The following is a 114,212-nucleotide window of genomic DNA, read 5'->3' as shown; positions in this document are numbered from 1 at the left end:
CCGGCCACGTCGCCCGCGCGCGGTCGAGGTGCGCGTCGGCCGCCGTCAGCGCGCCGGTCTCGATGTCCACGAGGGCGGCGACGAGGGAGTACCAGGGGTCGTCGGCGACGGCCCGGCCGCCGAGTCCGTCGAGGGCCTCCCGGAGGGCCCGGTGCGCTCCGTCGGCGATCAGCTTGACGGTGTTCCGGCGCAGGAGGGCCGAGAGCAGGTCGCTGTCGCCGGCCCGGCGCGCGTGCGCCAGAGCGGGGACGGCGTCCTCCCGCGCGGCGAACCAGTCCGCGGCCCGACGATGCAGGTCGAGCACCAGGTCCGGCCGCCGCCGGCGCAGGTCGGCGAGCAGGTGGGACCGCAGCAGCGGGTGGACCCGGTACCAGAGCCGGCCCCGGCCCGAGCTGAGGATCAGCGAGGTGTCGTGCTCCAGGCCGTCGAGGATCTCGCCGGCGTCGGGACGGTCCGACAGCGCCGCCGCGAGCGGTGCCGACAGCGGATCGCACACGCTGACCGCCCGCAGCAGGTCCAGCGCCGGCGCGGGCAGCCGCTCCAGGATCTCGCCCACGAGGTAGTCGGCGACCGCCCGGCTGTTGCCGGCGAAGTCGGCCAGGAACCGGTCGACGTCGTCGGTCTCCCGCAGGGACAGCGCCGCCAGCCGCAGGCCCGCCGCCCACCCGGCGGTCTGGTCGACCAGCCGGCGCAGCTGATCGGGGTCGAGCCGGACGTCGGTCGCGGTCACCAGCGCGTCGGCCTCGGGCATCGAGAACCGCAGCGCCTCGGCCCGGATCTCGCAGAGCTGCCCGGCCAGCCGCATCCGGCCCAGTGGCAGCGGCGGATCGCTGCGGCCGCCGAGGACCAGGTGCAGCCCGGGTGGCCGGTCCCGGACCAGCGACGCGAGCCCGTGCACCGGATCGGCCGCCGTCAGCTCGTGGACGTCGTCGAGCACGAGCCGGATCGGTTCGGGAACCAGGTCGACCGCCTCGACCACCGCGGCCAGGAACGTCGGGTCCTGGCTCGGGCGGGCGGGGACGACCAGGCGGTGGACGGGGTTGTCCTCGGGCACCGCCGGGCACGACGCGACCGCCGTCAGCACCGCGGACCAGAAGCGGGAGTCGTCGTTGTCGTCGGCGTCCAGCGACATCCATCCGGTGAGCTCCGGTCGGCGCGCCGCCCACTCGGCCAGCAACAGCGTCTTGCCGTATCCGGCGGGCGCGCTCACCAGCGTCACCTGGCCGGAGGCGGCCGCCTCCAGCGCGGCCGTCAGCCGCGGCCGGTACACGTGCCGGCCGGGCAGCCGGGGGACCGCGGTCTTGACCCGGGGCACGCCGGGGCGCGACGTGCGTCGATGGACCAGTGCGTCCGCTGGACCGGTCACCGTCATGGCCTTCTCGCAAGCTAGGACCCCGCGGGCGCAGCGTAGTGCGGCGGACACGTCCGGGCCCAGCCCGATGATCATCGGCGGATGGCCCGCACCCGCGGCGCGCCGGCCGGCCACCCGCCGATGATCGGCGGGGGGACCGGTTGCTCAGCCCAGGCGGTGCGCCGTCGCGGCCGCGACCGTGCCCAGGGTGTTCGTGGCCAGGTGCAGCAGGACCGGGGCCAGCAGGCTGCCGCTGCGCAGGCGGAGCCAGGAGAACACCACCCCGGCGGCGGCGGTGAAGAGGCAGACGCCGAGCACGGCCAGCGCCCGCAGCCAGGCCGCGTCGGCGAGGTCGTTGGCCGCGACGCCGCTGATCGTGGGCCGGACGTGCCAGACGCCGAAGACGACGGCGCCCACCCCCACCGCGCGGCGTTGGGGCAGCACCCGGAGGAGAGCGGCGAGCAGCACGCCCCGGAAGGCGACCTCCTCCCACAGCACGGTTCCCAGCGGAATGCGCACCAGCACCTCGCCGGCGACCTCCGCGGCGTCCCGATCGGCGGCCCGGGCGTCGGTGAGCAGCGGCCGCAGGAGCGGGACGACGACGGCGACGGCCAGGACGACCGCCACGAGCGCGAACGCGGCACCGCCCCAGCGCAGACCGGCCGGCACCCGCCGCCCGGACAGACCCAGGTCGGCCCACGACAGGCCGCTCCACCGCGCCAGCGCCACCAGGACGGCGGCCGCAGTGACGTTGACCGCGACGTACGCCGGGTCCGGGACCCGCGGCACGACCAGGTTGTTCCAGACGAGCAGCACCCCGACGACCGCCGCGGCGAACACCCGGGACCGGGTACTCCCGACCGGACGGAGGGTCACGGCTCGGCTCATCGGCACCTCCGGGCCACGACGCTGCCGACGTCGCGGGCCGGGTGGCGTCCTCCCGGGCGGATGAGACCTCATCCGGAGCGGGGGACGCGCGGCCGCGCCCGCAGCGCCAGGCTGGCCGCCGCACGGGGCGATCGGGAGTCAGGGGAGACGGCATGAGCCGACGGCCCGCGCCGGCGCGCCGGGCACTCCTGCTCGCGGGGATGCTGGCGGCCGTCGTCCTGCTGCCCGCGACCGCCTGCACCCGGGAACAGGCGGACCCGGACGCGCCGGTGGCCGCCGCCGGTCGCGGTCTGGACAGCGTCGACGGGCGGGTCGCCGGCCTCCGGTTGCTGCACGTGTACGTCGCCTCGCCGGGGGAGCGGGGGACGACCCACGTCGTGGGCGAGGGGGCCGAGCTGTTCCTCACGGTGGCAGGGGACGGCGAGGCGGCCGACGCCCTGGTCGGCGCGTCCAGCGAGGCCGGTCAGGTGCTGTTCCGCGACGGCGATGCCGACCCCCTCCCGCGGTTCCGGATCGAGGTGCCGGCCGAGGGCGTGGCATCGCTGCGCCTGCCGACCGGGCCGCACCTGGAACTGGCGGACCTGGTCGAGCCGCTGCGCAGCGGAACGAGCCTGGCGATCACCTTCGAGTTCGAGCTCGCCGGGTCGGTGACCCTCTCCGTCCCGGTGGCCGTCTACGAGGTGGGCGGGCCGCCGACCCTGCCGGCCGAGCCGACCTGACCGGCCGCACGGACGGTGAGCTGGGGCGTCGCGAGCTGCACGCCGCCGGCCGGGAAGACCGTGGTGATCGCCTCCAGGAGCGCCCGCTGCAGGTCGAAATGGCGGCCGGCGCGCGTCTTGACGCGCAGCCGCACCGTGATCCCGCAGGCATCGACCTGGTGGACCCCCAGGACCTCGGGTGGTTCCAGGACGTCGTCGGCGAAGGAGGGCTCGCGGCTCACCGTCGCCGCGGCCTCGTGCAGCAGTTCGCGCGCGCGGACCAGGTCGGTGCCGTGGGCGACGGCGACGTCGACCATCGCGCCCGACCAGACCTGGGACTGGTTGCCGACCCGGTCGATCAGCCCGTTGCGCACGTGCCAGACCGTGCCGTCGAGATCCCGGAGGACGGTCTCCCGGAAGGTCATCTTCTCCACGGTGCCCACGGCCTCGCCGAGGTCGACCTCGTCACCGATGGCGAAGTGGTCCTCCAGCAGGATGAACACCCCGGCCAGCAGGTCGCGGATCAGGCTCTGCGCGCCGAACGCGACGGCGATGCCGAGCAGACCGGCGCCGGCGATGACCGGGCCCAGGTCCACGCCGAGGATGCCGAGCACCGCGATCAGCACCAGGACCCAGACCAGCGCGGACAGCAGGCTGGTGACCGCGGCCGCGACCGCTTCGGCCCGGGTGCCGCGGCGGGCCGATTCCCGGGTCGGGACGCCACCCGCCGCACCGCCGCCGGCGGTCGCGGCGGGGGACGGGGCCGAGATCGGCCGCGCGGCCAGCATCCGGTGGACGCCCCGGTGCACCAGCCGTCGCACCGCCAGCCGCAGCACCCAGCCGACGAGCAGGACCCCGGCGATCGCCAATGGCCGGCCGACCAGCCAGTCGGCGACGGCGGCCAGCGTGGCGTTGCCGCCGGTCTGCTCGTAGACCCACTCGCAGACGCGGTGCGTGCGCGGGCCGCAGACGCCGGCCGGCGGGGCGTCGGTCATGTCCGGTTGCCGCCGCCCGTCCTACGACGGCGGGAGCGGGGACCGCTGCGCCGCCGGCTCCTCGTCGGTGCGCAGGCCGGCCGGCGGGATCCGCTCGACCGGTCCGGGAATCGGGATGAACGTGGTCACGGGGCCCCCTCAGATCGAGATCACGCCGGTCGCAAGGCCGACGACGCCCGCGAGGGCGCCGACGGTGGCGACCACGAACAGGGCGAGCTCGACCGGGGTGAACACCTGCCGGCCCGCCTCCCGCCGGGTGCGGACGAACAGGACGGTGCCCGGCGCGTAGATGAGCAGGGCCATGAGCAGGAACTCCAGCCCGGCCGCGACGATCAGGAACAGCGTGTAGAGCACGGCGAGCGCCGCGAAGGCGAGTTCCCTGCCGTGCCCGCGCTCCCGGCGCTCGCCGGCGTCCGGCCGCACGCCGATCCTGAGCGCGTAGCCCGCCGCCAGCAGGTAGGGCACCAGCGACAGGGCCGTGCACAGCTTGAGCGTGAAGGTGAACGCGTCCTCGGAGAACAGCGTCGTGAGCAGCACGACCTGGACCAGCGCGGTGGTCATCAGCAGCGCCGAGACGGGCACGTCGGCGGCGTTGACCCGGCTGAGGAACCGCGGCATGTCCCGGTCCCTGGCCGCGACGAAGAGGACCTCGGCGGCCATCAGCGTCCAGGCGAGGTAGGCGCCCAGCACCGACACGATGACGCCGACGCTGATCAGCACCGTGCCCCACGTGCCGACGACGGACTCCAGCACGCCGGCAACGGAGGGCTGCTGCAGCTCGCCGAGCTCGGTCTGCGGCAGGGCGGCGTAGGAGAGGAGCGTGACCGACGCGAACAGGGCCAGCACGCTGAGGAAGCCGAGCACGGTGGCGCGGCCGACGTCCTCCCGGCGGCGGGCGTAGCGGGAGTACACGCTGGCGCCCTCGACGCCGAGGAAGACGAAGACCGTGATCAGCATGGTGTCGTTCACCTGCGAGAGGACGCCGCCGCCGGCCGCGTCGCCCCAGAAGTTGTCGCCGAAGACGCCGGCCTGGAACGAGACGGCCAGGATGACGACGAACAGCACGATCGGGACCAGTTTTGCCACCGTCACGATCTGGTTGATCGCCGCCGCCTCCCGCACCCCGCGCCGGATCACGAGGTGGAACGCCCACAGCCCGACGGAGGAGACGGCGACGGCGAGCAGGGTGCTGCCCTCGCCCATGGCCGGCCAGATCTTGCCCAGCGTCGACATGATCAGCACCCAGTAGGTGACGTTGCCGACGCAGGCGCTGGCCCAGTACCCGAGGGCGGAGAGGAAGCCGGGGTACTCGCCGAAGCCCGCCTTGGCGTAGGCGTACACACCCGCGTCCAGGTGCGGCCGGCGCACGGCCAGGGACTGGAAGACGAAGGCCAGCATCAGCATCCCGGCGCCGGCGATCGTCCACGCGATGAGCGTCCCGAGCACGCCCGTGGACTGCGCGAAGTTGCGGGGCAGCGAGAACACCCCGGCGCCGACCATCGACCCGACGACCATCGCGGTCAGAGCCGGCACGGCCATCGTCCGCTCCGCCGGGGCGGCGGGGCCGTGCGACGTCGACACGGGACCGGCGGCGGGGGAACGGGCCTCGTCCATCGCTGCGCTCATCACCTCCGGGTGCGGTTCCGCGGGCCGGGTTCGGCACGGAGCGCCCCGCACGGTCGCCCCCGCACGGGCCGGCGGCCTCGTCCGCGGCGGATGAGCCTTCCGGCGGGCCCGGTCCCGGCGCGGGCATCGGTCGGCCACCGCGTCCGCCCGGTGCCGGTCCGGGGCGCGGAACCCGGCGAACCGGGCCCGGACCCCATCCCGGCCGGGGGAGGCACGCGCCCGCGCCGTCGGCGACCCTGACCGGAGGAAGCCGGAAGGGGGCATCGTGACGTCGCACTACGAGTTCCGGGTCGCCGGGCACCTGTCGGACCGGACCCGCGGCGCGTTCCCCGACATGGTCCTGCTCGAGGCGCCCCCGGAGACGATCATCTCCGGCGAGGTCATCGACGAGGCCCACCTGCACGGTGTCCTCGCCCTGCTCCAGGACCTGGGGCTGCACGTGGTGTCCCTGCACGAGGTCCAGACCTGAAGCAGGAGATCTCGGTCCGGCGGCCGGGTCAGCGGCCGAGGCCCTCGAGCACGCTGACCACCAGCTGGGTGCCCCCGCTGGCGAGGATCGTGACGGCGATGGCGGTGAGCAGGATGCCCGACAGTCGGTCGAGGAAGGACGCCGTCGACGCCGACGCCCGCCGGTGCACGTGCGCCGCGGCGTACACGGTGATCGCGGTGACGGCGGCATAGGCGACCCCGGCCACGGACAGCGCGAGGACGTCGCCCGCGTCGTCGGCCTGGGCGCGGAAGGCGACGAAGAAGGCGAACGTGGTGCCGCCGACGGTCAGCGGGAAGGTGACCGGCACGAACATGTACTCCCGCCACGCCCCGGTCGGCGCGCGGGAGTCGACGGCGGCTCCGGGCGCGTCGGCCGGTCGCGGCGCCCCGGCGCCCGCGTGCGCGGCGACCTCCGCCTCGACATCGGCCTCGACGTCGGCCGGCGCGGGGTGCTCCGCGGTGCCGCGCATGAGCGCCACCCCTTCGTAGAGCAGCGCGATGCCACCGACCGTCGTCAGCGCGGCGGTACTGAGCCCCAGCACCTCCAGCAGGGGCTCGCCGACCCACAGGGCGACCATCGCGAAGACCACCACGTTGACGAACAGCCCCAGCGCCAGCCGCCGCTGGTCGGCCGGGCCGAGCCGGCCGACGACCGGGAAGTAGGAGGGCAGCGCGGCGATCGGGCTGTAGAGCGCGAACAGCGCGAGGAAGAGCAGCAGGGGCTGCTCGAGCAGGTCCATCGCCGACGTCAGAGGTCGACGGGATCGCGGACGATCGGGCAGGTCATGCAGTGGCCGCCGCCGCGGCCGCGGCCGAGCTCGGCGCCCACGATGGTGATGACCTCGACGCCGGCCTTGCGCAGCAGGGCGTTGGTGGTGGTGTTGCGGTCGTAGGCGAACACGACGCCCGGGGCGACGGCGACGAGGTTGTTCCCGCTGTCCCACTGCTGCCGCTCGTTGGCGTACACGTCCCCGCCGGTGGGGAGCACCCGCAGCGCGGGCAGGCCGAGCGCGTCGGCGACGACCGCGGTGAAGGGGACCTTCTCCTCGGTGACCTCGACGGGGTCGGCGTCCCCCGGCCGCAGCGAGAACGTGTGGATGCCGTCGACGATGTCGGCGAAGGCGGTGGCCACGTCGCGGTCGGCGAGGGTGAAGACGGTGTCCAGGTGCATGGCCGCCCGCAGCTTCGGCATTCCGGCGACGATCACCCGCTCGGCGGCCCCCTCGGCGAACAGCGCGGCGGCGAACTGGGTGATCGCCTGGCGGGAGGTCCGCTCGCTCATGCCGACCACGACCGCGCCCCGGCCGATCGGCATCACGTCGCCGCCCTCGAGGGTGGACAGCCCCCATTCCAGCTCCGGGTCGCCCCACCACACGCGCGCCCCGGAGAAGTCCGGGTGGAAGGAGTAGACCGCCTTCATGAGCAGCGTCTCGTCGTGGCGGGCCGGCCAGTACAGCGGGTTCAGCGTCACCCCGCCGTAGATCCAGCATGTGGTGTCGCGCGTGTAGAGGGTGTTGGGCAGGGGCGGCATCAGGTACTCGCGCACGCCGGTCGACTCCCGGGCCAGGGCCAGGTATCCGGGGCGGAACTCCGCGGGCAGGTCCGTCGTCGCCAGGCCGCCGATCATGAACTCCGCCAGCGTGCGCGGCTCCAGGCTCTCGAGGTATGCGCGGGTGTCCTCGACCAGACCCAGCCCGACCTCGTTCGCCACGATCTTGCGGTCGAGCAGCCAGGTCCTCGCCTCGGGGATGGCGAGCGTCTCGGCGAGCACGTTGTGCAGTTCGAGGACGTCGACGCCGCGCTCGCGCATCTTGGCCATGAAGTCGAAGTGGTCCCGGCGGGCGTTCTGCACCCACAGGACGTCGTCGAAGAGCAGGTCGTCGCAGTTGGTGGGGGTCAGCCGCTGGTGGGCCAGCCCCGGCGCGCAGACCAGCACCTTCCGGAGGACGCCGACCTCGGAGTGGACTCCGTAGGCCGCGGCCGGCGACAGCGAGGCCGGTGTCGACGTTGCAGTTCCGGTCATGGTCCGCACGCTCCTCGATCGTGATCCGAGCCCGACGCCGGCAGGCACGAGCGCCGCTGCGGCCGGGCCCTCCCGGGCTCCGCCGCCGCAGCGCAGGTGCAGGGTCGGGCGTGCCGCTCGGGCCGGCGTCGTCCGGCGCGGATGAGACCTGCCCGCCGCGGCCGGACGGCGAGGGGCGTCCGTGGCGGGGCACGGGCCGCGGGGAGCGGGTGCGTGCGGCCCGGCTGCGCAGCTCTCGCCCCCCGCGGGGGAGGCGGTCGCGGCGTCGCCGGCCGCACCATCGCCGGCGGCGCACCGGGCGCCCCGGAAGGACCAGGAGGACACCCTGCGTGAGGCGTTCGCCGACCAGCGTGGGCGCGCCGCCGGCCCCCGCGGTGCAGGCCGACGCCGCCGGAGCCGCGCCGCCCGGCGGCGAGCCACCCGCTCCCGCTGCGCAGGAACGGGCCGACCGGCCCCGGCGGGTTCCGTCCGTGCCGGCGCTGTCCCTGCCGGGCTGCTGGGGCGCGGTGCTGCTGGCCTGCGCGTCGCTCACCCCGTCCCTGCTGCCGCGGGAGGGCGTCGCGCAGGGCGTGGTCAGCGGGATCAGCGCGGCGATGGGCTACGGCCTGGGCGTGCTGGCCGCCGCCGTGTGGCGGGCCATGGCCGACCGCGGCCCCCGCCCGCCCCGGCGGCGGTCGTGGCGGGTGTTCCAGGTCCTCGCCGTGGTCCTCGTCGTCGTGTTCTTCCTCCTGGGCCGGCGGTGGCAGCGCATGCTCCGCGACCTGATGGGGATGCCGGCCGAGTCGCTGGGGAGCGCATTGCTCGCGCCGCTCGTCGCGGTCGTCGTCCTCGCGGTGCTGATCGCGGTGAGCCGCGGGGTGCGGGCGGCGTGCCGGGCGGTCGCCCGGCTGCTGTCGCGCTGGGTCGGCCCGGCGGCCGCCCGCACCCTCGGCGGGCTGACCGTCGCCCTCCTCGCCGTCCTGCTGATCAGCGGGGTGGCGGTGGACGGGCTGCTCGCGGCGGCGGACCGGGCCTTCGCGCTCGCGGACCAGGGGACGGCCGAGGGTGTCGAGCAGCCGGACAGCCGGCTGCGCTCGGGCGGGCCGGGGTCGTTGATCGAGTGGGACTCCCTGGGCCGGGAGGGCCGCACGTTCGTCGCGGGCGGCCCGTCGGCCGGCGAGATCGCGGCGTTCACCGGCGGGGAGGCCCCCGAGCCGATCCGGATCTACTCCGGCGTGGCGACCGCGGACGACGTGGAGGACCGGGCGCAGGTGGCCGTCGACGACCTCGCCCGGGCGGGCGGCTTCGACCGGACCCGGCTGCTGGTCGCCACGACCACCGGCCGTGGCTGGCTCGACGCCGGGTCGCTGTCGGCGTTCGAGTACATCGCCGGCGGGGACTCCGCGGTGGTGGCGATGCAGTACTCCTACGTGCCGTCGGGGCTGTCCTACCTCGTCGACCAGGACCGCGCGCGGTCGGCCGGCCGTGAGCTGTTCGACGCCGTCTACGAGCGGTGGACCGCGCTCCCGCCCGACGCGCGGCCGGAGCTGTTCGTCTTCGGGGAGAGCCTGGGCTCCTTCGGTGCGGAGGCCGCGTTCAGCGGGGAGTACGACCTGCGCAACCGGGTCACCGGAGCCTTGTTCGTGGGCCCGCCGAACTTCAACGCGCTGCACACCGAGTTCCGCGAGGACCGCGACGCCGGCAGCCCGGAGGTGGAGCCGGTCTACCGGGAGGGGCGCACCGTGCGGTTCACCGCCGAGATCGGCGCGGGTGCCCCGCCCGCGGGCGAGCCGTGGGAGGGCACGCGCGTGCTCTTCCTGCAGCACCCGTCCGACCCGGTGGTCTGGTGGAGCCCGTCGCTGCTGCTGGGCCGCCCCGACTGGCTGGCCGAGGAGCCGGGGCGCGACGTCCTCCCGGAGATGACGTGGCTGCCCCTCGTGACGTTCTGGCAGGTCACCCTCGACATGCCCTTCTCCCTCGACGTGCCGGAGGGGCACGGGCACCGGTACACGCGTGAGTCGGTGGACGCCTGGGCGCTGCTGCTGCGCCCCGCCGACTGGAGTGCGGACCGGGCCGACCGGCTGCGGGAGCTCATCCGGTGACGTGCAGCCGGCGCCACTCGCGCGGGGTCATGCCGTAGGCCTGGCGGAATCGGCGGGAGAAGTGGCTGGGGCTGTCGAAGCCGTGGGCCCGCGCGGTCGCCTGCACGGAGCGGCGCAGCCCCGCCGGCGACACCAGCGCCGCCCGGGCCGCCTCCAGTCGCTGGCCGATCAACCACTGCTCGAGGCTGGTTCCGTCGTCGGCGAAGGCCTGGTACAGCCGGCGGACGGACACGTTGTGCGCGGCGGCGAGCGTCCCGGGGCCCAGCGCCGTGTCGCCCAGGTGCCGGCCGGCGTACGCCCGCACCCGGGTCGCCAGGGTCTCCTCCCGCACCGCGCCGGCGAGGTCGTCGCGGCCGGCGGCGGAGACCAGCAGGGCGCGGACCAGGTCCACCGTGGCCGCGCCGAGCGCGGCCGCCCCCGAGTCGGCGGACAGCTCGTCCGCGCCGTCGGTCAGCCGCTGCAGGTGATCGCGCACCAGGCCGTACAGCGGGCTCGAGCGCAGGTGGGCGGCGCCCGCGCGGACGACGTCTGGTGGCAGGCCGAGGAGCTCGTAGGGGACCTGGAAGGCCCGCGACCCGCCGCTCCCCGTCCAGGAGAACTCGTACGGCGCGGTGAGGTCGCTGAGCATGAGCTCCCCGGCGGGGACGACGGCGTCGTCGCCGAACTGGCGGAAGCGGCCCTCCCCGCGGGTCTGGATCGCCAGCGCCACGATCGCGGGGCTCTCCCTGCGCACGTGCCGCGGGGTGCGCACCAGTCGGAAGCCGGAGGCGTCGGTCGTGAAGACGTTCGCGGCGCCGAAGGGCCACAGGTGCATCCGGGAGCGCACCTGGTCGGCCGGGTCGAGGTGCTCGATGCGGCAGGGCGCGGAGGCCTGGTCGAAGGCCGCCCGGAAGGCGCTCACCCGGTCCTCCGGGGCCACGGTCGCGGTGTCGAGCAGCAGCACGGGGACCTCCCGCCGGGCGGAACGAGGCACGCGCGGCACCTCCCGCCGCAGCGTCGGGCCAGCCTGGCAGAGCAGCAGGGACGGCGGAAGGCGGCCGTGCCGGTGCACCGACGGGCCAGAGGTGTGCGCGCAGGGGCCGTTCCGTGCCGCCCGGCGCTGCCAGGGTCGGCGCCGACAGCCCACGCGTGCCGGCCCGACCGACAGGAGACCGACCATGAGCGACGCCGTCCCCACCCCCCGGCCCTCCGGCGGTCCCGCGCCCGGCGGCCCCGACACGATCGTGCTCGTCCACGGGTTCTGGGTGACCCCGCGCAGCTGGGAGGAGTGGAAGGCCCACTACGAGGCCAAGGGCTACCGCGTGCTGGCCCCGGCCTACCCGGGCTTCGAGGTCGAGGTCGAGCAGCTCAACGCGGACCCGACGCCGATCGCCGAGCTCACCCTGCCGCGGATCGTCGACCACCTGGCCTCGGTGGTCGGCGCGCTGGAGAAGCCGCCGATCCTCATCGGCCACTCGGCGGGCGGGACGCTGGTGCAGATCCTGCTCGACCGCGGCCACGGCGCGGTGGGCGTCACGCTCAACTCCGCCCCGACCGAGGGCGTGCGGGTGCTGCCCCTGTCGCAGCTGCGGTCGACGTTCGTCGCGTTCAAGAACCCGGCGAACCGGCACCGCGCCGTCGGGCTGAGCCCCGAGCAGTGGCACTACGCGTTCACCAACACGTTCGGCGAGGAGGAGTCGCTGCGCCTCTACCGGCGCTACCACGTGCCGGCGTCGGGCCGGATCCTCTGGAGCTCGGTGCTGGCCAACTTCATGCCCGGACCGCAGGACGCCGCGGTGGACTACGCCAACCCGGCCCGCCCGCCGCTGCTGTTCGTCTCCGGCAGCGAGGACCACATCATGCCGCCGAGCGTGCAGCGCTCGAACGCCAAGCACTACAAGGGCGACACGATCACCGAGGTCGAGCTGTACGAGGGGTACGCGCACCTGCTGCCGGCGCAGGAGGGCTGGCAGCAGATCGCCGACCACGTGCTCGACTGGGCGGTGCGGCACGCCCGGCCCCGGGTCGGGGCCGCCGGCGCGCAGTGACGTGGACGGCGTCCGGCTCACCCACGTCGGCGGCCCGACCGTCCTGATCGAGGCGGCGGGCCGGCGGCTGCTCACCGATCCGACCTTCGATCCGCCCGGGCGGCGCTGGTCGTTCGGCTGGGGCAGCTCGTCCCGGAAGCTCACCGGCCCGGCGATCGCCGCGGCCGAGCTCGGGCCGGTCGATGCCGTGCTCCTCACCCACGACCAGCACGGCGACAACCTCGACGAGTCCGGCCGGGAGCTGCTCGCGTCGGTGGGCACCGTGGTCACCACGCCGGCGGCGGCGTCCCGGCTCGGCGTCCCGGCCGTCGGCCTGCCCCGATGGGGGACGCCGGAGCTGTCGTCGCCGGGGCGGCCGACGATCGAGGTGACCGCGACGCCGGCCCGGCACGGACCGCCGCTCAGCAGGCCGATCGTGGGGGAGGCCACCGGCTTCGCCCTGCGCTGGCCCGGCCAGGACGGCGGCGTGCTGTGGATCAGTGGCGACACGGTGCTGTTCGACGGCCTCTCCGACGTGGCGCGGCGGCTGCGCGTGGACACCGCGGTCCTGCACCTGGGCCGGGTCCGGTTCGGCGTCACCGGGCCGGTGAACTACACGATGACCGCCCGCGACGCCGTGCGGCTGTGCCGCCAGCTGCGCCCCCGGGTCGTCGTCCCGGTGCACTACGAGGGCTGGTCCCACTTCACCGAGGGGCGGGCGGCGGCGGAGCGGGAGTTCGCGCGGGCGCCGGACGTGGCACGGACGGTCCGCTGGCTGCCGATGGGCGAGCGGGTCGGCGCGGACCCCTGACGCCGGGTCAGGCCCGCAGCGTCCGGACCAGGAGCAGCAGCGCCGCCACCTGCAGCACGGCGACGATCGCGATCAGCGCCGGCACCGACTCCGTGGACAGCCAGCCCGCGAGCGCGCCGCCGCCGACCGCGGCCGCGCCCTGCACGGCGGCGAACATGCCGTAGCCGGTGCCCCGGCGTCCGGCCGGGACCAACTGCGCGACCAGCGCCTTGACGGTCGAGTCCTGCAGTCCGGTCGCCGCTCCCCAGACGAGCACGCCGGCCACGACGACGGCCCAGGAGTCGGTGAACGCCAGCGCCGGCACCACCGCCACCATGACCGGCAGCACGAGGAGCACCCGGGCGCCCCGGCGGTCGTGCACCCAGCCCACCACCAGCGCGGCGAGCCCGGCGGCCGCCATGCCCGCGGCGTACACCACCGGGACGGCGGCCGTGGGCACGAGGCCGTCGGTGACCAGGTGGTAGGAGATGACGCCGAAGGTGACCAGGCCGGCGGTGGTCAGCGCGGACGACGCGGCGAACGACCAGAACGCGCGGGGCAGGTCGCGGCCGGCCCGCAGCAGCGACACCGCCGGCTGCGCCCCCGCGGCCCGGACCCGGTCGCGCAGCGGGTCCCCGGTGCGCCGGCGCAGGCGGACCAGGAGAACGAGGGAGGCCAGCCCGGGGACGGCGAGCACGGCCAGCGCCGGCTCCAGCGCGCCGGTGGCCGCCACGACGCCCGCGACCAGCAGGGGGCCGGCGAACGCGCCGATCTGGTCCAGCGCCTTGTGGACGCCGAAGCCGCGGCCCAGGCCGACGGGACCGGCGGCGTGCGCGAGCAGCGTCGACTTCGCCGGGCTGCGGACGGCCTTGCCGGTCCGCTCGGCCAGCACCAGCAGGCAGCCGACGGTCAGCCCGGCCGCGCCGAGGAACGGGGTGACGGCCAGCAGTGGCACGCACACGGCGGTCAGCGCATAGCCGGCGATGGTCATCGGCCAGTAGCTGCCGGAGCGGTCCGCGCGGGCGCCGAACGGCAGCCGCAGCACCAGGGCCAGCGCCTCGCCGGCACCGGTCACCAGCCCGACCAGCAGCGCGGACGCGCCGAGGGAGGCCAGCAGCGGGCCGGTGATCGCGCGGGCGCCCTCGTAGACCATATCCGCGGCCAGGCTCACCACGCCGAAGCCGACCACCGCCCGCCACGGCGACCATCCCGGCACCGTTGCGGGGGCATCCCCGGGGGAGGGGGCCCTCCCGGCCAGGGCCGGCGACGGCCCACCGGGCTGCTCGGACACGAATTTCCTCTCGCGGCACGGCCGACGGTCGGACGACGACGGCGGTCCTGCAGCGTAGGAGGTCGGCGTGGAGCGCCCCCGGGGCGGCAGTGCTGCCACTGCCGCCCCGGTCAGGTCACTTCTTCTTGCCCTTCTTGCCCTTCTTGTCCTTCTTCTTCTTGTCCTTGGCCATGCCGCTCACCTCCTCGTCGCCGGCTCGTCAACGTTTTGTTGACACCAGTCAATCACCCGTTGACGGGATAGGTCAACGATGTGTTGACCTCCGTGCCGTAGGATCGGGACGTGAGCAGGCATGTCGACCGCATCCAGCGTGCCCTGCGTGCCCATCGATCGGCCCGGGATCCGTTCGCGGCGCTGGACGCCGCCCGCATGCTGCGCGAGGAGGCCGAGCGGCTGGAGCAGAAGGCCGTGGAGGGGGTCCGCGCCGCCGGGACGTCGTGGTCGAAGATCGGCGCGCTCTACGGATTGACCAAGCAGGGTGCCCAGCAGCGGTTCCGGCAGGACCGCACCGGGGCCGGCCCCGCGGGGACAGCGGACCTCCCCGACGCGGAGCACGACGCGGGCTGACGGACCTCCGACGCCCGGCGGGGTTCACCCGCTCCGGTTGATCCGGCCGGGACCGGCGAGCCGTCAGTGTCGGGCCATGAGTCGGACGAGGGTCGATGCCGACAACTTCGCCCGCGCCGAGAGCCACCGGATGTTCGCCGACCTGCAGCGCAGCGCGGGCGGGGTGAACCGGTTCGCGCACAACCGCACGCCTGCCTCGGTCGACGACCAGGTCGTGATCCGCATGAAGAGGGACACGCTCTACAGCTTCGCGGTCGTCGACCTGTCGGCCGGCGCCGCCGTCACCCTGCCCGCGGCGGGCGAGCGCTATCTGTCGGTGATGGTCGTCGACGAGGACCACTACATCAACCGGGTCCTGCACGACCCGGGGCGACACGAGCTCACCGTCGAGGAGTGCGGCGGTCCGCACGTCGTCGTCGCCGCCCGCATCCTGGTCGACCCCCGGGACCCCGCCGACCTCGCAGCCGTGGCGGCGCTCCAGGACCGCCTCGAGGTCGACGCCGTGGCAGCGCGGCCGTTCGTCCTGCCCGACTACGACCCCGAGAGCTTCGACCGGACCCGGAACGCGCTGCTGGCGCTGGCCGCGGACCTGACCTCGTTCGAGCGGAGCTTCGGCCGCGCGGACGACGTCGACCCGGTGCACCACCTCATCGGTGCGGCGGCCGGCTGGGGTGGTCTCCCCGACGCCGAGGCCACCTACGTCGGTGTCTTCCCCGACCTCCCCGTCGGCGAGTACGAGCTGACCGTCGGCGACGTTCCGGTCGACGGGTTCTGGTCCATCTCGGTCTACGACGCCGCCGGGTTCTTCCAGCCCAACGCGAGCGGCGCGTACAGCGTCAACAGCATCACTGCCGCCCGCGACCCCGACGGGGGAGTCACCGTCCGATTCGGTGGGGACGGCGACCCGGCGCGCAACTCGCTGCCGATCCCCGAGGGGTGGAACTACCTCGTCCGCCTCTACCGCCCGCGCCCCGAGATCCTCGACGGCCGCTGGACGTTTCCCGCGATCGGGGCAAGTGGCGGGGCTCGAACCCGCGGGTGAGGCCGTCCCGGGCCTGGGGCCCGACGAATGCCCGGGATACCGGCCTTGTCGGACGTCCCCGAGCGTCCCCGAGCCGTCCTGAGCGTCCCGTTCGCCCCGCAACCTGCCCCCCAGCGGCCGACCACGCGACGGAGCGAGTCGCGTCGGGGTCGGGGCGGTAGCTGCTACCGGCTCATGCCTGCTTCGAGGGTGTCGAGGCGTCGGCGGATCCGCGGGTGGCGGACCAGCTGGCCAGGAGCTGGATCGCGTCGTGTTCGGGCGAGCCGGGCCGGGGGGTGAAGACGGTGAGGGTGTGGTCACCGGTCGCGTCGACGGTGAGGTTCTCGAAGGGCAGGACGACCTTCCCGATCGCCGGGTGCCGGAAGGCCTTGACGCCCGACTTGTGAGCCCGGACGTCGTTGGCGGCCCAGCGGGTCCGGAAGGCGCCGCTGCGGGTGGACAGCTGACCGATCAGCGCGATCAGGGCCGGGTCATCGGGGCGGCGACCGGCCTCGACCCGCAGCAGGGACACCGTGTCGCCGGCGATGCGCTCCCACTGCGGGAACAGTTGGCGGGCCCGGTGCTCGTCCAGGAAGAGGAAGAGCGCCGCGTTGGGCGGCTGATCACTGTCGAAGGACGGCGCGTAGAGCGCGCGCCCCAGGTCGTTGGTCGCCAGGATGTCGAGCCGGCTGTTGAAGACCACGGCCGGCAGGTCGCTCATCGAGTTCAGCAGGATTTGGACGCCGGCGCTGATGGTCTCCTCGACCGCGGGCTTGCGGCGCCTGCGCGCCTCCGGCGTGAGCGCGGCGAGCAGGCGGTCGAGGTGGCTGCGCTCGTCGTCGTCGAGTCGGAGCACTGCGGCGACGGACCCCACGACGCTCGCGGACGGGCCGGTCGCCTGACCGCGCTCGAGGCGGATGTAGTACTCCGGGCTCACGCCGGCCAGCAGAGCGACCTCCTCCCGGCGGAGACCCTTCACCCGGCGGCGGGTCCCGCCGACGGGGAGGCCGGCGTCGGCGGGAGAGACCCGGTCGCGGCGCGAGCTGAGGAACTCGCGCACGGCCGTCCGCGCCGCCTCCCTGTCATCCATGCCACCGAGCGTAGGAGCGGTGCGCGCGTCAAGAGGGTCTCTGCGAGTACCCCTCTCGACAGGTCCTGTCGCGGCTTCGCGCGTCGGCGTTCTCTGGGTCTCGGCGATCGAGGCAGGCAGAGCCCGCAGACCGCGGACCGCCTCGCCGCCGCAGAAGAGGAGCTCGACATGACAGCCACGAAGGTCGTGCTGGTCACCGGAGCCGGCCGCGGCATGGGCGTCGACATCGCCCGCGCCGCCCTCGACGCCGGCCACCGGGTCGTCGCCACCGCCCGCAACGCCGGCAAGGTCACCGAGGCCCTCGGCGACCACGACGACCTGCTGGCCGTCGCCCTGGACGTCACCGACCCGGCCGGCGTGCAGGCCGCCGTGGACGCCGCGGTCGAGCGGTTCGGTCGCGTCGACGTGCTGATCAACAACGCCGGGAACTTCTACGCCGGCTTCTTCGAGGAGATCACGCCCGAGGACTTCCGCGCCCAGGTCGAGACCAACCTGTTCGGCCCGCTGAACGTCACCCGCGCCGTGCTGCCGCTCATGCGCGCCCAGCGCGCCGGCGTTGTGGTGACCATGAGCTCGTCGGCCGGCCTGATCGGGGCGGAGTTCACCTCCGCCTACGCCGCGTCGAAGTTCGCCCTCGAAGGGTGGATGGAGTCCCTCGCGCCGGAGGTGGCGCCCTTCGGCGTCCGAACCATGGTCGTCGAGCCCGGCTTCTTCCGCACCGATCTGCTCACCCCGGAGTCCACCAGCTACGCCCAGCCCTCGATCGCGGACTACGCCGAGCGCACCCGCCGGACCGTCGTGGCGTGGAGCGGCATGAACGGCCAGCAGGGCGGCGACCCGGCCAAGCTCGCCCACGCCCTCATCGGCCTCGCGACCTCCGAGCAGCCGCCGGTGCGCTGGGTCGCCGGGGCCGACGCCGTCGCCGGTGTGGAGCAGAAGGCCAGGGACCTGCTCGCACAGGTCGACGCCCACCGCGACCTCTCCAGCAGCCTCGCCCTCGACGCCTGACATCACCCGCGGCGCGCGGGACTTCCCAGGCGTCCCCATCCCCGTGCCAGGAGGTCTCGCACAACAGCGAGAAGATCCGCGCCGACCTGGCCGCCTCGATCTGCCTCCGACGAAGGGGGCACCTCACGGCGGCCGCGATCCGATCGCCGTCCGGAACGGCGCCGGAACGGATGGAGGCCCTGGTCAGTTGCCTGACCAGGGCCTCTACCGGATGGGGTGAGTGACGGGGCTCGAACCCGCGACACCCAGGATCACAACCTGGTGCTCTACCAGCTGAGCTACACCCACCGCGTGCCCCCGGCGCACGCCGCCTCAGCGGCGACGACCCGGGAACCGGGGCAACGATACCCGAGCGGTCGGGCCGCTCGGCTCAGGCCTCCGACGCGGCCGCGGGCGGCGTGGCGTCGCCGGCCGCCAGCACCCCGGCGAAGGTCCCCGCGACCTCGCCCGCCGCTGCCTGCGCCTCGGTCGAGGAGGGGCCGGAGCCCTGGACGAACAGCGTCCGGCGGTAGTAGGCGAGCTCGCGGACGCTCTCGATGATGTCGGCCAGCGCCCGGTGGGCCAGGCCCTTGGCCGGCTGGGCGAAGTAGACCCGCGGGTACCAGCGCCGGGCGAGCTCCTTGACCGAGGAGACGTCGACCATCCGGTAGTGCAGGTGGTCGTCGAGCTCCGGCATGTCGCGGGCGAGGAAGCCGCGGTCGGTGCCGATCGAGTTGCCGCACAGCGGGGCCGTGCGCCGTTCGGGGACCCAGCGCTTGATGTAGGCCAGCACCTGCTGCTCGGCCTCGGCGACGGTGAGCGTCGACGCCCGCACGGCGTCCGTCAGCCCGGACTTCGCGTGCATCTCGGTGACGACGTCGACCATGCCGGCCAGCGCGTCGTCGTCGGCGTGGATGACGAGATCCAGGCCGGGGTCGAGCACGTTGAGGTCGGAGTCGGTGACCAGGACGGCGATCTCGATCAGCTGGTCGGTGACCAGGTCCAGCCCCGTCATCTCGCAGTCGATCCAGACCAGGTGCCCCGCGCTCTCCGCCACGGGGGAGGACCCTACGCACCGCCCGTCCCGCCCGTCTCGCCTGCCCGCCCCTACCGCACGCGCCGCGTCGGGACCATTCGGAGCGTCGGTTTCGGGCCCTCCCGCGGCTACGCTCGCCGTGCCCCCACCCCGATCTGCAGGGAGCACCCCCGTGCCCAGCACCCCGACCGCCGTCCGCCCGGTGCCCCCGGCCCCCGGCTCGCTCGGTGCCGCCGTCCGCTCGCCGATCGTGACCCTGCGCTGGCTGTGGTCGGCGTACATGACCCCGGGCCGACCCGGCCGGTCGACGACCGAGCAGGAGCTGCGGTGGATCTACACCGCGTGGCTGGGTGCCTTCCTGCTCAAGATGCTCGGGTCGTCGTGGGACGTCTCCTGGCACTTCCGGTGGCTGCGCGACGACCTCGCCCCGCCGCACCTGCTCAACTCGGCCGGCACCGCCGTCGTCGTCGCGCTCGTGGTGTTCCACAGCTACACCGGCTACGGCGTCGACCGCCGGGCCCTGCGGCTCATGCAGGTCGGCATCGCGACGTTCCTGGTCGCGGTCCCGGTCGACATCCTCAACCACCGCATCAACGGGCTGGACATCACCAGCTGGAGCCCCAGTCACGCGCTGCTGTACATCGGGACGGCGATCATGCTGGCCGGCGCGATCCGCGGCTGGTGGCTGTACGCGGCGCCCGGGCGGGTCCGGGACCTGGTGTCGCTGGGCCTGTGGCTGTTCTTCGTCGAGAACGTCGTCTTTCCCAACCAGCACCAGGAGTACGGCGTCCTCTCGCTGCAGGCGGTCACCGAGCGCGGCGAGTACTACGCCGAGGCCGAGCTGCTGGACTTCGCCGTCGCCCAGTCCTCGACCGGCGACTACGGCGCCGCCGTCGAGCAGTTCATGCTGCCCGTGCCCTCCTGGGTGCACCCGGCGTGGCTGATCTGCGCCGGACTGCTCTCCCTGGTCGTCGCCCGGATGATGGTCGGCCTGCGGTTCACGGCCACGGCGATCGTGGGCGTCTACCTGGCCTACCGCGCGGTGATGTGGGTGGCGCTGGACGCGATGGGCTTCCCACCCTCGGTGCTGCCGCTGGTCATGCTCGTCGGGGCGCTGTGCATCGACGTGGCGATCACGTACGGGCTGCCGGGCTGGCTCGCGGCCCCGGTCACCGCGCTGGCCGTCTACGGCGCGGGCCTGGTGCAGGATGCGGCGGACCTGCTGCCGCCGTGGAACTGGACCTGGTGGTCGATCGCGCTCGTGGTGGCCGGCTTCACCGCGCTGTGGAGCGCGGTCGACGCGACGGCGCGCAGCGCGTGGCTCGCGGGCTGGCGGTGCCCCGCGGAACCCGGCGCGCCGGCCCTCGAGACCCCCGTCGCAGTGGGCGGCGCGTCGCTCCGCTGAGCACGGGACCGGCCCGTCACATGACGTAGCGTCGACCCGCGCCCTGCCGGGCGGACGGCGATGCGCCTCGCATCGCCGCGCCCCGGGCGCCCACTCCCCCCACCCCCAGACCCCGCCCGGAGGACGACGACGTGCTGGCCCTCACCCCCGAGCCGCTGCAGACGGCGGGGGAGCGTGCCGTCTTCGCCGAGCTGGCCCGCTGGGACACCGGAGCGGCGGTCCGCCCGGCCGTCGTCGCCTCCCTGCCGCTGGTCGACGGGCCGATGGGACGCCGGATCTCCGACGCCGTCCTCTTCGTCCCCGAGGGGCTCGCCGTCGTGCGCATCGCCGAGGTGCCCCGCCAGCGCGGCATGGTCACCGCGGTCCCCGAGGGGTCCTGGAGCATCGCGCCCGACGCCGGTCCCGGCGAGGTGCTGCAGATCGCCGGCGGGGGGTCCTCGCCGCTGGACGGGCTCATGCGGTCGGGCATGGAGGCCGCGTTCCGGCTCCGCCAGGCCGGCCTCGAGCCGGGCCGCATCGCCCGCCTCACCGTGCTCGTCGGCGACCTCAGCGGCCTGCAGCCGGCGGACGGCGACCTCGGCGAGGGCGACCAGGTGGCGCTGCTGGAGTCCCGGTCGCTGCTGCTCGGGATCGCCCGCGCGGCGCGCTACGCCGGCGTCGACAACCCCCGGCTCTGGACCACCGCCGACGTGCGCACCGCCCTGGAGGTGCTGGGCCTGCCCGGCCGCGGTCCCTCGGTGGAGGAGCTCAACGGGGAGGGGTTCCCCTACTCGCCCTACGTGCTGCGCCGGCGCGACCTGCTGACCCCGGCCACGATGAACGCCGCCTCCGCCGCCGCGACGGCAGCGGCCCAGGCGGCGGAGGCAGCGGCGGCCTCGGCCGCACCGCCGGCCGCCGCCGCGCCGTCGGCCCCCGCCGCGCCGGCCGCGCCCGCTCCGCGGTCCGGCGGGCCGGTCACCGGCGGCTTCGTCGCGGCCGGACCGCACGGCCCCCGGGTCGATCCGGCCGCCGCGGCGGCGGTGGCCGCCGCCGCGATCCGCGCGGACGAGGCGGCCGCCGCGCACCGGGCCGCCGTGGCGGCCCAGGCGCAGCAGGCTCCCGCCACCTCGCCGGCGTACTCACCGGCGCCCGCTCCGGCGTCCCCCGCCGCCGAGGAGACCGACGGCATCGGCGGGCTGTTCGCCCGGTCCGAGGGGACCGATCCGGGCGCGGCGGGCGCCCCCCGCACGCTGGTCGCGCCGGTCGTCGCCCTGCCCGCCGAGCGGCCGGCCGGCGTGCCGCTGGTGGTGGCGCGCAAGCGGCCGGACCGCACCCGTCGGCTGGCCCTCGTCGCCGGTGGCGCCGCGCTGCTCGTCGTCCTCCTCGTGGTCGGGCTGGTGCTCGCCCTGAGCGGTGGGGGCGACGGGGACGACGCCCGCGCGGACACCGACGATCCCGCCCCGACGTCCGCCGCCGCGACCGAGGCCGACGGCCCGCAGCCCGGCGACACCCGGGAACTGGACGGCGCGACCCTCACCCTCCAGCGGGTGCGGGTGGACGACAGCTGCGCCGAGCACTCCTACGGCCTGGTGGCCGAGTTCTTCTCCGGGACCGACTGCGCGGGGCTGGCCCGGGCGCTGTGGTCCACCGAGGTGGAGGGCCGCGCGGTCGTCGTCTCCGTCGCGGCCGTGGACATGGCGGACGCCCGCGGCGCCGACGCCCTGCGCGCGCTGACCGACGCCAACGGCAGCGGCAACGTCAGCGACCTGCTCCGCGAGGGGGTGCGCTACCCGGGCGGGCCCGAGGCGCTGTCCCGCGCCGAGTACGCGAGCGCGGTCGAGGGCGCCGTCGTCACGATCGTGGAGGCCGCGTGGGTCGGGCCGGCCGGGTCGGCGTCGGATCTCGACGTCCTCGCCGGCACCGGGCTCTCGCTGCCGATGCCCGACCCGGCCCCCTGAGGACGCAGGCATAGGAAGCTCTCCCCGCGTTTCGGCACCGGGAACGTGCGCATCGCTTCCTATGCCTGGGACGACGACGTCGCGGCCGCCTCCGCCATCGCCGCCAGCAGCCCCGCCGTCCGGGCGCGCGGCAGCCGGCTGTCCAGGTGCGGCGTCGAGTTGACCAGCCCGAACACCGCGTGGGCCCGCGCCCGGCACGCCTCGACACCGGCCGTCGGGTGCAGCGCGGTCAGCACCCCCACCCACACCTCGACGTAGCGGCGCTGCAGCCGCCGGACCTCGTGCGCGTCGGCGTCGCTGAGCGTCGGCAGGTCGCGGTCGTGCACGGTGATCAGCGCGGGGTTGTCCAGCGCGAAGTCCACCTGGAAGGCGATCAGCGCCCGGAGCTGCGCCAGCGGGTCGGCACCGGCCGCGGCCACCCGCTCGGTGCCCCCGGCCAGCAGCCGCTCGCTGATCCGCAGCAGCATCTCGGCCAGCATCGCGTCCTTGCTGGCGAAGTGCCGGTAGATCGCCGGGCCGGTGACGCCGACCGCCGCGCCGACGTCGTCCACCCCCACGGACCGCGACCCGCGCTCGGCGAACAGCTGCGCGGCCGCCCGCAGGATCTGCTCCCGGCGCGAGGGCCGGGCGGCGTCGGCGTGCAGCGCGGTGTCGGTCCCCGTCGAGGTCACGGCGGAATGTTAACCGGCGTTGACCCCGCCGTGAACCGTCGTTAACATCTGCGGTCGTGGACGCCCCCGTGCTGAGCCGTACCACCCCCGCCGATCCCGAGGCCGCCGCACGCAACGCCGCCGGCCACGCGGCGCTGGTCGCCGACCTGCGCAGCTCCCTCGCGCGGGTGGCCGAGGGGGGTGGGGAGCGGGCCCGCACCCGGCACACCGACCGCGGCAAGCTGCTGCCCCGGGAGCGGGTCGACGCGCTGCTCGATCCCGGCAGCCGGTTCCTCGAGCTGTCGCCGCTGGCCGCGCACGGCATGTACGGCGGCGACGCCCCCGGCGCGGGGATCGTCACCGGCATCGGGCGGGTGAGTGGCCGCGAGTGCGTCGTCGTCGCCAACGACGCCACGGTCAAGGGCGGCACCTACTACCCGATGACGGTGAAGAAGCACCTGCGCGCGCAGGAGGTGGCCCTGCACAACCGGCTGCCGTGCCTGTACCTCGTCGACTCCGGCGGCGCCTTCCTCCCGCTGCAGGACGAGGTCTTCCCCGACCGCGAGCACTTCGGCCGGATCTTCTTCAACCAGGCGACCATGTCGAAGGCCGGGATCCCGCAGCTGGCCGCCGTCCTCGGGTCGTGCACCGCCGGCGGCGCGTACGTGCCGGCGATGAGCGACGAGGCGGTGATCGTCCGCGAGCAGGGGACGATCTTCCTGGGCGGCCCGCCGCTGGTGAAGGCGGCCACCGGCGAGGTGGTCACCGCCGAGGAGCTGGGCGGGGGAGACCTGCACTCCCGGGTCAGCGGGGTCACCGACCACCTGGCCTCCGACGACGCGCACGCCCTGCAACTGCTGCGCCAGATCGTCGGCACGCTGGGCCCGCGCAGCCCGCGCCCGTGGGACGTCGACCCCGTCGAGGAACCGCTGCACGATTCCGCCTCGATCTACGAGGTGGTGCCGGTGGACTCCCGCACGCCCTACGACGTCCGGGAGGTGATCGCGCGGCTGGTCGACGGCTCCCGGTTCGCCGAGTTCAAGCCGCTGTACGGGCCGACGCTGGTCACCGGCTTCGCCCGGCTGCACGGCCACCCGGTCGGGATCGTCGCCAACAACGGCGTGCTGTTCGGGGAGTCGGCGCTCAAGGGCGCGCACTTCATCGAGCTGTGCGACCGGCGCTCGATCCCGCTGCTGTTCCTGCAGAACATCACCGGCTTCATGGTCGGCCGCGACTACGAGGCCGCCGGCATCGCCAAGCACGGCGCCAAGATGGTCACCGCCGTCGCCTGCGCGCGGGTGCCGAAGCTGACCGTCGTGATCGGTGGCTCGTTCGGCGCCGGCAACTACTCGATGTGCGGCCGGGCCTACTCGCCCCGGTTCCTGTTCACCTGGCCCAACGCCCGCATCTCCGTGATGGGCGGCGAGCAGGCCGCATCGGTGCTGGCCACCGTGCGCCGCGAGGGGCTGGAGGCGCGCGGCGAGGAGTGGTCCGCCGCCGAGGAGGCGGCCTTCACCGCGCCGATCCGGGAGCAGTACGAGACCCAGGGCCACCCGTACTACGCCACCGCCCGGCTCTGGGACGACGGCGTGATCGACCCCGCCGACACCCGGACGGTGCTCGGTCTGGCCCTGTCCGCCTGCGCCAACGCGCCCCTGGAGGAGGTGGGTTATGGCGTCTTCCGGATGTGACCGCCGCCGTCCCCGGGCAGTTCCGCGCTTCTGCCCGGTGCACTTCCGCGCTTCTGCGCGGGGCTATGGGGCGGAATTGCCCGGGGGGGAGGGGTGACGATGTTCGGGACCGTACTCGTCGCCAACCGGGGCGAGATCGCCGTCCGGGTGATCCGGTCGCTGCGCGCGATGGGCGTCCGCTCGGTCGCGGTGTACTCCGACGCGGACGCCGGGGCGCTGCACACCCGGGTGGCCGACGTCGCCGTCCGGCTCGGGCCCGCACCGGCCGCGGAGAGCTACCTGTCGATCGACCGGGTCGTGGAGGCGGCGCTGCGGACCGGCGCGCAGGCCGTGCACCCCGGCTACGGCTTCCTGTCGGAGAACGTCGAGCTCGCGACGGCGTGCGAGGCGGCGGGCATCGTCTTCGTCGGCCCGCCGGTCGCCGCGATCGAGGCGATGGCCGACAAGATCCGCGCGAAGCGGACCGTGGGCGCCGCCGGGGTGCCCGTCGTGCCGGGCCGGACCGAACCCGGGATGGACGACGACGCCGTCGCCGCGGCCGCGGTCGAGATCGGCTTCCCCGTGCTGCTCAAGCCCAGCGCCGGCGGCGGCGGCAAGGGCATGCGGGTGGTCCGCGACCCCGCCGAGCTGCCCGACCAGATCGCCGCGGCCCGGCGCGAGGCCCGCGGCTCCTTCGGCGACGACACCCTGCTGGTCGAGCGCTACATCGGCGCCGCGCGGCACGTCGAGGTGCAGGTGCTCGGTGACACGCACGGCACCGTCGTCCACCTCGGCGAGCGCGAGTGCAGCCTGCAGCGGCGGCACCAGAAGGTGATCGAGGAGGCGCCGTCCCCGCTGCTGGATCCCGGCATGCGGGCGCGGATGGGGGCCGCGGCCGTCGAGGTCGCCCGCGCCGTCGGCTACACCGGCGCCGGCACGGTCGAGTTCATCGTCGACGCGGAGCGCCCGGACCACTTCTTCTTCCTGGAGATGAACACCCGGCTGCAGGTCGAGCACCCGGTCACCGAGGCCGTCACCGGCCTGGACCTGGTCGAGCTGCAGCTGCGGGTGGCCGCCGGGGAGCCGCTGCCGTTCGGCCAGGACGACGTCCGCCTCTCCGGGCACGCCATCGAGGCCCGCGTCTACGCCGAGGACCCGGCGCGCGGCTTCCTCCCGCAGAGCGGCACGGTGCTGGCGCTGCGCGAGCCGACCGGCCCGGGCGTCCGGGTGGACTCCTCGCTGGCGGCCGGGTCGGTGGTGGGCACCGACTACGACCCGATGCTGGCCAAGGTCGTCGCCTGGGGCCCCGACCGGGAGACCGCCCGCCGCCGCCTGGTCGCCGCGCTGGGCGACACCGCCGTCCTCGGGGTGCCCACCAACACCGCGTTCCTGCGGGCGCTGCTGGCCGATCCCGACGTCGTCGCCGGCGCCCTGGACACCGGGCTCATCGAGCGCCGGGGCGGGGCGCTGACCGCGGCGGGCGAGGCGCCGGCCGAGGGGCTGGCCGCCGCGGCGCTGGCGCTGCTGCTCGAGGACGAGCCGGTCGGCGCCGCCGTCGACCCCTGGGACATGCGCGACGGCTGGCGCATCGGCGAGCCGGCCTGGACGCTGCGCCGGCTGCAGGCCGCGGGCGACGAGCCGGTCGACGTGCGGGTCCGCGGGTGGGCGGGCGCCGCGGAGGTCCGCGTGGGCGACGGCCCCGCGCTGCCCGCGCGGGCGAGCCGGGACGGCGACGAGCTGACCGTGACCCTCGACGGGACGACGACGCGCTACCTCCTCGCCCACCACGACGGCACCGTGTGGCTGGCCGGGGGCGGGCCGACGGTGGCGCTGCGCGAGCACGAGCGGCTGCACGCGGCGGCCGAGGGGGGCGCTGCGAGCGGGGTGGTGACCTCGCCGATGCCGGGGACGGTCGCCGTCGTCCGCGCGGAGGTGGGCGACCGGGTGGAGGTGGGGGACCCGCTGCTGGTCGTCGAGGCCATGAAGATGGAGCACGTGCTGACCGCCCCCGTCGCGGGGACGGTCACCGAGCTCCCGGTGCCGGCGGGCCGGTCGGTCCGGCTGGACGAGCGGGTGGCCGTGGTGACGCCGGAGACCCCGGAGTCGGCGGCCGCCCAGGGCGAGGGGGGTTGAGGCAGGTGCTGGACTACCGGCTCGACGAGGAGACGGAAGCGCTGCGGACCGTGGTCCGGCAGTTCGCCCGGGAGGTGGTGGCCCCGCAGATCGGGGAGTTCTACGAGCGCGACGAGTTCCCGACGGCCATCGTGCGGCAGATGGGGGAGCTCGGGCTGTTCGGGCTGCCGTTCCCCGAGGAGTACGGCGGTTCCGGCGGCACCTACTTCGACCTCTGTGTGGCGATCGAGGAGCTCGCCCGGGTCGACAGCTCGGTGGCCATCACGCTCGAGGCGGGGGTCTCGCTGGGGGCGATGCCGATCTTCCGGTTCGGCACCGAGGAGCAGAAGCGCCGCTGGCTGCCCCGGCTGTGCTCGGGCGAGGCGCTGGCCGCATTCGGGCTGACCGAGGCCGGCGGCGGCTCCGACGCCGGCGCCACCCGCACCACCGCCCGGCTGGACGGGGACTCGTGGGTGATCGACGGCAGCAAGACCTTCATCACCAACTCCGGCACCGACCTCACCGAGCTGGTCACGGTCACCGCCGTCACGGGCACCACCGCCGACGGCGGCAAGGAGATCTCCGCGATCGCCGTCCCCTCGGGGACGCCGGGCTTCACGGTGGGGAAGCGCTACTCCAAGGTCGGCTGGAACGCCTCCGATACCCGGGAGCTGGCGTTCGCCGACGTGCACGTGCCGGCGGAGAACCTGGTGGGGGAGCGGGGCCGGGGGTACGCGCAGTTCCTGTCGATCCTCGACGAGGGGCGGATCGCGATCTCCGCGCTGTCGGTGGGGCTGGCCCAGGGCTGCGTCGACGAGTCGGTGACCTACGCCCGGCAGCGGGAGGCGTTCGGCCGGCCGATCGGCGCCAACCAGGCGATCCAGTTCATGATCGCCGACATGGAGGTGCGGGCCTCCACCGCGCGGCTGGCCTACTACCGGGCCGCGGAGCGGATGCTGCGGGGCGAGCCGTTCAAGCGCGAGGCCTCGATCGCGAAGCTGTACAGCTCCGAGGTGGCGATGGACAACGCCCGCTACGCGACCCAGGTGCACGGCGGGTACGGCTTCATGAACGAGACCCCGGTCGGCCGCTTCTACCGCGACGCGAAGGTCCTGGAGATCGGCGAGGGCACCAGCGAGGTGCAGCGGATGCTCATCGCCCGCGACCTCGGCGTCGGCTGAGTGCGGAGGGTGCGCCGGCGACTGTGCGGCTGTCCACCTCTCCCGGCGCCGGTGACGTGGACAGCTGCACGACCGGAGGGGCGGTAGCGGCTCCTCCCTCACAAGCGGTACAGTTTTTCGTACCGCCAGCCGATGGGAGTCGTATGTCGATCACCGCCAGCGAGGCTCGCCAGCGGCTGTTCCCCTTGATCGAAGAGGTCAACGACGACCAACTGGCCGTGGAGATCGTCTCGAAGAAGGGGACGGCGTTCCTGGTGTCGGCCGATGAGTACCGGTCGCTCAAGGAGACGGTCTACCTCGTGCAGTCCCCCCGGAACGCCCAGCGACTGCGGGAGAGCCTCGACGAGGTCGCGGCGGGCGGTGCGGTGGTCCACGAGCTGGCCGAGTGAGGATTGCGTTCACCAAGAACGGCTGGGAGGACTACACCAGCTGGAGCGGTGACCGAAAGACGTTGCTGCGGATCAACCGGCTGATCACCGAGGCTGCTCGGGACCCGGCGGTCGGAACGGGCAAGCCGGAGCGCCTCAGCGGTGACCTGTCCGGATGCTGGTCGCGTCGCATCGACCAGGAACACCGGCTCGTCTACACGGTGGACGGCGATCAGCTCGTCGTCCTCCAGGCCCGCTACCACTACTGATCGTCCGGCGTCCCAGCGACGGTCAGGCGGTGACGTCGATCAGGACCTTGCCGACCGCACCCGCCTCCACCGCGCGGTGGGCGTCCGCGGTCGCGGCGAGCCCGAAGACGTGCAGCGGCAGGCCGGCGTCCTCCCCGACCCCGATGGCGCGGTCGAGCACCGCGGCGTTCACGTCCTCCACGCCCATCACCTTCGCCCGCGCCGGTTCGGTGTAGACCAGCACGAAGTTCCACCGGGCGTTGGGACCCATCTGCGCCCGCACCGGGATGGTCACCTCCGCGCCGCCGTCGTCGGCGTACATCGCCACCGCGCCGTGCATGCCGATCACCTGCGCGTCGACGGCGGCGTTGCGGGCGGCGGAGACCTCGACGATCGCGTCGACGCCCTTCGGGGCGACCTTGCGGACCTCGGCGACGACGTCCTGCTGCCGGTAGTCCACGACGTGCGAGGCGCCCGCCGCCGCGGCCAGCTGCGCCTTGCGCGGGCTGCTCACGGTGGCGATCACCGTGGCGTCGGCCCAGCGGGCGAGCTGGACGGCGGCGTTGCCGACCGCGCCGGCGCCGCCCTGCACCAGCACCGTGCGACCGGTCAGCGCGCCGGGCCCCAGCCGGTCGGGGACGGCCTCGCCCAGCGTCAGGCAGCGGTGCGCGGTGAGGAACGGGATGCCCAGCGCCGCGCCGAGCTCGAAGGACGCCTCCGCGCCCAGCAGCACCGCCTGCCGGACGGGGACGACGGTGTGCTCGGCGGCCGTTCCGTGCGGGCGCTGCCAGGCGGCCTCCCAGACCCACACCCGCTGGCCCAGCACCGCCGGGTCCACCCCCTGGCCGACCGCCTCGACCGTGCCCGCGCCGTCCTGGCCGGGCACCTGCAGCCCACCGGACGGCGGGGTGCCCCGGCGGGACTTCCAGTCGGTGGGGTTGACGCCGGCGACGGCGAGCCGGACGCGCACCTCGCCCGGCCCGGGGTCGGGCACCGGCACGTCGGACACGCGCAGGACCTCGGGTCCGCCGTTCTCGCGGTAGGTGACGGCGCGCACGACCGGCTTCCTATTCCGGCTCGGGTGCCCGGAACGGGACCGCCACGCTCAGCAGCACCACCGTGTCCTCGTCGGCGTGCAGGCTGTGCCGGCGGTCCGGGATCGGGGCGACCTGCTGCGCCGACAGCTCGACCGAGGCCTCGCCGGCGACGAGCCGGGCCCGGCCGCGCAGCACGAGCAGGCTCGCCGAGCCGGGGCTCTCGTGCTCGGAGAGCTCCGCGCCGCCGCGCAGCGCGAGCACGGTCTGCCGCAGCCCGTCGACCGGGTGGGGCAGGGTGCGCGCGGCCCGGCCGGGGCCGCTGCCGGTCGCCTGGGCGAGCAGTTCCTCGGCGAGTGCCTGCAGATCGGTGGGTGGGGTGCTCGGGTCGGCGGTCATGGCCCCATCGTGTCCGAGATGCCCGGCGACGGCACGGGGGCCGGGCGCGACGGCGTCCCGGCGCCACCGCGGGCGTCGTGCGCTCCTCACCCCGCCGGGTGAGCTCCGTGGCAGAGCGCGCCAGGAGCACCGGGCCCGCGCCGATGGGGCGGTGTGAGCCTGACACTGCCCGGACGCCTCGCGGCCGTCCTTCCCGAGGGGCGCGTGCTGCCCCACGACGTCTGGCGCCGCCGGCACCGCATCGTGCTCATGGTCGCCGTCGTGCAGGCGGTGGCCCTCGGCGTGCTGGCCCTGGCGCTCGGCGAGGGGGCCCTGGCCGCCACCCTGGAGGCGGGTGCCGTCGCCTACCCGCTGGCCTTCGCGCTGCTGCCCGGGGCCGGCCGCCAGCTGCGCGCCGGAGCCGCCACGCTGAGCCTGCTCACCGCGTCGGTGCTGCTGGTCTACCTCATGGACGGCCAGACCGAGGCGCACTTCCACTTCTTCGTCGTCATCGGCCTGGTCTCGCTGTACCAGGACTGGGTGCCCTTCGGCATCGCCCTGCTGGTCGTCACCGCGCACCACGGCGTGCTCGGCACGTTGCGGCCGCACTCGGTCTTCGGGCACGAGTCGGCGTATCACCAGCCCTGGGTCTGGGCCGGGATCCACGCCGGCTTCGTGCTCGCCGCGAGCATGGCGCACCTGGCCGCGTGGCGGCTCAACGAGCAGCAGGGGCTGCGCGACCCGCTCACCGGGCTGGCCAACCGCACCCTGCTGATGGAGACCACCGACCGGCTGCTGGCCCGCTCCTCGGGCGAGGTCAGCATGCTGTTCCTCGACCTGGACGACTTCAAGGACGTCAACGACTCCCGCGGCCACGCGGCCGGTGACGTGCTGCTGACCGGCATCGCGCGTCGGCTGTCGGGCTGCCTGCGCCCGGGCGACCAGGTCGCGCGCATCGGCGGCGACGAGTTCGCCGTCGTCGTCGCCGGCGGGCCCGAGATCGCCACCGCGGTCGGGCAGCGGATGCTCGTGGCCCTCGCCGACCCGATGATCGTCGACGGCCGCCCGCTCGTCCCGCACGTGAGCATCGGTGCCGCGGGCACCGGCACCGCGCCCGAGCGGGACGCCGGTGTCCTGCTGCGCAACGCCGACCTGGCGATGTACATGGCCAAGGCGCTGGGCAAGAACCGGCTCGTCCACTACGCCGACGGCATGGCGCAGGCGGCCGGGGAGAAGGCGCGGCTGCTCGAGGACCTCGGGGGCGCCGTCTCCGGTGGCCAGCTGCGGGTGCACTACCAGCCCACCATCGTGCTGTCCGACGGTTCCACCACCGGCTACGAGGCGCTGCTGCGCTGGGAGCACCCCGAGCGGGGGCTCATCCCTCCGGTCGAGTTCATCCCGCTGGCCGAGGAGGGCGGCCTGATCGTGGAGATCGGCCGCTGGGTGCTCGAGCACGCCGCCCGCCAGGCCGTGGTCTGGTCGGCCGAGGCCGATCGGCCGATCGGCATGGCCGTCAACCTGTCGCCCAAGCAGCTCGCCGACGACGACGTCGTCGGCACCGTCTCCGACGTGCTCGCCCGGACCGGCCTGCCGGCCCGCCAGCTGACGCTGGAGGTCACCGAGGGCGTGCTCGTCCGGGACGTCGACCTCGTCGTCGACCAGCTGCAGGCGCTGCGCCGCCTCGGCGTCCGGATCGCCATCGACGACTTCGGCACCGGCTACTCGAGCCTGTCCTACCTGCGCCGGCTGCCGGCCGACATCATCAAGATCGACCGCAGCTTCGTGCAGGACCTCGACTCCGGCGGCCGCTCGACCACGCTGGTCGCCTCGATCATCGAGCTCGCCCGCAGCCTCCACCTGGAGGTCGTCGCGGAGGGCGTCGAGACGCCGGAGCAGCGCGCCGTCCTCGGTGAGCTGGCCTGCTCGCACGCGCAGGGCTACCTGTTCGGCCGCCCGCAGCCGGCGGTCGAGCACGGGCAGGCCGCCGAAGCCGCACCCGTCGCCGAGCCCGCCGCCGTGTGACCGCCGCCCACCGGGACCGCACGACCCCGCAGGGAGGAGCACGACCATGACTACCACCCGGCCCACGCCACTTTCTGGGTACGGAACCCCGCGCACCGTCCCCGCCTCCGGCGGGCGCCGCCGCCGACCCCGGCCGCCGCCCAGCAGGGGGACGCCCCGTGCAGCGCCGGCGCCTCGCCCCGGCGCAACTGTGGACCCTCGTCCTTACCGCCGTGATCGCCGTGGTCGCGACGACGGCCGGCCTCGTCGCGAGCGGCTCGGGTGGGCCCAGCCTGGAGGAGCAACTCCGCGACGTCGGCATCTATGGCGACTTCTCCGACTATTCCGACTACCCGGACGGCGACGACGTCTTCTGCTGACGCGGCGACCGCCTTCGAGCGGCGCGGCCGAGCAGGGGTTCGCACTCGACCATGCCGCTCGTGTGTTTTCCCTGGTACGGCACCGCTGCTGCGACAACGGCACCGTTGCGGCCGGTAGCGGAACGAAATTCTTCGTTAACTCTTAGTTATCACGTTGCAGTAACGACACGTACCAGAATCGTTGCTGCCGGCCAGACGCACGTCAGGCTGCCGACGCCCAGTTGGGCGACTGCCGCGCTGCCGGTCCGTCGTCTCGTGCTTCGGTCAGGAGTTCGCGTGCGTGCCCGCTCTGCCTTCAGTCTTGTTCGTCCCTGGCGTTCGAGGGGAGCAGTCGGTGTCGTCCTGAGCGCGCTCCTTGCGGTCACCATTTTGGATGCGGTGCCGGCGCAGGCCGTACCTGTCACGCCGGTACCGGCGCTGCCCTCCAGCGCCGTGGACGGCGTCTCCGACGACCCGGTGCCAGTGCCATCAGGCGTCGTGGCGCCCGAGGAGCCGGCCGTGCTCCCTCCGGAGCTGTGGGCCGACCCCGCGTTCGTTGCAGATTCGCCTGAGGTGCTGGCGGAGGTCGCCGAGGTGATGGGGCCGCCGCCTCCGGCGGTGGACACGAGTGTCGATCAATCGCCGATTCCGCTGGACGAGGAGAGCGTGGCGCTGATGGAGGCGGCGCGCACCGGGTCGCCGGTGGAGGTTCCCTCGGAGACGACCGAGACGTCGATCCGTTGGGCGCAGCCCGACGGGTCGGTACGGGTGGAGAGCGCCGCAGCACCGGTACGGACCGAGGCCGATGGCGATTGGGTGGACGTGGACACCACCCTGCGTGTCACCGAGGACGGCGTCGAGCCTGTCGCTGTGACTGGAGAGATCGTCTTCTCGCCGGGCGGCGACGTCCCGATGGCGACCATCGGAGACGACGACGCCCGCCTCAGCCTGACGTGGCCGGAGGAGCTCCCGGAGCCGGAGCTGAACGGCGACACAGCGACCTATCGGGACGTCTTCCCGGACGTCGACCTCGTCCTGACCGCGACCCGAGTGGGCTTCCAGCAGCATCTGATCGTCAACTCCCGCCCTAGCGCGGCCACGCTGAGCGAGCTGCAGTCCCTTGCGTTCGACATCGCCTCCGAGGGTGTTACCGTCGAAGAGGGCGATGGCGGCGATCTGCAGCTGGTCGACGCTAGCGGTGACGCGGTCGGCGCAGCCCTGCCTCCGGTGATGTGGGACGCGCGTACCGATGCGGCCAGCGGGGGGCCGGCGGTGGTTCGGGACATCGGCCTGGACGTCGAGGGTGCGGGCAGCGCGCAAGCGGACGCCACGCTGGTGCTGACTCCACCGCGGTCGTTCCTCACAGCCGCCGACACCGTCTACCCGGTGACGATCGACCCGACGCACTCCATCGGTGCCTGGGACAGCACGTACGTGCAGAGCAACATCGCAAACACCCCACAAGTGGGATCCGCTGAGCTGCCAGTGGGCACCTGGAACGGCGGGGGACAGAAGAACATTGCGCTCCTGCTCTTCGATGTCGAGGCGGCGCAGGATCGGGTCGTCCAGTCGGCGACGCTGTCGCTGTGGGAGATGCACTCCTATTCGTTCTCGCCGCGGTGGGTGGACATCCGCGATGCCGGCTACTGGGAGCCTTGGGTCACCTGGAACACCCGGCCGTGGATCGGAAACATCGTGGCCAATGCGAACGTCGCATACGGTCACAACTCCTCCTGCCCAGCGAACTGGGTCAACTTCAACGTCACCGGCACGCTGCAGTCCTACGCCGATCTCCGCAATGGGCGCGGGCCAGACATGCCCTTGGCGGTGACCGCGAGCAGCGACACCGACTCGTACGGCTGGAAGAAGTTCTCATCGGGCTATCAGGGGACGGCTCCTCCGACGCTGTCGTTCACCTACGACGGCAACTGCGACCAGTTCGACGGCAGTCTCGTTTGCGGCGCCATTCGCGACCGGTACTACGCGATGGGCGGCCCGAACAGCTGGCTGGGGCTGCCGGTGACCGGTCAGACCGGGGTCAACGGGGGGTCGTTCAACCACTTCGAGGGCGGCTCGATCTATGCATCGCCGTCCACCGGCGCGCACGCGATTTCCGGCGCGATCCGGGACAAGTGGGCCAGCCTGGGGTGGGAGAACTCATGGCTGGGTTTTCCGACGGCGGAGATGGTGAGCCAGTCCGGGGGCTTTCACCAGCACTTCCAGAACGGGTCGGTCTTCGCCCACCCCGCCACCGGTGTCTTCACGGTCACGGGGTCGATCCGGACAAGTGGGCGTCGCTGGGCTGGGAGAACTCCTACTTGGGGTTCCCGGTCAGTGACATCACCTCCGTCTCGGGAGGCTGGTACAGCCACTTCCAGGGCGGATCGATCTACGCCTCGGCCGCGGGCACGTTTGTGGTGAAGGGCGCGATCCGGGACCGATGGGCGGCGCTGGGCTGGCAGCAGTCGTATCTGGGGTTCCCTACTTCCGACGAGCACTGCCAGAACGGCGGCTGCTACAACCACTTCGCCGGAAACGGATCGATATTCTGGTCACCGACGACCGGGGCACACGACGTCCAGGGTGCGATCCGCAGTGCGTGGGCAGCCACCGGCTGGGAGGCCGGTTGGTTGGGCTTCCCGACGGGTGACCCCGTCTCGGTAGCCGGTGGCGGCCGTAGTGACTTCCAAGGCGGCAACATCGTCTACGACTCCGCGACGTCGCAAGCCGCCACCGGCGCCGGGACGCTGACGCACCCGACCCAGTACCAGCGGGTGACACAGGCCCGCACCCAGCTGAAGGGCACCGTGCCGGTCCGCGGTGGCGCCGAGTACGACGCCGTGCGTTTCGAGTGGCGCCCGTACACCCTGACCGTGTCGGGTGGCTGGACCAGCGTCGACGCTGCGACGCTGCGGATGCCCGATGAGAGCGCGGTGTCGGGCAGCTGGTTGCCGGTCACCACCGACGGCGCCACCAAGGTGTCGGCGACCTATACCTGGAACGCCACCGCGAGCATCCCGGCCGACGGGCTGGCTCAGGTTCGGGCCTGCTTCCTTGCGACCGACAGCGGCCAGTCGGTGCGCTGCAGCGCGGTCACCCAGATCACCGTCGACCGCGCCGGCTTGTCCGGGGCGAATTCGACAGCGCCCGCCGGGCCGGGGACGGTCGGCCTGCTGACCGGTGCCTACGCGGTTGTGGGCCGGGACGCCGACATCAGCGCCCCCCACGGTGGTCTGGCCGCGACCCGGAGCTTCGCCTCCAACGCTCCTGACCGCGCCGGTCCCCTCGGCCCGGGCTGGGGCCTGTCGCTGGCCGTGGACGAGGCCGGTGCGGACTACCCCGGCCTCACCGACCGAACCGACACCGTGCTCGTCACCCGCGGCGACGGCACCCAGATGCCGTTCGTCCGCAAGTCCGCCGCCCCCGCCGACGTCGACACCTACGTGGCCGAGGGTGAGGACAGCACCAGCGGATTCACCCTCACCTTCGCCGCCGGCGGCAACGGCACCGCGGCGAGCTACGTCCTCACCGACCTCGACGGCGACAAGGTCAACTTCCGCCGCGCCGACGGCCTGGCCGGGCACTCCAACGGAGCCCAGTTCCAGGTCGAGAAGGTCGAGGCCATCCGCGGCAAGGGCGCCAACGGCGCGGACCTGGCGCCCGCGGTCACCACCATCCTGTACACCGCGGCAGGGAACCCGCAGTGGCTGCTGGCGCCGACCGATGCGGGCGCCACTTGTACTGCGCCGGCGCCGACCCAGACGGTGGGCTGCCGGGCGCTCGAGTTCGTCTACACCGGTACCGGCGCTGCTGAGCGGCTGCAGTCGGTTCGGCTGTGGGCGCACGGTGCCGCCGCTGCGTCCGGTGGCCTGGTCACCGGCGACACCCCGGTGGGCCAGCAGACGATCGTGCTGGCCTCCTACGCCTACAACGGCGGAGGTCGACTGGCCTCGGTCACCGACCCACGATCCGGGCTGTCGGTCGGTTACACCTACCGCAGCGACGGACGGCTGGAGACCATCACGCCGGCCGGTGGAACGGCGATGTGGACCTTGGGCTATGACAGCCAGCCGCTGCCACGGCTGGTCAGCGCCACGGTGGACGACCAGCCCGACACCGGCCTGGCGGCCCAGCGGACGAGCGTGCGCTACGACGTCCCCCGCAACGGCACCAGCGCGCTGCCCAACCTGACCGCGGCCGAGGTCGGCCGCTGGGGTCAGCCGGTCACGCCCACGGACATGACGGCGGTCTTCGGCCCCGACACCGTGCCGGACGCGACCCCGACCGACACACAGTGGCGTGGCGCCCAGCTGTTCGCGCTGGACGTCAACGGCCGCACGGTCAACACCGCGAGCTTCGGCGGCACCATCGACCAGGACACCGGCCTGGACCAGGCGCCGGCCTGGCGCATCAACTCCACCGAGTACGACGCGAAGGGCCACGGCCATGTGGTCCGGTCACTCACCGCGGGGAACCGGGACCGAGCTCTGGCCGCCGCAAATGCGACAGCTGAAGCCGCGCAAGCCCGGCTGCTGGACAGTCTGAACGTCTACTCCGATGACGGTATGGACCTCCTGCGCTCCTACGGGCCGGCGCACTGGGTGGTCCCTGCCTCCGGCGGTCAGCCGGTCAGTGTTCGCTCGAGGACGGCGACCGAGTACGACAACGGTGCCGGCGCGGGCCATCCGAGCCCCGGGGTCAGCCGGCACCTCCCCGTGCGCACGATTGTCGACGCCGTACACATCAGCTCTGCGCTGCCGGCGAACTCGGTCGGTACCGAGGCCAACCTGCCGGCCTGGGACGGTCAGCGGACCACCGTGCTGGAGTACGGCGACGCCAACGCTTGGAAGTTCGGCACGCCGACGGCGACTCGCGTGTCCATGGGCGGAGGCGCGGAGATCGTCACCCGGCAGACCGTCGACGAGCTCGGTCGAACCGTGACGAGCACCCTGCCGTCGGGGGGCATGAGCACCACCACGGCGGCGACCACGTTGACCCGGTACTACGCCGCGAACAACGCCGACGGGCAGTGCGCCAACGTGGCCTGGGCGGGCATGGTCTGCAAGACCCTGCCCGGCGGCGCCCCGTCATCCGGGGCCGCACTGCTCACCAAGTGGGTCGCCGCCTACGACGTGTACGGCAACCCCACCCGGGTCGTAGAGACGGGGCCGGGTGTCACCCGCACGTCCGACACCGCCTACGACTCCGTCGGCAGAGCTCGTCGCAGCTCGATCACCGCCACCGGCCTCGAGGCTGGCCAGTCGCGTCCGACGGTCGAGACCACCTACACGGCGGCCGGCCTGGTGGCGCTGACCCGAGTGCTCAACCCCGACGGCACCGTCGGTGGCGACGTCGCCCAGGGCACCGGACCGATCGACCGCACCTACGACGCCTACGGCCGAGTCACCTCCTATACCGACGGCACCGGTCTTACCACGACATCTACGTACGACTCGGTGGGCCGGCTTGGCACGGTCAGCAACGAGGCGGGCACCCGGACGATCGGCTATGGCGGTGCTGGTGAGCGCAGCCTGCCCACCAGCATCGACGTCACCGAGGTTGGCACGTTCGCCGCGCGCTACGGGGCCGACGGAGCGCTGGTGCGGGAGTCGTCGCCGGGCGGGTTCACCGCCACAACAATTCGCGGCGCCGACGGGGCGGCGACGAGTTTGAGCTACCACCGGGCCGGGTCGGACGGCGCCAGTGTCGAGTGGCTGCGGTCGACGGCGGCCTTCACCGCCTTCGGTCAGGTGGCGAGCTATCGGTTGGTGACGGCGACCGGAGTCGACCGAACCACCCGCTACGGCTACGACGGCATGGGCCGGCTCACCAGCGCCACCGACACCACCGCACTGGACGGCAACAGGCTACCTACGGGGCCGTCGTGTACCCGCAGCTACGCGTTCGACGTCAATAGCAATCGGACGGGCCTGGCTCAGTCGGCTACTGCGGGGGCGCCGGCTGGCACCTGTCCGGCGAGCATCCCGGCGTCGGACGCCTACGGATACGACACTGCTGACCGGCTGCTGGGCCCAGCGGGCAGCCAGCGAGCCGCGCTGCGCTATGACGCCTTCGGTCGCACGCGCACGCTGCCCTCAATCGACGCGGTCGACCAGGGTGGCGACGTCGGCATCGACTACTACGCCGACGACCTTGTCGCGGCGCTGACGCAGGGCACCGGCACCTCGGTGTTCGGGCTGGACGCCGCCGCGCGGCGCACAGTGCGGACGGATACCGACACGACCACCCTCGGCGTGGCTCTGCGGACAGTGAGCCGCTACACCGGCGACGACGACAACCCCGCCCTCGTCACGGAGACCGACAACTCGGTGACCCGCAACATCACCGGCTTCGGCGGGCTCGCAGCGATCGTCACCGACAGCACCACCGCTGGCGCCGCGGTGCAGGTCCAGCTGGCCAACCTGCACGGCGACATCATCGCCACAGCGCCCGCCACCGCGGTGGCACCGACTGACATGGCCGTCACTGAGACCACCGAATACGGCCAGACCCGCACCGCGCCCGCGGCCAGCACCACTCAGTCCCGCTACGGCTGGCTCGGTGCATATCAGCGGGATGGAAGTGGAGTAGGCGGTCTTGTGCTTATGGGGGCACGTCTGTATGTGCCCGCGGCTGGCCGCTTCTCGAGCCTTGACCCGGTGTACGGAGGGAACGCCAACGCCTATGTCTACCCAAGTGATCCAAATCTTAGCTACGACTTGGACGGACGACACACAGTTACATGCACGGTCACGGCTGATCGCATCTCGGTTTCGACGCACGCCCGGGAGCAGGGGCTAAACCGAATCAACGCCCGCTCAACAACGCGTTGCTCGGACAGGGCCTACAGGGTCGTGTTCATTAATCTCTATAAACTGCAAGGCACCGGGTGGGTCAGAGTTGGTGGATCCGTCTCAGCCTATGGCGGTCGCGACAGAACTAAGCTCTTCACTGCATCGGCGCCCTGTGTGAACGGTTTGTACATGAGTCTCGTGACCCTAAGATTTTTCGTCGATCCGTGGCATCACCCCGCTCCCGCCTATGCAACTACTAGGACCTACGGTAATGTCACCAACTGCAACCCGCTTTAGACGGAGGCGTGACCTGATGCAGTCAAAGCGACGGGGGAGGGCTAACCTCCACCCATCCATGGGTGCGGTTTCGCGCTTCTCGGCTGCTGAGTGGATAGCAGAATCACTGGACCAGCAGAGTATGACGGTGGCTCACTGGGTGCCTCCGGTCTATGAGTCGTATCTCCGCATCCTTCATCCGATCGAGGCGACTGATGGGTCAGCGAGGACCCTTCGCTGGGCAGAAGTGGCGGAAGCGGCGCACCGCGAGCTCGAGGGTGATGTGTCTTGGAAGGGACTTGTGCAAAGCTATGCCATTCAGCACGGCTCGTTCGACTTGGCGGCAGAACCGCGAATCGGCTGCCTCACTGAAGATGAGGCTGACGCAGTTTTCGAGCGTCTCGCCAGCCATACGACCACACCAGAGGCGTGTTATTCGGCGTTTTCGAGCATTTACTCTTGGGTATCCGACCTCCAATCCTCTGGTCAACCGCTGTTCCGAATCGGGCCCGATCGCGAGTTCCTGCTCGTGAGGAGTTCGATTTATGAGTACGGACAGTCCGGCTATTCCGCGGCCGGTACACACTTCAGGGTGCTGCCGGATATGAGTTGGCCTGAGGGGAAAGAGTGGTTTCTGGCCACCAGCTTCGACATGGACTCCACACTTATTGGTGGAAGCGCTGAACTGATTAACTCGTTGGTTTCCGGGCCATACGAATCGATTCCGGTGACGGCCTCAACGGTCGTGTAATCCATTTGATCCGTCAGCCCGAGACGCAAGCTGTGCCTGCATTTAAGCCAACGCCGCCATCGTGCGGGACTGCTGCACGAGCAGGTGACATCTGATCTGTGGTGCCGAGGGTGCCGCTGGACGGATGTTGATCGTGCCCAAGCCCTACCCCAAGGAGTTCCGCGACGACGTTGTGAGCGTCCTGACCCGACCTGTCACCTACTCGTGCAGCAGTCCCCCTTGTGTCGTCCCGGGTTCAGTGGAGGCTCGGAACGAACGCGGCGACGGAGTCGCCGCGGTGCTGTGCGGGTAGAAGAGCTCCTCGTGCTCGACCGGGGGAATGAGGCTGATCTCGCCGTGCAGGCGTCGGTGGTTGAACCAGTGCGCCGGGGTGTCGACGTGGCCGTACGTCATCGTCGAGGTCGTCGGGATGCCAACGCGGTGCGCGGTGGAGATGATCTCCACCCAGGTCGCGGCCGGCAGCTTGCCCTTGGTCAGCCCAGCGGACGTCGTCGTCCAGGATCTCCGCCGCCGTGCCCGGCACGGAGTCGAGCCCGGCCTCCTTGGCCGCGGTGAGGAAGTCGGCGAACGACAGGCCGGTGCGCGCCGACCCGTTGACGATCTCCATCGGCGAGAACGCGTGCAGGTGGATGCCGGGCTGTCGGCGCTTCATCTCGCGCGCCAGGTCCAGGTACGCGGTGCCGGGCAGGTCGGGGTGGATGCCGCCCTGCATGCAGATCTCGGTAGCCCCGGCGGCTCAGGCGCGGTCCACCCGCTCGGCGAAGGCTTGAAACGGGATCACTACTTCCGCGCCGGCCGAGCGTCGTCGGCCTCGCGACTGTCCGGCGTTGGCCGCTACGCGACCGGGTCGTCCTCCTACTCGGGCACTTCCCCGTCGCTCGGCTCCCCATCGCGATCCCTGCGCTGCGTCGCCAGTCGTCGCGCCGCAGAGATCCGTTCGGCCGGACTCAGTACCGCGTCGCGGCGCCTGGTCACCCCCGCCGATGGCGGCTCGGGAATGGCCACCGCCCGTTGCGCTGTCGACCCAGCCAACCGATACAGCTCCGGCAGGGCGCGGAACGTCCTGCTCCCTGGCGGCGGTCTCCTTGGACCGGATGACGTCCTCCAGCGCCGCGACGCGCACCTGGATCCCCCCGAGCGAGCACCCGGGACCGATCGAGCAGGTCGTCATAGCCACCCTCGAATGCGGCCGGGCGAACGGTCAGATCGAGCTCCCCATGACGGGTCTGCAGGTTCAGCATGCGGACATCGGCCAGCGACTCCCCGGTCACCGCGAACGGAAACCCGGCGGGATCGGCCTCGGACCGGATCCGGGCGTCCAGTTCCTCGAGCGCGGGTGCCAGCCGGCCGAGGTTCTCTCGTGTCGTCCTCGGGGTCACGTCTACATCGCGCGTCGGTCGCTGCGCACCGTGCATCCGTGCCGCGTAGCCCCCCACCACCACGAACTCCATCCCGTGCCGCTCCAGGACCGCCAGGATGGGCCACGCGTCGAAGGCCTCGCCGGCCTGCGTCACGCCGACGCAATCCGGCCGGCGTCCACCAGTGCCACGAGCGCCTCGTGCCGGGCATCGGTGGCTGCGCGCTGGTCCGGTGTCATCGACGCAGAGTTCGCGTTCAGGACATCGTCATGATCGTCATAAGGCTCGAGGCGCGGTCGCAGGTCCAGATCCAACGCGGCCAGCAACTTGCCGAGGGTGGGCAGAGACGGCTGCCGGGTGCCGGCCTCGATCCGCTCCACCGTCGACCGCGGCATTCCGGCCAACTGGGCTAGTCGCGCCTGTGACACGCCGGCCTTCGCCCGCGCAGTCCGCAGCAGGTTTCCCGCGAGGGCCTGCAGGTCCTGCTGCTTTGTCGGCCCCATCCGCTTCATGTTCCCAGTGTAGCCAACTGGCGGGTGAGCGTGTGCAGCCAGACGACGGCAACCTCGACCTCGCGGTCCGGCCCGCCGGATCCGACGGCGGCCTCAGGCCGGGGTGATCGAGAGGCTGAGGTTGCGGCGGCCCTCGTCGGAGCGGGCCGTGGCCAGCCGTTCGGCGGACGGCGTCCCGTACTCGGTGGTGCGCTGGCGGGCCGGCCGGCCGATCGAGGCGGCGATCGCCTCGAGTTCGGCGATGGTCTTGAGCGAGCCGTTCTCGCTGCCCGCCATCCGGCTGATCGTCTCCTCCATCAGCGTGCCGCCGAGGTCGTTGACGCCGCCCTGCAGCACCGCCTTCGTGCCGGCCTCCGCGAGCTTCACCCACGAGGTCTGGATGTTGGGAATCCGTCCGTGCAGCAGCAGCCGGGCCACCGCGTGGATCGCCCGGTTCTCCCGCACCGTCGGCCCCGGGCGGGCGACGCCGGCCAGGTAGATCGGCGCGTTGTGGTGCACGAACGGGAGCAGCACGAACTCGGTGAAGCCGCCTGTCTCGTCCTGGATGCCGGCCAGGGTGCGCAGGTGCGCCACCCAGTGCGCGGGGGTGTCGACGTGGCCGTACATCATCGTCGAGGTCGTCGGGATGCCGACGCGGTGCGCGGTGGAGATGATCTCCACCCAGGTCGCGGCCGGCAGCTTGCCCTTGGTCAGCACCCAGCGGACGTCGTCGTCCAGGATCTCCGCCGCCGTGCCCGGCACGGAGTCGAGCCCGGCCTCCTTGGCCGCGGTGAGGAAGTCGGCGAACGACAGCCCGGTGCGCGCCGACCCGTTGACGATCTCCATCGGTGAGAACGCGTGCAGGTGGATGCCGGGCTGCCGGCGCTTCACCTCGCGCGCCAGGTCCAGGTACGCGGTGCCGGGCAGGTCGGGGTGGATGCCGCCCTGCATGCAGATCTCGGTGGCGCCCGCGGCCCAGGCACGGTCCACGCGCTCGCCGACCTCGGACAGCGACAGCGTGTAGGCGTCGGCGTCGGTGCGCCGCTGGGCGAACGCGCAGAACCGGCAGCCGGTGTAGCAGACGTTGGTGAAGTTGATGTTCCGGTTCACGACGTAGGTGACGTCGTCGCCGTTGACGTCGCGGCGGACGGCGTCGGCGAGGGCCGCCAGCGCCTCCAGGTCCCGCCCGTCCGCGCCCAGCAGTGCCAGGTACTCCGCGTCCGACAGTCCCGCCGGGTCGCGCTCGGCGTGCGCGAGCGCTGCGTGCACCTCCGGATCGCCCGCGGCTATGGCGGTGGAGTGCCCGTCACGGGCGGACGTCGTCCGGTCCCGCAGCTCGGCCCAGTCGCCGTAGACGGCGTCGAAGTCGCTGCGCCGGTCGCCGGTGCGGCCCACGGTGTCGACCTCGACGTGCAGGTCGGTGCGGCCGGTTCCCGGGCCGGTCACCACCCAGGCCTCGTCCGGCTCCTGCCACGGCAGGCCGACGGGGTTCCGCCCCTCGACCGCGAGGCCGTCCGGCCCGGCGAGCGCGGCCACGTGCGGGCGCACCCGCGGGTCCAGCCACGGCTCGGGCGACGTGACGTACGGCGGCTGGGCGGCGAGCCGCTCGCGCAGGGTGAACCCGGCGTCGGCGGACAGGGCGGCCAGCTTCTCGATGTTCGGCCAGGGCCGCTCGGGGTTCACGTGGTCGGGCGTGAGCGGGCTGACGCCGCCCCAGTCGTCGACGCCGGCCCGCAGCAGCAGCCCGAGCTCGGTGGAGTCCGACAGGTTCGGCGGCGCCTGGATGTGCGCCTTCGGGCCGAGCAGCAGCCGGGTGACGGCGACCGCGGCCACGTACTCCTGCAGCTCCAGGTCCTCGGCGGCGGCCATCGCCGTCCGCGGCTTGGCGCGGAAGTTCTGGACGATCACCTCCTGCACGTGCCCGTGCCGCTGCTGCGCGGCGCGGATCGCCAGGACGGCCTCGATCCGCTCGGCGGTGTCCTCGCCGATGCCGAGCAGCACGCCGGTGGTGAACGGGACGGCGGAGCGGCCGGCGTCCTCCAGCACCCGCAGCCGGACGGCGGGCTCCTTGTCCGGGCTGCCGAAGTGCGGGCCACCGGGCTCCGACCACAGCCGGGTCGCCGTCGTCTCCAGCATCATCCCCATCGACGCCGAGACCGGCTTCAGCCGCTGGATCTCCTCCCACGACAGCACGCCGGGGTTCAGGTGAGGGAGCAGGCCCGTCTCCTCCAGCACCCGGATCGCCATCGCCCGCAGGTAGCCCAGCGTCGAGTCGAAGCCGTGCGCCTCCAGCCACTCGGCGGCCACCGGCCAGCGCGCCTCGGGGCGGTCGCCGAGGGTGAACAGGGCCTCCTTGCAGCCCAGCGCCGCGCCCTGGCGGGCGATGTCGAGCACCTCGTCGGGGGAGAGGAACGGCGCCTTGCCCTCGGCGCGCAACTGCCCCGGGGTGGTCACGAACGTGCAGTAGTGGCAGCGGTCGCGGCACAGGTGGGTGAGCGGGATGAACACCTTGCGGCTGTAGGTCACCACGCCCGGCCGGCCAGCGGAGGCGAGCCCGGCGTCGCGCACGCGGGCGGCCGCGGTGAGCAGCCGGTCGAGGGGGTCGCCCTCGGCCAGGCCGCGGGCGGAGAGCAGTGCTTCGGCCTCGGCGGCGTCGAGCGGGACCCCCCGCTCGGCGCGGGCGAGCGCGCGGCGCAGGGCGTGGGCGGGAGCGGGCTGCGAAGTCATGGCCCCCGCACGCTATCCCCGCGGGGTGTCGGTGCCGTTGCGCGAGGAGGGTCTCGCGCCCGAAAGGCACCCTCCCCGGGGACCCCCGAACGCGAAATGCCCCGTCAGGACGCCGGCGGGCCCAGGTAGCGACCGCGGAAACGCAGCAGCGGATCGCCGTCGCCGGGGGGCACCGGGACGCCGACCACCTCCAGCAGCGCGAGCACGTGGTCGCCGGCCTCGACCACGCGGTCCAGTCGGCAGTCCAGGCCGACCAGCCCGCCGTCGAGCACGATCGCGGCGCTGTCGGGCGCGCGGTGCCACGGCACGGACTCCAGCAGGTGCCGCGCGCTGGGCCGCCCCGCGGAGGAGAACCGGCTGGCCAGGATCGCCTGGTCCGCGGCGAGGACGGTCAGCGCGCAGCGGCCGACGTCCTCCAGCACCTCCCGCGGGTACCCCTGCGCGGTCAGGCCGACGGCGACCAGCGGCGGGACGGCGGACACGCTGGTCACCGAGGTGACGGTGGTGCCGACGTCGTCGATGCCGTCCCGCACGGTCATCAGCGCGACCCCGGCGGCGTACTGGCGCAGCGCCGCGGCGAAGTCGGCGGCGTCGACCGGGCCGGAATTCATGGCGGCCAGTCGACCACACCGCCAGGATGGGCCGGTGACAGACGAGCGGACGTACGACGTCGTCGTGGTGGGGGCCGGCTCGACCGGCGAGAACGTGGCCGACATCGTCGTCCGCGGCGGGTTGTCCGCGGCGCTCGTCGAGGCCGAACTGGTCGGCGGTGAGTGCTCCTACTGGGCGTGCATGCCCAGCAAGGCGCTGCTGCGCGGCACCGAGGCGATCGCCGCCGCCCGGGGGGTGTCCGGGGCGTCGGCGGCCGTCACCGGCGAGCAGGACGTGCAGGCCACGCTGGCCCGCCGGGACTCGTTCACCTCGAGCTGGTCCGACGACGGGCAGGCGCAGTGGGTGGCCGGCGCCGGCATCGACCTGGTCCGCGGCAGCGCGCGGCTCGACGGCGAGCGCGTCGTCGTCGTCACCGGCGCCGACGGCACCGAGACCCGGCTGGCCGCCACGCACGCCGTCGCGCTGTGCACCGGGTCGGAGGCCGCGGTGCCGCCGGTGGAGGGCCTGCGCGACGTGGACCCCTGGACGCCGCGCGAGGCGACCAGCGCCAAGGAGGTGCCCGGCCGGCTGGTCGTGATCGGCGGCGGCTACGTCGGCTGCGAGATGGCGACCGCCTGGAGTGCGCTGGGCTCCACCGTGACCGTGCTGGAGCGCGGCGAGCGGCTGCTGGCCAACGCCGAGCCCGTCGCCGGGGACGCGGTGGCCGCCGCCCTGCGCGGGGCCGGGGTCGACGTCCGGCTGGGTGCCGCGGTGCAGTCGGCCCGCCGGGAGGGCACCGAGGTCGTGGTGACCGTGTCCGACGGCGACGGCCCCGCCGAGGAGATCCGCGGCGACCAGGTTCTCGTCGCCGCCGGCCGCCGGGCGCGCACGCACGACATCGGCCTGGAGACCGTCGGCCTCGAGGGCCGCGGCTACCTCGACGTCGACGAGTCGCTGCAGGTCCGCGGCGTGCCCTGGCTGTACGGCGTCGGTGACGTCAACGGCCGCGCGCTGCTCACCCACATGGGCAAGTACCAGGCCCGGCAGGCGGGCGCGGCGATCGTCGCCCGCGCGACGGGGGCCGACGTCGACCTCTCGGCCTGGTCGCCGTTCGTGGCCACCGCCGACACCGAGGCGGTGCCGTCGGTCGTCTTCACCGACCCGCAGGTGGCCAGCGTCGGCCTGACCGCCGCGAGGGCGGCCGAGTCCGGCCGCCCGCACCGGGTCGTGGAGTACCCGCTCGGCAACGTGGCCGGCTCGTCCCTGCACCGGGACGGCTACGAGGGGACGGCGATCGCGGTCGTCGACACCGAGCGCGAGGTGCTGCTCGGGGTGACCTTCGTCGGCCCGGACGTCGCCGAGCTGCTGCACTCGGCGGTGGTCGCCGTCGCCGGCGAGGTGCCACTGGCCCGGCTGTGGCACGCGGTCCCGGCCTACCCGACGATGAGCGAGGTCTGGCTGCGCCTGCTCGAGACCTGGCGCGGCTGAGGCGTGGCGCGGATCGGGCTGGTCCTACATCCCACCCGCGACTGCACCGCCGCGGTCGGCCAGGTCGCCGACTGGGCGCGTGACGGGGACGCCGAGCTCGTGGCCGCGACCGCCGACGCCCGCCGGGTCGGCGTGGAGGGGGTGACCCCCGTGCCGGCGGAGGTGCTCGCGGGCACCTGCGACGGCATCATCGCGATGGGCGGGGACGGCACCATCCTCGGCGCGATGCGGCTGGTCAGCGGCCGGCCGGTGCCCGTGCTCGGGGTGAACCTCGGCCACCTGGGCTTCCTGGCCGAGGTCGAGGGGCGCGAGCTGCGCGAGGCGCTCACCGCGATGGCGGAGGGCCGGGTGACCACGGAGTCCCGCGGCTGCCTCGTCGTCCGGCACCGCGACTGGGAGTGGCTGGCCTTCAACGACGCCGTGCTGGCCCGCGTCCCGGGGGAGGGGATGGTCAGCGCCACCCTCTCGGTCGGCGGCCAGCCCTACGGGCACCTGCGCTGCGACGCGGTGATCCTGGCGACGGCGATGGGCTCCACCGCCTACAACTACGCCGCCGGCGGACCGGTCGTCAGCCCCGGCATCGAGGGCGTGCTGGTCACCCCGGCGGCGCCCATGTCGGGCATCTCCCGGTCGGTGCTGCTGGCGCCCAGCGAGCCGCTGCGGCTGGCGATCGAGGGCGGCAGCCCGGCGATGGAGTTCGACGGCGTGCTGGGCGGCCGGCTCAAGCCCGGGGACTCGGTCGAGGTGACCTACCGGGCGCGCGCCGGGCAGCTCGTGCGGATCGAGGGGTCGCGGTCGGCGGCGCGCAGCCGGGTCAAGCTCTCCCTCATCGACCTGCCCTACCTGCCCGGGGAGCTCCTCGAGCTGCTGCCGCGGGAGCAGCGGGAACGGCTGGGCGAGGCGACCGACCCGCGACAGCCCTGACCGCTCACGGCAGTGGCACCGGTTCGGTCGTGAGCCCGGGCAGGTCGCCGTCCACGGTGGCGGTGACCAGCATCGACTCGAACCGCGCCACCCCGCCGCCGAGGAGGGTGAGGAACGCGGTGTCGGCGGCGTCGCGGCCGGCGCCGATGCGCACCAGCGAGCGGGTCGGCGCCAACCGGGTGGCGTCCACGACGCACCAGGTGCCGTCGACGTCGGCCTCGACGACGGCGTGGAAGTCCATCGGGTCCAGGCCCGGGGCGTAGACGGCGACCAGCCGGGCGGGCACCTCCAGCGCGCGCAGCAGCGTCACGGTCAGGTGGGCGTAGTCGCGGCAGACGCCCTGGCCGAGCAGCAGCGTGTCGACGGCGGTGTCCACCGGCCGGCTGGCACCCGAGACGTAGCTGAGCCGGTCGTGCACCCACCCGGCCACGGTCGCGACGAGCTCGGCCCGGGGCCGGGTGCGGTCGAACTCGGTGGCGGCGTAGCCCTCCAGCTGGTCCGAGGGGCAGTACCGGCTGGGGCGCAGCGCCTCGGCCCCGTCGGCGGGGGTGACCGGGCGGGGCGGGCCGGTGAGGTCGACCGAGGCGGTGTAGGCCACCGTCGTCGTCCCCTCGCGGAGCTCCACCCGGTGCACCCGGGCGTCCCCGACGGCGAACTCCTCGACCGCGAGCGGCTCCCCGTCGCACAGCACCGTGAGCTGCTCGGTGACCGGCGCCGCGACCGCGACCTGCAGCAATGCCGTCGCCGGGCCGGTGGAGGAGACGGTCATGGTGGCGGCGACGTCGATGGGCATGAGCGGCATCCTGACCCGCCGCCGGCCCGGTCGCCGGTCGGAATCACCGCCGTCCCCCAGCCGTCACGTGCCGGTCACACGGCCGGGGCGGGATGCGGTCCCGGCGGCCTCGTGCTCTGCGTCCGGGGGGACGCAGAGCACGGAGCCACCGCCGGTCGGCTCGTGCTCTGCCCACCCGGGCGGGCAGAGCACGGACGCGCTGAGTAGCCGGCCCGGGCCGGCTACTCGCGGACGGGCGGGGTCTCGCCGGTGTCGTCGAGGACGGCGTACAGGTGCGGCACGTCGGGCAGGCCGCCGGTGCGGGGCGTGAGCACGGGCTCCGGGTCGGCGGTGTCGGTGGCCTCGGCGTCGGCGCCCCCGGTGTCGTCGGCCTCGGCCTCGGCCCGGGCGTCGAACTGCACCGTCACCGGGCCGGGGAGGACGGGGGGCCGGAAGGGCAGCACCTCGCCGGTCGTCTCGGCCAGCGCGGCGACCTCGGTGTCGGCGCCGACGATCACGCCCTCGGCGGTCAGCGGCTCGTCGTTGCGCACCTCCGCCGGCACGAGCTGGGCCACGACGGCGTCCTCGCCCGCCGTCCCGGTCCGCCCGGGCAGCGGCGCCGGCCGGCCGAACGCGAAGCCCTGGGCCATGGCGCAGCCGTGCTCGCGCAGCCAGTCGGCCTGGTCGAGGTCCTCGATGCCCTCGGCGATGACCTGGAGCCCCATGCCGAGACCGAGCTGCACGAGCCCCTGCACGAGCGCGGCGGTGGAGGGCTGGGTCACCACGTCGGCGACGAACGAGCGGTCGATCTTGACCGTGTGGATCGGCAGCCGGTGCAGCGCGGTGATGGCGGAGTAGCCGGTGCCGAAGTCGTCCAGGGCGAGGGTCACGCCGTGGTCGGTGACCTCGCTGACGGCCTGGAGGGTCGCGTCGGCGGCGAACAGCGCCGTCGACTCGGTGATCTCCAGCTCGAGCCGCTCCGGGGGCAGGCCCGACACGGCCAGCGCGTCGATGACGAGGTCGCTGAACCCGGGCTCGGCCAGGTGGCGGGCGGAGATGTTGACGTGCACCCGCAGGCCGGCGGGCCAGCCGGCCGCGTCGTGGCAGGCCTGGTGCAGCACCCAGGCGCCGAGCTTGGAGGTGAGGCGGTTGTCCTCGGCGCACGCCAGGAAGGCGCCCGGCGGCAGCAGCCCGCGCGTGGGGTGCTGCCAGCGGATGAGCGCCTCGTAGCCCAGCAGCGTCTCGTCGGCCAGCGACACGATCGGCTGGTAGAACAGCCGCAGCTCGTCGCCCTCGAGGGCGTGGCGCAGGTCCGCCGACAGCTGGAGCTGGTCGATCTCGTCGTCGGACAGCACGCCGTCGTAGACCTCGATGCGGGCGCGGCTGCCGTCGGACTTGGCGCGTGTGAGGGCGCCGTGCGCCTGGCGGAGCAGGTCGTCGGGGGCGACGTCGGAGCCCAGGGTGAGCCCGACGCTCGCCGACAGCACGATCTCGCGGCCGCCGACGACGAACGGGTCGTCGAGGACCGACAGCAGCCGGTCGGCCAGCGCGCGCAGTCCGTCGAGGTCCTCGACGTCCTCGGCCAGGATCAGGAACTCGTCCCCGCCCAGCCGGACCGCGGTGTCCTCGACCCGGGTGCTCCAGCGCAGCCGGTCGGCGACCTGGGTGAGCACGTGGTCGCCGGCCTCGTGGCCGAGCGCGTCGTTGACCGCCTGGAACCGGTCCAGGTCCAGGTGGACCAGGCCCACCTGGAGCCCGCGGCGCTTGGACAGCGCCAGCGCGTGGTTGAGCCGGTCGCCCAGGGCGCGCCGGTTGGGCAGGCCGGTCAACGGGTCGGTGAACGCCCGCCGGACCAGGTCCTCCTCGGCGCGACGCCGGTCGGTGACGTCGACGAAGGAGAGGACGACGAAGTGCGGCCGGCCGTCGCTGCGGTGCACGACCTCGTGCGCCTGCTGGACGAACAGCTCGCTGCCGTCGGCTCGGCGGAGCTGGCGCTCGCCGTCCAGCCGCAGCCACGGGTCCAGCTCCGCGGACCCGTCCGAGGGCAGCTCGGGCACGGGCGCCTCGTCCGGGTGGGCGAGCAGGTCGACGTGCCGGCCCACGAGGTCGGCGTGGGTGCGGCCGGTCAGCGCGCACAGCGCCTCGTTGACGACGAGGAAGTGGCCGTCGAGGCCCACCAGGGCCTTGGGCACCGGTGCGGTGAGGAAGAGGGCGCGGAAGAGCTGACCGCGGTCGGCCAGCAGCGTGTCGATCGCACGCAGCCGGCCGGCGGCGCCGTCGCCTACCTGGCCCGGTCGGGGCCTCGGGACGTCGTGGGCGTGCAGGGTCACCGGTACAGCGTGCTGCACCGACGGCGTGGAGTGACGGAACCCGTCCTCGGAATGTCGTGGTCAACCGATCACACTGTGTGAGATCGCGAGGCCGCGGTGTCCGGAGTGAGTGGTGGGACGGCGGCAGCGGGAATCCCGCCGTCCCCGGGACCGCGGATCGGCGCCGGACGGGGGTCAGGCGGCCTCGTAGGTGACCGTCCCATCGTCGGCCACGGTGACGAGCAGGTCGACGGAGTCGCCGGTGTCGGTGTCGCTCGCGGTGCACACCAGCGGCTCGGTGAGCCCGCCGACGACGACCGTGAACTGGGTGTCGCAGCTGATGTCGATCGGGGTGCCCTCCTCGTTCTGCGACACCGCCTCGTCGTAGAGGTAGGACTCGACGTCGGCGATGACCACGTACTGGTCGTCGCTGGTGATCTCGACGTTCCCCTCGTCGTCGCTCTGCCGGACGGTGAACGACGTCCCCTGGCCGTCGAGCACCGCGCTGCAGGAGAAGGTGCTGCCGGCCTCGGGCTCGATGCCGGAGGGGCAGTCGACGTCGGTCGCCGCCACCCCGGTGACCTCCTGGGTGAGGGCGCTGATCTGCTCCTCGACCTCCGCGGTGTCCAGCCTCTCGCCGCCGAACAGGAGCAGGGCGCCGACGCCGAGGCCGCCGAGGGCCACGACCGTGCCGGCGACCGAGCCGACGATCAGGCCGGTGCGCCGGCGCCTGGGCTGCGGGGGAGCGAAGCCTCCGCCGGGCGGGTAGGCGCCGTACTGCTGCGGCGCCCCGTACTGCTGCGGGGCTCCGTACTGCTGCGGGGCATACGGCTGCTGGACGTGGGGACCGGCGGCGCGCGGGTCCTGGATCTGGGTCATGGCTCCTCCTGCTGGGCTGGTGGGGGAACCGTGCCGCGGGCACCTTCGGCCGGACTTGCGGAGCACTTGTGCCGGTGATGCGGTGGCCGGTACGCACCCGGCCGCCGCGTCTTGCCGCCGGGGGAGGGAGGACTCGATGGCGACCGGAGCCCGCGACGACGTCCGGCTGGTCGACGCGCACACGCACACGCAGCCCTCCGCCGCGGCCGCCCGGGCGTTCGTCGAGGGCCTGGGCATGCCGGTGGAGCGCGAGGGGACACCGGCCGACCTGGTGGCGACCATGGACCGGGTCGGCGTCGCGTGGTCCCTGATCGTCTCCCTCGTGTTCGCGCAGGACGCCGTCGACGCGGCGGTCGCGGGCGGGGCGGACCGCGATGCGGCGACCGCGGACGTGCTGCGGAGCTGGCACGAGCTGAACGCCTGGGCCGCCGGAGCGGCCGCGGCGTCCGGGGGCCGGCTGCGGGCGGTGGTGGGCGTGGACCCGGTCCTCATGAGCACCGCGGAGATCGACCGCGAGGTGCGGGCCCACCTGGCCGCGGGCGCCGGCGGCATCAAGGTGGCGCCGATGTTCCTCCGCCTGCGCCCGGACGACGAGCGGATGGAGGCCGTCTGGCGGCTGGCGGTCGAGCTCGACGTCCCCGTCCTCTCGGAGTGCGGCGCCACCGCCTACGGCGGGACCGAGGTGTTCGGCCACCCGCGGTACTTCGCCGAGGTGGTCCGCAGCTATCCGGCGCTCCGCCTGCAACTGGCGCACCTGGGCCTGGGAGCCGAGGAGGACATGGCCGAGGTGGTGCGCCTGTCCGACACCGTCGTCACCGACACCGCCATGCGGCTCGGCGGCAGGGGCCGGCCCCTCGACACCGCGGGGATCACGGAGACGATCCGCCGGATCGGGGTCGACCGCGTCGTGTTCGGCACGAACTACCCGATGATCGACCAGGCCGACCACGCCGCGGCGCTGCGCTCCCTGCCGCTCGACGACGAGGAGCTGCACCAGGTCGGATACGCCAACGCCGCACGGCTGTGGGGCGGGGCGGGCTGACCCGGTCGCCGCCGTCCGGCCGGACCGCTCAGCAGCGGGTGCAGCGGCGGACGGCGTGCCGCGTGGCGGTGGCCGCGACGTGGGCGTTCTCGCGCGAGGTGAACGGGCCGTGCCACCGGCCGTTCTCCGGCCGCGTCCCCTGCGTGCCCTGACCGTGGTTGCAGAACGTGCAGTGGGCGAGGTGGATCGTGGCGCGGTCGCCCCGCCGGTCCTCGTACACCCAGTAGCGCATGTCCGGACCGTAGCCGCGGGTGCCGTTCCCACCCCGTCGTTCGACGGCGCGCCCGGCAGGACTCGAACCTGCGGCCAAGTGCTTAGAAGGCACCTGCTCTATCCGCTGAGCTACGGGCGCTCGCGCCCGATCATCGCACCCGGCCCGGGCCGCACAGGGCAGCATGACCGCCGTGGACCTGGCCGAGTTCCTGCTCGCACGCATCACCGACGACGAGAACACCGCCCGCGGCTCGACCCCCGGCCCGTGGCGGTGGTTCCCCGGTCGCGCGGGGCTGCCCGCCTTCCTGGAGTCCACCGGGGCCAAGGCGACGCACTGGGTGGAGGGGCAGTCGTTCCAGGCGCCCACCGTCGTGCTGGGCACCAACCAGGGCGTGATGCTCCGGGTGCGCGGGCGCGACGCCGAGCACATCGCCGCCTGGCACCCCACCCGGGTCATCGCCGAGTGCCGGGCCAAGCGGGCGCTGCTGGACGGCGTGGGGAGCGTCGATCCGGTGGCCTACGACCTCGTGCTGCGCAGCCTGGCGGTCCCCTACGCCGACCACCCCGACTACCGCGAGGAGTGGCGCCCCTGAGGGGGTTCCTCCACAGGCGGGGGCGCCGTCCACAGATGCGGGCGAACCAGGGACGGCGTGCTCCCGCCGGCGGAGGGTCGGACCAGGCCGGCACGTCGCCGGTCGCGCCGCACGGGCGCCCCGACCGGAGGAGAACCCCATGCCCGACACCGACATCACCGTGGTGGGCCGCGTCGCCACCGCCCCCCGCCGCGCGCGGCTGGAGAGCGGCAGCCACGTGACCAACTTCCGCATCGCCTCGACCGCCCGGCGCTTCGACCGCGGGACACAGGAGTGGGTCGACGCCGAGACCTTCTGGTCCGACGTCGAGTGCTGGGACGAGCTGGGCGGCAACGTCATCCGCAGCCTCAGCAAGGGCGACGCCGTCGTGGTCGTCGGCCGGCTCTGGACGAGGGACTACGAGTCGGCGAACGGGCGCGGCAGCACGTCGCAGATCCGGGCCGACTCGGTGGGCCCCGACCTGCGCCACGGCTGGGCCGACTACACCCGCGCGCCGCGCAGCCCCCGGCCGGAGGCGGCCCCGGCCGAGGAGGCCGAGGAGTTCGCCGAGCCGGTGCCGTTCGACGCGCCGCCGACCGACGAGGACTACATCGTGGACCCCGAGACGTTGTCCCCGGTGGACCTCGATCCGGAAGTCCGGGAACCGGCTCTCCGGTAACGCCCCGGAACTGGGAGGATCGAGGCGAGAACGCAGGGGGCGGGGCCGGCCCGGCCGGTCCCGCCGCCCACTCGCGAACCCGACGGAAGGCTCCAAGGCCCAGTGGCTCAGTACATCTACACGATGGTCCGCGCGCGCAAGGCGCACGGCGACAAGGTGATCCTCGACGACGTCACCCTGTCGTTCCTGCCCGGCGCGAAGATCGGTGTCGTCGGCCCGAACGGCGCCGGCAAGTCGACCGTGCTCCAGATCATGGCCGGCATGCAGCACCCGTCCAACGGCGACGCGAACCTGGCGCCCGACGCCACGGTCGGCATCCTGCTGCAGGAGCCGCCGCTGAACGAGCAGCTCGACGTCCGCGGCAACGTGGAGGAGGCCGTCAAGCCGCTGCGCGACGCGCTGACCCGCTTCGAGGAGGTCAGCGCCGCGATGGGCGAGCCCGACGCCGACTTCGACGCGCTGATGGCCGAGCAGGGCGAGCTCATGGAGGTCATCGAGCAGCACGACGGCTGGGAGCTCGACGCCCGCATCGAGCAGGCGATGGACGCGCTCCGCTGCCCGCCCGGCGACGCCGACGTCACGGTCCTGTCCGGTGGCGAGCGCCGCCGCGTCGCGCTGTGCAAGCTGCTGCTCGAGGCGCCGGACCTGCTCCTGCTCGACGAGCCCACCAACCACCTCGACGCGGAGAGCGTGGCCTGGCTGGAGCAGCACCTGGAGAAGTACGCCGGCACCGTCGTCGCCGTCACCCACGACCGGTACTTCCTGGACAACGTCGCCCAGTGGATCCTCGAACTCGACCGCGGCCGGGCCTACCCCTACGAGGGCAACTACTCCACCTACCTGGAGACCAAGGCCGCCCGCCTGCAGGTGGAGGGCGCCAAGGACGCCAAGCGCGCCAAGCGCCTCAAGGATGAGCTCGAGTGGGTCCGCTCGGGCGCCAAGGCCCGGCAGGCCAAGAGCAAGGCCCGCCTCGCCCGCTACGAGGAGATGGCCGCGGAGGCCGACAAGTTCCGCAAGCTCGACTTCGAGGAGATCCAGATCCCCCCGGGCCCGCGGCTGGGCTCCGTCGTCGTGGAGACCAAGCACCTGACCAAGGGCTTCGGCGACCGCGTCCTCATCGACGACCTCTCCTTCACGCTGCCGCGCAACGGCATCGTGGGCGTCGTCGGCCCCAACGGCGCCGGCAAGACCACCCTGTTCAAGATGCTGGTCGGCGAGGAGAAGCCCGACGACGGCGAGATCAAGGTCGGCGAGACGGTCAAGCTGTCCTACGTCGAGCAGAACCGCAGCGGCATCGACCCGAAGAAGACGCTGTGGGACGTCGTCTCCGACGGCCTCGACCACATCAAGGTCGGCAACGTCGAGATGCCCTCGCGCGCCTACGTGGCCGCGTTCGGCTTCAAGGGGCCGGACCAGCAGAAGCCGGCCGGCGTCCTGTCCGGTGGTGAGCGCAACCGGCTGAACCTCGCGCTGACCCTGAAGCAGGGCGGCAACCTGCTGCTGCTCGACGAGCCGACCAACGACCTGGACGTCGAGACGCTCACCAGCCTGGAGAGCGCGCTGCTGGAGTTCCCCGGCTGCGCCGTCGTCGTGAGCCACGACCGGTGGTTCCTCGACCGCGTGGCGACGCACATCCTCGCCTACGAGGGCGAGAGCAGGTGGTTCTGGTTCGAGGGCAACTTCGCCGACTACGAGAAGAACAAGGTCGAGCGGCTCGGGCAGGACGCCACCAGGCCGCACCGGGCGACGTACCGCAAGCTCTCCCGCGACTAGGAACCCCAGCACCCGCCGGCGGCCGGTCGGAGCCTCGCGCTCCGACCGGCCGACGCGGTTCCGGGTGCGTGCGGCAGGGTGGTCGCCGTGAGGCACACCGTGCAGGTCCCGATGCGCTGGTCGGACATGGACGCCTACGGGCACGTCAACAACGTCGTGTTCCTGCAGTACTTCGAGATGGCCCGCGTCGACCTGTTCTTCGAGCGCGCCTCGCTCGAGGAACGCACCGGGCTGCGGCGGGGCACGGTCGTGGCGTCCCACGAGATCCGGTACCGGCTGCCGGTGGTCTACAGCGCCCGCCCGCTCGACGTGCACATCTGGGTCTCCGGCGTCCGGGCGGCGGCGTTCACCTGCCACTACGAGGTGTTCGACGGGCCCCGGCTCGCGGTCACCGGCAGCACCCTGCTCGTGCCGTACGACTTCGACCTCGGCCGGCCGCGCCGGATCACGCCCGACGAGAAGGAGTTCCTCGCCCGCTGGACCGACGAGCCCAGCACCTGAGCCCCGCGGTCAGCCGCCGGCCGGCGACACCGCCCCCCGGGCCCGGGTCCCCTCGTCGGCCAGTCGCTGCTCGTAGGTGCCGGCGAGGTCCCGGAGCGCCTGCTCGCAGTCCCCGGCGAAGACCGGGCCGTGCATGAGCGCGAGCCGAGCCGGGTGCAGGTCCGCCAGCCCGCGGATTGTCGGCGCGGTCGCGGGCGTGAGGCACGTTGCCCGGAACACGTCCTCGGCCTGCGCGGCGGGGCCGACGACGTCCGCCTCGGTGAGGTCCGGGCTGGCGCCCAGGGCGGTGAACAGGTCGCCGCACAGCAGGGTGCCGGTGGTCTCCTCGAACACCACCCCCGCGTCCCACCCGTGCGGCACGTGCGGGGTGTCGAGGTGCCGGACGCGCCGCCCGCCGACGTCGATGACCTCGCCGTCCGCCAGCGGCCGCGGCGGCCGGTCGGCGAGGTCGGCGACGGACACGATGCAGCCCATCGCGCCGTGCGCGACCTGCGCCCGGGGCGCGGCCTCGAGCCAGTCGTTCATCGCCCCGCACTCGTCGGCCTCCACGTGGCCGAACGTGATCCATCGCAGGTCCGCCACCGGCATCACCCGCGCCATCGCCTCGGACACCAGGGGGAACAGCGCACGGAGGCCGGTGTGGAACAGCAGCGGCTCGTCGGCGACGACGAGGTACTGGTTGAACTGGAAGTCGGCGTCCGGGACGTACGTCGACAGCCGGTAGAGGTCCGGCGCGATCTCGGTGACGGTCGTTTCCACGTGGAGCCTCCTCGGGGCGCCGACGGGCCGGGACAGGAGTGTCCCGCGCGGCCACCGGTCCGCACAGCCCCCTCGGCGCCCCCGAAGCGGTCCGTAGTCTGCGGCGGGGTCCGGCCGGGCGGCGGCCGGCCGGTGCGAGGGAGGACCGTGACCGAACCCCCGGTGGACGTCGCCGCGACCGCGGACCCCGTCGCCGCCGTGCTGGCCGCCGCCACCGATGGCCGGCTCGTCGCGCTGCGCACCTCGGGGACCACCTCCCGTCCCCGCGCCGTCGTCCGCACGGTCGCCTCCTGGACCGACTCGTTCCCGCACGTGTCCGCCCTGGCCGGCATCGACGCGGGATCGCGCGTCTGCGTCCCCGGCCCGCTGTCGGCGACCATGAACCTCTTCGCCGCGGTCCACGCCCGGTGGAGCGGGGCGCCGCTGGTCGGTGCGCCCGCCGAGGCCACGCACGTGCACCTCACCCCCGCCGCCCTCACCGGGGCGCTGCAGGCCGGCACCGACCTGCGCGGGCGCACGCTGGTCGTCGCGGGGGACCGGCTGCACCCGGCCCTGGCGGCGCGGGCGGAGGCGGCCGGCGCGCGGGTCGCGCACTACTACGGGGCCGCCGAGCTCTCCTTCGTCGCCTGGGGCACGCACGCCGACGACCTGCGGCCCTTCCCGGACGTCGAGGTGGAGGTCCGCGACGGCCGCATCTGGGCCCGCTCGCCCTTCCTCTCCCGCGGGTACGCCGCCGGCGCCGAGGGGCCGTTCGACCTCGCCGGCGACGGCTTCGCCACCGTGGGGGACCGCGGCCGGCTGGCCGGCGGGGTGCTGACCGTGACCGGCCGGGGCGGCGACGCCGTCCTCACCGGCGGGGTGACCGTCCTCGTCGGCGAGGTCGAGGAGGTCCTGCGCCGGGCCACCGGCGCCGATGCGCTCGTCGTCGGGGTCCCACACCCCCGGCTCGGCGCCGTCGTGGCCGCGGTGCTGGCCGACCCCGCCGCCGTCGGTGCCGCCCGCGCCGCCGCGCGGGCCGAGCTCGCCCCGGCGCAGCGTCCCCGCCGCTGGTTCGCGCTGCCCCACCTGCCGACGACCGGCGCCGGGAAGGTCGACCGGGCGGCGGTCGCCGAGCTGGTGGCGGAGGGCCGCCTCGCGCCGGTGGGCGCCCCGTGAGCCGGGACGACGCCCCGGTCGTCGTCGCCGCCCGCCGCACCCCCATCGGCACGGCGGGTCACGGCCTGGCCGGCTGCACGGCCGCGGACCTCGCCGCCGCCGTCGTCGCCGACCTCACCGCCGGGCCGGAGAGCGGGCTTGGGAGCGGGCCGGGGAGCGGCCCGGGCGCGGCGCCGGGCTCCGTCCCGGGCGACGTGCCCGTCCGCGAGGTGGTCCTGGGCAACTGCACCGGCCCCGGCGGCGACGTCGCCCGCGTGGCCGCGCTCCAGGCCGGGCTCCCGGTGACCGTTCCCGGGCTGACCGTCGACCGGCAGTGCGGCAGCGGGCTGGCCGCGATCGTGCTCGCCGTGGCGCAGCTGCGCGGCGAGACGGGTGCCGTGCTCGCCGGCGGCGTCGAGTCGGCCTCCACCGCGCCCTGGCGGCTGTGGCCGCCACGGGGGGAGGAGCCGGCGGCCCGCTACGAGCGCGCGCCGTTCGCCCCGGCCGAGATCGGCGACCCCGACATGGGGCCGGCCGCGGACCGGATCGCCGGCGAGCACGGCATCGGCCGCGAGGCCCAGGACGCCTACGCCGCCCGCTCGCACGCCCGCGCGGTGGCCACCCAGCAGGCCGGCGGGTTCGCCGCCGAGCTGGTGCCCGTCGCGGGCCTCGACCGCGACGAGAGGCCCCGTCCCGGCCTGACCGAGCAGCGGCTGGCCCGGCTGCGGCCCGCGTTCGTGGCCGGCGGCACGGTCACCGCCGGCAACTCCTGCGGCATCAACGACGGCGCGGCCGCGGTCACCCTGGTCGACGCCGGCACCCACCGGCGGCTCGGCGTGCCCGGCCTGCGGGTGCTCGCCACCGCCACCGCGGGCGTCGACCCCAACCGGCCCGGGCTGGGGATCGTCCCGGCGGCCCGCCAGGCCCTCGACCGCGCGGGGCGGACGCTCGACGAGGTGGACGTCGTCGAGTTCAACGAGGCGTTCGCCGGGCAGGTCCTCGCCTGCTGCGCCGAGCTGGAGCTCGATCCGGAGCGGGTGTGCCGCGAGGGCGGAGCGCTCGCGCTGGGCCACCCCTGGGGCGCCTCGGGCGCGGTCCTGGTGGTCCGGCTGTTCGCCCAGCTGCTCCGGGGCGGGGCCGGCCGCACGGGCCTGGCCGCGATCGCCGTCGGCGGCGGCCAAGGGGTCGCGCTGGTCGTCGAGGCCTGCTGACCCCCGCTCAGACCCGTCGTGGCACCGGCCGGTCCGCGCCCGAGGGGGCGCCCCGGCGGACGGCCTCGTCGTCGTCCAGCAGCCGGACGGGGTCGCCCGGGGCGATCGGCGCGCCGGCGAAGACCGCCGCGTTGACGCCGCCGCGGTAGGCCATCGCCTTGACCAGCTTCGCGCCGGTCAGCCGCTCCAGGTGGGTGCACGGCGGGCAGCGCTTCATGCCGAACAGCAGCGCGCCGCCCACCGTGAACCACCGGCCCACGAGCCCGGGGAGGTCGATGCCCCGCGTGACCAGGTTGCGGCGGGTGTCGCCGGGGCCGAGGGCCGCGCCGGTCTCCGCGGCCAGGGCGGCGACCTCGTCGGCGTCGATCAGGGTGAGCTGCTTCTCCAGGTCCGGGTACCGGGCCCAGGTGCCGCCGCCCCGCGCGTAGCGGTCGCCCTCGAGCCCGGCGCCGGCCACGAGCACGCCGGCGGGCAGCCGGCGCATCGGCTGCGCCGCAGCCGGCGTCGACCAGATCTCCAGCAGCGTCCCGCTCACGGCGCGGATGCTCCGGCACGGCGGGGCGACGGCGCGGGGGCGTCGGCGCCCCGGGCGTCGAGGGCCTCGCCGAGGGTGTGCGCCAGCCGCAGCACCTGGATCAGCAGCGGCACCAGGGCCTGGAAGCGGAAGCCGTCGGCACCGCGGGCGGCCTGCGCCTCGCGGATCCGCTGGGCACGCTCGGCGATGAGCGGGATGAACCGCAGCGTCATCGCGATGACCAGCCCGATCCGGGCGGGCCGGACGCCGAACACCGCGAGCGGTCGGGCCAGCCACTCGACGACGGCGACCAGCGCGGTGACCCGTGTCGTCGCCGTCACGACCGCGGCCGCGGTGACCAGCGCCAGCAGCCGCAGCACCACGACCGTTCCGGTGTGCCAGCCGGTGAACACCAGGTGGAAGGCCAGCAGCGCCAGCAGCCAGGGCCACACCGGGCGGACCTGGGCCAGCAGGGCACGGCCCGGCAGCCGGGCGACCCCGAGCCCGATCAGCAGCACCCCGGCCAGCGCGCCGGCGACCACCTCGAGCCGGTCGGCGACGAACAGCCCGACGGCCAGCGCGGCCAGCAGCCCGAGCTTGAGGCCGGCCGGCGCGCGGTGCACGGGGCCGGCCCCGGGGACGTACAGCGCGGCGGTCACGACATCCGGTCCACGTACCAGCGGACCGTCTCGGCCGGCGTGCCGTCGGCGGCGACCCGGCCGTCGTCGAACACCAGCACCCGGTCGAAGCCGGCCAGCAGGTCCAGCTGGTGGGTGACCACGACGACGTCGTGCTCGAGCTCGTCGATGACGCGGGCGACCCGGCGGGTGTTGGCGAGGTCCAGCAGCGTCGTCGGTTCGTCGAACACGACCCGCTGCGGCCCCATGACCAGCACCCCGGCGATGGCCAGCAGCTGTTTCTGCCCGCCGCTGAGCAGGTGTGCCGGGTGGTCGCGATGCCCGGCCAGGCCGTACCGGACGAGCACCTCCTCGACCCGGCGGGCGCGCTCCTGCGGCGGCACCCCGAGGTTGGTGAGCCCGAACTCGACGTCCTCGGCGACGGTGGGGTGCACGATCTGGGCGTCGGGGTCCTGGAACACGAAGCCCACCCGCCGGCGGACCTCCCGCAGCTGCGTCCGGGTGTCCAGGCCGTCGACCAGCACGGTGCCCGAGGTGGGCACCACCAGGCCGTTGAGCAGCCGCGCGAACGTGCTCTTGCCCGAGCCGTTCGCCCCGACCACCCCCACCCGGTGCTCGGCCAGCGTCAGCGAGACGTCGCGCAGCACCGCCCGCTCGCCGTAGTCGTGGGCGACCTCGCGCACCTCGATCGCCGTCCGGGGGAGATCTGCAGCGGCAGCCGTTCGGGCGGCCGCCCGCCGTCCCCACCGCACGGCTCAGCCCGCCGCGGGCCGCCGGCGGGGCAGCTCGATGACCGGGTACGCCTTGTGCACCGCGACGGCGACGACCGAGGCGATCCCCGCCTTGACCAGGTCGCCGGGGATGAACGACAGGGAGCCGGTGGCGGCCGCCGTCAGCGACACGTCGCCGTAGATCGAGGTGAACGGAATGCCGAGGGCGTAGATGACCGCGACGCCACCGACCAGGTTCGCGACCATCGCCCAGGCCAGGTTGAACCGGCGCCAGGTGAGCTGGGTGAGGAAACCGATGACGAACGCGGCGATCGGCCAGCTGTAGAGGTAGCCGGCCGACGGCCCGACGAACACGCCGAGCCCGCCGCGCCCACCGGACAGCAGCGGCAGCCCGGCCGCGACGACGACGAGGAACGTCAGCAGCGCCAGCCCGCCGCGGCGTGCCCCGAGGACCGACCCGGCGAGCATGACGCCCAGCGTCTGCGCGGTGATCGGCACGGGGATGCCGGGGACGGGGACCGCCGGGAGCAGCCCCAGGACCGCAGTGATCGCGGCGAACAGGGCGACGTAGGCCAGATCCCGGCTCTTCACGTGCATCTCCTCGGGTGGTGCGGTGCGGGTCGCCGGCGCGGGCGATCCCCCGCGGCAAGGTACCGGAGGGGCCGGTGGGGGTGTCCCTGGCACCCGCGCGGGAGGTCGCCGACGGTGACGCCGAGCTCACCGGCAGAGACCGATCTCGGTTTGCCGGGTCTCCGGGGCCCGTGTTGTCTGGGAACGGCGAGCCTCTCGGCGAAGGCGGGTGGGCATGGCAACCGGGTGGTGGGCGTCGCTGTGGGGGCGGGGGCGTACCGCAGCGCACGACACGGCACGGGAGCGGCAGGCGGACGACCAGGAATCCGCCGCTCCGGTGCCACACCCCCGGGAGTTCCTCCCCGCCGACGTCCGCGAGGTGGCCGCGTACCGCGCTCCGGCCGGTGCGTCGCACGCCGGAGCGGCAGCGTCGCCGTCCGGGCAGCCCGTGCACCGCACGACGGCCGGTTCGCCCGGCCGATCCGGATCACTTCCCGACCCGGAGCGCAGCGACTCGCTGCGTCCCCCACCCGAACGGAACGGAGCTCCACCCGTGGCACAGCTCGACGACGTCATCGCCGACCTGCTCGGCATCCAGGGCGCCAGTGGCGCCGCCATTGTCGACGTGGACAGCGGCATGGCCCTGGCGGCCGGCGGCACGCCCGGCTTCGACCTCAACGTCGCCGCCGCCGGCAACTCCAACGTGGTGCGCGCCAAGCTGCGCACGATCAGCGACCTCGAGCTCAAGGACGAGATCGAGGACGTCCTGATCACGCTGGAGCACCAGTACCACCTCATCAACGTGCTCAAGGGCCAGGGCAACTCCGGCCTGTTCATCTACCTGGTGCTGGACCGCACGACGGGCAACCTGGCGCTGGCCCGGCACAAGCTGCGCGGGATCGCGGGGGCGGTCAGCGTCTGATCCGGGGCGCCGTCCGGTCGGGGGCGGACGGCGCCGCGCGGAAGGTTCCCGGCGGCCCACTCTCGCGGGTGGGCCGCCCCGGGGCGACCGGGCGGCGGAGAGGAAGCCTGCAGGTCCGAGGCGCCGTGGGGCGACCGCCCTCAGGCGGCGGCCGCCGCCGCGGCCGCGAGGATGGCGTCGAGGACGGCGTCGGCGGTCAGGTCCTGGGTGTCGATCCAGGTGGCCACCCGGCCGCCGGAGACGACACCGACGCGGTCACAGCACTCCGCGAGCTCGTCGGGGTCCACGGACACGACGACGACCGAGGTGCCGTGCGCGGTCGCCTCGAGCAGCAGCTGCCGGACCTGCTGGCGGGCGCGCACGTCGAGGCCACGGGTGGGCTCGTGCACCACGACGACGTCCTCCGCCGACGCCATCCACCGCGCCAGCGCCAGCTTGTGCTGGTCGCCTCCGGAGAGCGCCCCGAAGACGGTGCGGATGCTGAGGGTCTTCACGTCGAGGCTGTGCACGGTGCGGATCACCCCGCGGAGCTGGGCGATCTCGGTGCGCAGGTCGGTGAGCGCGCCCCACGGCTCGTCGGTCAGCGTCCGGGCGATGGTCTCTCCCGGGTCGACCCCGAAGGCGTCCTCGTCGGGGCTGTAGGCGGGCAGCCGCAGGACCGGCGCGGGTTCGGGAGAACCGGTCGACCGCGGTTCCCCGCGCAGCACCACCTCGTCGGTGATGGCCGGCAGCTCCCCGGACAGGGCGTCGGCGATCTCCCGGACACCGGAGGAGCGGTGGCCGGTGAGCCCGATGATCTCTCCCCGGCGCAGATCGAGGTCCACCCCCTCGACGTGGCCCGGCACGCGCAGGTTGCGCACCTGGAGGACGACCTCCCCGTCGACCGGCGCCGGCCGCGACGGGACGAGGGCGGTGCGGGCGGGTTCCGGGTCGGCCGCCGGCCGGGGGAGGGGCACGGGGGTCGTGCCCTCGATCGTCGCGGCGGCCAGGCCGACCGGGTCCAGGGCCGCGGACGGAGCGTCGAGGGCGATCCGGCCCTCGCGCAGGACGAGGACCCGGTCGACGACCTCGAGCATCTCGGGCAGCCGGTGGCTGATGTAGAGCACGCCCCGGCCCTGGCGCCGCAGCCGGTCGGCGACGGCGTGCAGCCCGGTGACCTCGTCGGGCAGGAGCGCGGCCGAGACCTCGTCGAGCACGACGAGCCGGGTGTCCTCGGCGAGCATGCGGGCGATCTCGACCAGCCCGTACACGAAGTGCGGCAGCTCGCCGACGAGGGTGTCCGGGTCGATGTGCAGGGTGACCTCGGCGAGCAGCACCTGGGCCTGCCGGCGCAGCTCCGCCTGCGGGCGTCGCGCCTTGGCAGTGCCGCGGAAGACGGCCTGGGCGACGGTGAGCTCGGGATCGATCCGGATCAGCTGCTCGACCACCCCGACACCCAGGTGCCGGGCGTCCTCCGCCGACAGCGGCGCGTAGGGATGGCCCTGCAGGGTCATCAACCCCGAGTCGGGGGCGGTGGTGCCGGCGATGATGTCGCCCAGGGTCGACTTGCCCGCGCCGTTGGCGCCGACGAGCCCGACGATCTCGCCCTCGGCGATGCGGAAGGAGACGTCGCGCAGGACGCGGCGCGCCCCGAAGGACCTGGTCAGCCCCTCGACTCGGAGCAGCGTCATCGGTGGCCGGCCTCCCCGGAGCAGGTCCCGCCCGGGGGCGTTCGACCGTCGTCGCAGCGTCCCCCGTGACGCGTCGTTACCTCGTGGATTCTATCCGCGTGCGCGATCCGCGCCCGTCGACCGGCGAGTCGCGCGGACCGTCCCCTATCCGGCCCGCAGCCACACCGCGGAGTCGGCCTCGACGGTGCCGCCGGTCGCGTCTCCGCTGGCCAGCAGCACCTCGCCCTCCGGCAGCGGCACGGCGACGGGGGAGAGGTTGACCAGGCAGACCAGGCCGCCGGGACGACGGAACGCCAGGCAGCCGTCGGGCGCGGGCAGCCACTCGACGGCGTCACCCCGCAGCGCCTCCGAGGTGGCCCGCAGGTGGAGCGCGCGTCGGTACAGCGACAGCATCGAACCGGGATCGCCCGCCTGGGCCTGCGCGGTGAGCGGTCCCCAGCCCTCCGGCATCGGCAGCCACGTGTCGGGCCGGGCGGAGAACCCGTACGAGGGCTCGCTGCCCGACCAGGGCACCGGGATCCGGCAGGCGTCGCGCCCGCGCTCGGTGCCCCCGGAGCGCTCCCAGATCGGGTCCTGCAGCGCCGCGTCGGGCAGGTCGACGTCGGGCATGCCGAGCTCGTCGCCGTTGTAGAGGTAGGCCACGCCCGGCAGTGCCAGCTGCAGCAGCGCCGCGGCGCGGGCCCGCCGGGTGCCGACGCTGCCGTCGCCGTACCGGGTGACGTGCCGCGGCCGGTCGTGGTTGGACAGCACCCAGCAGGCGGGGGCGGGGGTGCCCTCGACGGTCGCCAGCGAGTGGACGATCGCCGTGCGCAGCGCGTCGGGCTCCCACTCCGCCGTCAGCAGCTTGAAGTTGAAGGCGAGCTGCAGCTCGTCGGGCCGCAGGTACTGCGCGAGCCGGGCGTCGTCGGAGACCCACACCTCGCCGACCGCCATCCGGTCGGTGTAGCCGTCGAGCACCCGGCGGATGCGGCGGTGCACCTCGTGCACGCCGTCGGAGTCGAAGCGGTGGTCGCCGGGGCCGTGGTCGGCGAGCAGGCCGGTGTCCTCCATCGGGACCATGTCCGGCAGGCCGTCGGGCTTGGCCATGCCGTGCGCGACGTCGATCCGGAAGCCGTCCACCCCGCGGTCCAGCCAGAAGCGCATCGTCTCCTCGAGGTCGGCGACGACCTCGGGGTTGGTGAAGTCCAGGTCCGGCTGCTCCGGCGCGAACAGGTGCAGGTACCACTGTCCGTCGGCGACCCGTGACCACGCCGGGCCGCCGAACACCGACGGCCAGTTGTTGGGCGGCTCGGTGCCGCCGGGACCGCGTCCGTCGCGGAACAGGTACCGGGCCCGCTCGGGGGAGCCGGGGCGGGCGGCCAGGGCCTCGGCGAACCACTCGTGGGCGTGCGAGCTGTGGTTGGGCACCAGGTCGACGGTCACCCGCAGGCCGGCGGCGTGGGCCTCGGCCAGGAGCGCGTCGAACTCGGCGAGGTCGCCGAAGACGGGCTCGACGTCCCGCGGATCGGCGACGTCGTACCCGTGGTCGGCCATCGGCGAGGGGTAGAAGGGCGTGATCCACAGCGCGTCGACGCCCAGGTCGACCAGGTGCGGCAGCCGCGCCCGGATGCCGGCCAGGTCGCCGACGCCGTCGCCGTTGCCGTCGGCGAAGCTGCGGATGTAGATCTGGTAGACGACGGCGTCGCGCCACCAGTCCGGGCCGGTGGTGCGGAAGGGGCGCGCGGGCGGGGCAGAAGTCATGCGGGGGACAGGTCTCCGGGTGCGTCGTCGGGCCAGCGGTTCTGCATGCTGCGGGCGGCCATCTCCAGGTAGCCCCAGAGCGTGGCGTCGTGCTCCGGCGGCAGCTCCAGGGAGTCCACGGCCTCGCGCATGTGGAACAGCCACGCGTCGCGCTCGGCCACGCCGATGGCGAAGGGGGCGTGCCGCATGCGCAGCCGCGGATGGCCGCGCTGATCGGAGTAGGTGGTGGGCCCGCCCCAGTACTGCTCGAGGAACATCCGCAGCCGGGTCTCGGCGCCGTCCCAGTCGTCCTGGGGGTACAGCGGGGCCAGCACGGGGTCGGTCCGGACGCCGGCGTAGAAGCGCGACACCAGCCGGGCGAACGTCGGCGCCCCGCCGACCTCGTCGTAGAAGGCGCGCGCCGAGGGCAGGGTCCGGGGCTCGCTCACGGACTCATGGTCCCGCAGGAACGGCGGTGCCCGCCACGGCGTCGGCCTGCAGGCGCGCCCAGGCCAGCAGCGGCGGGACGACGGCGAGCACGCCCAGACCCCCGATGAGCGCCACCACCGCACCGGCGGACACGCCCTCCGCGGCCAGGCCCGCCCCCAGCGCCCCCAGCCCCTGGACGCCGTAGAGCCCGCTGACCGCCACCCCGATCGCGCGGCCGCGGTAGGCGCTCGGCACCTCCCGCACGAAGGTCACGTTCAGCGGGATCGTCCACGAGGCGCCGAGACCGGCGACGAACATGCAGGCCAGCACCGCGCCGAAGGCAACTTCCCCCGGCGGGGCCCACATGGTGACCAGCCCGGCGGCGAGCACCGGGAGCAGCGACAGCAGCACGAGCGGAGGCACCAGCCGGTTGCGCCGGGAGGGGGTCACGAGCCGCGTCAGCAGCAGCCCGCCGATCGTGACGCCGAGCGGATTGGCCGCCAGCAGCAGTCCCACCGCGGTCGCGCCGCCCCCGAGCTCGTCGACCAGGGGCGCGGAGATGCCCTCCGCGGCGTTGGCGAACATCACACCCACCCACACCAGCAGCACCAGCGACAGCAGCCGCGGCGTCCGGGTGATCAGCCGCAGGCCGTCGCCGGCGTCGCGCCACAGCGAGCGGTGCCCGCCGCCCGCCTCGACCGCGGGGGCCGGCCGCCGCTCGAGCCCGGCACCGAGCCAGAGCGCGGACACCGCGAACGTGACGGCGTTCAGCAGCAGCACCCACGAGGGGCTCAGCGTGGCCATCAGCGTGCCGGCCAGCGCGAAGCCGACCACCTGCGACATCTGGCTGCTGACGTTGGTGAGCGAGGTGGCCACCGCGTACCGGTCGCCGGTCAGCACGTCGGCCATCAGGGCGGAACGGGCGGACTCGAACGGCGGCGCGAACAGGGACACGAGCAGCAGCAGGACCAGCAGGAGCGCCAGCGGGGTGCCGGGCACGGCCATGCCCGCGACCAGCACCGCCCGCGCCACGTCGCTGGCGATGAGCACCCGGTGCCGGGGGAGCCGGTCGGCCAGGGTGGCGAGGACCGGGCCGCCGACCAGCCAGGGGAGATAGCTGACGGCGAAGGTGATCGCCGACAGCAGCGGCGAGTCGGTGCGCTGGTACACCAACACCGTCAGCGCGACGCGGGCGAGCTGGTCGCCGATGGTGGAGAGCAGGTAGCTGCCGAACAGCGGCCGGAACTCCGGCACCGCGAAGACCTCGCCGAAGGTGGCCTGGACGTTGGACGTCGGGTCCCGCGTGGCCGGCGGGTCCTCGGTCACGGCGACCTCGGCGACGCCGCCGTCGCCCCCAGCATCGGGCTCGGCGACCGGATGCCCTCGGCGGCGAACCGCTCGCTGAGCCGCAGCCGCAGCTCGCGGGCGACCCGCCACTGGTCGGCGTTGGTGCTGCGCACCTGGACGCGCATGACCACCCCCTGCGCGGTGATCTGCTCGACGCCCAGGGACTCGGGTTCGGCGAGCAGCACCGCCGCCCACTCCTCCTCGGCGTACAGGGCGTCGGCGACCTCCTGCATCACCGCGCGGCAGGCGTCCAGGTCCGTGTCGTGCGCGACCGGCATGTCGATGACCACCTGGGCGAAGCCCTGGCTCTTGTTGCCCACCCGCAGCACCTCGCCGTTGCGGACGTACCAGACCACGCCGTGGGCGTCCCGCAGCCGCGTGATCCGCAGCCCGACCGCCTCCACCGTGCCGGTGGCCTCGCCGAGGTCGACGACGTCGCCGACCCCGTACTGGTCCTCGAGGATGATCCCGATCCCGGCGATGAAGTCCTTGACCAGGTTCTGCGCGCCGAAGCCCAGGGCCACGCCCAGGACGCCGGCGCTGGCGATGATCGGCGCGAGGTTCACCCCGAGCTCGCCGAGGACCAGGACGACGGCGATGCCCAGCACCACGAACGACGAGAAGCTGCGCAGCACCGAGCTGATCGCCGCCGCCCGCTGGGTGCGCCGCTCGGCGATGGTCTCCAGGCCGTCGGGGTCGGCGCCCCGGGTGCGGGCGCGCCACGGGCGCATGATCGTCGGCATCGCCCCGGTGGCGGTCCGGGTGGTCAGCCGGCGGATGCCACGGTGCAGCAGCAGCCGCACCACCACCGCGAGCACGACGACCAGCAGGATGCGTGCCGGCTTCGCGATGAGGGCGTCGGCGTTGGCGGCGAGCCAGTCGATGCCGAACACGTCGTAGACGCGGGCGCACAGCGAACCGGCGTCGGAGACGCACTCGGGGATCTCCGTGGTGCTGCCGTCGGCGGCCGCGACCACGGACAGTGAACTGTCCATCACGCCGGATCCTCCCAGGCGACGGCGCGCGCGTCAGCCAGGAGTTCGGGATCCGGCGAGTCCGGTGTGCGCGGCGAGGAACGCGAGCTGATCGGCGGCCAGCCCGACGGTGCGGCTCACCGCGCGGGCGCCGTGGCCGACCGAGATCTCCCGGCGCAGCAGCACCGGCGCCGGCCCCGTGGTGGCGTGCTGGAGGGCCGCGGCGAGCTTGCGGGCGTGCAGCGGATCGACGCGCGTGTCGCTCTCGAAGGTCGTGAACAGTACCGCGGGGTAGGCCGTGCCGGCGCGCACGCGGTGGTACGGGGAGTAGCCCAGCAGCCAGCCCAGCTCGACCGGGTCCTCGGCGGTGCCGTACTCGTCGTTCCAGGTGCGGCCCAGCCCGAAGCGCTCGTACCGGACCATGTCCAGCAGCGGCGCGCTGCAGACGACCGCTGCTGCCAGGTCGGGCCGCTGGGTCAGCGTCGCGCCGACCAGCAGCCCGCCGTTGGAGCCGCCCATCACGGCCAGCTGCCCGGACGTCGTCCACCCCTCGGCGACCAGGTGCTCACCGGCGGCGGCGAAGTCGTCGAACACGTTCTGCTTGCGCTCGCGCATGCCGGCGCGGTGCCACTGTTCGCCGTGCTCGGAGCCGCCGCGCAGGTTGGCCACCGCCCAGACCCCGCCGGCCGCGACCCAGGACAGCGCCTGCGCCGAGTAGCCCGGGGTCAGCGAGACGTTGAAGCCGCCGTAGCCGTAGAGGACGGTCGGCCGCGGCGTGTCCGGGCGGCCGGCCTGCGACAGCACGAACAGGTGCACCGGCGTCCCGTCGGCCGACGTCGCGTGCGTCTCCACGACGGTCACCGCGGGCACGTCCCCGGCGACCGGCGCGCGCTCGTCCTCGGCGAGGTCCCGCGGCGCCGCGGAGTTCCAGCGCAGCACCGACGGCGGGGTCGCGTAGTCGGTGTAGCCGACCCACGCCGCCGTTCCGCCGTCGGGCGGCGCGCTGACGCCGGACACACTGCCCGGGGGCAGGGCGGTCACCTCGGCGAGGCGCCCGGCGCCGTCCCCGGCCCAGACGCTCAGCCGGTCGGTGGCGTCGACCGAGTGGACGGCGAGCACCTGCAGCCCGCCGTCCGGCCCGTCGACGAGGGCGACGTCGGCGAGGACGCCGTCGGCCTGCTCCGGGACGACGTCGCGCCAGGCGGAGACGTCCCACGTGGCGGGGACCTCGGGGTCGGCGACGGCGAGGCGCCGGCGGGGGGCGCCGCGGTCGCTGACCAGCCACAGCCGGCCGTCCCGGGCGACCCACGCGCTGGTCTGGGCGTCGACGCCGACCTGGAGCTCGCGCAGCGCGCGGTCCCCGGCGAGGTCGGCCAGCCACACGTCGTCGCGCGGGGCGGTGCCGGCCGAGGCGGAGACGACGAGCCAGCGACCGTCGGCGCTGGTGCGCACGCCGTAGTAGTTGGTGGGGTCCTCGTACATGCGGCTGCCCTCGCCGTGGACCAGGACGTCGTCGGCGGGGTCGGCGCCGACCCGGTGGCGCCACACGCGCCGGTGGTACTGCTCCTCGCCGGCGGGCACCGCGTCCGGGGCGAGGCGGCGCACGTAGAACAGCTCCTCGCCGCCGGGCAGCCAGGCGACGGGGGAGTAGCGGCAGCGGTCGACCGGGCCGTCGAGCACCTCGCCGGTGCCGACGTCGAGCACGTACAGCCGCGACTCCTCGTCGCCGCCGGTGGACAGCTGGTAGGCCAGCCGGTCGCCCTCCCAGGACGGCGACCAGGCGTCGAGCGTCGTCGTCCCCGCCGGGTCGATCGCCATCGGATCGACCAGCACGCGCACCGTGCCGTCGGGCTCGCGGACCCGGAGGACGGCGTGCTCCTGGCCGGGGTCGCGGCGGGTGGAGAAGGCCCGGCCGCGCCGGTGGACGGGGACGCCGACCGCCCCGGCGTGCACCAGCCGCTCCAGCCGCGCGGCGAAGTCCGCGCGCAGCGGCAGGGCCGCCAGGGCCTCGGTGGTCAGGGCGTCCTGGGCGTCGGTCCAGGCGCGGGTGCGCGGGTCCTCGACGTCCTCCAGCCAGCGGTACGGGTCGGCGACGGGGGTGCCGTGCAGGTCCTCGACGAGGTCGAGCCGCGGGGCCTCGGGATAGCGCACCCCGACCACGGTAGTGACCCGTCTCGCACGCGGACGCGCATCCCGCGAGCGCCCGCGTGCGGTTGCGGGCCATGATGGGGGGCGCCCGTGGGTCGCACAGCACCCAGCGGTACGTCCCGCGGCACTGGAGGTGCCCCGTGTCGCGTGCCGGATCCGGGTCGTCGTCCGCGGGCCAGCCGGGCCCGCGTCGCGACCCCGTGCCCTTACCGCTCCCACCTGTCCCCGGCCGCGGCACGACCGCGGCCACGCTGTTGCTCAACGCCACGTACGAGCCGTTGTGCGTGGTCTCCAGCCGCCGGGCCATCGTGCTCGTGCTCGCCGACAAGGCGGTGTCGGTCGACTGCGCCGCCGAGGTCGTGCACGCCGAGACCGTGTCGCTGCCGGTGCCCGTCGTCGTCCGGCTGACCCGCTACGTGCGGGTGCCCTACCCGGCGCAGGTGCCGCTGTCCCGGCGCGCGGTCTTCACCCGCGACGGGCAGACCTGCGTCTACTGCGGGAGTTCGGCCACGAGCATCGACCACGTGGTGCCGCGCAGCCGGGGTGGCACGCACACCTGGGACAACGTCGTGGCCGCCTGCCGGCGCTGCAACCACACCAAGGCCGACCGGTCGCTGGCCGAGCTCGGCTGGAAGCTGCCGCATCCGCCGCGCGCCCCCACCGGCGCGGCCTGGCGGCTGCTCGGCCACCGCACCGTGGATCCCCGCTGGGGCGAGTGGCTGGGCATCACCGACAGCGTCTCGGCGTGATGCAGGCCCCGTTCGCCCCCCACCGCTCGGACGCTCGCGTCGGGCCCCTGCGAGGGGGCCGGACATGACGTCACCGGGGACCGCGCGGCGGCTGTGGGCGCTCGGCGAGCCGCTCCACGCGCTCACCTACTTCGCCGACGAGTGCCGGGCGGCCGCCGAGCAGGTCGGTCTCCGCGGCTTCTGGTCGAGCTACTTCGCGATGCGCGCGGCGCCACTGGGCCCGGTCGGGCCCGAGGTGGTGACGGCGACGTTCTACGGCTTCGCACCGTCCTTCGTCGCGAAGCGCGTGCCGGCCGTGTGGGACGCCGCCACCCCGGCCGACGCCCTCGCGGCCCGGCTCGCCGGGGTGGACGCCGCGGTCCGGCGGGTGCTGGGGCGGGAGTGGTCGGCCTCGGCCGAGGCGGCGGAGGCCGCGGACCTGGCCCGGCGCGCCGCGGCCGCCGTCGACGCGCCCGGCCGGCCGCTGGCCGCCGCGAACGCCGGGCTGCCGCTTCCGGAGCCGCCGCACCTGGCCCTGTGGCAGGCCCTGACCACGCTGCGGGAGCACCGCGGCGACGGCCACTCCGCCGCCCTGCTGCAGCGGGGGATCTCCGGCCTGCAGGCCAACGTGCTCGCGGTGGCGGCCGGGCGCACCGACCGCGAGTGGCTGCTCCGGGCGCGCGGCTGGACGGAGCCGGAGTGGGACGACGCCGCCGTCGCGCTCGCCGGCCGCGGCTGGCTGGACGGCGGCGACCTGACCGCCGAGGGGCTGGCGATGGTGACCGCGGTCGAGGCCGACACCGACCGTCTCGCGCTCGGTCCCTGGCGGGCGCTCGGCGACCCCGGCTGCGACCGGCTCGGCGCGCTGCTGGCGCCCGTGCGCCGCGCCGTCGTCGCCGCGGGGAACTGGCCGGCCGGCAACCCGATCGGCGCCCCCGACCCCACCTGACCGGGCAACTTCGCACTTCTGCACCGGGCAGAAGTGCGAAGTTGCCCGGCCGTCAGGTGACCCGGGCCCGCTCGGCCGGGTACCGCTCGTGGGCGCCCTCGGCGAGGACGTCGCGGAACCGGTCCATCGCCTCCCAGACGTCGACGAACCGGCTGTAGAGGGGCGCCGGGCCCAGCCGCACGCGGTCCGGCGTCCGGAAGTCGGGGACGACGCCGCGGTCGAGCAGCGCCTGGGTGACCTGCCAGGCCTGCGGGTGGGCGAGGCTGACGTGCGAGCCGCGGCGGGCGGCGTCCCGGGGCGAGGCCAGGGCGACGCCGTGCGGGGCCAGCCACCCGTCGGCCAGGGCGACCACCAGGTCGGTGAGCGCCCGGCCCTTCGCGGCCAGCCGGTCGACGCCCGCCTCGGCCACCAGCCGCGCGCCCACCTCGACCGCAGCCATCCCCGGCACGGGCGGCGTCCCCACGGCGAAGCGCTCGATTCCGGGCGCCGGGTCGTAGGCCTGGCCCATCGCGAACTGGTCCCGCTGGCCGAACCAGCCCCAGATCGGCTGGCGCAGCTGCTCCTGGAGCTCGCGCCGCACGTAGAGGAACGCCGGGGCGCCCGGGCCACCGTTCAGATACTTGTACGTGCAGCCCACCGCCAGGTCGGCGCCGATCGCGGTGAGCTCGAGCGGCACCGCGCCCGCGGCGTGGGAGAGGTCCCACAGCACCAGCGCGCCGGCGTCGTGCACCAGCCGCGTGACGGCGGCCAGGTCGGGCAGGGCACCGGAGCGGTAGGCCACCGCGGAGAGGACGACGACGGCGACCCGCTCGTCCAGCGCCGCCGCGAGCACGTCGAGGTCGAGCCCCTCGTCGATGTCGGCCGCGACCTGGCGCACCGACATCCCGCGGGCCGCGGCGACCCCGGCGACCAGGTAGCGGTCGGTGGGGAAGTCGTCGGCGCAGCAGACCAGCACGTCGCGGCCCGGCCGGGCATCAGCGCCCGCGACCAGCAGCTTGTAGAGGTCGACCGAGGTCGAGTCCCCGATCAGCACCTCGCCGGGCCGGGCGCCGAGGACACCGGCGGCCAGCACGTCGCCGACCTCGGTGGCCCGGCCGATCCACGACGACCACGAGCCGACGAGCCCGCGGCCCCACTCCTCCTCGACCACCCGGGCCAGCGCCGCGGGGGTGTCCCGGGGCAGGCGCCCGAGGGAGTTGCCGTCGAGGTAGAGGAGCGCGTCGTCGGCGATCACGAACCGGTCGCGGAAGGCGGCGAGCGGGTCGGCGGCGTCGAGGTCCGCCGCGGCCGCCCGGGTGAGGTCCACGACCGCGTGTCTACCGAAGGGGGCTGCGGCGCGCGACGGCGCTCCGGGGGGGCGGGCAATTCCGCGCTTCTGCACGGTGCAGAAGCGCGGAATTGCCCGGGGTGGGGCATCGCGGGGGCGCGGTGGGGGCGTCGCGGGGGCGTCGCGGGGGTGCGGAACGGCCCCGGGGACGGCGGAGCGTCGGGGCGTGGTCGGGAGCGGCGCGCACGGACTTCCGCCGGGCCGGGACACCAGCGCGGGACGGGAGTCGGCTGCCGGTAGGTTGTCCGGCGTGAGCGTCGTCGAGACCATCCTCGTCTTCGCGGTGATCCCGCTGGCGATCGTCCTGCTGTTCGCCGTGCTGACCCTGCTGCCCGGGCGCCAGAAGAAGGCCCGCTACAAGCCGGGCCAGCCGTGGGAGCACGGGCCGGTCTGGTGGGAGCCGCACCCGCTGCAGGCGGGCGGGCACCACGACAGCGGGCACACCGCGATCGGGTCGGCCGCGTCCTCCGCAGGCCCGCTCGGCGGCGCCCGCGGGACCTGGTGACCGGAGCCGGTGACCCCATGACCCCCTGCACCCCGACCGTTCCCGGAGGCCGGCGATGACCCGCGCGCTCGAGGCCGAGTCCCACGACACGGCCACCGCCCACACCGCAGCCTCCCGCACCGACGAGGACTCGTCGCCCGGCCCGTTCAGCCTCCAGGACCTCGCGCGGATCGACGAGGCGCTGACGATGTCCTCGCGCGAGACCGGCCTGCGGTTCACCCTCTACATCGGTGACCTGGGCGCGCGCACCCGGTCCCGCGCCGAGGAGCTGCACGCCCTCTCCGGCCACGACCCCGCCGACGCGGTGCTGCTGGCGGTCTCGCCGGGCCAGCGCGTGGTCGAGGTCGTGACCGGCCACGCCGCCGCCCGCCGGCTGCCGGACCGCGCCTGCGCCCTCGCCGTCCTGTCGATGACGAACTCCTTCGCCGCCGGCGACCTCGTGGGCGGCGTCGTCAACGGGCTGCGCCAGCTGTCCGACCAGGCCGGCCACCCGCGGGGCCTGCACCTGCGCTGAGGCGCCGCCCCACCGCTGAACGCGAGAGGCCCAGAACCCGCCGGGTTCTGGGCCTCTCGCGTACAGCGCTCCCTGAGGGGACCTTCGACTACTCGGAGGCAGCCGCGTCCCGCTCCCGGGCCCGCAGCGACCGCGCGATGCCGTCACGGCCCTCGGCCACCAGCCGGCGCAGCGACGCGGGGTGCTCGTCCTCGGCCAGCCACGCGTCGGCGGCCTGCACGGTCCGCAGCTCGACCACCGGCGGGAACAGGTACTGCACGGCGTTCTTGGCGATCTCGCCGGGCCGGTTCTCCCACAGCGGGCGGATGTCGGCGAAGTAGCGCTCCACGTACCCGGCGGTGAGCTCCCGCTGAGCGGGATGCCAGAAGCCGGCCAGCATCGCCTCGTGGACGGCGTTGGGGATGCTCGGGTCGGTGAAGGCCTTGCGCCAGGTCTCCTCCTTCGAGGCGGCGGTCGGCAGCAGCGCCCGGGCGGTGGCGGCGCGGCGGACCCCCGTGGCGGTGGCGTCGCGGGTGGCCTCGGCGTCGATCTCCGCCTCGCCGGCCGCGCCGATGGCCACCAGCCCGTTGAGGAAGGCCCACCGCGCGTCGGCGTCCACGGCGAGCCCCTCGATCTCGCGTGAGCCGTCGAGCAGGCCGCGCAGGACGGCGGCGTGCTCCTCGCTGCGGGCGGCCGCGGCCAGCGTGCGGGACCACTGCAGCTGCTCGTCGCTGTCGGGTGCGGCGGCCTCCAGCGCGGTGAGCGCCTTGTCGGCCAGCGCGCTCCAGCCCACCTCGGCCCAGCGCGGGTCGACGTAGGAGGTCAGCGCCGTCTGCACGCGGGCCAGCAGCGACTGGACGACGCTGATCTCGCTCTCGGCGTCGATGCCGGCCAGAACCAGCTGCACCCACTCGCGGGCGGGCAGCTCGGCGTCGCGGGTCATGTCCCACGCCGCCGACCAGCACAGCGCCCGGGCCAGCGGGTCGGGAAGCGCGCCGATCGCCGTCCGCAGGGTGGCCAGGGACCGCTCGTCCAGGCGGAGCTTGGCGTAGGTGAGGTCGTCGTCGTTGACCAGCACCAGTGCGGCGGCCGGATGCCCGACCAGGTCGGGCACCTCGGTGCGCTCGCCGGCCACGTCGAGCTCGACCCGGGTGGTGCGGGTCAGCCCGTCGGGGCCGGTGTCGTAGAGGCCGACCGCGAGCCGGTGCCGGCGCAGGTGCGGGTGCTCGGGCACCGCGCTCTGCTCGATCGCGAAGGAGGCGTACCGGCCGTCCCCGGTCAGCTCGAAGACCGGGCGCAGGGTGTTGACCTGGCTGGTCTCCAGCCACTGCTGCGACCACTCCGACAGGTCGCGGCCGGTGGCCGCCGACAGCGGATCGAGGAGGTCGGCGAGCGTGGTGTTGCCGTACTCGTGGTCGCGGAAGTACTGGCGGATGCCGGCGAGGAACTCGTCGCGGCCGACGTAGGCCACCAGCTGCTTGAGCACCGAGGCGCCCTTGGCGTACGTGATGCCGTCGAAGTTCACCTCGACCGCGGCGACGTCGACCATGTCGGCGGCGATCGGGTGGGTCGAGGGCAGCTGGTCCTGCGCGTAGGCCCAGGCCTTCTCGGAGTTGGCGAACGTCGTCCACGCCGTCGTGTACTCGGTGGCCTCCGCCTGGCACAGGGTGCTGATGTAGGTGGCGAAGGACTCGTTGAGCCACAGGTCGTCCCACCAGCGCATGGTCACCAGGTCGCCGAACCACATGTGCGCCAGCTCGTGCAGGATCGTCTCGGCCCGGCGCTCGTACCGCGCCCGGCTGGTCCGCGACCGGAAGACGTAGTCCTCCAGGAACGTGACGGCCCCGGCGTTCTCCATCGCCCCGGCGTTGAACTCGGGCACGAACAGCTGGTCGTACTTGTCGAACGGGTACGGGTAGTCGAACACCCGGTGGTAGAAGTCGAAGCCCTGCTTGGTGACGGCGAACAGCTCGTCGGGGTCCAGGAACTTGGCCAGCGACGCCCGGCAGTACAGGCCCAGCGGGATGCCGTCGTGCTCGTCGGTCACCCGCGCGTACGGCCCGGCGATCAGCGCCACCAGGTAGGTCGACAGGCGCTTGGTGGGCTCGAAGTGCACCAGCTGCGAGCCGCCGGCACCGCTCTCGATGGTCCGGCCGCCCGTGTTGGACACGACCTGCCAGTCGAACGGCGCGAGGGCGTGCACCGTGAACGTGCCCTTGAGGTCGGGCTGGTCGAAGCAGGCGAACATCCGCTTGGCGTCGGCCGGCTCGAACTGGGTGTAGAGGTAGACCTGCCCGTCCTCCGGGTCCTCGAAGCGGTGCAGCCCCTCGCCGGAGTTGGAGTACCGGCAGTCGGCGATGATCTCGAGGGTGTTCTGCGCGGCCAGGCCGGGCAGCGGCAGGCCGCCGTCCTCGGTGTAGGTGCTCACGTCGAGGGCCGCGCCGTTGAGCGTGGCGGAGTGCACGCGCTCGGCGACGAGGTCGATGAAGGTGCTCGCGCCGGGCTCGCGGCAGGCGAACTCCACCGTCGTCGTCGACCGGAACGTCGAGGTGCCGGGGTGCCCCGCGCCGTCGGTCAGGTCGAGGTGGAGGTCGTAGCCCTGCACGGCCAGGAGGCGGGCGCGGGCGGCGGCATCGTCGCGGGTCAGGTTGGGTACGGCCACACCCGGCAGCTTCCCACGGGGGGACGACGGGCCGCCGGGCGTCGTCCCACCTCCCGGGAACAACCCGCGCGGACACCGACTTGGCAGCCCGCAGAGGGCCGGTGCGCAGCCGGCCCGCGAACCACCCCGAGATGAACAGGGAGCACCCCCGCATGACCGAAGCAGTGCAGAGCGCACCGACCACGGCCCGCGTCGACTTCTGGTTCGACCCCCTGTGCCCCTGGGCGTGGCTGACCAGCCGCTGGGTGATCGAGGCCGCCACGGTGCGCGACATCGACCTGCACTGGCACGTCATGTCGCTGGCGGTGCTCAACCGCGGCCGCGACCTGCCGGAGGAGTACCGGGAGATGATGACGCAGGCGATCGGCCCGGTCCGGGTGGCGATCGCCGCGGCGCAGCAGCACGGCGACGGGGTGCTCGGCGACCTCTACACGGCCATGGGCACGCTGCGCCACCACGAGGGCGTGGAGCTCGAGGACCTGATCGTCCCGGCGCTGGAGCGGGTCGGGCTGCCGACCTCCCTGGCCGAGGCCGCGACGTCCACCGAGTACGACGAGGCGCTGGAGAAGAGCCACCACGCCGGCATGGACCCGGTCGGCGACGACGTCGGGACCCCCGTCATGCACATCGACGGCGTCGCCTTCTTCGGCCCGGTCATCAGCAAGGTGCCCACCGGCGAGGACGCCGGCCGCGCCTTCGACGGTGCCGTCCTGCTCGCCAACCTGCCCGACTTCTGGGAGCTCAAGCGCACCCGGCTCTCCGGCCCCGACATGGCGTCGGTCCCGGCGCACGCCCTGGAGTTCACCCGCCGCGACTGATGGCGGACCGTGCCGGCGGCGCCCTGCGGCCGGGCCGGGGACGGCGCTGCGGCATCCTGACCGGGTGCCGCATCGCCGCCGTCAGCGCATTCTCGTCACCGGCGCCAGCGCCGGCCTCGGCGCGGGCATGGCCCGCCGGTTCGCCGCCCGAGGCCGCGACCTCGCCCTCGTGGCCCGCCGGCTGGACCTGCTCGACGCCCTGCGCGACGAGTTGCTCGCCGCGCACCCCGGCATCCGGGTGGTCACCGCGGCCCTGGACGTCGACGACGCTGCCGCGGTCGACGAGGTCGTGCCGGCGCTGGCCGCCGAGCTCGGCGGGATCGACCGGTTCGTCGCCAACGCGGGCATCGGCAAGGGCGCCTCGGTCGGCACCGGCAAGGGCTGGGCGAACCGGGCGACGCTGTTCACCAACGTGCTCGGCACCCACGCGCAGTGCGAGGCCGCGGTCACCCTCTTCCGCGAGCAGGGCCACGGGCACCTGGTGGTCATCTCGTCGGTGGCGTCGATCCGCGGCATGCGCGGGACCCGGACGGCGTACGGCGCGAGCAAGGCCGCGATCAACGCGCTGGCCGAGGGCATCCGCTCCGACCTGCTCGGCACCGACATCCGGGTGACGACGGTGCTGCCCGGCTACATCGAGACCGACATCAACGTCGGCCGCCGCGGCCCGTTCACGGTCGACCTGGACACCGGCGTCGACGCGCTGGTCGCCGCCATCGAGCGCGAGCCGGTGCGGGCCTACGTGCCGGAGTGGCCGTGGCGTCCGGTCGCCGGCCTGCTGCGCGTCCTGCCGCTGCCGGTGGTCCGCCGCCTCACGTAGCAGCACAGTCGCTCGGGCACGGAAACCGTTACCGAGCGACTCCGTGCCGGGCGGCGGCCAGCGCCATCGTCGCCGGGTCGTAGGGACCGGCGTCCGGGCGCCCGGAGCGCACGGCGGCCAGCACCGCCAGCAGCTCCTCGCGCTGGGCGGCGACGAACGCGGCGTCCACGACCGCGCCGTGCCCCGGCACCACCGGACCGCGGGCCAGCGCGTGCAGCCGGCCCACCGTCGCCGGCCACTCGGCGGGGAACGCGTCCTCGAACGCCGGCGGAGCGCCGGACTCGACGAGGTCGCCGGCGAAGAGCACCGTCGCGTCGCCGCCGGCCTCCACCTCGACGACCAGGTCGGAGTCGGTGTGCCCCCGGCCGAGGAAGCGCAGCACGACCTCCCGCCCGCCGACGTCCAGGTGCGCGACGTCGTCCACCAGCGCGTCCGGCGGGTCGATCGGCGCGGCGGCCACGCGCGCGGCGCCCTCCTCGTCGCCGGCGGCCCGCAGCTCCGCCACCCGCGCCGTCCGCCGGCCCTCCCCGCCGGTCCGCAGCCCGGTGGCGCAGGCGCGGGCGCCCCACACCGTCGCCGGCCGGAAGGCCGCGTTGCCGAAGCAGTGGTCGTAGTGGGCGTGGGTGTTCACGACCGTCCACGGGTGCGGGGTGATCCGGCGGATCGCGGCGATCAGGTCGGCGGCCTCGCCGAGGTCGGACCGGGTGTCGACCACCAGGCAGGCGCCGTCGCCGAGCACCAGACCGCAGTTGAGGTCCAGCTCGGCGTGCCGCCGGACGAGCACGCCGTCGGCCACCTCGACGAAGGTCACCAGTGCACCCGCATCGGCCGCCCCCGGGAGTCCGGCGAGTCCTCGCCGACGCACTCCGCCGTCCCGTCGGCGATCCGGCGGGCCGACCACGCCGCGGCGCAGGCGTCGAGCACGTCCATCGCCGGCTCCAGGGCGCGGATGCGCTCGACCCGAACCCCGGGGACGGCGAGGACGGCGGGGACGTCGTCGAGCAGCAGCAGGCGCACCGAGCGGCCCTCCAGCAGCGCCCCGGCCCACCGCCCGCGGCACCCGTCCACCCCCAGCACCGCCACCCGGGCAGCCTGACAGACTCGGGGCCATGCGCGTCTTCGTCGGCACCGACCATGCGGGCCTGGAGTTCAAGGAGCACCTCAAGGCCGCCCTCGCGGCGGCCGGGCACGAGCCGGTCGACTGCGGGGCGTTCACCTACGACGCCCAGGACGACTACCCGCCCTTCTGCTTCGAGGTCGGCGAGCGCGTGGTGACCGAGCCGGGCAGCCTCGGCGTGGTCATCGGCGGCTCCGGCAACGGCGAGCAGATCGCGGCGAACAAGGTGCCCGGCGTCCGCGCCGCGCTGGTGTGGAACACCGCCACCGCGGAGCTGGCCCGCCAGCACAACGACGCCAACGTCGTCGCCGTCGGCGCCCGCCAGCACAGCGTGGAGGAGGCCACCGATCTGGTGCTCCGCTTCCTCGACACCCCCTTCAGCGGGGACGAGCGGCACGTGCGCCGCATCGGGCTGATCGCCGACTACGAGCGGGACCGGCACCGGCCGGCCGGCGGGCTGCCGACCCGTTCGGAGGCCGACGCGGGATGACCGGGTCGGAGCTGCGGCGGGCCGCTGCCGCGGCTCGCGAGCTGCTCGCGACGGTGCCCGACGGCACCGCGCGCGTCCCCGCCATGGACGACGACGTCGCCGGGGTCACCGCGCACGTCACGGGGTGCCTGGTCTGGTACGCCCAGGACCTCGCCGCCGGACCCGAGCGGGCCGACGGCTTCACGCTGGCCCGCCGGGGCGAGGCCGGGCTGCCCGAGCTGGTCCGCCAGCAGGCGGCCGCCGCCGAGGTGCTGGCGCGGACCGTCGAGGGCGCCGCGCCCGGCGACCGCGGCTGGCACGACTGGGGGCGCCCGGACGCCGCCGGGTTCGCCGCGATGGGCGCCGCCGAGCTGCTGCTGCACGCCGGCGACGTCGCGGCAGCGCTGGGCCTGCCGTGGGCGCCGCCGGCCGATCTCGCCGACGCCGTCCTGGTCCGGCTGTTCCCGTGGGCGCCGTCCGACGCCGACCCGGTCGCGGCGCTGCGCTGGGCCACCGGCCGCGGCGAGCTGCCCGGGCTGGAGTCGGTGCACTCGTGGCGCTGGCACTGCTCGCCGCTGGAGGAGTGGGACGGCAGCCGCGCGCTCTGAGGGGGGTCGTCCGGAGCCGGGACGAGAACTAGGGTTCTCCCATGGCGAAATACGTGCTTCTAGCGCTGAACGGGCCCACCGACGGGGAGGGCGACGAGCAGGCGTTCAACACCTGGTACGACGAGGTGCACCTCCCCGACCTGCTGTCGATCGACGGCGTGACGTCCGCCCGCCGGTACAAGGTGGTGCTCGGCAACCGGGTCGAGTGGCCCTACGTCGCCGCCTACGAGATCGAGACCGACGACGTCGAGGCCTTCATGAACGACCTCGGCACCAAGCCGCGGCCCTTCACCCCGACCATGGACCGCACCCGGTCGGGGTTCGTGCTCGCGCAGCAGATCTCGGAGTAGCCGGGCGGCTAGAAGTCGTCCGGGCACCAGGGCGTCACCGGCCAGGAGAAGGCGGTGGCGGCGAGGGTGACCGCGCCCGGGCTCACCTCGGTGACCCGGCCGGCGGCCTGCAGCGAGGCCGGCGAGACCCCGCCGAGGTAGGCAGCGGCCAGTTCCTCGCTGCCGAGCACCAGGTCGGGGTCGCGGTCGGTGCGCCCGCAGTAGCCGCCGGCCGGGTGGCCGGACAGCCGCCACCGCCCGGCGTTCCACGGGCAGAACTCGTCGCGTACCTCGAGCACCAGGTCGATCGGGGCGGGGTAGCGGCGGGCGGCCAGCGCGCGGTCGACGTCGACCAGCCGCACCCACAGCGAGTCCAGCGGCCGGCGGTGCAGGGCGCGCGGATCGGCCACCAGGTGCCGCAGCGGCTCGTCCGCCGACGCCGTCCGCGCCCGCACGGTGCGCACCAGGTCGATCGACAGCAGGTACCGCCACAGCGCCGCGTACGCCGGGGTGTCCAGCGCCCGGACCTCCTCGACCGACACCGTGCCGTCGGGCGCGCCGTGGTCGTCCCACGCGGCGGTCACCCGGTAGGCCGCGTAGCCGGTGACCGCGCCGTCGGGTCCGGTGTGCAGCAGGTACCGGCGGGCGGTGGCGCCGCCGCGCCGCTCGGGCCGGTCCTCCAGCAGGCGGTCCCACCAGGGCGTCGTCCGCGCCAGGTTTCCCGGGACGAACCGGCGCACCTGCTCGTGCACGCGGGCCGCGGCGTCGCGGAACTCCTCGACCTCCACGGGCGTCACGGCGCCGGCGCCGAGGTCGACGTCGGGGCGCAGGCCGAGTTCCGCGATCCGCCCGCTCAGGCCTCCGAGCTCGGCGGCCGGCGCGTAGCCGAAGCGGCCGTAGATCGCGCCCTCGGACGCCCACAGCGCCGCGACGGGCTCGCGCTGCTGCTCGTGCAGCTCGGTCAGCTGCCGGCGCATCATCGCGGTGAGCACGCCCCGGCGGCGGTGGGTGGGGGAGACGGTCACCCAGGTGACGCCGGCGCACGGGACGACGGCGCCCGGCACGGTCAGCTCGCGGCCGTAGATGCCGGCCGTGGCCACGACCCGCTCGCCCTCCCACAGGCCCAGCGACCGGTCGAGCTCGGCGACGGGCGGTACCTCGTCGGTCCACGCGGAGGAGGGCTCGCTGCCGAAGACCGCCGACATCGTGCGGGAGAAGGCGGGCCACTCCGCGGGTGTGGCGGGGCGCAGGCGGGCGGCGAGGTCTGCGGGTGCGTCGTCCACAGCGAGGTGTCTACCCGCCGCGGCGGACAGGTCGCCAACGACTTCGGCCCGCATCCGGGCCGCCGCGGTGCCAGGATGCCGCGCATGGATCCGGCGCAGCGGCCCATCGGCTGGTGGGTCAAGCACCTCGACGCCCTCCTGGAGGACGTCGTCGACACCGCCGTCGCCGGGGAGGGCCTCACCCGCCGGCACTGGCAGGTGCTGCACTCGCTGGCCGAGGCGCCGGCCGACGAGGCGGCGCTGGCGAGTTCCCTGGCCGACTTCGACGGGCGCGTCCCGGCGATCGCGGCCGACCTGTACGGCCGCGGCTGGGTGGACCGCACGACCGGAGCGCTGACGCTCACCGCAGAGGGGCGGACCGCCCACGAGCGGCTGGAACGGGCGATCGGCCGGGTGCGCCGGCACGTGGCCGACGGGCTGTCCCGGCAGGAGTACGAGCGCACGGTGCTGGTGCTGCGCCGGATGGCGGAGAACATCGAGCGCGCGCTGGGCCGGGAGAGCTGAGCGGCGTGCCCGCGACCCCCGCCGACGTCCGCGCCGTCGCGCTGGCGCTGCCCGAGGCGACCGAGCGCCCGGCGTGGGACCTGGCCTGCCTGCGGGTGAAGGACAAGATCTTCGCCTCGATGCCGCCCGGGGAGGAGTGGGTGGCGATCCGGCTGGCCGAGGGGGAGAACCGGACGCTGGCCGCCGAGCGGCCCGAGGTCTTCTCGGTGCCGCACCACTACCGGAACTCGACGATGGTCGTCGTCGACCTCGCGGCGGTCGACCGGGACGAGCTCGCCGAGCTGCTCACCGAGGCCTGGCGGCTGCGGGCGCCGGCGCGGCTGCGCGCGGCCTTCGATGCAGCGGCGGAGCCGTCCGATCAGGCCTGACCGGCCCTCCTGCAGGGTCCCGCCGCGAGCGTGCGAGTGGTGGGGGGCAGGAGGGTCCTTCCTCAGGACCGCAGGTAGGCCAGGGTCGCCATGACCCGGCTGTTGCGGTCCTCGTCGGGGGCCAGGCCGAGCTTGGCGAAGATCCGCTGGGTGTGCTTCTCCACTGCCCCGGGGGTGACCACCAGGAGCCGGGCGACCGCGGTGTTGGAGTGGCCCTCGGCGATCAGGCCCAGCACCTCGCGCTCCCGCGGCGTCAGCCGGCGCACCGGGTCGTCGGACCGCCGCCGGGCGAACAGCTGCGCCACCACCTGCGGATCGAGCACGGTGCCCCCGGCGACGACGTCCGACAGCGCGGCCAGCAGCTGGTCCAGGTCCGCCACCCGGTCCTTGAGCAGGTAGCCGACCCCGCCGCGGCCGTCGGCGAGCAGCTCGTCGGCGTAGGCGACCTCGACGTACTGGGAGAGCACGAGCACCGCGGTCCCCGGGACCGAGGCGCGGGCCTCGACGGCGGCCCGCAGGCCCTCGTCGGTGTGCGTCGGGGGCATCCGGACGTCGACGACGGCGACGTCCGGGCGCAGCTCCCGCACGGCCCGCACCAGCGACGGGCCGTCTCCGACGGCGGCGACGACCTCCGTGCCGGCCTCCTCCAGGAGGCGCACCAGCCCCTCCCGGAGGAGCACCGAGTCCTCGGCGAGCACGACCCGCATCACGCGAGCGGCACCTCCGCCGTGAGCCGGGTGGGGCCGCCGCGCGGGCTGTCCACGGTCAGGGCGCCGTCGGCCGCGCGCAGCCGGTCGGTCAGCCCGGCCAGCCCGTGCCCGGGGGCGGCGACCGCACCTCCGGTGCCGTCGTCCTCCACGACGACCCGCAGCGTCCCGTCGTCCCGGGAGACGCCGACGCGGCACAGCTGCGCGCCGCTGTGCTTGGCCACGTTGGCCAGCGCCTCGCTGACCACGAAGTAGGCGGTGTTCTCCGTCACCGGCGCGAGCCGCTCCGCGGGCAGGTCGACGGCGAGCTCGACGGGCACGGGGGACCGGGCGGCGAGCGCGGCCAGCGCGGCGGCCAGGCCGCGGTCGGCCAGCACCGGCGGGGCGATGCCGCGGGAGAGGGCGCGCAGCTCCTCCAGCGCCTCGCGGGCCAGGCCGGCCGCCTCGCCGAGCGTGCTCCGGGCGGCGGCGGGATCGCGGTCGAGCTGGCGCTGCGCGCGGGCGAGGTCCATGCCCAGGCGGACGAGGTGCTGCTGCGGGCCGTCGTGGATGTCGCGCTCCAGCCGGCGCAGCGCCACGGCCTCGGCGGCGACGGCCGCGTCCCGGCCCTGCGTGGCCCGGTCGATCTGCTCCTGCGCGGCCGCCCGGGAGGTCAGCAGCGCCCGGCCCAGCTGGGCCTGCAGCACCGCCACCCCGCGGACGGCGAAGGGCAGTACCAGCGCGAACGCCAGCCCGATCAGCGCGTAGAACAGGATGCGCCGGCCCGCGGTGCTCTCCTGGCCCAGCAGCTCGAGCAGGTCCTCGTTGTCGGGGGTCGTGCTCGCGTCCGGCAGCGTCCAGTCCCAGGCGCCGTAGGTCAGCCCGCCCAGCGCGACCGACCAGAACGTCACCGTCACGACGAACGCCAGGATCGCGAACGGGAAGCGGATCAGGGCGTGCAGCGCGTCCAGCCAGGACTGGGCGTCGCGCAGCGGGGTGAGCAGCCGGCGCAGCGGGGAGCCCTCGGCCCGCCGGTAGGCCGGGCGGGGCAGCTCGCGGCGCAGCACGGACGGCAGCCACGCGCGCTCGGCGGTGGCCAGGCCGCGGGCCGCGACGAGGGTCAGGGCCAGCACGGCGACACCCACCCAGATCACCAGCAGCCCGGCCCCGACGGAGAGGCCGGTGACGACGACGACGAACGCGACGATCGCCAGCGGGAAGGAGGCGAGCGCGTAGCCGGTGTCGATCGCGACCTGGCGGAGGAAGCCCCGCCGCCGGGGGGCCGGGAGCGCGGTCGTCGCCGGTGGCGGCCGGAGCGTCTCGGGGGTCATGAGGATCTCGGTGCTCATGCCGTCGAGCCTGGTGCGGTGGCGGCTCCGGGCCGATCCGGCGACCCGGCCGGTCGGGTGTCGGGCTGGCCCGACGGTCGGGATTCGGCGTCCATCTCACCCGGGATGCTCCCCGGCCGGTGTTCCCCGTGTCCAGGCCCGGTCCCGTCCCGCTCGTTAGGGTCGGTCCCGGCCCTCGGGGTGGATGCCGGCAACGGAGCCCGCGTCCGCCCCCGGGCCGGGGGAGGCGAGCTGTCGTGCGCATGAGGACCTGGGCGGCCGGACTGTCGCTGCTGCTCGTGGCCGCCTGCTCCAGCGGCGCCGACGACGAGCCGGAGCAGCCGGCGGGCCCGGGCCCGGCCGCGGCCTCGGTCGGCACGCGGGCCCCCGACCAGCGGCTCACCGTGGTCGGCGACGCCGATCCGGTGGCCGCGGCGGCCGCGGCCAGCCGGGCGCTGTTCGAGCGGGCCGACGTCGCCGTCCTCGCCCGGGACGGCGACCGGGCCGGGGAGCTGCTGGGCGCCTCCGCGGCTGCCGGGCTCGGAGTGCCGCTGCTGCTCGAGCCCGCCGAGGGCGCCGCCCCCGCCGTCGCCGAGGAACTCGCCCGGCTGGGGACGACGACGGTGCTGGCCGTCGGCGAGGCCACCGCGGAGGACGCCGGGGTGGACGTCGTGGCGGTGGCGGCCGACCCCGGCGCCGTCGAGGGTGCGACCGGGCTCGACCTCGGCGACGCCCAGGAAGTGGCCGAGGACGACGGGGTCGCCGCGGTGGCCGCGCTCGACCCCGGTGAGCCGGTCGCGCTGGTGCCCGAGGGCGGGGCGCCCGGCGGCGGGGGCGACGGCCGGCTGCCCGACGTCGACCGGGGCGAGCCGCTGTCCGACACCCTGGTGCTCACCACGGGCGCCCCCGAGGCGCTGGCCGGTGTCGCCACCGCGCGCGCGGCCGGGGCGCGGGTGCACGTCACCGGTGGGGCCACCGATCCGCGGGCCTCCGCCGACCTGGTGGAGCTGCTCGCGGGGACCGAGGCCGCCACCGTGCTGGCGCTCGGCGCCGACCTGGCCGCCGAGGACGGGCTGGACTGGAAGCTCGCCGCCGCCGCCACCGGCGCCCAGCTGCCCGGCGGGGGTCAGCTGCTGTTCCCCGGCCGGATGCTGGTCGCGCTCTACGGCCATCCCGGCACCGCGGCGCTCGGCCTGCTGGGCGAGCAGGACGCGGCCGGCGCGATCGACCGGGCGCGGCAGCACGCCGCCGCCTACGAGCCGCTGGTCGACGTGCCCGTCGTCCCGGCGTTCGAGATCATCGCGACGGTGGCCTCGTCGGCCCCCGGGGCGGACGGCGACTACTCCGCCGAGGCCGACGTCGCGGTGCTGCGGCCCTGGGTGGAGGCGGCGGGCGAGGCCGGCGTCTACGTCTTCCTCGACCTGCAGCCGGGCCGCACCGACTACGTCACCCAGGCCGAGCGCTACCGCGAGCTGCTGGAGCTGCCGCACGTGGGGCTCGCGCTGGACCCGGAGTGGCGGCTGGGCCCGAACGAGGTGCACCTGACCCAGATCGGCTCGGTGGACGTCGAGGAGGTCAACCGCGTCGTGACCTGGCTGGCGGACCTGACCCGGGAGAACGCGCTGCCGCAGAAGCTGCTGGTGCTCCACCAGTTCCGGCTCGACATGATCCCGGGCCGGGAGCGGCTGGACACCTCGCGCGACGAGCTGGCCGTCCTCATCCACGCCGACGGGCAGGGCTCGCAGGGCGACAAGCAGGCCACCTGGCAGGCGCTGCACCGGGACGCGCCGCCGGTCTGGTGGGGGTGGAAGAACTTCGTCGACGAGGACCTGCCGATGCTCACGCCCGAGCAGACGGTGGCGCAGGTGGACCCCGTGCCCGACCTGGTCAGCTACCAGTAGGCGGAGGGGCTCCCGTTCTGTCGTCCTCCTGTGGTGAGCTGGCTGCCCGCCAGAGACCGACCACCAGGAGGAGCCGTGACGACCGTCCTGCCCGGCCAGACCGGCGAGCTCGACCCGCGCCTGCTCGAGCACCGCCGGGAGCTCACCGGCTACTGCTACCGCATGCTCGGGTCCTCCTTCGACGCGGACGACGCGGTGCAGGAGACGATGGTGCGGGCCTGGCGGGGGCTGGCCGACTTCGAGGGCCGCTCGGCGCTGCGCTCGTGGCTGTACCGGATCGCGACGAACGTGTGCCTGGACCAGCTCAACGGCCGCAAGCGGCGCGCGCTGCCGATGGACCTGTCGGGCACGTCGTGGCAGCCGGTGGAGGCCTCGCTGGCCGCGAAGAAGCCGGCCGACGCGTGGGTCGAGCCGGTGCTGGACCGCCAGGTCGTGCCGGAGGACGCCGACCCGGCCGAGCAAGCGGTTGCCCGCGAGTCGATCCGGCTGGCCTTCGTCGCGGCGCTGCAGCACCTGCCGCCCCGGCAGCGCGCGGTGCTGCTGCTGCGCGACGTGCTGCGGTGGAAGGCCGACGAGGTCGCCACGCTGCTGGAGTCAACGGTCGCGTCGGTCAACAGCGCGCTGCAGCGGGCGCGGGCGACCCTGGCCGCCGTCGGCGGGGAGCTCGACGAGCGCCCGCTGGACGCCGACCACCGCGAGCTGCTCGACCGCTACCTCGACGCCTTCCTCCGCTACGACATCGAGGCGTTCGTGGCCCTGCTGCACGAGGACGCGACGCAGCACATGCCGCCGTTCGAGATGTGGCTGCGCGGCCGCGAGGACATCGGCACGTGGATGCTCGGCCCGGGCTCGGCGTGCCGGAACTCGCGCCTGATCGAGGTCAGCGCCAACGGGTCGCCGGCGTTCGCGCAGTACCGGCCCACCGACGGCGGGGGCCACGTGCCGTGGGCGCTGCACGTCCTCGAGGTGGACGACGGGCGGATCACCCACATCTCCAGCTTCCTCGACCTCGACTCGGGGCTGTTCGAGCGGCTGGGGCTGCCGGTGGCGCCGGAGTCCGAGCCCGCCGCCTGAGCGTCGCCGCCCGGGCGGCGGGGCGGGCGACCGTCGAACCCCGGTGGCCCGTTTCGGCGCCCGATGTGGGCCGCCGGCGTCCAACGGTCGCCGCCGACCGGCGCCGATGACCGCGCCGCCGACCCGCGCCGGCGGCCGGCGCGCTACAGCTCGACCGAGACGCCGTCCCGCCACTGGCGGAGCACGAGGTACCGGCCGTGCAGGGCGCCCCGGTCGCGGTGGCCGAAGCCGAGCAGGGTGCCGTCGTGCCCCTGCGCGGCCGGCAGCCACTTGACCGCCTCGAGCCCGTCGCGGACGCCGTCCCGGGTGCGCTCGGGCGCGCGGGCGAGGCCCTCGGCGACCAGCCGGCCCATGTCGTACTGGTAGGCGACGGAGAAGCCGGGGCGGTCCCGCGGCCCGAGGCGCCGGCGCAGCGCCGCGAGCGTGGCATTGCCGTCGGAGTGCATGTCGACGTACACCCAGCCGTCGATGATCCGGGCGAACTCCGGCGCGTAGCCGCGCAGCCCGCAGGTGTTCATGACCCGCGGCCCGGCGAAGCCCGAGGCCGTCACCGCCCGCGCGACCGGCGGCGCGGCCAGCCCGAGCCCGAGGTAGACGACGGCGTCCGCGCCGCCGAGCACCGCCCCGACCTCCGCGGTGGCGTCGTCGGCCGTGACGGCGATCCCGGCGGTGCCGGAGAGCCGCAGGCCGAGGACGTCGGCCTCGTCCTGGAGGAACTGCAGGTGTCGCCGGCCGATGGGGGAGCGGTCGTGGACGACGCCCACCCGGCGCGCGCCCACCTCGGCGAGGTGGCGGGCGATCACGAGCGACTCGTCCTCGTGCGAGCCGACCTGCAGGTGGAACATGTACTCGCCGCGGCCGCGCTCGGTGCCCGCCCAGTTGATCGTGGGCAGCCGGTGGCGCTCGGCCAGCGGGGTCACGACCAGCGCGTTGTCGCCGATCGCCGGGCCCACGACCAGCAGCACGTCGTCGTCGACCAGGCGCGCGTAGGCCCGCTCCACCGCGGCCGCCGTCCCCTCCGGCAGGCCCAGGCCGTACGCGGGGACGAACTCGACGTCGCGGTCCAGCCGGCCGGCGTCCAGCAGCTCGTCCACGGGCAGCCGCAGCAGGTCGACGGGGTCGTCGGCCGGGCCGCCGGGGCCGGTCGCCAGGTCGTTCAGCACGCCGACGCGGTAGGGCTCGGGCACACGGACCTCCTGGGGACGGGGGCCGCCAGTATGGGCTTACCGTGAGGCTTGCCACATGGGTCGGCGGGCGGCGAGGATCGCCGATCGTGACCACCTACACGGCTGAGCAGCTGTCCACCCTCGAGTCGATCCGGCAGGTGAAGGCGCGCTACTCCTACCTGCTGGACACCAAGCAGTGGGAGGCCTGGGGGCAGCTGTTCACCGAGGACTTCCGGTGGGCCACCGAGGGGGGCCTGGCCGTCGAGGGGCGGGCGCCGTTCGTGGAGATGGTGCAGTCCTCGATCGGGACGATCGCGACCGTGCACCAGTTCCACGCGCCGGTGCTGGAGATCCTGTCGCCGACCACCGCGACCGGCCTGTGGCCGATGTTCGACTACGTGGGCTTCCCCGACACGCCCATCCAGGGCTACGGCTACTACCACGAGACCTACCGGCTGACCGGCGACGCGTGGCAGATCTCGACCCAGTTCCTCTCCCGGCTGCGCACCGACGTCACCGCCGGGCTGGCGTCGGGCATCCAGACGACGATCTCGCCGCTGGAGGTGGCGCGGGAGGCCACCGCCGCGCTGCCCGGCCTGGCCACGTGACGGCCCCGGCGCAGGCCCCCGCCCGGGTCAAGCGGGTGGTGCACACGATCCACGCGGTCCGCGACATCGACGCGTGCCGGATGCGCTACCAGGACCTGCTGGGCGGCCTGGTGTTCGCCGAGGGCTACTTCGAGCCCGAGGACCGGGACATGGCGCTGCTCTACGTCGCCGACCACATGGTCGAGCCCATGGCGCCGCGCAACCCCGAGGACCTGTCGAAGCCGTACTCCCGCTACCTGGCGCGCTACGGCGAGGGCTGGCACTCCTTCGAGCTGCGGATCGCCGACTGCCCGCAGGTCGCCGCGCGGCTGGACGCCGACGGCTACACGCTGGCGTCGAACTACGGGATGTTCTTCTACGTCCGCCCCGAGTCGACCGGGGGCATCCTGCTCGAGGCCTGCGACGTCTCGATCCCCAACGACCCCTACGAACGGCGCAACTGGCGGCCGGACTGGGCCGAGGGCATGGCGTCCACCCTGCTGCGGCTGGACCACATCGCCTGCGTCGTGCACGACCTCGACGCCGCCCGCCACCTGTTCACCACCTACGTGGACGGCGAGGTGCTGGACGACGGCCGCATCGAGACACCCCAGCCGGCGCGGCGGGTGCTGCTGCGCCTCGGCGACGCCGACGTGGCCCTCATCCAGCCCGACGACCTGACCGGCGGGGTGCTCGGGGAGTTCACCCGCCCGCCGACGTCGGGGGTGTACGCGCTGGTGTGGGCGGTCGAGGACCTCGACCGTGCCGAGGCCCACTTCGCCGAGCGGGGGGTGCGGGTGACCCGGGAGGGCTGCGTCTCCGGCGGCTTCGCCGTCGACCCCGCGGACTTCGCCGGCGCCCGGCACGAGTTCGTGGCCGCCCGGTGAGCCAGGACGACGTCGCCGAGCTGCAGCAGCAGGTGGCGGCGCTCGCCGCGCGCCTCCGCGAGCTGGAGGACCGGCAGCAGATCGCCCAGATCGCCACCCGGTACGGGCCGGCGGTGGACGTCGGCGACGCGGAGGCCGCCGCGGCGCTGTGGGCCCCGGACGGCGTCTACGCGGCGCCGCCCTACGCGGTGTGGACCGGTCGCGAGCAGATCGCCGGCATGGTGGACGGCGGCCACCAGGACCTCATCCGGGCCGGCGCCGGTCACGTGCTCACCCCGCTGCACGTCGAGCTGGGCGGCGACGAGGCCTGGGGCTGGAACCACGCGATGAACGTGCAGTGGCGGGAGGCCGAGGGGCACTTCGTCGTCTTCCGGCTGTCGGCCAACGAGTGGCACTTCCGGCGCGGGCCGGACGGGTGGCGGGTGGCGAGCCGGGTCAACCGTCCGCTGGACGGCGCGGCCGAGGCCCGGGAGCTGTTCCGGGGCAGCGCGGTGGCCGGCCGTGGCTGAGCGGGTGTCGGTGACGCGCCGGATCCCGGCGTCCGCGGCCGCGGTGTTCGCGGTGGTGTCCGACCCCGCGGGGCACGTGCGGATCGACGGCTCGGGGATGCTCGTCGCGGCGCCCGACGCGGCCCCGCCGACCGCGGTCGGCGACACGTTCGAGATGGACATGGACCGCACGCCGCTGGGCGACCTCCCCGGCGTCACCGCCTACCGGACCCTCAACACGGTGACCGCCTACGAGCCCGGCCGGCGGTTCGAGTGGAGCGTGACCGTGCCCGGCCGGCCACCGATCGGCTACGTGTGGGGGTACCTGGTCGAGCCGGCGGGGGAGGGCGCGTCGGACGTGACCAGCTACTTCGACTGGAGCGGGCTGAGCGCGGAGCGGAAGGCGCGCTCGGCCGGACGGCTGCCGCTGATCCCGGAGACGACGATCGCGGCGACGCTGGAACGGCTGGAGCGGGTGGTCGTCGCGGGCTGATCCCGGCCGGGTCCACCCCGCGGCCCGGAGACGGCGAGGGCTCAGGCGTGCGCCGGGGCCGCGCGGTCCGGGACGGCGGCGAGGCCGTCCAGCAGCTGGTCCGCCGTCGCCGTGAACCGGGCCAGGTCGCCGTCCAGGCGGGTGATCAGCATGGCGCCCTCGAGGGTGCCCAGCACCACGGACGCCGTCGCCTCGGCGGTGCCGGGGCAGCGCAGGCTGCCGTCGGCGCAGCCCTCCTCCAGGACCCGGCGCAGCCACACGGTGTTCGCGGTGAAGAAGTCGCAGACCGCCCGGCGCAGCGGCTCGGGCAGGGTGCGGTGCTCGGCGGCGAGCATTCCGCACAGGCACATGCGGTCGGCGGCGAGCACGTCGGCGTAGAGGCCCACGTAGCCGCGCAGCTTGGCCGCGGCGTCGGGCGCGGTGGCGTCGAGCCGGGCGAGGGCGGCGGCGAAGCGGGTGGCGTAGCGCTCGATGAGCGCCTGGCCCAGCTCGGCCTTGCCCGCGAAGTGGTAGTGCAGCGCGGCCCGCGTGAGGCCGAGCTCGCGGGCGACGTCGCCGTAGCTGAAGCCGTTGTAGCCGCGGGTCTGCACCAGGCGCTCCGAGACGTCGAGCACCCGGCTCCGGGTGGCAGCGGGATCGGTGTCGGGCACGGGGACCTCCGCCCCTGGTATCTGACTTACGTGCAAGTCAGGATAGCGCGGCGGGCGCACTCCACGGGGGACTTCCATCGTCGCGAGGAGGCAGGGATGGCCACCCAGAGCACCGAACACCGCAGCTATGCCGAGCCCGACGAGGTCCGCGAGTTCCCGCACGGCCGGGTCGAGATCGTCGAGCTGGCTGGGGCAGAGATCGGGCGCCTGGTGCTGGAGCCCGGCTGGCGCTGGTCGGTTGACGTCCGGCCCGTCGCCGGCACCGACCTGTGCGAGGCGCCGCACATGCAGTACCACGTCAGCGGCCGGCTCCACGTCGTCATGGCCGACGGCAGCGAGTTCGAGGCCGGCCCCGGCGATGTCACCTCCCTGCCCCAGGGGCACGACGCCTGGGTGGTCGGGGACGAACCGGCCGTCGTCGTCGACTGGTACGGCGCGACCGACTACGCCCGCTGAGCGGGCTCCGGGGAGACGCCCGCACCGGGCGCGCTCCACACCGCCCGTCGCCGATCCGGTGACGTCCCCCGGCCGGGGCCACCGAGCCCCGGCCCGCACGAGAGGTACGCAGATGGCACGCAAGATGATCGACTGCCGCACCATGCCCAGCGACATCAACTGCACCCTGACGATCGCCGGCGAGGAGGAGGAGGTCCTCGACGCCGCCGTGATGCACGCGGTCGCCAAGCACGGTCACGAGGACACCCCGGAGCTGCGCGAGACGATCCGCGGCGGCCTGGTGGCCGCCGAGCCGGCGCTGGCCTGACCGCCGCGCCGCGACCCCGGCCGGACGCCCGGACGGGGTCGCGGCATGCGGCCGGTGAGGGGAGTGGGAGGGGCCCTGCCGTCCTCCCACTTCAACGTATAGCCGACCCGGGGGCTTGCGGCAAGACCCGGGTCCGGGCTCAGACTCGCTCGTCGTGCAGCCCCTCACCAGCGCGTTCGCCCTCCCCGAGCACCTGTCCGCCAAGTCCGATCCGGCCCTGATCGGCGCGGACGAGCAGCACTTCGCGGCCATGGCCGACGACCTCCGGCGGACCGTCGCCGACCTGACCGAGCGCCTCGACGCCGAGCGCCGGGCCCCCGGCGGCATCGGGCAGGCGGCGCTGGACCGGGACCTGGAGGTGCACCGGCTCTCCGCCCGGCTGCGCACCCTGCGCCGGTTCGGGCTGGACCTGTGCCTCGGGCGCATGGTGGCGGCCGACGGCGGGACGGTCTACGTCGGCCGCCTCGGGCTCACCGACGGCGCCGGGCAGCGGCTGCTGGTCGACTGGCGGTCGCCGGCAGCCGAGCCGTTCTTCGGGGCGACCCACGCCGACCCGATGGGCCTGGCCAGCCGCCGCCGGTACCGCTGGACCCGCGGGCGGGTCACCGACTACTGGGACGAGGTGTTCACCCCCGACGGGCTGGAGGGGCACGCCGCGCTCGACGACCAGTCCGCCTTCATCGCGAGTCTCGGCGCCGAGCGGTCGCCCCGGATGCGCGACGTCCTGGGCACGATCGCCGCCGACCAGGACGCCATCATCCGCGCGGGCTCGCGGGGGGCCCTCGTCGTCGACGGGGGACCGGGCACGGGCAAGACCGTCGTCGCCCTGCACCGCACCGCGTACCTGCTGTACTCCGATCCGCGGCTGGGGCACTCCGGCGGCGGCGTGCTGTTCGTCGGCCCGCACCAGCCCTACCTGGCCTACGTCGCCGACGTCCTCCCGAGCCTCGGCGAGGAGGGGGTGCAGACGTGCACCCTGCGCGACCTCGTGCCCGAGGGCGCGACCGCGCAGCCGGAGGCCGACGCCGAGGTGGCGCGGCTGAAGTCGTCGGGGGAGATGGTGGCGGCGATCGAGGCGGCCGTGCGGTTCTACGAGGAGCCGCCGGCGCGGGGGACGACGGTGACGACACCCTGGGCCGACGTCCGGCTGACCGCGGCCGACTGGGCGGAGGCGTTCGGGACCCCCGGGCCGGGGACGCCGCACAACGAGGCGCGCGAGGAGGTATGGGACGCGCTGCTGGAGATCCTGGTGGACGCCCACGCCGGTGACGACGCCGACGACGTCGAGCCGGAACTGGTGCGCGCGGCGCTGGAGCAGGACGCCGACCTGCGCCGGACCCTCGACCGGGCGTGGCCGCTGCTGGACCCGGCCGACCTCGTCGGGGACCTGTGGTCGGTGCCGGCCTACCTGCGCGCGTGCGCCCCGGGGCTCGAGGCGGACGACGTCCGGCGGCTGCAGCGCGCGCAGCCGCGGGCGTGGACCGTCGAGGACCTGCCGCTGCTGGACGCCGCCCGGCAGCGGCTCGGGGACCGCGAGCTGGCGGTGCGCCGGCGCCGGGAGACGGCGGTCGCCGCCGCCGAGCGGGAGCGGATGCGGCAGGTCATCGACGAGCTGATCGCGGCCGACGACTCCGAGCTGCTGCTGATGACCACCCTGCGGCACGGGGACCTGCAGGACGCGCTGGTGGACCGGGCCGCGCTGCCGGCCGCGGACCCCGACCGCCTGGCCGGGACGTTCGCGCACGTGGTCGTGGACGAGGCGCAGGAGCTGACCGACGCCGAGTGGGCGATGCTGCTGCGCCGCTGCCCCTCGCAGAGCATCACGGTGGTGGGGGACCGCGCGCAGGCCCGGCACGGCTTCTTCGGGACGTGGGAGGAGCGGCTGCGGCGGATCGGGGTCCGCGAGGTGCGGTCGGCCTCGCTCGGCGTCAACTACCGGACGCCGGCCGAGGTCATGGCCGAGGCGGAGCCGGTGATCCGGGCGGTCCTGCCGGACGCCAACGTGCCGACGTCGGTGCGCAGCAGCGGCATCCCCGTGCGGTACGGGTCGGCATCGGAGCTGGACGCCGTGGTCGAGCAGTGGCTGGCCGGGCACGCCGAGGGGATCGGCTGCGTGATCGGCGCTCCGTCGTTCCGGGGGACGGCGCGCGTGCGGTCGCTGACGCCGGTCCTGGCGAAGGGCCTGGAGTTCGACCTGGTCGTGCTCGTGGATCCCGATCGCTTCGGAGCGGGCATCGAGGGGGCGGTCGACCGCTACGTGGCGATGACGCGGGCGACGCGGCAGCTCGTCGTCCTGACCGGCTGACTCACCCCAGGTCGAGGGTCCGCCAGGGCTCGTCGGTCCACGGCCGCCGGCTGTGCTCCAGGTGCAGCCGGCCCGGCCCGGCCTCGATGAGCTCGGCGAAGACCGTCGCCCACACCTTCCCGTCCTCCTCGTGGCGGACGACGAGGGCGCCCGGGTCGTCCTGCGGAGGTGCCTGGCGGAGCAGCGCGCGCCAGGTGTCCGGGTCGCCGGTGGCGGTGAAGGTCGGCAGGTGCCGGTCGGCCTTGCGGTCCTCGGGGCCGCCGGAGGTCAGCATGTGGGTGCCGGGCGGGTGCTCGGTGGTCCGGACCTCGGAGCCGTCGAAGTCCCAGGTGAGCGCGCGGTCGGGCGTCGCGAGGAGGAGCGCGAAGCTCGCCATCCCGCGGAGGTCGACGTGGTCGCGCCAGTCGACGCCGTACCGGGCGGCGAGCAGCGGGAGGACGCCGCGGCTGGGTGCGCCCGGGTCGGCGTCCCGCTTGGCCGGCCGGTTGACGACGAGCCCCGTCGCCCCGGTGCCGACGGCGGTGGCGCACCAGGTGCCGCCCGCCGTCCGGTCCCGGCCGCCGACGACGTCGGGGAACTGCGGCCACCACGCGCCCGGGTCGTCGAACTCCCGGGCGGTCGACTCGTCGCGCAGGGCCAGGATCTGCACCGGCTGCCCCGGAGACCGGCGGACGACGACGGTGCACACGCCCCCATCGTGTCAGCCGGCGGCGGCGGCCTCCTCCAGCACCGCGAGGTCGCGCTCGGCGTAGCGACGTCGGCCATCCGGACGCGGGTCACCCGCCCGGCCGCCTCGAGGGTGGCCAGGCGGGATCCGGGACCCGTGCGCGGGTGGGGCTACTTGGCGCCGGCGGCCGACAGCTGCTGGAGCAGCTGCGCCCAGTGGAAGAACTTGTTCTTGCCCAGGTCGCCGACGGTCGTGATGTTGAACGCCTGCTTGAGCAGCTCGCCGTCGCCGTCGCTGACCCCCTTGAGGGCGCTCACCGGTGCGTCGAGGATCTCGGCGTACGACTTGCTCTGGAACTCCTTGTCGAGCAGGGCGTCCAGGTTGATCTCTACTGCCATGTCAGCCTCCGGTCGTCGGTCGGACCGCGAGCATGGCACGCGTCAGGGACGGGAACCGGTGCCGTGCTCGGCCAGCCAGGCGGCCCGCCGGCGGGGGGAGGCCTGGGCGAGCCAGGCGTCCTGCACCAGTTCGGCCAGCTCCTGCCGGGGAACCTCCCCGAGCCGGCTCGCCCGCACCAGCACCGAGGGGTGCCCGTCGAAGTGGGGTGTGGTGAAGAACGGCGTCGTCGCGTCCTGGACGAGGGCCAGCTTGTCGGCCTCGGACTCGACCCAGAACACGATGACGTCGGGCAGCCTCGCGCCGGTCTCGTCCACGGCGTCGGGCCGCGGGGTGCGGAAGAAGACGAACGACCGGCCGCCCACCTGGTAGACGATGTTGCCCGCCGTCCCGGGAACGACGGTCACGTGCGGCATCGCCCGGGCGAGCTCGTGCACGTCCTCGACCTGCGCCGGCCGGTCAGCGCTCATGCCGGGCAGCGTAGGAGTCACCGGCGGCCACCGGGGCCGTGAGCACGACGGCGTCCGCCGGGTCGAGGGGGTCGTCGGAGGCGACCGTCAGGTCCCGGTCGAACACCCGCGCCACGGAGTTGCCGGCGACGTCCTCCAGGGCCGGGTCGACCGCGATGGGGACGGGCCCGGGCGTCCACGGGCGGTCGGGCACGAAGCTCCAGCCGCGGCCGTCCGGGGCGGTGGTCCCGGCGCCGGGACGGTCCGCGACCCGGAGGCAGCGGTCGGCCAGCGAGCGGTCGAGCGGGCGGTCGAAGCGGATCCGCAGGGGCGCCCGGGTGCCGGCCGGCGGCGCGGACACCGTCCACGCGTCCGGCCGCACCCGCCCGCGGAGGTCGGGCCCGACCCGGAAGGTGGCGGCTGCCGGGCCCAGCAGGCCACGGCCCCCGGCGTCGCGGAAGTCCTCGTCTACCACCAGGCGGACCTCGTCGCCCTCGACCAGCGGATAGCCGGCCTCGCGGTGCGGGGCCAGGCCGCGCTTGAGCCGGGCCGGGTCGAGCAGCAGGGTCAGTCGCCGCCGGTCGGCGTCCCACAGCTCGGGGTCCGCGTCCAGGAACGCCCCGGGGACGACGGCGCCGTCGGCGACCCGCTCCAGGCGGACGGCGCGCAGGGCCCACCCCTCGCTCATCGGATGCGAGAACCGCACGGAGAACCGCAGGAGGTTGCGGGGGACGACGTCCAGCGCGGGCTCGACGGCGACCACGGTGGCCTGCCGCGGCCCGGGGGCGGGGGGCCGGCGCAGCACCGCGGGCTCGCCGTCCCCGGCCAGCACGGCGTACTCGGTGCCGGGGAGGAAGGGGAAACGCGGCGCGAAGACCGCCCCGGTCCCCGCGGCCTCCCAGCGGCCGGCCATGGGCTGCCGGGGCGCCGTCCGGTCGTCCCCGAGCACGTCCGCGGGATAGACCCGCGCGGCCGCCCCCGCGGGCAGGCCGCGGACCACGAGGACGACGTCCCCCCGCCGTTCCTCCCAGCCGACCTCCACGGGAGCTAGAGGGAGGCGGTCTTCAGCGAGCGGAGGGACCGGACCCCGGCGTCGTCGGCCTGCACGACGAGGACGTGCTCGTCATCGAGGAGGGCCATGAGCGAGACGCCGACGACGTCCTCGAGGGTGCGGGGCACGCCCGTGGGCTCCTTCGGCTCGGTGAGCGGCTCCTGCCGGTCGATGTCGGCGCAGGCGATCTTCATCAGCGGGTACGCGGTGTGGGAGACGAGCAGGTGCTCGGCGCCGTCCTGGGAGACGGCGACCATGTCGAGGGGCTGGTTGCCCCAGCCGAGCTCCGCGACCGTGCGGCCGGTGGCGCGACCGCCCGCGGCGAGGTCGGCCATCGGGAAGTGCACGAGCGGCGTGCACGTGTAGCTGGCCAGGATGCTCGCGCCGCCCTCGTAGGGAACGAAGGTGCGGATCGGCGAGGCCGTCTCCCACATGCCGTGCGAGACGTGGAAGATCTCCAGCCCGCTGGCGGCCTGCCGGCCGTCGAACGGGAAGGGGATCCGGCGCAGCGTCGACGCGAACTCCTCGTCGGACATGCCGGCCACCAGCACCGCGCCGTCCACGTAGGCCAGGTCGGTGATCGCGGACAGCCGGGCGGGGACGCGGGTGATGCGCAGGACGCGGCCGTTGTACTCGCGCGCCTCGCCCTCGCCGAGCCAGGTGTCCTGGCGGGGGTCGTCCTCGGCGGGCGCGTCGGTCAGGTCGGCGGCGGCGTGCGCCACGGAGTCGAGCGGGACGTCGCTCAGGCTGCCGTCGGCCCGGTCGACGCGGACGAGCACCGGCCGGCCGGCCGTGCCGCTGCCGCGCATCACCGACAGGTAGACGCTGCCGGTGCGGGGGTGGACGGCGAGGTCGCGCAGGGCCACGTCCGCGACGTCGCAGCCGAGGTAGGCCGCGAGCGCGCCGTCGAGGTCGGTCAGGTCGACGGGGCCGGCGGCCGCGGTGGTCGCGGTATCGGCCACGTCGAGGGCGACCACCCGGGCCCGCCGGCTGTCGGCGGCGAACAGGACGTCGTCCGGTCCGAAGGCCAGTGCCCCGATCGAGGCCATGCCGGTGTCCCCGACCTGCAGTCCGTGCTCCGCGCTGCCCATCCGTCCGGCTCCCTCGCGTCGTCGGTCCGTCCCACCCCCGAGACTAGGGCGCGGGCGACTCCCCGAACACGGCATCCTGGGCGCGGAGCTCGGGAGGGAGTCATCGTGACCCGGTACGCGGTGCTGCTGCGGGGGATCAACGTCGGCCGCGGCAAGCGGGTGGGGATGGCCGACCTGCGGGGGCTGCTGGAGGAGGCCGGCTTCTCCGACGTCGCCACCCTGCTGCAGAGCGGCAACGTGGCCCTGACCTCGGAGGACTCCGCCACAGCGATCGCCCGGACCGTCGAGCGGGCGATCACCCGGCGGCTCGAGCTGGACGTCGCCGTCGTCGTCCGCACCCGCGAGGAGATCCGCGAGGTGATCGAGCGCGACCCGCTGGGGGACGTCGCCGGTGACGGGTCCCGGTACGTGGTCGCGTTCATGGCCTCGGCGCCCGGCAAGGAGCTGCCCGAGCTGCTCGACTCGGTCGACGCCGGCGAGGACCGGTACGTCGTCTCCGGCCGGGAGCTGTTCGTGTGGTGCCCGCAGGGGCAGATGAAGAGCCCGCTGATGACCGCCCTGGGCAAGGCCGACGGGGGACCGGTGACGACGGTGCGGAACTGGAACACCGTGCAGAAGCTCGGCGCCCTGCTGGAACGCTGACGACCCGTCGGAGCCCGAACCGGACCCGACGACGCCCCGGCGGACGAGGAGAGCGCGTGCGGGTCGGACGGGACGGGCTGGTCCGAGCGGATCTCGGGCGTCTCGCCGGGATGCCGGCGTGACCGTGGCGTCGGCGCCGGAGGGGGTGCTGCGGCCGATCTCCGCCGGCGTGGTGTCGGGGCTGGTGGGCTTCACGAGCGCGTTCGTCGTCGTGCTGAGCGGGCTGGCCGGCGTCGGGGCGGACCCGGACCAGGCGTCCAGCGGGCTGCTGGCGGTGAGCGTCCTGATGGGGCTGTCGTCGATCCTGCTCGCGGTCTGGACCCGGATGCCGGTGACCGTCGCCTGGTCGACGCCGGGGGCGGCGCTGCTGGCCTCGACGGGGGTCGTCGACGGCGGGTGGCCCGCTGCGGTCGGCGCCTTCCTGGTGACCGGCGCGCTGATCGTGCTCACCGGGCTGGTGCCGCGGCTGGGGGCGCTGATCGCCGGCATCCCGGCGTCGGTGGCCCAGGCGATGCTGGCCGGGGTGCTGTTCCAGCTCTGCCTCGGCCCGGTGACGGGGCTGGCGGACAACCCGCTCGCGGTCGCACCGGTGGTGGCCGTGTGGCTGCTCGCGATGCGGTTCCTGCCGCGGTGGGCGGCGCCGCTGGCGTTCATCACCGCGGCGGTCGTCATCGCCGTCGACCTGGCGGCCTCGGGGACGTCGATCGACCCCGCCACCCTCGTGCCGCAGGTGGAGCTCACCGGACCGGCCTTCACCCTGGCCGGCGTGGTCGGCATCGCGCTGCCGCTGTACCTCGTCACGATGGCGTCGCAGAACGTGCCGGGGGTCGCGGTGATGACGGGCCTGGGCTACGAGGTGCCGTGGCGGCGGTCGATGCTCGTCACCGGCGTCGGCACGGTGCTCGGGGCGCCGGCGGGCGGGCACGCGATCAACCTGGCCGCGATCAGCGCGGCGCTCGCCGCCGGGCCGGAGGCGGGGGAGGACCGCTCGCGGCGGTGGATCGCGAGCGTGACCTCGGGGTGCCTCCTGGTGCTGCTCGGCGTCTGCTCCGCCGCGTTCGGGGCGCTGGTCCTGCTGGCGCCCGCCGGCGTCCTCCCCGCCGTCGCCGGGCTCGCGCTGCTCGGGACGTTCGCGACGTCGCTGCGGGCCTCGCTCGCCGAGCCCGACGAGCAGCTGCCCGCCGTGGTCGCGTTCGCGACCGCCGCCTCGGGGATCGCGATCGCGGGCGTGAGCGCCGCGTTCTGGGCGCTGGTGGCCGGGCTGGTCGCCCGGACCGTGCTCCGGTGGGGCCGCGGCTCCGCCGGTTCAGCCGCTCGTGTCGCCGCCGGTGTCCGGCGGGAATAGCGTCGGGATCATGGCGGACCAGACCGCAGGACCCGGCACGACCACGATCGTCGTGATGGGGGTGTCCGGCTCCGGCAAGTCCACCGTCGCCGCCGAGCTCGTGTCACGCCTGGGATGGGAGTTCGCCGAGGGCGACGAGTTCCACCCCCCGGAGAACGTCGAGAAGATGCGGGCCGGCACCCCGCTGGACGACGACGACCGCTGGCCCTGGCTGCGCCGGCTCGCGGGATGGATCGGCGAGCACGAGGCGGCCGGGACCTCCGTCGTCGTCACCTGCTCGGCGCTCAAGCGCAGCTACCGGGACCTGCTCCGCGAGGGCCACCCGTCGGTCTGGTTCGCGCACGTCACCGTCGATGCGGCGCTGCTCCGCCGGCGGGTCGAGGAGCGGCAGGGCCACTACATGCCGCCGTCCCTGCTGGAGAGCCAGCTCGCGACGCTCGAACAGCTGCAGCCCGACGAACCGGGCGCCACGATCTCCGGCGCCGGCGCGCCGGGCGAGGTCGCCGGCTCCCTGCTGCGGGCGCTCGGCGAGGAGCGGGTCTCCGTGCCGACCGGCGAGGCGTCGTCGTGACCGTGCTCGCCGAGACCGTGCAGCACACCGACAGCGACACCCAGCTGATCGTCGCCGCGCTGCTGGGGATCGCGGCCGTCGTCGTGCTGATCACCGTGCTGAAGGTGCACCCCTTCGTGTCGCTGATCCTCGGCTCCGCGGTCCTCGGGGTGTTCGCCGGCGTACCGGCCAGCGACATCATCACGAGCTTCACCACCGGGCTCGGCGCGACGACTGGCAGCGTCGGGCTGCTGATCGCGCTGGGCGCGATGATCGGCGGGCTGCTCACGCAGTCCGGCGGCGCGGACCGCATCGTGAACCGGATCGTCGATCGGGTGAGTCCGGCTGCCCTGCCCTGGGCGATGGGCGGGGTCGCCGCGCTGATCGGTATCCCGCTGTTCTTCGAGGTGGGCGTCGTCCTGCTGATTCCGATCGTGCTGCTGGTCGCCCGCCGCAGCAACCAGCGGGTGCTGCTCGTGGGCATCCCGGCGCTGGCCGGCCTCTCGGTGCTGCACGGCTTCGTCCCGCCGCACCCGGGCCCGCTCGTCGCCATCTCGAGCCTGGGCGCCGACCTCGGCCTGGTGCTGCTGTTCGGCCTGATCGTGGCGATCCCGACGGTGATCGTCGCCGGACCGATGTTCGGCGCGTTCATCTCCGCGCGGGTCGAGATCGCGCACCCGGAGCCGCTGGTCGCGGTCGGCGCCCGGGAGACGGGCAGCGCGGGCTCGTCCGGCTCGTCCGGGGCGGGCCCGGACGACGTCGAGCGCGACCTCGGCCAGCCCGGGGACGACAACGGCGGAACGGGCAGGCCGCGGCGGCAGCCGAGCTTCGGCGCCACCGTGGCGACGATCCTGCTGCCGATCGTGCTCATGCTGATCCGGGCGGTCGTGGAGCTCGTCGTCGACGACCCGGAGAACGGGCTGCAGAAGTTCACCGACGTCCTCGGGAACCCGTCGGTGGCGCTGCTCATCGGGCTGATCGTCGCCATGTTCACGCTGGGCATCGCGGTCGGGTTCGGGCGCGACGAGCTCAGCAGCGTGACCGGGGGAGCGCTGCCGGCGATCGCGGGGATCCTGCTCATCGTCGCCGCCGGTGGCGGGTTCAAGCAGCTGCTGGTCGACTCCGGCATCGGTGGCCTCATCGCCGACTGGGCCGAGGGCGCGTCGCTCTCCCCGCTGGTGCTGGGCTGGCTGGTCGCCGTCGGCATCCGGCTGGCCACCGGCTCGGCGACGGTCGCGACCATCACCGCGGCCGGCATCGTCGTGCCGCTCGCGGAGGGGCTGGACGACCCGACCCTCGCCCTGCTGTGTCTGGCCATCGGCGCCGGGTCGCTGTTCTTCTCCCACGTCAACGACGCCGGCTTCTGGCTGGTCAAGGAGTACTTCGGGATGACCGTGGGGCAGACGATCAAGAGCTGGTCGGTGATGGAGACCGTCATCTCCGTCGTCGGGCTGCTCTGCGTGCTGGCGCTGTCGGTGGTCGTCTAGCGGCGACGTGCGCCCGGCCCATGCAGGAACCCGTGGGCAGCGGACATCAGGTGCGGCAGTGTTCGTCCTGGGTACAGGAGGCTCGTGAGACCCCCGGCCCCCGAGCGGAAGGCAGCATCATGGAGATCATCGGAGTCCTCGTCGCCGGTCTGATCATCGGGTTGCTCGGCAAGTTCGTCGCTCCGGGCGACCGGGACAACATCCCGCTCTGGCTGACCGTGCTCTGCGGTATCGGCGGGGTCCTGATCGGCTACTACGCCGCCGCTGCCCTCGGTGTCGACGAGACCAAGGGCATCGACTGGATCCGCTGGATCATCAGCATCATCCTCGCGGCGATCCTCGTCGTCATCGCGGCGACGGTGACCGGGCGTCGCAGCGGCCACCGCGTCTGACGCCGATCTTCTAGCCCGGCGCACCCCCGGAGGCGGCCCCAGCAGCTCGGACGACGCTGCTGGGGCCGTCGCCGTTCCCCGACCTCTTCGGCGCCCGCGATCGGGGCGGTCGGCGGGGATCTGACGGCATGCACCGCGTGCACGGCAGGACGCTCGATGGTCGTCCGGGTCCTTGATGACGGGGTTCGGTCCGCCTGAGAGCCCGGGAGGCAGTCCTGGCACCTGAAGTCGAACAACTCGGACGGACGCTTCTTTCGCCACGGCGGGGCCTGCGTCGGCGTCTTGGAGGTCAGGTGCCACTGCCCACGGCACAGCGGGCAGAGGTAGGCGCCCGTCGGCACTTTCCGTTGACGCGCCTGGCTCCACTTCCGAATGGCCCTGAGCGCGACCAGTGCGGCGGGTCGGGACGAATAGCGCTTCTTGAGACAGCCCTGCATCGCGGTGGATCCCTCGATGAAGGGTGCTCGCCCGGCTCACATCCGGCCCGGCACCGTGGCGCCACGCCTGACAGCGGGCGGCCGTGTTGCTCCTGATGAAGCGGGCGTACGAAGCCTAGCGCCGAATTCGGGGCTGCGTCTCTGACTGGAGCGGGTGACCGGGATCGAACCGGCATGGCCAGCTTGGAAGGCGGGACGCGTAGCGCCATATGACCTGTTCAGGGGCTCATCAAGGGCTTCGAACGGGCCCGTGTGACCACGACGTGACCAATCGCCACCTGGGAGTTCGCTCCGGCCGCCTAGGTTGGAGTGCCAAGGTCGTCGGAGGTTGAGCGAACTCGTCGCGGGACGACGAAACGGACTTGGACCGTGAGGTCGAGCGAAACCGTCAGCTCCTTCCCCAAGTTGCAGCCCCCCGTAAGCGGATCCGGCTGTAGTGGCGGGTGGTCGACCCCGCCGCCGGTCGGTGCCGACGTGGCTCTGCCCGACTGCTCCTCGACGAAAATCGTTGGTGTCCGCGCTCGAACACAGTGAGGCCACAGCCCACAGAAGGGGCGACTCCCGCGCCAGCACGAGGTCATCCGCGCGCTGGCGTCACCGACCGTGTTCGGTTGCCCACTGCGCAGCGGGTGCCGGGCTACCGTGCCTGTGCTCAGACAATCGAGGGGGTTGCACGTGCCACCGCGCGCGAGAATGTCGGCAACGCTGGGAGCTGGTGCACCGGCATGATCAATGGCGAGCTCAAGAGCAAGATCGACCGAGTCTGGGACGCCTTCTGGTCCGGAGGCATCTCCAACCCCCTCGAGGTCATCGAGCAGATCACCTACCTGCTCTTCATCCGCCGGCTGGATGACCTGCAGACGGTGAAGGAGCGGAAGGCCAACCGCACCGGCGAGCCGATCGAAGACCCGATCTTCCAGCCCGGCGAGGCGGACCTGCGCTGGTCCCGGTTCAAGGACTTCGAGCCCGGGGTCATGCACCAGGTGATCGGCGAAGGCGTCTTCCCGTTCCTGCGTCGACTCGGCGGAGACGGGTCCACTTACTCCGATCACATGAAGGACGCCCGGTTCACCATCCCGACCCCGGCGCTGCTTTCGCGCGTCGTGGACATGCTCGACGACGTCCCCATGCAGGACCGCGACACCAACGGGGACCTCTACGAGTACATGCTCAGCAAGATCGCCAGCGCCGGTCAGAATGGTCAGTTCCGGACGCCACGGCACATCATCCAGCTGATGGTCGACATGACCGCCCCCCAGCCGATGGATGAGGTTTGCGACCCGGCTTGCGGCACCGCCGGCTTCCTCGTGGCCGCATCCGAGTACGTGCGCCGTGAACACCCTTCGGTGATGACGGACGAGCAGCAGCGGCGGCACTACCACCGCAGCATGTTCCACGGGTACGACTTCGACTCGACCATGCTCCGCATCGGCAGCATGAACATGCTGTTGCACGGGGTCGAGCAACCCGACATCCGCTACCGCGACTCCCTCTCGGAGGGCGCGGCAGGGGAGGAGGGCCTCTACTCCCTGATTCTCGCGAACCCGCCATTCGCTGGCAGCCTCGATTACGAGTCAACGTCGAAGGACTTGCAGCGCGTCGTCAAGACGAAGAAGACCGAACTGCTCTTCCTTGCTTTGTTCCTGCGGCTGCTTAAGCCCGGCGGACGGGCAGCGGTCATCGTCCCCGACGGAGTGCTCTTCGGATCATCGACGGCACACAAGACCCTTCGCCAGATCCTGGTCGAGGACCAGAAGCTCGACGCCGTGGTGAAGCTCCCGTCCGGTGTCTTCAGGCCGTACGCGGGCGTGTCGACTGCGATTCTGCTCTTCACCAAGACCAACAGCGGCGGTACTGAGCACGTCTGGTTCTACGACGTTCAGGCCGATGGCTTCAGCCTTGACGACAAGCGCATTCCCGGCGGGGCCGATGACCTTCCGGACGTGCTCGCGCGCTGGGCGGAGCGTGATGGCGATGAACTGAAGCGCGAGCGCACCGAGCGGAGCTTCTGCGTGCCCAAGTCCGACATCGTCGCCCAGGAGTGTGACCTCTCGCTGAGTCGGTACAAAGAACTTGTTTACGGCGAGGTCGAGTACGAGCCTCCCCTAGACATCATCGCAGGTATCGAGAAGCTCGATGCTGAGATTCGCCAGGGGCTCGCAGAACTAAAGGCGATGCTGTCGTGAGGATGGTCGCGCTTGGTGAGTGTTGCGAGATCGTGTCGGGGGCAACGCCGAAGAGTTCCGTTCCTGACTTCTGGGGCGGTGACGTCGCTTGGGCGACTCCAGCCGACCTGAGTGAGCTCAGCGGCGCTTACATCGAGACGACGCCGCGCAAGCTCACTGCGGCAGGGCTCGCAAGCTGTTCTGCGAAGGTGCTGCCGGTGGGCTCAGTGCTCCTCAGTTCTCGTGCTCCCATCGGTCACGTTGCCATCAACCGAGCACCAATGGCGACGAACCAGGGCTTCAAGAGTTTGATCCCGGAGGCTGAAGTTCTGGACGCCAAGTACCTCTACCACTGGCTGTGCTCTAAGAAGGCATACCTACAGTCCCTCGGCAATGGCGCGACGTTCAAGGAGATCTCCAAAACGACCGTCGCACGTGTCGAGATACCGGTGCCATCGATTGAAGAGCAGCGCCGTATCGCAACGGTCCTCGACCAGGCGGACGTCGTCCGCGCCCGGCGACGCCAGTCCATTGGACAGCTTGACGATTTGCCGCGCGCCATCTTCTTGGAGATGTTCGGAGGGATGACCGAGAGGCTGCGGTTCGTCGCTGAGGTCGGCAGTCAGGAAAAGGGGTCCATTCGTACCGGGCCCTTCGGCAGTCAGTTGCTGCATTCTGAGTTCGTCGACGAGGGGGTCGCCGTACTCGGCATCGACAACGTCGTCACCAATCGTTTTCGGTGGCACGGGCGGCGCTACGTCACCCCCGAGAAGTATCAGAAGCTCAAGCGGTACACGGTGGTTCCGGGAGACGTCCTAATCACAATCATGGGTACGTGCGGCAGATGCGTGGTTGTCCCCGAGGACATCCCGACCGCCATCAACACCAAGCACATCTGCGCTATCACGGTCGACCGTGCACAGGTGCTGCCGGAGTTTCTCCGGGGCTGCTTCCTCTGGCACCCCGTCTCCCGCCGCTTCCTCCTGCAACGGGCCAAGGGCTCGATCATGGACGGCCTCAACATGGGGATCATTAAGGAGATGCCCATGCCGGTTCCCCCACTGGGCCTTCAGGCGGAGTTCGTCAGGCGGGCACATGTCTCCGCGCGGGCCTTCGAGGTCGCCACTCGCTCCGAGCGTGAGATCGAGGAGCTGTTCTCGGCCATACAAAGTCACGCGTTCGCAGGGCAGTTGTGATGACCGGCGCGGAGGTGGGGCGGCAGCGTGCAGCGGCCGGCAACTTCGACTTCATCGCAGGTGAGTGGCCCGATGTTCATGCGGACTGCACGCAGGCCGAGGCCTACCTGGCTTCGGACCCCCGGTCGGCGTGCTTCTACGCCCGTCGGGCTGCGGAGCAACTGGTGGGGCTGGTCTACGACGTCGACGGGTTGGCTATCCCGTACAAGGACGACCTGTCTGCCCGAATCAACCAGGCGGCGTTCCAGCGCCGCGTCGGCGTTGGAATCACACAGAAGTTGAATCTCCTCCGCAAGTTGGGCAACCGGGCGGTTCATGACGCGCAACCCATTCCGGCTCGGGCTGCGGTTGACGTGCTGCGAGAGCTGCATCACGTGGTGGTGTGGACGGCTTTTCGATACTCCGCCAAACCGGCCGCGGTGCCGACCGGGGCGGTGTTCGACCCGAAGCTCGCGGGCAGTCAGGCGCCGCTGAGCCGGGCGGACGTCGTGAAGCTCGCGGAGGATTTTCGCCAGCAGGACGAGGCTCACGGCCGCGCTCTAAGGGAGCGGGACGAGCTCGCAGCGGCGAAGGACGCCGAGATCGAGGAGTTGCGCCAGCAGATCAATGCGGCGCAGGCCGCGAACACGCTGACCGACACGCACGACTACTCCGAGGCCCAGACCCGCGACCTCATCATCGACGAACTTCTCCGCGAGGCGGGCTGGCAGCTCACCGACGTCCGGGACCGCGAGTTTGAGGTCACCGGCATGCCCAACGCTGAGGGCAAGGGCTACGTCGACTACGTGCTGTGGGGCAGCGACGGGCTGCCGCTCGCGGTCGTGGAGGCGAAGAAGACCACCGTCGAGCCGGCGGTAGGCCAACAGCAGGCCAAGTTGTACGCCGACTGCCTGCAGCAGATGACCGGCCGCCGGCCGGTCATCTGCTACACCAACGGCTACCAGACTTGGCTATGGGACGACGCCGCCGGCTACCCACCGCGCCGGGTCGAGGGCTTCTTCACCGCCGACGAGCTCGAACTGATGGTGCAGCGCCGAACCGGCCGCCTGCCGCTGGCTGACGCGCCCATCGACAAGAGCATCGTCGAGCGCCACTACCAGCAACGCGCCATCCGGGCAGTGGGGGAGACCTTCTCCGCCAAGCAGAGGGCCGCCCTGCTGGTGATGGCCACCGGCTCCGGCAAGACCCGAACCGTCATCGCGCTGGTCGATCAGCTGATGCGCGCCGGGTGGGTCAAGCGGGTCCTGTTCCTCGCCGACCGCACCGCCCTGGTCAACCAGGCCGTCGGGGCCTTCAAAACCCACCTGCCGAACGCGACCACGGTGAATCTAGTGACCGAGAAGGTCGCCGACGGCCGGGTGTACGTCTCGACATACCCGACAATGATGAACCTGATCAACGAGACCGCCGCCGGTCGCCGGCTGTTCGGACCGGGCTACTTCGACCTCATTGTCATCGACGAGGCCCACCGATCGGTCTACCAGAAGTACCGCTCCATCTTTTCCTGGTTCGACTCGCTGCTGGTAGGCCTCACCGCCACGCCGAAGGACGAGGTCGACCGCAACACCTACTCATTGTTCAACCTCGAAGACGGGGTTCCCACCGACGCCTACAGCCTCGACGAAGCCGTAGCCGCCGGCTACCTGGTGCCGCCGGTGGCTGTGTCGGTGCCCACCAAGTTCCTCCGCGAAGGCATCCGCTATGACGAGCTCAGCGAGGAGGAAAAGGACGACTGGGACTCCATTGAGTGGAGCGAGGACGGCGACATCCCCGACGCCGTCTCGGCAGAGGAGCTCAACAAGTTTCTGTTCAACGCCGACACCGTCGACAAGGTCCTCGCCACCCTGATGAAGGACGGTCACAAGGTCGCCGGCGGTGACCGGCTCGGGAAGACCATCGTCTTCGCCAAGAATCAGGCCCACGCCGAATTCATTCAGAAGCGCTTCGACGCGAACTACCCCGAGTACGCCGGCCAATTTGCCCGGACCATCACCCACTCGGTGACCTACGCCCAGAGCTTGATCGACGATTTCTCGGTCAAGGACAAGGCGCCCCATATCGCAATCTCCGTCGACATGCTGGACACCGGCATCGACGTCCCCGAGGTCGTCAACCTCGTCTTCTTCAAGCTCATCCGCGCCAAGAGCAAGTTTTGGCAGATGATCGGCCGCGGGACCCGCCTGTGCCCCGACCTCTACGGACCGGGAGAGGACAAAAAGAACTTCTACGTCTTCGACTTCTGCGGCAACCTCGAGTTCTTCAGCCAGAACCTGCCCGACTCCGGCGGGTCGCTGCAGAAGTCGCTCGCCGAGCGGCTGTTCGAAGCCCGACTGGGACTGCTCACCGCACTGGATCAAATAGGCGCGGGCGCAGACTCCGGTAGCCAACCCGAGGTCGGGCAGGGTGAGGCCAGCGAGCGCGGCCTGCGCGTCGACGTCGCCTGGACGCTGCGCGAAGTAGTGGTAGGCATGAACGTCGACAACTTCCTGGTCCGCCCGGCCAGACAATGGGTCGAGACGTACTCCGACTTCAACGCCTGGCACCAGCTGACGCCGGAGAAGGCCGGCAACATCGCCCGCCACCTCGCCGGCCTGCCCTCCACCAAGCGGGACGACGACGAGCACGCCAAACGCTTCGACCTGATCCTGCTGCGACTGCAGCTCGCCCGGCTCGACGGCGATGCCATCCTGTTCGAGCGGCTGCGCACGCAGGTGCAGGACATCGCGGCAGCGCTCCTCAGCCAGACCGGAATCCCCTCGGTTAAGGCACAGGAGCGGCTACTCGAGGAGCTGTCCGGCGACGAATGGTGGGTCGACGTCACCCTCCCGATGCTCGAGCTCGCCCGGCGCCGAATCCGCGGGCTCGTGCGGTTCGTGGAGAAGTCTCGGCGCGCCGTCGTCTACTCCAACTTCGCCGACGAGCTCGGCGAGAGCAGCGTGGTCGAGCTGCCCGGCGTCACCCCGGGCACCAACTGGGAACGGTTTCGCGCGAAGGCCCGCGCTTACCTCCGCGACCACGAAGATCACCTGGCCCTGCAGCGGCTGCGCCGCAACCTCCAACTCACACCGGAGGACCTAGCGGCGCTGGAGGCGATGCTGATGGCGTCGGGCGCCGGTAGCGAGGCCGACATCGCGCGCGCCCGCGAGGAGTCCCGGGGGCTCGGGCTGTTCATCCGCACCCTGGTAGGTCTGGACCGGGAGGCTGCGATCGCCGCATTCGACCGCTACCTGTCCGACGGCGCGTACTCGGCCAACCAGATCCGGTTCGTCCAGCTCATCGTCGAGCACCTGACCGCCAATGGGGTTATGGACGTCGGCCGCCTCTACGAGTCCCCGTTCACCGACAGCGCACCCCACGGGCCGGACTCGATCTTCACCGAGGACGAGGTCGACGGCATCGTGACCGTCCTTCACAAGGTCAGGGACCGTGCCCTTCCGGACGTCACGGTCGCCTGACGAGGCGGCTGATGAACTACCGCTACCGCCACACAAGCAGGAAGGCGCCGTTTTCATGGGCATGCAGCAGACAGAGCAACTGGGCAGGCAGGTAGTCGCCGCATGAGCTCGACTTCTACGCCAGAGCACAGGGTTGACCTGGACAGCTGGGACCTGGGCGACGTGATGGCCATCGTCGATACGGCCGACGCCTTCGTGAACAAGGACCGGTCTTGGACGACTACGGACGTTGTCACCGCGACGGTCGGCGTGGCGACAGGCGGACTTGCGGCGGTGCCCCTTGCCCTGATGATGCTGACGGGACGTCGTACCGGGACGGCGCCGCCGCCGCACGTGGCGCTTATGGGAAGCGAAGACGCACGGCGCCTCGTCCAGCGCGACCTCCTCTTCTTTCCGGAGGGTGGGCCGAGTGTCGGTCACGTCTATGCCAGGCATCCGCTACGGCGCCGGGATTACGTTCCCTTCGCCAGCTTTCACCGCCTCGTGCTGAACGAGAAGTCAGTCGAGGCGGCCAGGTACTTGCTCTCGCTGGGCGCGCGGGACATCGAGATCACCTGGCGCGAGTCGATCGGCAAGGCGGCAAAGGCTGAGGGGGGTATCGGCCTGCCTGACGCCGAGGATGTTTCGCTGACGATGGGGTTTGGCCGCGACGACACCGGCAAGCTCGCCATCCGCATCACCGGCGCAGGCAAGGCGAGGCCAGTACTGGCTGACCTGATCTGGCCCGACCGGGATCCGATGTTCAAGCTCATGCGCACGTCAGCCGACGCCGGAGCCGAGCAGTTCCACTTCGGCATCAAGACGGAGCAATCGACGTCGGTGAACGCCGGCGCGGCTGTGAAGCTGAAGGATCTCGGTCTCAGCCTCGGCGGCGAGTACAAGCGATACGAGGATCTCGCGTTCACTGTGGACGCGACCTTCCCCGATGCCCAGTGACAGCGGGAAATCCGGCATCGACAGCGCCCCTTGATGCTGTGCACGAATGGCTCGAACGCCTCACGGCGGTCGCTGTCGAGTGGCGGGCAGTCAGCGCCGCGGAGCAGGCCCAGGGCGCCAACGCGGTGAAGCAGTGGAGAGGCCGCGTCGCACACCTGCAGGCCACCCAGCGTGACCTCGTGCAGACCGGCCGCTGGCGGGGCGGCCCCCGCACGCTGCTCGCGGCCCTCGACCAGCAGTACCGGGAACTAGCCTTGACGGCCGGACTGGCCTGGCTGCTGCGCTCAGATGGCCACCACGGCCTCGGCCCCGCTGTGCTCGACGGGCTACTTGACTACCTCGCGATCGACGGTTCCGGTACAGAGGCCGGCGTGCGGGTGGTGCTAGAGGAACAGCGGGACGAGACCCGCGCTGACCTCATCGTGTACGGCATCGACTGGACGATCGTGGTCGAGGCCAAGACCTTCGCCATGGAACAAGACCGCCAACTGGACCGCCTATACCGGCACTGGGGGAACGAGCCGGCCCCCTGCTTCGTCTTCCTCACTCGCGGCCAGCGGCTGCCGACCACCGCCGTGGACAGCCACGGCCAGTGGCGAGCACTCACCTGGGAGCAGGTCGCCGACATCGCGCGCACGGCCGTATCCACGCGGACCGGGGCGGCACCCGGCGTCCACGACTACATCGCCACTCTGGAGGCCTACCACCGTGTCTGACCCGACCGTCCCCACGCGCGACGATGCCGACGCGAAGGCGTGGTTCTACCTCGATCACCGGCACGACATCGAGACTTGGGCTGCTCTGCGCGTGGAAGGCCGACAGCTTCTGGACAAGCACCTGGTCGGCGTCGCGACGCAGCTGGAAGAACTGGCCGAGGAACTCGACGTCGAGCTGGAGAGCAACGATCTTGACTCCGGCTCGTGGCCGAGGGCGGGCCTTCGCCGCCCTGTCTGGCAGCACAACGGAACTGCGGACGTCAGCGTCGTCATCCAGTGGGAGCGTGCGCGCCTACTTACCCCTGGCTCCAACGAGTGGCCGTACGTCGCTGTGCGTCTGCCCGCTGACGCTGTTGACGAGGAACGCCGACGGCAGATCAGCGAGGCGATGCGACCGGTACGGGCACAGCTCAAGGGGTCCTCAGGGCGCACGTTCCCGTTCTGGCGCTACGTGCAGCCCCCGTCCGGCGCGCTCAACCCCGACGCCCTCATCCGGGACGTCTTGATCGCCTTCCGCGAGCTGTGGGACACCGCGGCCCCAGCCCTCGACGCTCTCCACACCGCCGCCGCTCAGCCGGTGCAGCGCCCATGACGGTCACCGCGCCCTACCTCAGGGCCGCCGACCAGCTACCGCTCCCGGTACTGCTGCCCGACGGCCCCACGGTCCCGATCACCAGGTGACGATTGCGTCTACGCGGCAGCACTTCGGTTGCTACTCAGCGTCGTCCCGCGCCTCGGTGA

Annotated in this window: 109 protein-coding genes and 2 tRNA genes (2 of these 111 running past the window's edge); 61 read left to right on the top strand and 50 right to left on the bottom strand. The window is 73.8% G+C overall.

The window, feature by feature from the left end:
- Positions 1-1,366 carry the 5' portion of a winged helix-turn-helix domain-containing protein gene (locus BMY88_RS05085; protein ID WP_170860972.1) on the bottom strand. It extends 1,307 nt beyond the left edge of the window, so only the first 1,366 of its 2,673 coding nucleotides appear in the window; it begins with the start codon at positions 1,364-1,366; the stop codon falls past the left edge of the window.
- Between the two features lie 150 nt (positions 1,367-1,516).
- Positions 1,517-2,227: a CPBP family intramembrane glutamic endopeptidase gene (locus tag BMY88_RS05080; RefSeq protein WP_244524455.1), complete on the bottom strand. Its 711-nt coding sequence runs from the start codon at positions 2,225-2,227 to the stop codon at positions 1,517-1,519.
- A gap of 164 nt (positions 2,228-2,391) precedes the next feature.
- On the opposite strand from BMY88_RS05080, the gene BMY88_RS05075 reads away from it, so the two are divergent.
- Positions 2,392-2,958 carry a copper chaperone PCu(A)C gene (locus tag BMY88_RS05075; protein ID WP_091940773.1) on the top strand — a complete coding sequence of 189 codons (567 nt, stop codon included), beginning with the start codon at positions 2,392-2,394 and terminating at the stop codon, positions 2,956-2,958.
- Here the strand turns inward: BMY88_RS05075 and BMY88_RS05070 are convergent.
- Together BMY88_RS05070 and BMY88_RS05065 are read right to left on the bottom strand one after the other, a co-directional pair.
- A complete protein-coding gene (locus tag BMY88_RS05070; RefSeq protein ID WP_091940772.1) occupies positions 2,913-3,932 on the bottom strand; it encodes a mechanosensitive ion channel family protein in 1,020 nt (339 codons plus the stop codon). The two genes, BMY88_RS05075 and BMY88_RS05070, sit on opposite strands and share 46 nt — an antisense overlap.
- Positions 3,933-4,070: 138 nt before the next feature.
- Positions 4,071-5,558 carry a basic amino acid/polyamine antiporter gene (locus BMY88_RS05065; protein WP_211435498.1) on the bottom strand — a complete coding sequence of 496 codons (1,488 nt, stop codon included), beginning with the start codon at positions 5,556-5,558 and terminating at the stop codon, positions 4,071-4,073.
- A gap of 265 nt (positions 5,559-5,823) precedes the next feature.
- Here BMY88_RS05065 and BMY88_RS05060 point away from each other — a divergent pair, with 265 nt between their 5' ends.
- Positions 5,824-6,027 (top strand): hypothetical protein, encoded by a 204-nt coding sequence (locus BMY88_RS05060; protein WP_244524454.1) that lies wholly within the window; start codon positions 5,824-5,826, stop codon positions 6,025-6,027.
- Between the two features lie 28 nt (positions 6,028-6,055).
- Here BMY88_RS05060 and BMY88_RS05055 read toward each other — a convergent pair whose 3' ends face one another.
- Together BMY88_RS05055 and BMY88_RS05050 are read right to left on the bottom strand one after the other, a co-directional pair.
- On the bottom strand, positions 6,056-6,787 hold the full coding sequence (locus BMY88_RS05055) for a MarC family protein (RefSeq protein ID WP_091940768.1): 732 nt from the start codon (positions 6,785-6,787) through the stop codon (positions 6,056-6,058).
- A gap of 8 nt (positions 6,788-6,795) precedes the next feature.
- The gene (locus BMY88_RS05050) at positions 6,796-8,070 is read right to left on the bottom strand and encodes an arginine deiminase (protein ID WP_091940766.1); all 1,275 of its coding nucleotides are present in this window, start codon (positions 8,068-8,070) and stop codon (positions 6,796-6,798) included.
- Between the two features lie 329 nt (positions 8,071-8,399).
- Between BMY88_RS05050 and BMY88_RS05045 the strand changes: the two genes are divergently transcribed.
- Positions 8,400-10,151, top strand: a complete 1,752-nt coding sequence (locus BMY88_RS05045; protein ID WP_211435497.1) for an alpha/beta hydrolase — start codon at positions 8,400-8,402, stop codon at positions 10,149-10,151.
- Here the strand turns inward: BMY88_RS05045 and BMY88_RS05040 are convergent.
- Positions 10,141-11,124, bottom strand: coding sequence for an AraC-like ligand-binding domain-containing protein (locus tag BMY88_RS05040; RefSeq protein ID WP_211435496.1), 984 nt, complete (start codon positions 11,122-11,124; stop codon positions 10,141-10,143). The two genes, BMY88_RS05045 and BMY88_RS05040, sit on opposite strands and share 11 nt — an antisense overlap.
- Before the next feature lie 184 nt (positions 11,125-11,308).
- Here BMY88_RS05040 and BMY88_RS05035 point away from each other — a divergent pair, with 184 nt between their 5' ends.
- Both BMY88_RS05035 and BMY88_RS05030 read left to right on the top strand, forming a co-directional pair.
- On the top strand, positions 11,309-12,178 hold the full coding sequence (locus BMY88_RS05035; protein ID WP_091940764.1) for an alpha/beta hydrolase: 870 nt from the start codon (positions 11,309-11,311) through the stop codon (positions 12,176-12,178).
- Position 12,179: 1 nt separating this feature from the next.
- Positions 12,180-12,968 carry an MBL fold metallo-hydrolase gene (locus tag BMY88_RS05030; protein WP_091940762.1) on the top strand — a complete coding sequence of 263 codons (789 nt, stop codon included), beginning with the start codon at positions 12,180-12,182 and terminating at the stop codon, positions 12,966-12,968.
- 7 nt (positions 12,969-12,975) lie between these two features.
- Here the strand turns inward: BMY88_RS05030 and BMY88_RS05025 are convergent, their stop codons facing one another.
- Positions 12,976-14,238: an MFS transporter gene (locus BMY88_RS05025; RefSeq protein ID WP_211435495.1), complete on the bottom strand. Its 1,263-nt coding sequence runs from the start codon at positions 14,236-14,238 to the stop codon at positions 12,976-12,978.
- Positions 14,239-14,520: 282 nt separating this feature from the next.
- On the opposite strand from BMY88_RS05025, the gene BMY88_RS05020 reads away from it, so the two are divergent.
- Both BMY88_RS05020 and BMY88_RS05015 read left to right on the top strand, forming a co-directional pair.
- Positions 14,521-14,805, top strand: coding sequence for a hypothetical protein (locus BMY88_RS05020; protein WP_091940760.1), 285 nt, complete (start codon positions 14,521-14,523; stop codon positions 14,803-14,805).
- A gap of 76 nt (positions 14,806-14,881) precedes the next feature.
- Positions 14,882-15,847, top strand: coding sequence for a DUF1254 domain-containing protein (locus BMY88_RS05015; RefSeq protein WP_091940757.1), 966 nt, complete (start codon positions 14,882-14,884; stop codon positions 15,845-15,847).
- A 172-nt stretch (positions 15,848-16,019) separates the two neighbouring features.
- Here the strand turns inward: BMY88_RS05015 and BMY88_RS05010 are convergent, their stop codons facing one another.
- On the bottom strand, positions 16,020-16,916 hold the full coding sequence (locus BMY88_RS05010; protein ID WP_091940755.1) for a helix-turn-helix domain-containing protein: 897 nt from the start codon (positions 16,914-16,916) through the stop codon (positions 16,020-16,022).
- Between the two features lie 168 nt (positions 16,917-17,084).
- On the opposite strand from BMY88_RS05010, the gene BMY88_RS05005 reads away from it, so the two are divergent.
- The gene (locus BMY88_RS05005; protein WP_091940752.1) at positions 17,085-17,924 is read left to right on the top strand and encodes an SDR family oxidoreductase; all 840 of its coding nucleotides are present in this window, start codon (positions 17,085-17,087) and stop codon (positions 17,922-17,924) included.
- A gap of 212 nt (positions 17,925-18,136) precedes the next feature.
- Here the strand turns inward: BMY88_RS05005 and BMY88_RS05000 are convergent.
- Positions 18,137-18,212, bottom strand: a tRNA-His gene (locus BMY88_RS05000).
- An 82-nt stretch (positions 18,213-18,294) separates the two neighbouring features.
- Complete coding sequence (gene orn, locus BMY88_RS04995) at positions 18,295-18,960, bottom strand: oligoribonuclease (RefSeq protein ID WP_091940749.1); 666 nt, start codon at positions 18,958-18,960, stop codon at positions 18,295-18,297.
- A gap of 151 nt (positions 18,961-19,111) precedes the next feature.
- Between orn and BMY88_RS04990 the strand changes: the two genes are divergently transcribed.
- Positions 19,112-20,344, top strand: a complete 1,233-nt coding sequence (locus BMY88_RS04990) for a hypothetical protein (protein WP_244524453.1) — start codon at positions 19,112-19,114, stop codon at positions 20,342-20,344.
- Between the two features lie 131 nt (positions 20,345-20,475).
- The gene (locus BMY88_RS04985) at positions 20,476-22,281 is read left to right on the top strand and encodes a hypothetical protein (RefSeq protein WP_091940746.1); all 1,806 of its coding nucleotides are present in this window, start codon (positions 20,476-20,478) and stop codon (positions 22,279-22,281) included.
- Between the two features lie 59 nt (positions 22,282-22,340).
- Here BMY88_RS04985 and BMY88_RS04980 read toward each other — a convergent pair whose 3' ends face one another.
- Positions 22,341-22,952 carry an SACE_7040 family transcriptional regulator gene (locus BMY88_RS04980; RefSeq protein WP_244524452.1) on the bottom strand — a complete coding sequence of 204 codons (612 nt, stop codon included), beginning with the start codon at positions 22,950-22,952 and terminating at the stop codon, positions 22,341-22,343.
- A 56-nt stretch (positions 22,953-23,008) separates the two neighbouring features.
- On the opposite strand from BMY88_RS04980, the gene BMY88_RS04975 reads away from it, so the two are divergent.
- The 5 genes from BMY88_RS04975 to BMY88_RS04955 all read left to right on the top strand — a co-directional run bounded on the left by BMY88_RS04975 (position 23,009) and on the right by BMY88_RS04955 (position 28,531).
- Positions 23,009-24,622, top strand: a complete 1,614-nt coding sequence (locus BMY88_RS04975; protein WP_091940743.1) for a carboxyl transferase domain-containing protein — start codon at positions 23,009-23,011, stop codon at positions 24,620-24,622.
- Positions 24,623-24,721: 99 nt separating this feature from the next.
- Complete coding sequence (locus BMY88_RS04970; protein WP_091940901.1) at positions 24,722-26,734, top strand: acetyl/propionyl/methylcrotonyl-CoA carboxylase subunit alpha; 2,013 nt, start codon at positions 24,722-24,724, stop codon at positions 26,732-26,734.
- Positions 26,735-26,739: 5 nt separating this feature from the next.
- Positions 26,740-27,894: an acyl-CoA dehydrogenase family protein gene (locus BMY88_RS04965; RefSeq protein ID WP_091940740.1), complete on the top strand. Its 1,155-nt coding sequence runs from the start codon at positions 26,740-26,742 to the stop codon at positions 27,892-27,894.
- A 143-nt stretch (positions 27,895-28,037) separates the two neighbouring features.
- Complete coding sequence (locus BMY88_RS04960; RefSeq protein ID WP_091940738.1) at positions 28,038-28,283, top strand: type II toxin-antitoxin system Phd/YefM family antitoxin; 246 nt, start codon at positions 28,038-28,040, stop codon at positions 28,281-28,283.
- Positions 28,280-28,531 carry a Txe/YoeB family addiction module toxin gene (locus BMY88_RS04955; protein WP_091940735.1) on the top strand — a complete coding sequence of 84 codons (252 nt, stop codon included), beginning with the start codon at positions 28,280-28,282 and terminating at the stop codon, positions 28,529-28,531. Before BMY88_RS04960 ends, BMY88_RS04955 begins: the two co-directional genes overlap by 4 nt.
- A 22-nt stretch (positions 28,532-28,553) precedes the next feature.
- Here BMY88_RS04955 and BMY88_RS04950 read toward each other — a convergent pair whose 3' ends face one another.
- Complete coding sequence (locus BMY88_RS04950) at positions 28,554-29,567, bottom strand: NADPH:quinone reductase (RefSeq protein WP_091940731.1); 1,014 nt, start codon at positions 29,565-29,567, stop codon at positions 28,554-28,556.
- A gap of 10 nt (positions 29,568-29,577) precedes the next feature.
- Complete coding sequence (locus tag BMY88_RS04945; RefSeq protein WP_091940728.1) at positions 29,578-29,943, bottom strand: cupin domain-containing protein; 366 nt, start codon at positions 29,941-29,943, stop codon at positions 29,578-29,580.
- A 153-nt stretch (positions 29,944-30,096) separates the two neighbouring features.
- Here BMY88_RS04945 and BMY88_RS04940 point away from each other — a divergent pair, with 153 nt between their 5' ends.
- The 5 genes from BMY88_RS04940 to BMY88_RS04920 all read left to right on the top strand — a co-directional run bounded on the left by BMY88_RS04940 (position 30,097) and on the right by BMY88_RS04920 (position 40,103).
- Positions 30,097-31,944, top strand: coding sequence for a putative bifunctional diguanylate cyclase/phosphodiesterase (locus tag BMY88_RS04940; RefSeq protein WP_244524451.1), 1,848 nt, complete (start codon positions 30,097-30,099; stop codon positions 31,942-31,944).
- Between the two features lie 158 nt (positions 31,945-32,102).
- Positions 32,103-32,303 (top strand): hypothetical protein, encoded by a 201-nt coding sequence (locus BMY88_RS04935; RefSeq protein ID WP_091940725.1) that lies wholly within the window; start codon positions 32,103-32,105, stop codon positions 32,301-32,303.
- A 276-nt stretch (positions 32,304-32,579) separates the two neighbouring features.
- The gene (locus tag BMY88_RS04930; protein ID WP_139220406.1) at positions 32,580-34,703 is read left to right on the top strand and encodes a DNRLRE domain-containing protein; all 2,124 of its coding nucleotides are present in this window, start codon (positions 32,580-32,582) and stop codon (positions 34,701-34,703) included.
- The gene (locus BMY88_RS04925; protein ID WP_170860971.1) at positions 34,601-39,373 is read left to right on the top strand and encodes an RHS repeat-associated core domain-containing protein; all 4,773 of its coding nucleotides are present in this window, start codon (positions 34,601-34,603) and stop codon (positions 39,371-39,373) included. Before BMY88_RS04930 ends, BMY88_RS04925 begins: the two co-directional genes overlap by 103 nt.
- Positions 39,374-39,431: 58 nt before the next feature.
- Entirely contained in the window at positions 39,432-40,103 is a 672-nt protein-coding gene (locus BMY88_RS04920) for a hypothetical protein (RefSeq protein ID WP_139220405.1), read from the top strand.
- Between the two features lie 235 nt (positions 40,104-40,338).
- Here the strand turns inward: BMY88_RS04920 and BMY88_RS04915 are convergent, their stop codons facing one another.
- The 5 genes from BMY88_RS04915 to BMY88_RS04895 form a co-directional block, all read right to left on the bottom strand.
- On the bottom strand, positions 40,339-40,815 hold the full coding sequence (locus tag BMY88_RS04915) for a hypothetical protein (RefSeq protein ID WP_244524450.1): 477 nt from the start codon (positions 40,813-40,815) through the stop codon (positions 40,339-40,341).
- Positions 40,816-41,074: 259 nt separating this feature from the next.
- Positions 41,075-41,617, bottom strand: a complete 543-nt coding sequence (locus BMY88_RS04910; protein WP_091940712.1) for a hypothetical protein — start codon at positions 41,615-41,617, stop codon at positions 41,075-41,077.
- Entirely contained in the window at positions 41,614-41,973 is a 360-nt protein-coding gene (locus BMY88_RS04905) for a helix-turn-helix transcriptional regulator (RefSeq protein ID WP_091940709.1), read from the bottom strand. Before BMY88_RS04905 ends, BMY88_RS04910 begins: the two co-directional genes overlap by 4 nt.
- A 93-nt stretch (positions 41,974-42,066) precedes the next feature.
- Positions 42,067-44,679 (bottom strand): bifunctional FO biosynthesis protein CofGH, encoded by a 2,613-nt coding sequence (locus BMY88_RS04900; protein WP_091940706.1) that lies wholly within the window; start codon positions 44,677-44,679, stop codon positions 42,067-42,069.
- 104 nt (positions 44,680-44,783) lie between these two features.
- Positions 44,784-45,290 carry a flavin reductase family protein gene (locus tag BMY88_RS04895; RefSeq protein WP_091940704.1) on the bottom strand — a complete coding sequence of 169 codons (507 nt, stop codon included), beginning with the start codon at positions 45,288-45,290 and terminating at the stop codon, positions 44,784-44,786.
- Positions 45,291-45,324: 34 nt separating this feature from the next.
- Between BMY88_RS04895 and BMY88_RS04890 the strand changes: the two genes are divergently transcribed.
- Positions 45,325-46,758: a dihydrolipoyl dehydrogenase family protein gene (locus BMY88_RS04890; protein ID WP_244524449.1), complete on the top strand. Its 1,434-nt coding sequence runs from the start codon at positions 45,325-45,327 to the stop codon at positions 46,756-46,758.
- Positions 46,759-46,761: 3 nt separating this feature from the next.
- A complete protein-coding gene (locus BMY88_RS04885; protein WP_091940702.1) occupies positions 46,762-47,682 on the top strand; it encodes an NAD(+)/NADH kinase in 921 nt (306 codons plus the stop codon).
- 4 nt (positions 47,683-47,686) lie between these two features.
- Here the strand turns inward: BMY88_RS04885 and BMY88_RS04880 are convergent, their stop codons facing one another.
- The 3 genes from BMY88_RS04880 to BMY88_RS04870 all read right to left on the bottom strand — a co-directional run bounded on the left by BMY88_RS04880 (position 47,687) and on the right by BMY88_RS04870 (position 51,642).
- Positions 47,687-48,475, bottom strand: a complete 789-nt coding sequence (locus BMY88_RS04880; RefSeq protein WP_211435494.1) for a transglutaminase-like domain-containing protein — start codon at positions 48,473-48,475, stop codon at positions 47,687-47,689.
- 221 nt (positions 48,476-48,696) lie between these two features.
- Positions 48,697-50,784 (bottom strand): putative bifunctional diguanylate cyclase/phosphodiesterase, encoded by a 2,088-nt coding sequence (locus BMY88_RS04875; protein WP_244524448.1) that lies wholly within the window; start codon positions 50,782-50,784, stop codon positions 48,697-48,699.
- A 174-nt stretch (positions 50,785-50,958) separates the two neighbouring features.
- Positions 50,959-51,642: a DUF4333 domain-containing protein gene (locus tag BMY88_RS04870; protein ID WP_091940700.1), complete on the bottom strand. Its 684-nt coding sequence runs from the start codon at positions 51,640-51,642 to the stop codon at positions 50,959-50,961.
- Positions 51,643-51,778: 136 nt separating this feature from the next.
- Here BMY88_RS04870 and BMY88_RS04865 point away from each other — a divergent pair, with 136 nt between their 5' ends.
- Positions 51,779-52,684: an amidohydrolase family protein gene (locus tag BMY88_RS04865; protein ID WP_170860970.1), complete on the top strand. Its 906-nt coding sequence runs from the start codon at positions 51,779-51,781 to the stop codon at positions 52,682-52,684.
- 28 nt (positions 52,685-52,712) lie between these two features.
- Here BMY88_RS04865 and BMY88_RS04860 read toward each other — a convergent pair whose 3' ends face one another.
- The gene (locus tag BMY88_RS04860) at positions 52,713-52,916 is read right to left on the bottom strand and encodes a hypothetical protein (RefSeq protein WP_091940696.1); all 204 of its coding nucleotides are present in this window, start codon (positions 52,914-52,916) and stop codon (positions 52,713-52,715) included.
- Between the two features lie 47 nt (positions 52,917-52,963).
- Positions 52,964-53,036: transfer RNA gene (locus BMY88_RS04855), tRNA-Arg, on the bottom strand.
- Positions 53,037-53,088: 52 nt separating this feature from the next.
- Here BMY88_RS04855 and BMY88_RS04850 point away from each other — a divergent pair.
- From BMY88_RS04850 to BMY88_RS04835, 4 genes are all read left to right on the top strand, one after another.
- Positions 53,089-53,490 carry a DUF6221 family protein gene (locus tag BMY88_RS04850; protein WP_139220403.1) on the top strand — a complete coding sequence of 134 codons (402 nt, stop codon included), beginning with the start codon at positions 53,089-53,091 and terminating at the stop codon, positions 53,488-53,490.
- 139 nt (positions 53,491-53,629) lie between these two features.
- Positions 53,630-54,148, top strand: coding sequence for a single-stranded DNA-binding protein (locus BMY88_RS04845; RefSeq protein WP_091940692.1), 519 nt, complete (start codon positions 53,630-53,632; stop codon positions 54,146-54,148).
- Between the two features lie 102 nt (positions 54,149-54,250).
- Positions 54,251-55,921, top strand: coding sequence for an energy-dependent translational throttle protein EttA (ettA, locus tag BMY88_RS04840; protein ID WP_091940690.1), 1,671 nt, complete (start codon positions 54,251-54,253; stop codon positions 55,919-55,921).
- Positions 55,922-56,008: 87 nt separating this feature from the next.
- Positions 56,009-56,422, top strand: a complete 414-nt coding sequence (locus tag BMY88_RS04835; RefSeq protein ID WP_170860969.1) for an acyl-CoA thioesterase — start codon at positions 56,009-56,011, stop codon at positions 56,420-56,422.
- Positions 56,423-56,431: 9 nt separating this feature from the next.
- Here BMY88_RS04835 and BMY88_RS04830 read toward each other — a convergent pair whose 3' ends face one another.
- Positions 56,432-57,181 carry an oxygen-binding di-iron domain-containing protein gene (locus tag BMY88_RS04830; protein ID WP_091940891.1) on the bottom strand — a complete coding sequence of 250 codons (750 nt, stop codon included), beginning with the start codon at positions 57,179-57,181 and terminating at the stop codon, positions 56,432-56,434.
- A gap of 147 nt (positions 57,182-57,328) precedes the next feature.
- Here BMY88_RS04830 and BMY88_RS04825 point away from each other — a divergent pair, with 147 nt between their 5' ends.
- Together BMY88_RS04825 and BMY88_RS04820 are read left to right on the top strand one after the other, a co-directional pair.
- The gene (locus BMY88_RS04825) at positions 57,329-58,336 is read left to right on the top strand and encodes an AMP-binding protein (RefSeq protein ID WP_139220402.1); all 1,008 of its coding nucleotides are present in this window, start codon (positions 57,329-57,331) and stop codon (positions 58,334-58,336) included.
- Entirely contained in the window at positions 58,333-59,526 is a 1,194-nt protein-coding gene (locus BMY88_RS04820; protein ID WP_091940686.1) for a thiolase family protein, read from the top strand. Before BMY88_RS04825 ends, BMY88_RS04820 begins: the two co-directional genes overlap by 4 nt.
- A gap of 7 nt (positions 59,527-59,533) precedes the next feature.
- Here the strand turns inward: BMY88_RS04820 and BMY88_RS04815 are convergent, their stop codons facing one another.
- The 4 genes from BMY88_RS04815 to BMY88_RS04800 all read right to left on the bottom strand — a co-directional run bounded on the left by BMY88_RS04815 (position 59,534) and on the right by BMY88_RS04800 (position 62,006).
- Positions 59,534-60,061 (bottom strand): MOSC domain-containing protein, encoded by a 528-nt coding sequence (locus tag BMY88_RS04815; RefSeq protein WP_091940685.1) that lies wholly within the window; start codon positions 60,059-60,061, stop codon positions 59,534-59,536.
- Positions 60,058-60,699 (bottom strand): energy-coupling factor transporter transmembrane component T family protein, encoded by a 642-nt coding sequence (locus BMY88_RS04810; RefSeq protein WP_091940683.1) that lies wholly within the window; start codon positions 60,697-60,699, stop codon positions 60,058-60,060. The genes BMY88_RS04815 and BMY88_RS04810 overlap by 4 nt, the downstream gene beginning before the upstream one ends.
- On the bottom strand, positions 60,696-61,361 hold the full coding sequence (locus BMY88_RS04805; RefSeq protein WP_244524447.1) for an energy-coupling factor ABC transporter ATP-binding protein: 666 nt from the start codon (positions 61,359-61,361) through the stop codon (positions 60,696-60,698). Before BMY88_RS04805 ends, BMY88_RS04810 begins: the two co-directional genes overlap by 4 nt.
- Before the next feature lie 72 nt (positions 61,362-61,433).
- Positions 61,434-62,006 (bottom strand): biotin transporter BioY, encoded by a 573-nt coding sequence (locus BMY88_RS04800; protein WP_244524446.1) that lies wholly within the window; start codon positions 62,004-62,006, stop codon positions 61,434-61,436.
- 526 nt (positions 62,007-62,532) lie between these two features.
- Between BMY88_RS04800 and BMY88_RS04795 the strand changes: the two genes are divergently transcribed.
- Positions 62,533-62,901 carry a hypothetical protein gene (locus BMY88_RS04795; protein ID WP_091940677.1) on the top strand — a complete coding sequence of 123 codons (369 nt, stop codon included), beginning with the start codon at positions 62,533-62,535 and terminating at the stop codon, positions 62,899-62,901.
- Positions 62,902-63,041: 140 nt separating this feature from the next.
- Here BMY88_RS04795 and BMY88_RS04790 read toward each other — a convergent pair whose 3' ends face one another.
- From BMY88_RS04790 to BMY88_RS04765, 6 genes are all read right to left on the bottom strand, one after another.
- Entirely contained in the window at positions 63,042-64,571 is a 1,530-nt protein-coding gene (locus BMY88_RS04790) for an ATP-binding cassette domain-containing protein (RefSeq protein ID WP_091940675.1), read from the bottom strand.
- A 144-nt stretch (positions 64,572-64,715) separates the two neighbouring features.
- A complete protein-coding gene (locus BMY88_RS04785; RefSeq protein ID WP_091940673.1) occupies positions 64,716-66,311 on the bottom strand; it encodes a glycoside hydrolase family 13 protein in 1,596 nt (531 codons plus the stop codon).
- Complete coding sequence (locus BMY88_RS04780; protein WP_091940671.1) at positions 66,308-66,739, bottom strand: globin; 432 nt, start codon at positions 66,737-66,739, stop codon at positions 66,308-66,310. The genes BMY88_RS04785 and BMY88_RS04780 overlap by 4 nt, the downstream gene beginning before the upstream one ends.
- Positions 66,740-66,743: 4 nt before the next feature.
- On the bottom strand, positions 66,744-68,045 hold the full coding sequence (locus BMY88_RS04775) for an MFS transporter (protein WP_244524445.1): 1,302 nt from the start codon (positions 68,043-68,045) through the stop codon (positions 66,744-66,746).
- Positions 68,042-69,061 carry a mechanosensitive ion channel family protein gene (locus tag BMY88_RS04770; RefSeq protein ID WP_091940669.1) on the bottom strand — a complete coding sequence of 340 codons (1,020 nt, stop codon included), beginning with the start codon at positions 69,059-69,061 and terminating at the stop codon, positions 68,042-68,044. Before BMY88_RS04770 ends, BMY88_RS04775 begins: the two co-directional genes overlap by 4 nt.
- Before the next feature lie 33 nt (positions 69,062-69,094).
- Positions 69,095-71,191 carry a prolyl oligopeptidase family serine peptidase gene (locus BMY88_RS04765; RefSeq protein WP_091940887.1) on the bottom strand — a complete coding sequence of 699 codons (2,097 nt, stop codon included), beginning with the start codon at positions 71,189-71,191 and terminating at the stop codon, positions 69,095-69,097.
- A gap of 197 nt (positions 71,192-71,388) precedes the next feature.
- On the opposite strand from BMY88_RS04765, the gene BMY88_RS04760 reads away from it, so the two are divergent.
- Both BMY88_RS04760 and BMY88_RS04755 read left to right on the top strand, forming a co-directional pair.
- Entirely contained in the window at positions 71,389-71,937 is a 549-nt protein-coding gene (locus BMY88_RS04760) for an HNH endonuclease (protein WP_244524444.1), read from the top strand.
- A gap of 64 nt (positions 71,938-72,001) precedes the next feature.
- Positions 72,002-72,865, top strand: coding sequence for an SCO6745 family protein (locus tag BMY88_RS04755; protein ID WP_091940667.1), 864 nt, complete (start codon positions 72,002-72,004; stop codon positions 72,863-72,865).
- A gap of 52 nt (positions 72,866-72,917) precedes the next feature.
- Here BMY88_RS04755 and kynU read toward each other — a convergent pair whose 3' ends face one another.
- Positions 72,918-74,171 carry a kynureninase gene (gene kynU, locus BMY88_RS04750; protein WP_091940665.1) on the bottom strand — a complete coding sequence of 418 codons (1,254 nt, stop codon included), beginning with the start codon at positions 74,169-74,171 and terminating at the stop codon, positions 72,918-72,920.
- Positions 74,172-74,442: 271 nt separating this feature from the next.
- Here kynU and ctaJ point away from each other — a divergent pair, with 271 nt between their 5' ends.
- Both ctaJ and BMY88_RS04740 read left to right on the top strand, forming a co-directional pair.
- Positions 74,443-74,697 carry an aa3-type cytochrome oxidase subunit CtaJ gene (ctaJ, locus tag BMY88_RS04745; protein WP_091940663.1) on the top strand — a complete coding sequence of 85 codons (255 nt, stop codon included), beginning with the start codon at positions 74,443-74,445 and terminating at the stop codon, positions 74,695-74,697.
- A 55-nt stretch (positions 74,698-74,752) separates the two neighbouring features.
- Complete coding sequence (locus tag BMY88_RS04740; protein WP_091940661.1) at positions 74,753-75,211, top strand: DUF5130 family protein; 459 nt, start codon at positions 74,753-74,755, stop codon at positions 75,209-75,211.
- Between the two features lie 88 nt (positions 75,212-75,299).
- On the opposite strand, the gene pepN is transcribed toward BMY88_RS04740, so the two are convergent.
- The gene (gene pepN, locus BMY88_RS04735; protein ID WP_091940659.1) at positions 75,300-77,852 is read right to left on the bottom strand and encodes an aminopeptidase N; all 2,553 of its coding nucleotides are present in this window, start codon (positions 77,850-77,852) and stop codon (positions 75,300-75,302) included.
- 152 nt (positions 77,853-78,004) lie between these two features.
- On the opposite strand from pepN, the gene BMY88_RS04730 reads away from it, so the two are divergent.
- Both BMY88_RS04730 and BMY88_RS04725 read left to right on the top strand, forming a co-directional pair.
- Complete coding sequence (locus BMY88_RS04730) at positions 78,005-78,670, top strand: mycothiol-dependent nitroreductase Rv2466c family protein (RefSeq protein ID WP_091940657.1); 666 nt, start codon at positions 78,005-78,007, stop codon at positions 78,668-78,670.
- Between the two features lie 64 nt (positions 78,671-78,734).
- On the top strand, positions 78,735-79,490 hold the full coding sequence (locus BMY88_RS04725; protein ID WP_091940655.1) for an SDR family oxidoreductase: 756 nt from the start codon (positions 78,735-78,737) through the stop codon (positions 79,488-79,490).
- A 28-nt stretch (positions 79,491-79,518) separates the two neighbouring features.
- Here the strand turns inward: BMY88_RS04725 and BMY88_RS04720 are convergent, their stop codons facing one another.
- The gene (locus BMY88_RS04720) at positions 79,519-80,301 is read right to left on the bottom strand and encodes an MBL fold metallo-hydrolase (protein WP_244524443.1); all 783 of its coding nucleotides are present in this window, start codon (positions 80,299-80,301) and stop codon (positions 79,519-79,521) included.
- Positions 80,298-80,573, bottom strand: a complete 276-nt coding sequence (locus tag BMY88_RS04715) for a DUF429 domain-containing protein (protein ID WP_091940653.1) — start codon at positions 80,571-80,573, stop codon at positions 80,298-80,300. The genes BMY88_RS04720 and BMY88_RS04715 overlap by 4 nt, the downstream gene beginning before the upstream one ends.
- A 26-nt stretch (positions 80,574-80,599) precedes the next feature.
- Here BMY88_RS04715 and BMY88_RS04710 point away from each other — a divergent pair, with 26 nt between their 5' ends.
- From BMY88_RS04710 to BMY88_RS04700, 3 genes are read left to right on the top strand one after another with little or no spacing between them, the layout of a single operon-like run.
- Positions 80,600-81,097 (top strand): ribose-5-phosphate isomerase, encoded by a 498-nt coding sequence (locus BMY88_RS04710; protein WP_091940651.1) that lies wholly within the window; start codon positions 80,600-80,602, stop codon positions 81,095-81,097.
- Positions 81,094-81,684: a hypothetical protein gene (locus BMY88_RS04705; RefSeq protein WP_091940649.1), complete on the top strand. Its 591-nt coding sequence runs from the start codon at positions 81,094-81,096 to the stop codon at positions 81,682-81,684. The genes BMY88_RS04710 and BMY88_RS04705 overlap by 4 nt, the downstream gene beginning before the upstream one ends.
- Before the next feature lie 41 nt (positions 81,685-81,725).
- Positions 81,726-82,034 (top strand): EthD domain-containing protein, encoded by a 309-nt coding sequence (locus BMY88_RS04700; RefSeq protein WP_139220401.1) that lies wholly within the window; start codon positions 81,726-81,728, stop codon positions 82,032-82,034.
- 8 nt (positions 82,035-82,042) lie between these two features.
- On the opposite strand, the gene BMY88_RS04695 is transcribed toward BMY88_RS04700, so the two are convergent.
- A complete protein-coding gene (locus BMY88_RS04695; protein WP_244524442.1) occupies positions 82,043-83,296 on the bottom strand; it encodes a GNAT family N-acetyltransferase in 1,254 nt (417 codons plus the stop codon).
- A gap of 84 nt (positions 83,297-83,380) precedes the next feature.
- On the opposite strand from BMY88_RS04695, the gene BMY88_RS04690 reads away from it, so the two are divergent.
- Together BMY88_RS04690 and BMY88_RS04685 are read left to right on the top strand one after the other, a co-directional pair.
- On the top strand, positions 83,381-83,800 hold the full coding sequence (locus BMY88_RS04690; protein ID WP_091940644.1) for a MarR family winged helix-turn-helix transcriptional regulator: 420 nt from the start codon (positions 83,381-83,383) through the stop codon (positions 83,798-83,800).
- 5 nt (positions 83,801-83,805) lie between these two features.
- Complete coding sequence (locus BMY88_RS04685; protein WP_091940642.1) at positions 83,806-84,168, top strand: MmcQ/YjbR family DNA-binding protein; 363 nt, start codon at positions 83,806-83,808, stop codon at positions 84,166-84,168.
- 62 nt (positions 84,169-84,230) lie between these two features.
- Here BMY88_RS04685 and BMY88_RS04680 read toward each other — a convergent pair whose 3' ends face one another.
- Positions 84,231-84,875, bottom strand: coding sequence for a response regulator (locus BMY88_RS04680; protein ID WP_091940881.1), 645 nt, complete (start codon positions 84,873-84,875; stop codon positions 84,231-84,233).
- A complete protein-coding gene (locus BMY88_RS04675) occupies positions 84,875-86,203 on the bottom strand; it encodes a sensor histidine kinase (RefSeq protein WP_244524441.1) in 1,329 nt (442 codons plus the stop codon). The genes BMY88_RS04680 and BMY88_RS04675 overlap by 1 nt, the downstream gene beginning before the upstream one ends.
- A gap of 242 nt (positions 86,204-86,445) precedes the next feature.
- On the opposite strand from BMY88_RS04675, the gene BMY88_RS04670 reads away from it, so the two are divergent.
- Both BMY88_RS04670 and BMY88_RS04665 read left to right on the top strand, forming a co-directional pair.
- A complete protein-coding gene (locus BMY88_RS04670) occupies positions 86,446-88,083 on the top strand; it encodes a hypothetical protein (RefSeq protein WP_091940640.1) in 1,638 nt (545 codons plus the stop codon).
- A gap of 75 nt (positions 88,084-88,158) precedes the next feature.
- A complete protein-coding gene (locus tag BMY88_RS04665; protein ID WP_091940639.1) occupies positions 88,159-89,157 on the top strand; it encodes a sigma-70 family RNA polymerase sigma factor in 999 nt (332 codons plus the stop codon).
- A 143-nt stretch (positions 89,158-89,300) separates the two neighbouring features.
- Here the strand turns inward: BMY88_RS04665 and BMY88_RS04660 are convergent, their stop codons facing one another.
- The gene (locus BMY88_RS04660) at positions 89,301-90,344 is read right to left on the bottom strand and encodes an ABC transporter substrate-binding protein (RefSeq protein WP_091940638.1); all 1,044 of its coding nucleotides are present in this window, start codon (positions 90,342-90,344) and stop codon (positions 89,301-89,303) included.
- Positions 90,345-90,430: 86 nt separating this feature from the next.
- Between BMY88_RS04660 and BMY88_RS04655 the strand changes: the two genes are divergently transcribed.
- From BMY88_RS04655 to BMY88_RS04640, 4 genes are read left to right on the top strand one after another with little or no spacing between them, the layout of a single operon-like run.
- Complete coding sequence (locus BMY88_RS04655; RefSeq protein WP_170860968.1) at positions 90,431-90,931, top strand: nuclear transport factor 2 family protein; 501 nt, start codon at positions 90,431-90,433, stop codon at positions 90,929-90,931.
- Positions 90,928-91,797 (top strand): VOC family protein, encoded by an 870-nt coding sequence (locus BMY88_RS04650; protein ID WP_211435493.1) that lies wholly within the window; start codon positions 90,928-90,930, stop codon positions 91,795-91,797. Before BMY88_RS04655 ends, BMY88_RS04650 begins: the two co-directional genes overlap by 4 nt.
- Entirely contained in the window at positions 91,794-92,306 is a 513-nt protein-coding gene (locus tag BMY88_RS04645) for a nuclear transport factor 2 family protein (protein ID WP_091940635.1), read from the top strand. Before BMY88_RS04650 ends, BMY88_RS04645 begins: the two co-directional genes overlap by 4 nt.
- Positions 92,299-92,778: an SRPBCC family protein gene (locus BMY88_RS04640; protein ID WP_091940633.1), complete on the top strand. Its 480-nt coding sequence runs from the start codon at positions 92,299-92,301 to the stop codon at positions 92,776-92,778. The genes BMY88_RS04645 and BMY88_RS04640 overlap by 8 nt, the downstream gene beginning before the upstream one ends.
- 41 nt (positions 92,779-92,819) lie before the next feature.
- Here BMY88_RS04640 and BMY88_RS04635 read toward each other — a convergent pair whose 3' ends face one another.
- Positions 92,820-93,428: a TetR/AcrR family transcriptional regulator gene (locus BMY88_RS04635; RefSeq protein WP_170860967.1), complete on the bottom strand. Its 609-nt coding sequence runs from the start codon at positions 93,426-93,428 to the stop codon at positions 92,820-92,822.
- 96 nt (positions 93,429-93,524) lie between these two features.
- On the opposite strand from BMY88_RS04635, the gene BMY88_RS04630 reads away from it, so the two are divergent.
- From BMY88_RS04630 to helR, 3 genes are all read left to right on the top strand, one after another.
- Positions 93,525-93,884: a cupin domain-containing protein gene (locus BMY88_RS04630; protein WP_091940630.1), complete on the top strand. Its 360-nt coding sequence runs from the start codon at positions 93,525-93,527 to the stop codon at positions 93,882-93,884.
- 112 nt (positions 93,885-93,996) lie between these two features.
- On the top strand, positions 93,997-94,191 hold the full coding sequence (locus BMY88_RS04625) for a DUF1059 domain-containing protein (RefSeq protein WP_091940628.1): 195 nt from the start codon (positions 93,997-93,999) through the stop codon (positions 94,189-94,191).
- Between the two features lie 154 nt (positions 94,192-94,345).
- Positions 94,346-96,496, top strand: coding sequence for an RNA polymerase recycling motor ATPase HelR (helR, locus tag BMY88_RS04620; RefSeq protein WP_091940626.1), 2,151 nt, complete (start codon positions 94,346-94,348; stop codon positions 96,494-96,496).
- Position 96,497: 1 nt separating this feature from the next.
- On the opposite strand, the gene BMY88_RS04615 is transcribed toward helR, so the two are convergent.
- From BMY88_RS04615 to BMY88_RS04595, 5 genes are all read right to left on the bottom strand, one after another.
- Entirely contained in the window at positions 96,498-97,184 is a 687-nt protein-coding gene (locus tag BMY88_RS04615) for an NRDE family protein (protein ID WP_091940624.1), read from the bottom strand.
- A gap of 149 nt (positions 97,185-97,333) precedes the next feature.
- Positions 97,334-97,561, bottom strand: coding sequence for a hypothetical protein (locus BMY88_RS04610; RefSeq protein WP_091940622.1), 228 nt, complete (start codon positions 97,559-97,561; stop codon positions 97,334-97,336).
- Between the two features lie 42 nt (positions 97,562-97,603).
- Positions 97,604-98,029 (bottom strand): MmcQ/YjbR family DNA-binding protein, encoded by a 426-nt coding sequence (locus tag BMY88_RS04605; protein ID WP_091940621.1) that lies wholly within the window; start codon positions 98,027-98,029, stop codon positions 97,604-97,606.
- Entirely contained in the window at positions 98,019-99,050 is a 1,032-nt protein-coding gene (locus BMY88_RS04600) for a hypothetical protein (RefSeq protein ID WP_091940619.1), read from the bottom strand. The genes BMY88_RS04605 and BMY88_RS04600 overlap by 11 nt, the downstream gene beginning before the upstream one ends.
- Positions 99,051-99,055: 5 nt before the next feature.
- On the bottom strand, positions 99,056-100,150 hold the full coding sequence (locus BMY88_RS04595) for a hypothetical protein (RefSeq protein WP_091940617.1): 1,095 nt from the start codon (positions 100,148-100,150) through the stop codon (positions 99,056-99,058).
- A gap of 105 nt (positions 100,151-100,255) precedes the next feature.
- Here BMY88_RS04595 and BMY88_RS04590 point away from each other — a divergent pair, with 105 nt between their 5' ends.
- The 11 genes from BMY88_RS04590 (at position 100,256) to BMY88_RS04545 (ending at position 114,063) form a co-directional block, all read left to right on the top strand.
- Positions 100,256-100,792, top strand: a complete 537-nt coding sequence (locus BMY88_RS04590; RefSeq protein ID WP_091940616.1) for a DUF1697 domain-containing protein — start codon at positions 100,256-100,258, stop codon at positions 100,790-100,792.
- A 118-nt stretch (positions 100,793-100,910) separates the two neighbouring features.
- The gene (locus BMY88_RS04585; RefSeq protein ID WP_091940614.1) at positions 100,911-102,137 is read left to right on the top strand and encodes a benzoate/H(+) symporter BenE family transporter; all 1,227 of its coding nucleotides are present in this window, start codon (positions 100,911-100,913) and stop codon (positions 102,135-102,137) included.
- Between the two features lie 10 nt (positions 102,138-102,147).
- Entirely contained in the window at positions 102,148-102,708 is a 561-nt protein-coding gene (locus BMY88_RS04580) for a gluconokinase (protein WP_091940612.1), read from the top strand.
- Entirely contained in the window at positions 102,705-104,174 is a 1,470-nt protein-coding gene (locus BMY88_RS04575; protein WP_091940610.1) for a GntP family permease, read from the top strand. The genes BMY88_RS04580 and BMY88_RS04575 overlap by 4 nt, the downstream gene beginning before the upstream one ends.
- 119 nt (positions 104,175-104,293) lie before the next feature.
- Positions 104,294-104,566, top strand: coding sequence for a GlsB/YeaQ/YmgE family stress response membrane protein (locus tag BMY88_RS04570; protein WP_091940608.1), 273 nt, complete (start codon positions 104,294-104,296; stop codon positions 104,564-104,566).
- Positions 104,567-105,614: 1,048 nt separating this feature from the next.
- Positions 105,615-107,189: a type I restriction-modification system subunit M gene (locus BMY88_RS04565; protein ID WP_244524440.1), complete on the top strand. Its 1,575-nt coding sequence runs from the start codon at positions 105,615-105,617 to the stop codon at positions 107,187-107,189.
- Positions 107,190-107,191: 2 nt separating this feature from the next.
- A complete protein-coding gene (locus BMY88_RS04560; protein ID WP_091940875.1) occupies positions 107,192-108,364 on the top strand; it encodes a restriction endonuclease subunit S in 1,173 nt (390 codons plus the stop codon).
- A complete protein-coding gene (locus BMY88_RS04555; RefSeq protein WP_091940873.1) occupies positions 108,364-111,819 on the top strand; it encodes a DEAD/DEAH box helicase family protein in 3,456 nt (1,151 codons plus the stop codon). The genes BMY88_RS04560 and BMY88_RS04555 overlap by 1 nt, the downstream gene beginning before the upstream one ends.
- A 102-nt stretch (positions 111,820-111,921) precedes the next feature.
- Entirely contained in the window at positions 111,922-112,755 is an 834-nt protein-coding gene (locus BMY88_RS23710; RefSeq protein ID WP_170860966.1) for a hypothetical protein, read from the top strand.
- A gap of 38 nt (positions 112,756-112,793) precedes the next feature.
- The gene (locus BMY88_RS04550; RefSeq protein WP_170860965.1) at positions 112,794-113,471 is read left to right on the top strand and encodes a PD-(D/E)XK nuclease family protein; all 678 of its coding nucleotides are present in this window, start codon (positions 112,794-112,796) and stop codon (positions 113,469-113,471) included.
- Entirely contained in the window at positions 113,464-114,063 is a 600-nt protein-coding gene (locus tag BMY88_RS04545) for a hypothetical protein (RefSeq protein ID WP_091940602.1), read from the top strand. Before BMY88_RS04550 ends, BMY88_RS04545 begins: the two co-directional genes overlap by 8 nt.
- Positions 114,064-114,183: 120 nt before the next feature.
- Here BMY88_RS04545 and BMY88_RS04540 read toward each other — a convergent pair whose 3' ends face one another.
- Positions 114,184-114,212, bottom strand: partial view of a site-specific integrase gene (locus BMY88_RS04540; RefSeq protein WP_170860964.1) — the final stretch only. Its footprint extends 1,090 nt past the window's final position; 29 of the gene's 1,119 nt are visible here — the last part of the coding sequence; the start codon falls outside the window, past its right edge; the stop codon is at positions 114,184-114,186.

This window comes from Trujillonella endophytica (assembly GCF_900110555.1).
GTDB classification, from domain to species: Bacteria; Actinomycetota; Actinomycetes; order Mycobacteriales; family Geodermatophilaceae; genus Trujillonella; species Trujillonella endophytica.
Note: the sequence above shows the minus strand (reverse complement) of the source record. Positions and strands in the feature narration are given on the sequence as shown.

Bases quoted from the DNA above. Each gene is read 5' to 3' on its own strand.
- BMY88_RS04905 (WP_091940709.1), bottom strand. From the start codon at position 41,973: ATGAAGCGGATGGGGCCGACAAAGCAGCAGGACCTGCAGGCCCTCGCG.
- BMY88_RS05010 (WP_091940755.1), bottom strand. From the start codon at position 16,916: ATGGATGACAGGGAGGCGGCGCGGACGGCCGTGCGCGAGTTCCTCAGC.
- BMY88_RS04700 (WP_139220401.1), top strand. From the start codon at position 81,726: ATGGCGAAATACGTGCTTCTAGCGCTGAACGGGCCCACCGACGGGGAG.
- BMY88_RS04870 (WP_091940700.1), bottom strand. From the start codon at position 51,642: ATGACCCAGATCCAGGACCCGCGCGCCGCCGGTCCCCACGTCCAGCAG.
- BMY88_RS04845 (WP_091940692.1), top strand. From the start codon at position 53,630: ATGCCCGACACCGACATCACCGTGGTGGGCCGCGTCGCCACCGCCCCC.
- BMY88_RS05065 (WP_211435498.1), bottom strand. From the start codon at position 5,558: ATGAGCGCAGCGATGGACGAGGCCCGTTCCCCCGCCGCCGGTCCCGTG.
- BMY88_RS04755 (WP_091940667.1), top strand. From the start codon at position 72,002: ATGACGTCACCGGGGACCGCGCGGCGGCTGTGGGCGCTCGGCGAGCCG.
- BMY88_RS05055 (WP_091940768.1), bottom strand. From the start codon at position 6,787: ATGGACCTGCTCGAGCAGCCCCTGCTGCTCTTCCTCGCGCTGTTCGCG.
- BMY88_RS04970 (WP_091940901.1), top strand. From the start codon at position 24,722: ATGTTCGGGACCGTACTCGTCGCCAACCGGGGCGAGATCGCCGTCCGG.
- BMY88_RS04860 (WP_091940696.1), bottom strand. From the start codon at position 52,916: ATGCGCTACTGGGTGTACGAGGACCGGCGGGGCGACCGCGCCACGATC.
- BMY88_RS04595 (WP_091940617.1), bottom strand. From the start codon at position 100,150: ATGGGCAGCGCGGAGCACGGACTGCAGGTCGGGGACACCGGCATGGCC.
- BMY88_RS04945 (WP_091940728.1), bottom strand. From the start codon at position 29,943: ATGACCGCCGACCCGAGCACCCCACCCACCGATCTGCAGGCACTCGCC.
- BMY88_RS04730 (WP_091940657.1), top strand. From the start codon at position 78,005: ATGACCGAAGCAGTGCAGAGCGCACCGACCACGGCCCGCGTCGACTTC.
- BMY88_RS04580 (WP_091940612.1), top strand. From the start codon at position 102,148: ATGGCGGACCAGACCGCAGGACCCGGCACGACCACGATCGTCGTGATG.
- BMY88_RS04900 (WP_091940706.1), bottom strand. From the start codon at position 44,679: ATGACTTCGCAGCCCGCTCCCGCCCACGCCCTGCGCCGCGCGCTCGCC.
- BMY88_RS04705 (WP_091940649.1), top strand. From the start codon at position 81,094: ATGACCGGGTCGGAGCTGCGGCGGGCCGCTGCCGCGGCTCGCGAGCTG.
- BMY88_RS04570 (WP_091940608.1), top strand. From the start codon at position 104,294: ATGGAGATCATCGGAGTCCTCGTCGCCGGTCTGATCATCGGGTTGCTC.
- BMY88_RS04690 (WP_091940644.1), top strand. From the start codon at position 83,381: ATGGATCCGGCGCAGCGGCCCATCGGCTGGTGGGTCAAGCACCTCGAC.
- BMY88_RS04785 (WP_091940673.1), bottom strand. From the start codon at position 66,311: ATGACTTCTGCCCCGCCCGCGCGCCCCTTCCGCACCACCGGCCCGGAC.
- BMY88_RS04710 (WP_091940651.1), top strand. From the start codon at position 80,600: ATGCGCGTCTTCGTCGGCACCGACCATGCGGGCCTGGAGTTCAAGGAG.
- BMY88_RS04770 (WP_091940669.1), bottom strand. From the start codon at position 69,061: ATGGACAGTTCACTGTCCGTGGTCGCGGCCGCCGACGGCAGCACCACG.
- BMY88_RS04555 (WP_091940873.1), top strand. From the start codon at position 108,364: ATGACCGGCGCGGAGGTGGGGCGGCAGCGTGCAGCGGCCGGCAACTTC.
- BMY88_RS04960 (WP_091940738.1), top strand. From the start codon at position 28,038: ATGTCGATCACCGCCAGCGAGGCTCGCCAGCGGCTGTTCCCCTTGATC.
- BMY88_RS04880 (WP_211435494.1), bottom strand. From the start codon at position 48,475: ATGCCCATCGACGTCGCCGCCACCATGACCGTCTCCTCCACCGGCCCG.
- BMY88_RS05075 (WP_091940773.1), top strand. From the start codon at position 2,392: ATGAGCCGACGGCCCGCGCCGGCGCGCCGGGCACTCCTGCTCGCGGGG.
- BMY88_RS05070 (WP_091940772.1), bottom strand. From the start codon at position 3,932: ATGACCGACGCCCCGCCGGCCGGCGTCTGCGGCCCGCGCACGCACCGC.
- BMY88_RS05005 (WP_091940752.1), top strand. From the start codon at position 17,085: ATGACAGCCACGAAGGTCGTGCTGGTCACCGGAGCCGGCCGCGGCATG.
- BMY88_RS04920 (WP_139220405.1), top strand. From the start codon at position 39,432: ATGGGTGCGGTTTCGCGCTTCTCGGCTGCTGAGTGGATAGCAGAATCA.
- BMY88_RS04740 (WP_091940661.1), top strand. From the start codon at position 74,753: ATGACCCGCGCGCTCGAGGCCGAGTCCCACGACACGGCCACCGCCCAC.
- BMY88_RS04560 (WP_091940875.1), top strand. From the start codon at position 107,192: ATGGTCGCGCTTGGTGAGTGTTGCGAGATCGTGTCGGGGGCAACGCCG.
- BMY88_RS04675 (WP_244524441.1), bottom strand. From the start codon at position 86,203: ATGAGCACCGAGATCCTCATGACCCCCGAGACGCTCCGGCCGCCACCG.
- BMY88_RS04865 (WP_170860970.1), top strand. From the start codon at position 51,779: ATGGCGACCGGAGCCCGCGACGACGTCCGGCTGGTCGACGCGCACACG.
- BMY88_RS04895 (WP_091940704.1), bottom strand. From the start codon at position 45,290: ATGAATTCCGGCCCGGTCGACGCCGCCGACTTCGCCGCGGCGCTGCGC.
- BMY88_RS04605 (WP_091940621.1), bottom strand. From the start codon at position 98,029: ATGAGCGCTGACCGGCCGGCGCAGGTCGAGGACGTGCACGAGCTCGCC.
- BMY88_RS04625 (WP_091940628.1), top strand. From the start codon at position 93,997: ATGGCACGCAAGATGATCGACTGCCGCACCATGCCCAGCGACATCAAC.
- BMY88_RS04680 (WP_091940881.1), bottom strand. From the start codon at position 84,875: ATGCGGGTCGTGCTCGCCGAGGACTCGGTGCTCCTCCGGGAGGGGCTG.
- BMY88_RS04610 (WP_091940622.1), bottom strand. From the start codon at position 97,561: ATGGCAGTAGAGATCAACCTGGACGCCCTGCTCGACAAGGAGTTCCAG.
- BMY88_RS05015 (WP_091940757.1), top strand. From the start codon at position 14,882: ATGAGTCGGACGAGGGTCGATGCCGACAACTTCGCCCGCGCCGAGAGC.
- BMY88_RS05035 (WP_091940764.1), top strand. From the start codon at position 11,309: ATGAGCGACGCCGTCCCCACCCCCCGGCCCTCCGGCGGTCCCGCGCCC.
- BMY88_RS05050 (WP_091940766.1), bottom strand. From the start codon at position 8,070: ATGACCGGAACTGCAACGTCGACACCGGCCTCGCTGTCGCCGGCCGCG.
- BMY88_RS04630 (WP_091940630.1), top strand. From the start codon at position 93,525: ATGGCCACCCAGAGCACCGAACACCGCAGCTATGCCGAGCCCGACGAG.
- BMY88_RS04800 (WP_244524446.1), bottom strand. From the start codon at position 62,006: ATGCACGTGAAGAGCCGGGATCTGGCCTACGTCGCCCTGTTCGCCGCG.
- BMY88_RS04790 (WP_091940675.1), bottom strand. From the start codon at position 64,571: ATGACGCTGCTCCGAGTCGAGGGGCTGACCAGGTCCTTCGGGGCGCGC.
- BMY88_RS04670 (WP_091940640.1), top strand. From the start codon at position 86,446: ATGAGGACCTGGGCGGCCGGACTGTCGCTGCTGCTCGTGGCCGCCTGC.
- BMY88_RS23710 (WP_170860966.1), top strand. From the start codon at position 111,922: ATGAGCTCGACTTCTACGCCAGAGCACAGGGTTGACCTGGACAGCTGG.
- BMY88_RS04915 (WP_244524450.1), bottom strand. From the start codon at position 40,815: ATGCAGGGCGGCATCCACCCCGACCTGCCCGGCACCGCGTACCTGGAC.